Source organism: Hyphomicrobiales bacterium (assembly GCA_039973685.1).
Lineage (GTDB): Bacteria > Pseudomonadota > Alphaproteobacteria > Rhizobiales > JACESI01 > JACESI01.
On record JBDWKL010000043.1, the window covers coordinates 173,015 to 288,357 of the forward strand.

107 protein-coding genes and 4 pseudogenes (2 of these 111 running past the window's edge) are annotated in these 115,343 nt (G+C 48.5%); 60 read left to right on the forward strand and 51 right to left on the reverse strand.

Annotated features, from left to right (window positions below; all coding sequences use genetic code 11):
* Positions 1-564, reverse strand: partial view of a methyltransferase gene (locus ABJO30_11940; GenBank protein MEP3233530.1) — the 5' portion only. 237 nt of this gene lie to the left of the window's left edge; only the first 564 of its 801 coding nucleotides appear in the window; the start codon lies at positions 562-564; its stop codon lies beyond the left edge, outside the window.
* 7 nt (positions 565-571) lie between these two features.
* The gene (locus ABJO30_11945; GenBank protein ID MEP3233531.1) at positions 572-802 is read right to left on the reverse strand and encodes a DUF2007 domain-containing protein; all 231 of its coding nucleotides are present in this window, start codon (positions 800-802) and stop codon (positions 572-574) included.
* A gap of 176 nt (positions 803-978) precedes the next feature.
* Here ABJO30_11945 and ABJO30_11950 point away from each other — a divergent pair, with 176 nt between their 5' ends.
* The 3 genes from ABJO30_11950 (at position 979) to ABJO30_11960 (ending at position 4,774) form a co-directional block, all read left to right on the forward strand.
* The gene (locus ABJO30_11950) at positions 979-1,995 is read left to right on the forward strand and encodes a polyprenyl synthetase family protein (GenBank protein ID MEP3233532.1); all 1,017 of its coding nucleotides are present in this window, start codon (positions 979-981) and stop codon (positions 1,993-1,995) included.
* A 125-nt stretch (positions 1,996-2,120) separates the two neighbouring features.
* On the forward strand, positions 2,121-3,878 hold the full coding sequence (locus ABJO30_11955; GenBank protein MEP3233533.1) for a tetratricopeptide repeat protein: 1,758 nt from the start codon (positions 2,121-2,123) through the stop codon (positions 3,876-3,878).
* Between the two features lie 17 nt (positions 3,879-3,895).
* Positions 3,896-4,774 carry a 4-(cytidine 5'-diphospho)-2-C-methyl-D-erythritol kinase gene (locus tag ABJO30_11960; protein MEP3233534.1) on the forward strand — a complete coding sequence of 293 codons (879 nt, stop codon included), beginning with the start codon at positions 3,896-3,898 and terminating at the stop codon, positions 4,772-4,774.
* A gap of 4 nt (positions 4,775-4,778) precedes the next feature.
* On the opposite strand, the gene ABJO30_11965 is transcribed toward ABJO30_11960, so the two are convergent.
* The gene (locus ABJO30_11965; GenBank protein ID MEP3233535.1) at positions 4,779-5,450 is read right to left on the reverse strand and encodes an MIP/aquaporin family protein; all 672 of its coding nucleotides are present in this window, start codon (positions 5,448-5,450) and stop codon (positions 4,779-4,781) included.
* A 107-nt stretch (positions 5,451-5,557) separates the two neighbouring features.
* Here ABJO30_11965 and moaB point away from each other — a divergent pair, with 107 nt between their 5' ends.
* From moaB to ABJO30_11980, 3 genes are all read left to right on the forward strand, one after another.
* Positions 5,558-6,103: a molybdenum cofactor biosynthesis protein B gene (gene moaB, locus ABJO30_11970; GenBank protein MEP3233536.1), complete on the forward strand. Its 546-nt coding sequence runs from the start codon at positions 5,558-5,560 to the stop codon at positions 6,101-6,103.
* A 103-nt stretch (positions 6,104-6,206) separates the two neighbouring features.
* Positions 6,207-7,358, forward strand: a complete 1,152-nt coding sequence (locus tag ABJO30_11975) for a PA0069 family radical SAM protein (GenBank protein ID MEP3233537.1) — start codon at positions 6,207-6,209, stop codon at positions 7,356-7,358.
* Positions 7,359-7,502: 144 nt separating this feature from the next.
* Positions 7,503-8,135 carry a ribonuclease HII gene (locus ABJO30_11980; protein ID MEP3233538.1) on the forward strand — a complete coding sequence of 211 codons (633 nt, stop codon included), beginning with the start codon at positions 7,503-7,505 and terminating at the stop codon, positions 8,133-8,135.
* A 13-nt stretch (positions 8,136-8,148) separates the two neighbouring features.
* On the opposite strand, the gene mutY is transcribed toward ABJO30_11980, so the two are convergent.
* The 4 genes from mutY to ABJO30_12000 all read right to left on the reverse strand — a co-directional run bounded on the left by mutY (position 8,149) and on the right by ABJO30_12000 (position 14,138).
* Positions 8,149-9,243: an A/G-specific adenine glycosylase gene (gene mutY, locus ABJO30_11985; GenBank protein ID MEP3233539.1), complete on the reverse strand. Its 1,095-nt coding sequence runs from the start codon at positions 9,241-9,243 to the stop codon at positions 8,149-8,151.
* Between the two features lie 7 nt (positions 9,244-9,250).
* Complete coding sequence (gene smc / locus ABJO30_11990; GenBank protein MEP3233540.1) at positions 9,251-12,709, reverse strand: chromosome segregation protein SMC; 3,459 nt, start codon at positions 12,707-12,709, stop codon at positions 9,251-9,253.
* Positions 12,710-12,778: 69 nt separating this feature from the next.
* A complete protein-coding gene (locus ABJO30_11995; protein ID MEP3233541.1) occupies positions 12,779-13,411 on the reverse strand; it encodes a thioredoxin domain-containing protein in 633 nt (210 codons plus the stop codon).
* A 139-nt stretch (positions 13,412-13,550) separates the two neighbouring features.
* Entirely contained in the window at positions 13,551-14,138 is a 588-nt protein-coding gene (locus ABJO30_12000; GenBank protein MEP3233542.1) for a DciA family protein, read from the reverse strand.
* Between the two features lie 341 nt (positions 14,139-14,479).
* On the opposite strand from ABJO30_12000, the gene ABJO30_12005 reads away from it, so the two are divergent.
* The 5 genes from ABJO30_12005 to ABJO30_12025 all read left to right on the forward strand — a co-directional run bounded on the left by ABJO30_12005 (position 14,480) and on the right by ABJO30_12025 (position 17,059).
* Positions 14,480-14,818, forward strand: a complete 339-nt coding sequence (locus tag ABJO30_12005; protein ID MEP3233543.1) for an AtpZ/AtpI family protein — start codon at positions 14,480-14,482, stop codon at positions 14,816-14,818.
* Positions 14,819-14,879: 61 nt separating this feature from the next.
* Positions 14,880-15,632, forward strand: a complete 753-nt coding sequence (locus tag ABJO30_12010) for a F0F1 ATP synthase subunit A (protein MEP3233544.1) — start codon at positions 14,880-14,882, stop codon at positions 15,630-15,632.
* Between the two features lie 67 nt (positions 15,633-15,699).
* Positions 15,700-15,927 (forward strand): F0F1 ATP synthase subunit C, encoded by a 228-nt coding sequence (locus tag ABJO30_12015; GenBank protein ID MEP3233545.1) that lies wholly within the window; start codon positions 15,700-15,702, stop codon positions 15,925-15,927.
* Positions 15,928-16,034: 107 nt separating this feature from the next.
* Complete coding sequence (locus ABJO30_12020) at positions 16,035-16,577, forward strand: F0F1 ATP synthase subunit B (GenBank protein ID MEP3233546.1); 543 nt, start codon at positions 16,035-16,037, stop codon at positions 16,575-16,577.
* Between the two features lie 5 nt (positions 16,578-16,582).
* The gene (locus ABJO30_12025; GenBank protein MEP3233547.1) at positions 16,583-17,059 is read left to right on the forward strand and encodes a F0F1 ATP synthase subunit B; all 477 of its coding nucleotides are present in this window, start codon (positions 16,583-16,585) and stop codon (positions 17,057-17,059) included.
* 68 nt (positions 17,060-17,127) lie between these two features.
* Here ABJO30_12025 and ABJO30_12030 read toward each other — a convergent pair whose 3' ends face one another.
* On the reverse strand, positions 17,128-18,369 hold the full coding sequence (locus tag ABJO30_12030) for a phosphopentomutase (protein MEP3233548.1): 1,242 nt from the start codon (positions 18,367-18,369) through the stop codon (positions 17,128-17,130).
* Between the two features lie 146 nt (positions 18,370-18,515).
* Here ABJO30_12030 and glk point away from each other — a divergent pair, with 146 nt between their 5' ends.
* The gene (glk, locus tag ABJO30_12035) at positions 18,516-19,541 is read left to right on the forward strand and encodes a glucokinase (GenBank protein ID MEP3233549.1); all 1,026 of its coding nucleotides are present in this window, start codon (positions 18,516-18,518) and stop codon (positions 19,539-19,541) included.
* Here glk and glpK read toward each other — a convergent pair.
* Complete coding sequence (gene glpK / locus ABJO30_12040; GenBank protein MEP3233550.1) at positions 19,515-21,026, reverse strand: glycerol kinase GlpK; 1,512 nt, start codon at positions 21,024-21,026, stop codon at positions 19,515-19,517. The two genes, glk and glpK, sit on opposite strands and share 27 nt — an antisense overlap.
* Positions 21,027-21,204: 178 nt before the next feature.
* Between glpK and ABJO30_12045 the strand changes: the two genes are divergently transcribed.
* The 5 genes from ABJO30_12045 (at position 21,205) to lspA (ending at position 27,063) form a co-directional block, all read left to right on the forward strand.
* On the forward strand, positions 21,205-23,592 hold the full coding sequence (locus tag ABJO30_12045) for a methyl-accepting chemotaxis protein (GenBank protein MEP3233551.1): 2,388 nt from the start codon (positions 21,205-21,207) through the stop codon (positions 23,590-23,592).
* Between the two features lie 97 nt (positions 23,593-23,689).
* Positions 23,690-24,424: an SDR family oxidoreductase gene (locus ABJO30_12050; protein MEP3233552.1), complete on the forward strand. Its 735-nt coding sequence runs from the start codon at positions 23,690-23,692 to the stop codon at positions 24,422-24,424.
* 74 nt (positions 24,425-24,498) lie between these two features.
* Positions 24,499-25,710, forward strand: coding sequence for a class I SAM-dependent methyltransferase (locus ABJO30_12055; GenBank protein MEP3233553.1), 1,212 nt, complete (start codon positions 24,499-24,501; stop codon positions 25,708-25,710).
* Positions 25,707-26,543, forward strand: coding sequence for an RNA methyltransferase (locus tag ABJO30_12060; GenBank protein MEP3233554.1), 837 nt, complete (start codon positions 25,707-25,709; stop codon positions 26,541-26,543). The genes ABJO30_12055 and ABJO30_12060 overlap by 4 nt, the downstream gene beginning before the upstream one ends.
* A gap of 1 nt (position 26,544) precedes the next feature.
* Entirely contained in the window at positions 26,545-27,063 is a 519-nt protein-coding gene (gene lspA / locus ABJO30_12065; protein ID MEP3233555.1) for a signal peptidase II, read from the forward strand.
* Between the two features lie 14 nt (positions 27,064-27,077).
* Here lspA and ABJO30_12070 read toward each other — a convergent pair whose 3' ends face one another.
* Positions 27,078-28,217, reverse strand: coding sequence for a site-specific DNA-methyltransferase (locus ABJO30_12070; protein ID MEP3233556.1), 1,140 nt, complete (start codon positions 28,215-28,217; stop codon positions 27,078-27,080).
* 219 nt (positions 28,218-28,436) lie between these two features.
* Here ABJO30_12070 and ABJO30_12075 point away from each other — a divergent pair, with 219 nt between their 5' ends.
* Positions 28,437-29,114, forward strand: coding sequence for an HAD-IA family hydrolase (locus tag ABJO30_12075; GenBank protein MEP3233557.1), 678 nt, complete (start codon positions 28,437-28,439; stop codon positions 29,112-29,114).
* A gap of 9 nt (positions 29,115-29,123) precedes the next feature.
* On the opposite strand, the gene ABJO30_12080 is transcribed toward ABJO30_12075, so the two are convergent.
* A complete protein-coding gene (locus ABJO30_12080) occupies positions 29,124-29,837 on the reverse strand; it encodes a hypothetical protein (protein MEP3233558.1) in 714 nt (237 codons plus the stop codon).
* Positions 29,838-30,107: 270 nt separating this feature from the next.
* Here ABJO30_12080 and thrC point away from each other — a divergent pair, with 270 nt between their 5' ends.
* The 7 genes from thrC to rnhA all read left to right on the forward strand — a co-directional run bounded on the left by thrC (position 30,108) and on the right by rnhA (position 39,021).
* Entirely contained in the window at positions 30,108-31,514 is a 1,407-nt protein-coding gene (thrC, locus tag ABJO30_12085; protein ID MEP3233559.1) for a threonine synthase, read from the forward strand.
* A gap of 10 nt (positions 31,515-31,524) precedes the next feature.
* Complete coding sequence (locus ABJO30_12090) at positions 31,525-32,787, forward strand: pitrilysin family protein (GenBank protein ID MEP3233560.1); 1,263 nt, start codon at positions 31,525-31,527, stop codon at positions 32,785-32,787.
* A gap of 11 nt (positions 32,788-32,798) precedes the next feature.
* Positions 32,799-33,395 carry a GNAT family protein gene (locus ABJO30_12095; protein MEP3233561.1) on the forward strand — a complete coding sequence of 199 codons (597 nt, stop codon included), beginning with the start codon at positions 32,799-32,801 and terminating at the stop codon, positions 33,393-33,395.
* A gap of 110 nt (positions 33,396-33,505) precedes the next feature.
* Complete coding sequence (locus ABJO30_12100; GenBank protein ID MEP3233562.1) at positions 33,506-36,442, forward strand: EAL domain-containing protein; 2,937 nt, start codon at positions 33,506-33,508, stop codon at positions 36,440-36,442.
* Between the two features lie 190 nt (positions 36,443-36,632).
* Complete coding sequence (gene ispH / locus ABJO30_12105) at positions 36,633-37,598, forward strand: 4-hydroxy-3-methylbut-2-enyl diphosphate reductase (protein MEP3233563.1); 966 nt, start codon at positions 36,633-36,635, stop codon at positions 37,596-37,598.
* A 2-nt stretch (positions 37,599-37,600) separates the two neighbouring features.
* The gene (locus tag ABJO30_12110; protein MEP3233564.1) at positions 37,601-38,560 is read left to right on the forward strand and encodes a homoserine kinase; all 960 of its coding nucleotides are present in this window, start codon (positions 37,601-37,603) and stop codon (positions 38,558-38,560) included.
* A gap of 5 nt (positions 38,561-38,565) precedes the next feature.
* Complete coding sequence (gene rnhA, locus ABJO30_12115) at positions 38,566-39,021, forward strand: ribonuclease HI (GenBank protein ID MEP3233565.1); 456 nt, start codon at positions 38,566-38,568, stop codon at positions 39,019-39,021.
* A gap of 11 nt (positions 39,022-39,032) precedes the next feature.
* On the opposite strand, the gene ABJO30_12120 is transcribed toward rnhA, so the two are convergent.
* Both ABJO30_12120 and ABJO30_12125 read right to left on the reverse strand, forming a co-directional pair.
* On the reverse strand, positions 39,033-39,518 hold the full coding sequence (locus ABJO30_12120; GenBank protein ID MEP3233566.1) for a peroxiredoxin: 486 nt from the start codon (positions 39,516-39,518) through the stop codon (positions 39,033-39,035).
* An 85-nt stretch (positions 39,519-39,603) separates the two neighbouring features.
* A complete protein-coding gene (locus ABJO30_12125; protein MEP3233567.1) occupies positions 39,604-40,428 on the reverse strand; it encodes a protein-disulfide reductase DsbD domain-containing protein in 825 nt (274 codons plus the stop codon).
* Between the two features lie 161 nt (positions 40,429-40,589).
* Here ABJO30_12125 and ABJO30_12130 point away from each other — a divergent pair, with 161 nt between their 5' ends.
* Positions 40,590-41,240 carry a YqgE/AlgH family protein gene (locus ABJO30_12130; protein ID MEP3233568.1) on the forward strand — a complete coding sequence of 217 codons (651 nt, stop codon included), beginning with the start codon at positions 40,590-40,592 and terminating at the stop codon, positions 41,238-41,240.
* Here ABJO30_12130 and ABJO30_12135 read toward each other — a convergent pair.
* The 8 genes from ABJO30_12135 to coxB form a co-directional block, all read right to left on the reverse strand.
* Positions 41,237-42,001, reverse strand: coding sequence for an SURF1 family protein (locus tag ABJO30_12135; GenBank protein MEP3233569.1), 765 nt, complete (start codon positions 41,999-42,001; stop codon positions 41,237-41,239). The genes ABJO30_12130 and ABJO30_12135 overlap by 4 nt on opposite strands.
* The gene (locus ABJO30_12140; protein MEP3233570.1) at positions 41,991-42,383 is read right to left on the reverse strand and encodes a DUF983 domain-containing protein; all 393 of its coding nucleotides are present in this window, start codon (positions 42,381-42,383) and stop codon (positions 41,991-41,993) included. The genes ABJO30_12135 and ABJO30_12140 overlap by 11 nt, the downstream gene beginning before the upstream one ends.
* A 95-nt stretch (positions 42,384-42,478) precedes the next feature.
* Positions 42,479-43,312 carry a cytochrome c oxidase subunit 3 gene (locus tag ABJO30_12145; GenBank protein ID MEP3233571.1) on the reverse strand — a complete coding sequence of 278 codons (834 nt, stop codon included), beginning with the start codon at positions 43,310-43,312 and terminating at the stop codon, positions 42,479-42,481.
* Between the two features lie 36 nt (positions 43,313-43,348).
* Positions 43,349-43,948, reverse strand: coding sequence for a cytochrome c oxidase assembly protein (locus ABJO30_12150; protein MEP3233572.1), 600 nt, complete (start codon positions 43,946-43,948; stop codon positions 43,349-43,351).
* A gap of 13 nt (positions 43,949-43,961) precedes the next feature.
* The gene (locus ABJO30_12155; protein MEP3233573.1) at positions 43,962-44,096 is read right to left on the reverse strand and encodes a hypothetical protein; all 135 of its coding nucleotides are present in this window, start codon (positions 44,094-44,096) and stop codon (positions 43,962-43,964) included.
* A 9-nt stretch (positions 44,097-44,105) separates the two neighbouring features.
* A complete protein-coding gene (locus ABJO30_12160) occupies positions 44,106-45,038 on the reverse strand; it encodes a heme o synthase (GenBank protein ID MEP3233574.1) in 933 nt (310 codons plus the stop codon).
* Between the two features lie 115 nt (positions 45,039-45,153).
* A complete protein-coding gene (ctaD, locus tag ABJO30_12165) occupies positions 45,154-46,755 on the reverse strand; it encodes a cytochrome c oxidase subunit I (GenBank protein ID MEP3233575.1) in 1,602 nt (533 codons plus the stop codon).
* An 82-nt stretch (positions 46,756-46,837) separates the two neighbouring features.
* Entirely contained in the window at positions 46,838-47,755 is a 918-nt protein-coding gene (gene coxB, locus ABJO30_12170; GenBank protein ID MEP3233576.1) for a cytochrome c oxidase subunit II, read from the reverse strand.
* Between the two features lie 467 nt (positions 47,756-48,222).
* Between coxB and ABJO30_12175 the strand changes: the two genes are divergently transcribed.
* Both ABJO30_12175 and tldD read left to right on the forward strand, forming a co-directional pair.
* A complete protein-coding gene (locus ABJO30_12175; GenBank protein MEP3233577.1) occupies positions 48,223-48,750 on the forward strand; it encodes an invasion associated locus B family protein in 528 nt (175 codons plus the stop codon).
* A gap of 67 nt (positions 48,751-48,817) precedes the next feature.
* A complete protein-coding gene (tldD, locus tag ABJO30_12180) occupies positions 48,818-50,227 on the forward strand; it encodes a metalloprotease TldD (GenBank protein MEP3233578.1) in 1,410 nt (469 codons plus the stop codon).
* Between the two features lie 18 nt (positions 50,228-50,245).
* On the opposite strand, the gene pdxH is transcribed toward tldD, so the two are convergent.
* Positions 50,246-50,848, reverse strand: a complete 603-nt coding sequence (pdxH, locus tag ABJO30_12185; protein MEP3233579.1) for a pyridoxamine 5'-phosphate oxidase — start codon at positions 50,846-50,848, stop codon at positions 50,246-50,248.
* A 98-nt stretch (positions 50,849-50,946) separates the two neighbouring features.
* On the opposite strand from pdxH, the gene ABJO30_12190 reads away from it, so the two are divergent.
* Positions 50,947-51,399, forward strand: coding sequence for an RT0821/Lpp0805 family surface protein (locus ABJO30_12190; GenBank protein MEP3233580.1), 453 nt, complete (start codon positions 50,947-50,949; stop codon positions 51,397-51,399).
* 116 nt (positions 51,400-51,515) lie between these two features.
* Entirely contained in the window at positions 51,516-52,469 is a 954-nt protein-coding gene (locus ABJO30_12195) for a DnaJ C-terminal domain-containing protein (GenBank protein MEP3233581.1), read from the forward strand.
* A gap of 185 nt (positions 52,470-52,654) precedes the next feature.
* Here the strand turns inward: ABJO30_12195 and ABJO30_12200 are convergent, their stop codons facing one another.
* Both ABJO30_12200 and ABJO30_12205 read right to left on the reverse strand, forming a co-directional pair.
* Positions 52,655-53,050, reverse strand: coding sequence for a BA14K family protein (locus tag ABJO30_12200; protein MEP3233582.1), 396 nt, complete (start codon positions 53,048-53,050; stop codon positions 52,655-52,657).
* 167 nt (positions 53,051-53,217) lie between these two features.
* The gene (locus ABJO30_12205) at positions 53,218-54,177 is read right to left on the reverse strand and encodes an L-threonylcarbamoyladenylate synthase (GenBank protein MEP3233583.1); all 960 of its coding nucleotides are present in this window, start codon (positions 54,175-54,177) and stop codon (positions 53,218-53,220) included.
* Positions 54,178-54,405: 228 nt separating this feature from the next.
* Between ABJO30_12205 and ABJO30_12210 the strand changes: the two genes are divergently transcribed.
* From ABJO30_12210 to ABJO30_12220, 3 genes are read left to right on the forward strand one after another with little or no spacing between them, the layout of a single operon-like run.
* Entirely contained in the window at positions 54,406-56,208 is a 1,803-nt protein-coding gene (locus ABJO30_12210; GenBank protein ID MEP3233584.1) for an acyl-CoA dehydrogenase, read from the forward strand.
* Between the two features lie 18 nt (positions 56,209-56,226).
* Positions 56,227-56,988: a crotonase/enoyl-CoA hydratase family protein gene (locus tag ABJO30_12215; protein MEP3233585.1), complete on the forward strand. Its 762-nt coding sequence runs from the start codon at positions 56,227-56,229 to the stop codon at positions 56,986-56,988.
* Positions 56,989-57,024: 36 nt separating this feature from the next.
* Entirely contained in the window at positions 57,025-57,897 is an 873-nt protein-coding gene (locus ABJO30_12220) for an NAD(P)-dependent oxidoreductase (GenBank protein ID MEP3233586.1), read from the forward strand.
* Here ABJO30_12220 and ABJO30_12225 read toward each other — a convergent pair.
* The gene (locus tag ABJO30_12225) at positions 57,887-58,726 is read right to left on the reverse strand and encodes a ChbG/HpnK family deacetylase (protein ID MEP3233587.1); all 840 of its coding nucleotides are present in this window, start codon (positions 58,724-58,726) and stop codon (positions 57,887-57,889) included. The two genes, ABJO30_12220 and ABJO30_12225, sit on opposite strands and share 11 nt — an antisense overlap.
* Before the next feature lie 196 nt (positions 58,727-58,922).
* Here ABJO30_12225 and ABJO30_12230 point away from each other — a divergent pair, with 196 nt between their 5' ends.
* The 10 genes from ABJO30_12230 to ABJO30_12275 all read left to right on the forward strand — a co-directional run bounded on the left by ABJO30_12230 (position 58,923) and on the right by ABJO30_12275 (position 70,735).
* Entirely contained in the window at positions 58,923-59,954 is a 1,032-nt protein-coding gene (locus tag ABJO30_12230) for a glycosyltransferase family 2 protein (GenBank protein ID MEP3233588.1), read from the forward strand.
* A gap of 30 nt (positions 59,955-59,984) precedes the next feature.
* Positions 59,985-62,210, forward strand: a complete 2,226-nt coding sequence (locus tag ABJO30_12235) for a hypothetical protein (protein ID MEP3233589.1) — start codon at positions 59,985-59,987, stop codon at positions 62,208-62,210.
* The gene (locus ABJO30_12240) at positions 62,207-62,584 is read left to right on the forward strand and encodes a GtrA family protein (protein MEP3233590.1); all 378 of its coding nucleotides are present in this window, start codon (positions 62,207-62,209) and stop codon (positions 62,582-62,584) included. Before ABJO30_12235 ends, ABJO30_12240 begins: the two co-directional genes overlap by 4 nt.
* Positions 62,585-62,665: 81 nt before the next feature.
* Entirely contained in the window at positions 62,666-63,595 is a 930-nt protein-coding gene (locus tag ABJO30_12245) for a histone deacetylase family protein (protein MEP3233591.1), read from the forward strand.
* Between the two features lie 5 nt (positions 63,596-63,600).
* On the forward strand, positions 63,601-63,843 hold the full coding sequence (locus ABJO30_12250; protein ID MEP3233592.1) for an exodeoxyribonuclease VII small subunit: 243 nt from the start codon (positions 63,601-63,603) through the stop codon (positions 63,841-63,843).
* Positions 63,844-64,120: 277 nt separating this feature from the next.
* Positions 64,121-66,070, forward strand: a complete 1,950-nt coding sequence (gene dxs, locus ABJO30_12255) for a 1-deoxy-D-xylulose-5-phosphate synthase (protein MEP3233593.1) — start codon at positions 64,121-64,123, stop codon at positions 66,068-66,070.
* A gap of 170 nt (positions 66,071-66,240) precedes the next feature.
* Positions 66,241-67,578: an MFS transporter gene (locus ABJO30_12260; GenBank protein ID MEP3233594.1), complete on the forward strand. Its 1,338-nt coding sequence runs from the start codon at positions 66,241-66,243 to the stop codon at positions 67,576-67,578.
* The gene (locus ABJO30_12265) at positions 67,575-68,354 is read left to right on the forward strand and encodes a TlyA family RNA methyltransferase (GenBank protein MEP3233595.1); all 780 of its coding nucleotides are present in this window, start codon (positions 67,575-67,577) and stop codon (positions 68,352-68,354) included. The genes ABJO30_12260 and ABJO30_12265 overlap by 4 nt, the downstream gene beginning before the upstream one ends.
* An 8-nt stretch (positions 68,355-68,362) precedes the next feature.
* Positions 68,363-69,652, forward strand: a complete 1,290-nt coding sequence (locus ABJO30_12270) for a class I SAM-dependent RNA methyltransferase (GenBank protein MEP3233596.1) — start codon at positions 68,363-68,365, stop codon at positions 69,650-69,652.
* 3 nt (positions 69,653-69,655) lie between these two features.
* Positions 69,656-70,735 (forward strand): class I SAM-dependent methyltransferase, encoded by a 1,080-nt coding sequence (locus tag ABJO30_12275; GenBank protein MEP3233597.1) that lies wholly within the window; start codon positions 69,656-69,658, stop codon positions 70,733-70,735.
* A gap of 1 nt (position 70,736) precedes the next feature.
* On the opposite strand, the gene ribB is transcribed toward ABJO30_12275, so the two are convergent.
* The 4 genes from ribB to fabI form a co-directional block, all read right to left on the reverse strand.
* Positions 70,737-71,855, reverse strand: coding sequence for a 3,4-dihydroxy-2-butanone-4-phosphate synthase (gene ribB / locus ABJO30_12280; protein ID MEP3233598.1), 1,119 nt, complete (start codon positions 71,853-71,855; stop codon positions 70,737-70,739).
* A gap of 5 nt (positions 71,856-71,860) precedes the next feature.
* Positions 71,861-72,949 carry a chorismate synthase gene (aroC, locus tag ABJO30_12285; GenBank protein ID MEP3233599.1) on the reverse strand — a complete coding sequence of 363 codons (1,089 nt, stop codon included), beginning with the start codon at positions 72,947-72,949 and terminating at the stop codon, positions 71,861-71,863.
* 59 nt (positions 72,950-73,008) lie between these two features.
* On the reverse strand, positions 73,009-73,587 hold the full coding sequence (locus ABJO30_12290) for a histidine phosphatase family protein (protein ID MEP3233600.1): 579 nt from the start codon (positions 73,585-73,587) through the stop codon (positions 73,009-73,011).
* Positions 73,588-73,663: 76 nt separating this feature from the next.
* Complete coding sequence (gene fabI, locus ABJO30_12295) at positions 73,664-74,494, reverse strand: enoyl-ACP reductase FabI (protein MEP3233601.1); 831 nt, start codon at positions 74,492-74,494, stop codon at positions 73,664-73,666.
* Between the two features lie 136 nt (positions 74,495-74,630).
* On the opposite strand from fabI, the gene ABJO30_12300 reads away from it, so the two are divergent.
* Entirely contained in the window at positions 74,631-76,052 is a 1,422-nt protein-coding gene (locus ABJO30_12300; GenBank protein ID MEP3233602.1) for an FAD-binding oxidoreductase, read from the forward strand.
* Positions 76,053-76,227: 175 nt separating this feature from the next.
* Positions 76,228-76,818: a DUF6101 family protein gene (locus ABJO30_12305; protein ID MEP3233603.1), complete on the forward strand. Its 591-nt coding sequence runs from the start codon at positions 76,228-76,230 to the stop codon at positions 76,816-76,818.
* 46 nt (positions 76,819-76,864) lie between these two features.
* On the opposite strand, the gene ubiA is transcribed toward ABJO30_12305, so the two are convergent.
* Complete coding sequence (gene ubiA, locus ABJO30_12310; protein ID MEP3233604.1) at positions 76,865-77,794, reverse strand: 4-hydroxybenzoate octaprenyltransferase; 930 nt, start codon at positions 77,792-77,794, stop codon at positions 76,865-76,867.
* 161 nt (positions 77,795-77,955) lie between these two features.
* Between ubiA and purD the strand changes: the two genes are divergently transcribed.
* Positions 77,956-79,230: a phosphoribosylamine--glycine ligase gene (purD, locus tag ABJO30_12315; GenBank protein ID MEP3233605.1), complete on the forward strand. Its 1,275-nt coding sequence runs from the start codon at positions 77,956-77,958 to the stop codon at positions 79,228-79,230.
* On the opposite strand, the gene ABJO30_12320 is transcribed toward purD, so the two are convergent.
* On the reverse strand, positions 79,227-79,481 hold the full coding sequence (locus tag ABJO30_12320) for a bacteriocin (protein MEP3233606.1): 255 nt from the start codon (positions 79,479-79,481) through the stop codon (positions 79,227-79,229). The genes purD and ABJO30_12320 overlap by 4 nt on opposite strands.
* Positions 79,482-79,617: 136 nt before the next feature.
* Here ABJO30_12320 and mutL point away from each other — a divergent pair, with 136 nt between their 5' ends.
* Complete coding sequence (gene mutL, locus ABJO30_12325) at positions 79,618-81,459, forward strand: DNA mismatch repair endonuclease MutL (protein MEP3233607.1); 1,842 nt, start codon at positions 79,618-79,620, stop codon at positions 81,457-81,459.
* A gap of 9 nt (positions 81,460-81,468) precedes the next feature.
* Complete coding sequence (locus ABJO30_12330; protein ID MEP3233608.1) at positions 81,469-81,687, forward strand: DUF2093 domain-containing protein; 219 nt, start codon at positions 81,469-81,471, stop codon at positions 81,685-81,687.
* Here ABJO30_12330 and lpxK read toward each other — a convergent pair whose 3' ends face one another.
* From lpxK to ABJO30_12360, 6 genes are all read right to left on the reverse strand, one after another.
* Positions 81,688-82,683, reverse strand: a complete 996-nt coding sequence (lpxK, locus tag ABJO30_12335) for a tetraacyldisaccharide 4'-kinase (protein ID MEP3233609.1) — start codon at positions 82,681-82,683, stop codon at positions 81,688-81,690.
* Positions 82,684-84,027: a 3-deoxy-D-manno-octulosonic acid transferase gene (locus ABJO30_12340; GenBank protein MEP3233610.1), complete on the reverse strand. Its 1,344-nt coding sequence runs from the start codon at positions 84,025-84,027 to the stop codon at positions 82,684-82,686.
* Positions 84,028-84,738, reverse strand: coding sequence for a lysophospholipid acyltransferase family protein (locus ABJO30_12345; protein ID MEP3233611.1), 711 nt, complete (start codon positions 84,736-84,738; stop codon positions 84,028-84,030).
* Between the two features lie 35 nt (positions 84,739-84,773).
* The gene (locus tag ABJO30_12350; GenBank protein ID MEP3233612.1) at positions 84,774-85,013 is read right to left on the reverse strand and encodes a DUF4170 domain-containing protein; all 240 of its coding nucleotides are present in this window, start codon (positions 85,011-85,013) and stop codon (positions 84,774-84,776) included.
* A gap of 24 nt (positions 85,014-85,037) precedes the next feature.
* Positions 85,038-85,820, reverse strand: a complete 783-nt coding sequence (locus tag ABJO30_12355) for a 3'(2'),5'-bisphosphate nucleotidase CysQ (GenBank protein MEP3233613.1) — start codon at positions 85,818-85,820, stop codon at positions 85,038-85,040.
* A gap of 64 nt (positions 85,821-85,884) precedes the next feature.
* Positions 85,885-87,228: a metallopeptidase TldD-related protein gene (locus ABJO30_12360; protein ID MEP3233614.1), complete on the reverse strand. Its 1,344-nt coding sequence runs from the start codon at positions 87,226-87,228 to the stop codon at positions 85,885-85,887.
* 109 nt (positions 87,229-87,337) lie between these two features.
* On the opposite strand from ABJO30_12360, the gene ABJO30_12365 reads away from it, so the two are divergent.
* Positions 87,338-89,200: a monovalent cation:proton antiporter-2 (CPA2) family protein gene (locus ABJO30_12365; GenBank protein MEP3233615.1), complete on the forward strand. Its 1,863-nt coding sequence runs from the start codon at positions 87,338-87,340 to the stop codon at positions 89,198-89,200.
* An 8-nt stretch (positions 89,201-89,208) separates the two neighbouring features.
* A complete protein-coding gene (locus ABJO30_12370; GenBank protein ID MEP3233616.1) occupies positions 89,209-90,642 on the forward strand; it encodes an MATE family efflux transporter in 1,434 nt (477 codons plus the stop codon).
* 2 nt (positions 90,643-90,644) lie between these two features.
* Here ABJO30_12370 and ABJO30_12375 read toward each other — a convergent pair whose 3' ends face one another.
* From ABJO30_12375 to ABJO30_12395, 5 genes and pseudogenes are all read right to left on the reverse strand, one after another.
* The gene (locus tag ABJO30_12375) at positions 90,645-91,487 is read right to left on the reverse strand and encodes a patatin-like phospholipase family protein (GenBank protein MEP3233617.1); all 843 of its coding nucleotides are present in this window, start codon (positions 91,485-91,487) and stop codon (positions 90,645-90,647) included.
* A gap of 28 nt (positions 91,488-91,515) precedes the next feature.
* The gene (locus ABJO30_12380; GenBank protein MEP3233618.1) at positions 91,516-92,823 is read right to left on the reverse strand and encodes a pitrilysin family protein; all 1,308 of its coding nucleotides are present in this window, start codon (positions 92,821-92,823) and stop codon (positions 91,516-91,518) included.
* Between the two features lie 14 nt (positions 92,824-92,837).
* Positions 92,838-94,238: a pitrilysin family protein gene (locus tag ABJO30_12385; protein MEP3233619.1), complete on the reverse strand. Its 1,401-nt coding sequence runs from the start codon at positions 94,236-94,238 to the stop codon at positions 92,838-92,840.
* Positions 94,239-94,280: 42 nt separating this feature from the next.
* Complete coding sequence (rsmD, locus tag ABJO30_12390) at positions 94,281-94,838, reverse strand: 16S rRNA (guanine(966)-N(2))-methyltransferase RsmD (GenBank protein MEP3233620.1); 558 nt, start codon at positions 94,836-94,838, stop codon at positions 94,281-94,283.
* 256 nt (positions 94,839-95,094) lie between these two features.
* Positions 95,095-95,955 (reverse strand): annotated as a pseudogene (locus ABJO30_12395) (pseudouridine synthase).
* Positions 95,956-96,084: 129 nt separating this feature from the next.
* Between ABJO30_12395 and ABJO30_12400 the strand changes: the two are divergent.
* Entirely contained in the window at positions 96,085-96,513 is a 429-nt protein-coding gene (locus ABJO30_12400; GenBank protein MEP3233621.1) for a nucleoside deaminase, read from the forward strand.
* Positions 96,514-96,560: 47 nt separating this feature from the next.
* Here ABJO30_12400 and ABJO30_12405 read toward each other — a convergent pair whose 3' ends face one another.
* The 3 genes from ABJO30_12405 to ABJO30_12415 all read right to left on the reverse strand — a co-directional run bounded on the left by ABJO30_12405 (position 96,561) and on the right by ABJO30_12415 (position 101,623).
* On the reverse strand, positions 96,561-97,433 hold the full coding sequence (locus ABJO30_12405; GenBank protein ID MEP3233622.1) for a hypothetical protein: 873 nt from the start codon (positions 97,431-97,433) through the stop codon (positions 96,561-96,563).
* A 177-nt stretch (positions 97,434-97,610) separates the two neighbouring features.
* The gene (gene ileS, locus ABJO30_12410; GenBank protein ID MEP3233623.1) at positions 97,611-100,526 is read right to left on the reverse strand and encodes an isoleucine--tRNA ligase; all 2,916 of its coding nucleotides are present in this window, start codon (positions 100,524-100,526) and stop codon (positions 97,611-97,613) included.
* Between the two features lie 89 nt (positions 100,527-100,615).
* The gene (locus ABJO30_12415; protein MEP3233624.1) at positions 100,616-101,623 is read right to left on the reverse strand and encodes a bifunctional riboflavin kinase/FAD synthetase; all 1,008 of its coding nucleotides are present in this window, start codon (positions 101,621-101,623) and stop codon (positions 100,616-100,618) included.
* A 292-nt stretch (positions 101,624-101,915) separates the two neighbouring features.
* Here ABJO30_12415 and ABJO30_12420 point away from each other — a divergent pair, with 292 nt between their 5' ends.
* Both ABJO30_12420 and ABJO30_12425 read left to right on the forward strand, forming a co-directional pair.
* The gene (locus tag ABJO30_12420) at positions 101,916-102,299 is read left to right on the forward strand and encodes a response regulator (GenBank protein ID MEP3233625.1); all 384 of its coding nucleotides are present in this window, start codon (positions 101,916-101,918) and stop codon (positions 102,297-102,299) included.
* A gap of 91 nt (positions 102,300-102,390) precedes the next feature.
* Positions 102,391-103,020: a protein phosphatase CheZ gene (locus ABJO30_12425; protein ID MEP3233626.1), complete on the forward strand. Its 630-nt coding sequence runs from the start codon at positions 102,391-102,393 to the stop codon at positions 103,018-103,020.
* A gap of 25 nt (positions 103,021-103,045) precedes the next feature.
* On the opposite strand, the gene ABJO30_12430 is transcribed toward ABJO30_12425, so the two are convergent.
* A complete protein-coding gene (locus tag ABJO30_12430; protein MEP3233627.1) occupies positions 103,046-103,918 on the reverse strand; it encodes a TIGR01459 family HAD-type hydrolase in 873 nt (290 codons plus the stop codon).
* 303 nt (positions 103,919-104,221) lie between these two features.
* On the opposite strand from ABJO30_12430, the gene ABJO30_12435 reads away from it, so the two are divergent.
* The 6 genes and pseudogenes from ABJO30_12435 (at position 104,222) to ABJO30_12460 (ending at position 109,308) form a co-directional block, all read left to right on the forward strand.
* Entirely contained in the window at positions 104,222-105,574 is a 1,353-nt protein-coding gene (locus ABJO30_12435; GenBank protein ID MEP3233628.1) for an EAL domain-containing protein, read from the forward strand.
* A 246-nt stretch (positions 105,575-105,820) separates the two neighbouring features.
* Positions 105,821-106,081, forward strand: a pseudogene (locus ABJO30_12440) (response regulator).
* Between the two features lie 105 nt (positions 106,082-106,186).
* A pseudogene (locus ABJO30_12445) lies at positions 106,187-106,321 on the forward strand (helix-turn-helix domain-containing protein).
* 227 nt (positions 106,322-106,548) lie between these two features.
* Positions 106,549-106,842 carry a co-chaperone GroES gene (locus ABJO30_12450; GenBank protein ID MEP3233629.1) on the forward strand — a complete coding sequence of 98 codons (294 nt, stop codon included), beginning with the start codon at positions 106,549-106,551 and terminating at the stop codon, positions 106,840-106,842.
* Positions 106,843-106,892: 50 nt separating this feature from the next.
* A complete protein-coding gene (gene groL, locus ABJO30_12455; protein MEP3233630.1) occupies positions 106,893-108,527 on the forward strand; it encodes a chaperonin GroEL in 1,635 nt (544 codons plus the stop codon).
* Between the two features lie 226 nt (positions 108,528-108,753).
* Positions 108,754-109,308, forward strand: a complete 555-nt coding sequence (locus ABJO30_12460; GenBank protein ID MEP3233631.1) for a hypothetical protein — start codon at positions 108,754-108,756, stop codon at positions 109,306-109,308.
* Between the two features lie 446 nt (positions 109,309-109,754).
* On the opposite strand, the pseudogene hisG reads toward ABJO30_12460, so the two are convergent.
* From hisG to ABJO30_12485, 5 genes and pseudogenes are all read right to left on the reverse strand, one after another.
* A pseudogene (gene hisG, locus ABJO30_12465) lies at positions 109,755-110,402 on the reverse strand (ATP phosphoribosyltransferase).
* Entirely contained in the window at positions 110,399-111,454 is a 1,056-nt protein-coding gene (locus ABJO30_12470; GenBank protein MEP3233632.1) for an ATP phosphoribosyltransferase regulatory subunit, read from the reverse strand. Before ABJO30_12470 ends, hisG begins: the two are co-directional and overlap by 4 nt.
* Positions 111,455-111,457: 3 nt before the next feature.
* Positions 111,458-112,912 carry a histidine--tRNA ligase gene (gene hisS, locus ABJO30_12475; protein MEP3233633.1) on the reverse strand — a complete coding sequence of 485 codons (1,455 nt, stop codon included), beginning with the start codon at positions 112,910-112,912 and terminating at the stop codon, positions 111,458-111,460.
* A 117-nt stretch (positions 112,913-113,029) separates the two neighbouring features.
* Positions 113,030-113,644, reverse strand: a complete 615-nt coding sequence (locus ABJO30_12480) for a DNA-3-methyladenine glycosylase I (protein MEP3233634.1) — start codon at positions 113,642-113,644, stop codon at positions 113,030-113,032.
* A 59-nt stretch (positions 113,645-113,703) separates the two neighbouring features.
* Entirely contained in the window at positions 113,704-114,420 is a 717-nt protein-coding gene (locus ABJO30_12485) for a protein phosphatase CheZ (GenBank protein ID MEP3233635.1), read from the reverse strand.
* A 212-nt stretch (positions 114,421-114,632) separates the two neighbouring features.
* Between ABJO30_12485 and ABJO30_12490 the strand changes: the two genes are divergently transcribed.
* On the forward strand, positions 114,633-115,343 hold the 5' portion of the coding sequence (locus tag ABJO30_12490) for a DUF2927 domain-containing protein (protein MEP3233636.1). It continues 69 nt past the right edge of the window; the window shows 711 of its 780 coding nt (coding positions 1-711); it begins with the start codon at positions 114,633-114,635; the stop codon falls past the right edge of the window.

Here is a 115,343-nt window from a genome sequence, read left to right on the forward strand (position 1 = left end):
GGAAAGACTGGCGGTTGGAAAAATAACCGACAACATGCCACCTGACACCAAAATCGCAGCTGCTGTTCGAAACCAAGGTTCCAAACCATCGTCTGCCAAGACATGCGCTGCTTGTCGGGCCGCATTGTCTGACGTTCGCACCTGAGCAGCGTCATAATATGGTGGGTTCATGATAACATGATCAGCCATATTGAGGCTCAACCCCGCCTCCAGCCTTGCATCACCGCGCAGAGTAACATCTGCCTTTAGCGTAGAGGCACGACCGTTGAGCCAATGATTATCAGGATCGTTCAATGTGGCATTTGCAAGTTCTAGTGTGATTGGGTCATTTTCCACTAAGATGGCAGACGCAGCAGGCAAACGGTTCAAAACACATAAACCAGCCGTGCCAACACCCGCGCCTAAATCAACGATCCGCTTTTGAGACTTGCCACCGTCTTGAACGCTGGCAGCCAGCATAACCGCATCAAGGCCTGCTTTATGAGCGCCGCCGGTTTGTTGATGCAAAACGACCTTGCCGCCAAGTACAAAATGGCGATCATACGAGGGAGATTTATCACCCATAATTGAGTTAACCTACTTCATCGGCGAGTTCATGACCAAGATCAGCGTCTTTTAAAATTTGCCGTGCGCTAAGGTGAAATTCGTCTTTTACAAGAATGCGGCGCGGTATCACGCCGAGCGAACCTTCAACAATGCTCATGTGCTGATCAAGCACGAGATAATCAATCTCACTTTCCTTCATCAGCGCCTCAACAAATGAAATCACCACAGGATCGTTGGTTTTTAGAAGCAGCTTCAAGAAAGTACCCTTTCGTTAAAACCATCGACACGACGGTTTTTCACTCTTATTTGGTAGATATAATACCCAATTAGTTGATGTGGTAGCACTATTTATTCATGGTAGGGGTGTGGGCACTTGCCGTGTGTTTCGTTCGACATTATGGTGCGCGCACTTTTGTTTAAAGGAGTTGCCCTGTGGGTGTAGTTGTTCCTCTCGAGGATTCCGGTAAAAAGAAAGCATCACTTGATGCGCTTTTGGATTTGGTTCGCGACGATATGGAAGGCGTTAATTCGCTAATCCTGTCGAAAGCTGGCTCGCATGTTGAGCTCATCCCTGAAATTGCACGCCACCTTATTTCTTCAGGCGGCAAACGCTTGCGCCCAATGCTGACCATCGCTGCTGCACAAATGTGTGGCTATGAGGGTGACGGCCACGTAAAGCTCGCAGCCAGTGTCGAATTTATGCACACAGCAACCCTTTTGCATGATGATGTTGTCGATGAAAGTGATATGCGTCGCGGCAAGCTTGCTGCACGGATGTTATGGGGCAACCAAGCAAGCGTTCTTGTGGGCGATTATCTGCTTGGCCAAGCCTTCCGCATGATGGTGGAAGTTGGCTCAATGGAAGCGCTCGACATTCTATCTGCTGCATCAACCGTTATTGCTGAAGGCGAAGTGCTTCAACTTTCTGCAGCCAAAAACATGGCAACGACAGAAGACGAATACCTTGCCGTAATCCGCGCGAAAACCGCGGCTCTCTTTTCTGCTGCGGCAGAAGTTGGCCCTGTGGTCGCCGATGGCACGAAAGCTGATCAAGCAGCATTCCGATCTTATGGCACCAATCTCGGCCTTGCCTTCCAAATGATTGATGACGCGCTTGATTATGGCGGCAACTCCAAAGACCTTGGCAAAGATGTCGGTGACGATTTCCGCGAAGGCAAAATTACACTGCCAGTCGTGTTGGCCTATAGACGCGGCACGGATGAAGAGCGTGAATTCTGGCGTCGTGCCATGGAAGAAGGCAAAATCGAAGACGGTGATCTTGATAAAGCCATTGATCTTTTGAATAGCTACGGCACAATTTCAGACACTTTGGACCGCGCAAGACATTACGGCACTGTAGCCCGCGATGCCTTGGCACCATTCCCTGATTCGCCACACAAAACAGCACTTTTACAAGCCGTAGACTTCTGTATTAGCCGCGCTTATTGATTGACCTTTAACAAACGGTAATTTGATCCGTATAAACGCTCTAATCGATTAAATTTACTGCCCTAGATATTGAAACATTCTGCTGAAAGCGCCATGTTGCATCTATAGCTAAATAGGTGGGTTACATGACGTCCAATTCTAAGGTTCAGCCTTATTTCCAAAAATACCAAAACCATGCAAAAATGTTGATTGCTGGTTTAGCACTTACGGGCCTTGTAACCGTTGGAAATACTCAAGCTTTTGCGTCGGCTGAACTTAAGGAAGATTTGGCGGAACGTGGTTATCCATTATCATTGTCAGGCAGCTATCTGGCAGCTCTGACAGCCAACCGCGCCAAAGACATTACGGCCGCTTCTCTTTATTACGATGAAGCGCTGAAAGCAGACCCCGGCAACCAGTCCTTGATTGAACGCGCCTTTTTTCTTCGTCTTGTAGACGGAGACATCAATGGCGCGATTTCGATTAGTTCCAACATTTTGGACCGTGACGGAGACAATTGGTTCGCTCACATGGCACTGGGCGTCACATCGCTTCGGTCTAAATCCTACAAAAAGGCGATCAATGCCTTTGAGCAGATGACAGATGGCCCCTTGGCAGAACTAACCGGCGGTTTGTTACATGCTTGGGCTTTAGCAGCCGACGGCCAGCACGATGCGGCGCTGGAGCTTTTGGGTAAACTCGATAGCAATGAAGCGTTCACACCTCATACCCTTTTCCACTCAGCACTCATCGCTGAAAACGGAGGGAAGATTGAAGAGGCCGCAAAGCTATACGATGAAGCAAACAAAGCTGATCCTAATCTGGTTCGCAAAATTGAAGCCATTACACGTTTTCAATACCGCAATGGGATGGAAGCAGAGGGCAAAGAAAACCTTGACCGCTTAGTAGAGCGCCTTCCAAATCGAAGCAGCGTGAAGGCATTGGTCGCAGAAGTTGCTGACGGCAAAAAACCAGCGGCCCACGTTTCAACAGCCCTAATTGGTGCAATGGAAGTGCTTTACGGTATCGGTTCAATCATCGGAACAGATGACAACACCGAAGTCTCTTATATCTTCATGAACCTTGCCTCTTATGTTGATCCAGAAAATCCACTGCCACGCCTATTACTAGGTAATCTACTTGAAAATGACGAACGCTACAGCAAGGCAATTGAGAGCTACGAAGGGATCAAAAAAGATTCGATCCACTTCCAAAACGCTCGTTTGCGTGCAGCCTTTGCTTACAATTCGCTTGAGAAACTAGATGATGCACGCGGCATCATGAAGGACTTGATTGCGAGTGATCCAAACGACATCACCACAATCACATCCTATGGCAACATTCTTCGCTCGCATGATCTTTTTGAGGAAGCACGCACGACTTACTCTGATGCTATTTCGAAAATTGAAGGTGAGCCGACCAATGCAAACTGGTCGTTGTACTATTCACGCGGCATCACCAATGAACGCACGGATCGGTGGACCGAAGCCGAAACTGATTTTAGAATGGCGCTGAAGCTTTCGCCTGACGAGCCGCAAGTTCTCAACTACCTCGGTTACTCGCTGATTGATCTTGGCATGAAATACGAAGAAGCGCTGAAGATGATTGAGAAAGCGGTTGAACTTCGCCCGCAAGACCCTTTCATCATCGATAGCCTTGGTTGGGCGCATTACAAGCTCAAAAACTATGATGAAGCTGTAAAAAGCCTCGAACGCGCCGTTCAACTTCGCCCACAAGACCCGATCTTGAATGATCACTTGGGTGATGCTTATTGGCATGTTGGACGCAAGCTTGAGGCACAGTTCCAGTGGCGCCATGCTCGTGATCTTGATCCAGATGAAAAGTATCGCGATACGATTGTGAAGAAGATCGAAACGGGACAATACGTCGAAAGCGACGGTTGATACTGGGCGCCTACGCTTTGGAAAAATGTTGTAAAATCGCGCGTGCGAAAATCAACCTCGCACTTCACATAACGGGGCAGCGCGATGATGGCTATCATCTGCTCGACAGTGTTGTTGTGTTTTCAACCTATGGCGATGAGATCACCGTTTCCAAGCGGGAAGATGATGCTGACCAAGCAGGCTCTCACCATTTAACAATCAATGGTCCTTTTGGCGAAGGGCTGGAAGCAGACCACGATAATCTAGTTTTAAAAGCCGCACGTTTGATGGGCGATGATTTGCCACCGCTCAACATCGTGCTTGAAAAGAACTTGCCTATTGCCTCAGGCATTGGCGGCGGGTCTGCAGATGCGGCGGCAACATTGCTTGCAATTGCTGAACTGCTCGATCGCCCTTTGCCGAGTTCTGACGACGTATTGTCCCTTGGCGCTGATGTTCCTGTCTGTCTACATGGTTGCCAGCACGGAACGGCAATTCGTATGAGTGGTATCGGCGAAACATTGTCTGAGCTACCAAAGACCCCTGCTCTTCCCATGGTGTTAGTCAATCCAAATGTTGGCGTTTCAACGCCTGCGATTTTCAAATCGCTTGCGCGCAAGAACAATCCGCCGCTTATCCAACCGAACGATACCGTCGACAAAGCCGAACCCTTCACAAAATGGATCAACGACTGCCGTAACGACCTTCAACCGCCCGCTCTTATACATTGTCAGCAAGTGGAAGAATGCCTGAAGGCGTTGTCCAGTTGCACTGGTTCGCTCACGGCCCGCATGTCTGGTTCTGGCGCGACGTGCTTTGGTCTGTTTGAAACTGATGAAGACGCGAAAAGCGCTGCTGACAAATTGCAATCAGAACATTCTGACTGGTGGATTGTCGCAACTAGCCTTGCTGGTTGATCGGCTAGTCTTGCGGCTCGAAGCTCAACGCTTTGATACAGACAAACGCCACACCTAACCCAACGAATTGAGCCACAATAAACCCAAGCATATGAGCTGGATCAATGCCTGCGAAAGTATTGGTGAAGGATCGCGCAATGGTGACTGCTGGGTTTGCAAATGAGGTTGATGCCGTAAACCAGTAAGCCGCCGTGATATAAAGCCCAACAGCAGCCGGCACTGCTTCAACGCGTGCTTTAATCGTGCCGAAAATTGTCAGCAAAAGCCCAAGCGTCGCGATTATCTCAGCACCCCATTGCGAGGTGCCTGTTCTTGCTTTTTCTGAGAACTGAAGAAGATCAAGATCAAACATGAAATGCGCCGCCAACATACCAACAATGCCACCTGCAATTTGCGCAACAATGAAAAGCCCTGTTTCCGCGTTGGTGAGTTTTCCAAAGAAGCGAAAGGCGATTGTTACAACAGGATTAAAATGAGCACCAGACACGGGCCCAAGCATGGTGATTAAAACATATAAGATTGCGCCAGTGGGGATTGTATTTCCAAGCAATGCAATTGCCACATTACCACCAGACAAGGTCTCACCCATAATGCCAGAGCCAATAACGGTGGCGAGCAGGAACGCTGTTCCTAAAAATTCAGCAAACAGCTTTTGATTTAAACTAACAACTGGCATTTTGAGCCCCTTTACCCCAAACTCTTGATGAAACATTCATAGATTTGTCCTATGACAATTGGAAGACGAACCAACATTCTGTTCACAACAAAGGTTTGAGAACAATCATGTCCCGCATTGATGAAACCCGCCCCTTTATCGCTATTGGTATCGCCGTTTTAACGGTATCTGATACGCGTGGGCTAGAAAATGACAAATCTGGCGACACATTGGTTGGGCGCATCGAAGGCGCTGGTCATAGATTAGCAGGCCGCGCCATAGTGAAAGATGACATTGAGCAAATTCAAGCGCAAATCAAAGCTTGGTCCAATGACGAAACTGTTGATGCGATTGTTACCACTGGCGGCACGGGCTTTACGGGCCGCGATGTAACACCAGATGCCATCGAACCTTTATTCGATAAACGCATGGATGGGTTTTCTGAAGTCTTCCATCGCTTGTCATTTGATAAGATTGGCACCTCAACCATTCAATCTCGTGCAACCGCAGGCTTGGTTGGCACCACTTTCGTCTTCGTCGTACCCGGCTCTTCTGGTGCCTGCAAAGACGCATGGGACGGCATTTTGAGCCTTCAACTTGATTATCGCCACCGCCCCTGCAACTTCATAGAAATCATGCCGCGACTGGATGAACATCTCAAACGCGGCAAATAAGCGTTCATACCTGATTTACCATTTCTGATATTTTGTTCTTGTTTTGTTCTAATTTTCGTTATAGAAGTTAGGAACGACAAAACACGACTATTGGACAGGCGAAATGGACAACAAGCACTTAGGCAATGAAGAAGAGAGTTGGATAGGCGTTCGCCTTGACCCAACCGCTCTTGCTTCAACGCCTGAACAAGCTGTTGCCGGTTATAAAACCCGTGGACGCGGGGCTGTATCCAATTCTTCTGGTCGGTTTGAAACTGAAAGCCGAGAAGCATTTGATGATGGCTGGGACAATGATGAATTGCCAGTCATGAAAACGGAGGTGAGCTATGAAAGCCCAAAGACAATTATTACCAAAAATCAGTCCCCGGACATCTCATTTGATCGCTCAATCAATGCCTATCGTGGTTGCGAGCATGGCTGTTCTTACTGTTTTGCTAGACCTTCACACGCGTATCTAGGCTTATCACCGGGCGTTGATTTTGAAACGCGGCTGTTTGCAAAACCCCAAGCAGCAGCCTTGTTAGAACAAGAATTGGCAGCTCCCAATTATCGCCCGCGCACCATTGCTATAGGCACCAATACTGACCCTTATCAGCCGATAGAACGCAGCCATCGCATTACCCGCGAGATTTTGGAAGTGTTGGATAAGACCAATCACCCCGTTGGTATTGTCACCAAATCGCACCTTGTTACGCGAGACATTGATATCCTCTCATCTATGGCAAAACGTGGATTGGTTCGCGTCGCCCTTTCCATCACCACGCTGGATAGTAAGCTTGCCCGTGCGATGGAGCCACGCGCGTCAACACCGCAAAAGCGACTTGATGCCTTGCGACAATTAAGTGATGCGGGCGTTCCAACATCTGTGATGGTTGCGCCGATTATCCCAGCTCTTAATGACAGCGAGATTGAGGCCATCTTGGAGAAAGCCTATGGGCATGGCGCGCGCGATGCTGGCTATGTTTTGCTACGGCTACCGCTTGAGGTCTCGGAGATATTTAAAGAGTGGTTGCTTCACCATTACCCCAACAAATACCGCCATGTTTTAAATCTGCTCAAATCCATGAGGAACGGCAAAGAATATGATGTGGCATGGGGACGTCGTATGCGCGGCACAGGTCCTTATGCTGATCAAATCGCAAAGCGCATGAAAATAGCAGCCAAACGCATTGGCATGGCTCGTCGCAGGCAAGCCCTTACCACCGAATTATTCACGCCACCTGAAAAACAAGGGAGCCAATTGTCACTGTTTTAAACGCCTCTTCCGTCATTCACTTCACACACCCAAGGTCCCACCTTCCACCCCGCTAGATAGGACCGTGACGGAAGACACTCAAGCCGGATGATCTTCATTGATCATTCGGCTTCTTTTTTTGTGCCATGCAGGTTAGAAAAAACGATGACCAGCAAATCAAAGACAAATTCAGGCCCAAATTTTTTCTATGAAGAAGAAGCAATGGCAGCAGGACACTCACTCATTGCAGGTGTTGATGAAGTTGGTCGTGGGCCGCTTGCTGGTCCTGTGGTAACGGCGGCGGTTATTTTGAAAGAAGGCCATATCCCTGAAGGGTTGAACGATTCAAAAAAGCTCACCGAGAAACGTCGGGAAATATTGTTTGAAGAAATCTTTGCGTCGGCCCAGATCGCAATCTCATCCGTATCAGCTGAGCAAATCGACAAAATGAATATTCGCGCCGCAACGCTTTACGCAATGGTTGAAGCTGTCGAAGCATTGAACCAACAGCCCACATTCGTGCTGATCGATGGCCGTGACATTCCACCCGCGCTCAAACAGCCTGCCAAAGCAATCATCAAGGGCGATGCTCATTCCCTCTCCATTGCGGCGGCGTCTATCGTCGCGAAAATCACCCGCGATCGAATGATGGTCCGCGCCAATACATATTATCCAGGGTATGATTTTGACCGCCATAAAGGGTACGGCTCAAAAGCCCACCGTGATGCAATCGCAAAGCTTGGCCCCTGCCCGCTGCACCGGCGCAGCTTTCAACCGATCAAAAGCATGGTGAGTTAGGTTCAAGCCTTTGTCACGCTCTTGGTTTTGTGACACCAGGTAAAGCTGCTTCCAACATTTTATTCATCACCGTTGGCAGTGCCTCATCTGGAATATCTTCCATCGCCGACCACCAGCTGTTTTTTGCAGGCAACTGCTCCATCGGGAACATGCTTGTCACCACCTCCACTTCAAGATGAAAGTGCGTAAATGTATGCTGGATCACACCGCATCGTTTACTCCACCCTGCCTGAAAGGGTGCAGATGCAAAGGGGGATTTTGGTTGTTCTTCTCCCCAAGTCGTGCCGGGTACTTCTGTCATACCACCAAGCAACCCCTCATCTGGCCGCGTGCGTAATAACACCGCACCATCGGCGCGAACAGCAACAAAGGCCCAGCCATAACGGGTCGGCTTCACTTTCTTCTGAGCTTTTACAGGAAATAACTCCTGCGTTCCAAGCTTGAAAGCGGCACAGTCACCTTGCCATACACAGAGCGCACAAGCTGGATTTTTAGGTGAGCAAATCGTGGCACCTAAATCCATCATAGCTTGGGCATAATCTCCCGCTCGCATTTGAGGCGTGAGCGCTGATTGATATTCCTTGATGGTTTTTTTCGCTTTGGGCATTACCTCTTCAACCGCGAAAATCCGCGATAACACCCGTTCCACATTTCCATCAACTACAGCAGCAGGCTGATCGAATGCAATGGCCGCTATGGCCGACGCCGTATAATCTCCAATGCCGGGTAGTTCTTTCAGGCCCTCAACTGTATCTGGAAAGACCCCGCCATATTGTTGCACGACAATATCCGCGCAGGCCTTCAAATTGCGAGCCCGCGAATAATACCCAAGCCCCGCCCATGCCTTCAAAACATCTTCACGATCAGCCTTCGCCAAATCATGGATGCTTGGCCAAAGGGTGGTGAACTTTTCGAAATAAGCTTTTACCGTCGCAACTGTGGTTTGCTGCAACATTATTTCTGACAGCCAAACCCGATAAGGATCAGGCACTTCACCAACGGCACGATTTTGTGGAGAAACACGCCATGGCAAAACACGCGCATGGCAATCATACCATTCAAGCAAATCACTCGGATTTGGCACTGTTTTGAAAGGGGCATCCGCCACGGCGGTCTTAACCTGCTTCGCGGAAGCTTTCAGCCGTTTCAAGATCAACAGAAACAAGCTGGCTAACGCCGCGTTCAGCCATTGTCACACCAAACAACCGGCTCATACGTGCCATGGTGATTGGATTGTGCGTAATGGTGAGGAAGCGCGTATCCGTGGTGTCCGCCATATCGTCGAGCAAGTTACAAAAACGCTCCACATTGGCATCATCCAGCGGTGCGTCCACCTCATCCAGCACACAGATTGGCGCGGGATTGGTGAGGAACACAGCGAAGATCAGTGCAGTTGCCGTCAACGCCTGCTCACCACCCGATAGAAGCGTCATCGTCTGCGGTTTTTTACCTGGAGGACGCGCAATAATATCAAGGCCTGCTTCCAACGGATCATCAGACTCAGTGAGGATGAGTTCCGCTGTACCACCAGCAAAAAGATGCGTGAAGAGATGTTTGAAATGCGCATTCACTTCATCAAATGCGATCAAGAGACGCTCGCGGCCTTCTTTGTTCAAGTTAGCAATCGCCGTGCGCAACTGACGGATTGCTTCGATCAAATCATCACGCTCGCTCACAAGCTCATCGCGCTTGTCGCCAACTTCTTGCATTTCTTCTTCAGCACGCAGATTGACGCCACCAAGTCGCTCACGTTCTGCTTTCAAACGATCAAGACGTGTTTCAACCACCGACATTTCAGGCAGCGCTGTACCTTCTTTCAACTGAGCAATTTCGGCCAATCCGGCTGGTGAACATTCAAGAATTTCCGTGATCTCACGGGCAACATCTTGTTTGCGGGTTTTAGCACTTTCAACCCGTTCTTCTGTGCGTGCACGGCTTTCACGGATTTCGGAAAGCGCGTTGAGCGCCAATTTCGCCGCTTCATCAGCGGTGCGAAGTGCTGTCTCAGCTGTTGCGAGTACGTCTTGGCTTTCAGCGCGATTTTTCTCCGCCTCTTCAACCTTGGTGAAGAGCGCTGCACGACGGCGGGCAAATTCACCTGGAAGATCTTGCAAACCAGCTTGCTCTTTAATGGCTGCTTCTTTGCGTTCAGCCAAAACATTCATTTGTGTCTCGGCAGCTTCCACACGATTGACCCAGCTTTGACGTTCACCGCCAATGGCTTGCAATCGGTTGTTACGCATTTCTGCTTCGCGGGCGAGCGTTTCAAATCCGGCACGAGCCTCAGCAAGCGCTGCACGATCATTGGCAAGTGATGTCTGCTCATTTTGCAAACGATCATTGAGCGCGTCACTGTTTGGCACCTCAGACAAAAGCGCCTTTTGCTTTTCTTGCTGCTGGTCGGCTCCTTCGCGGTCACCATTCAATCTGGTTTGTCGCTCGGTCAGTGACGTGCGGCGTTCGGCTAAGCGGCTCGCTTCGCTTTCAACTTTCGCCAAAGCATCGCGGGCTTTTGTTTGCTCTGACAAGGCTGTGCGATAGGCATCGCGTGCTTCGCGCTCCAAAGTAATGGCTTCTTGCAGGCTGACCGATGCAGTCGCAAGTTTATGCTTTTGCGCCTCCACCTGATCTTTCTTGGTGCTTGACGCCCCTTCAAGATCTGCAAGGCGGTTTTTCTGGGCTAGCCGCTGGGCAGCAGGTGTTTCAGCATCGGCAGATGAGGTAAATCCATCCCAACGCCAAAGCGCACCTTGTCTTGTGACTAAGCGCTGGCCCGGTTTTAAATTGCCAACAAGTTCGTCTGATTGCGCTTCATCAATCACACCAATTTGGTTCAATCGACGAGCAATCGTTTGCGGCGCTGCGACAAATTTTGATAGCGGTTCTGCGCCATTTGGCAAACTTGGATCATCCGCCTCAGCTTCAGCGCCGGCCCAGTGGACGGGTGCTTCTTTATCGACCGAAATATCAAGATCGCTACCAAGTGCAGCACCAAGAGCAATCTCATAGCCCGGTTCTGCCGTAAGCTCATCAATCAGCAACGGGTAATCACCCTGTGAGCCAGCATTCAAAACACGTGCAAGAGTTTGCGCTTCTGTCTCAATCACATTGAGTTCGCGTTCGAGGGCGGTTGTCGTGGTCTTAACTTCGCTCTCATGGTCACGAGCGCGTTGCGTTTTAAGCTCAAACTGCTGAATCTCAGCCTCACCCGTTTCAACTTTCAGGCGCGCTTCTTCGACAGTTTTTTGGTGAGCATTCACAAACAAATCTTGGCCGAGTTTCGCATCCACATCAGCAATATCGCGAACAACGCGGTCTTGATCTGTTGCAATGCGCGCAATCTGATTTTCTGCTTGCCGCATACTGTTTTCAAGAGAGGCACGGCGGGCGTTTAGTTCCGCGATCTCTTTGGTTGTTTGGTTGAAAGCTTGTTCACTTGCTTCCTGCTTTTCTTTTGCAGTGCTCAGCGATGTTTCAGCCTCAATACGGCGATCACCAGAAGCTGCATTTTCTGCCTTCAGCTTGGTTTCTTCATCAGCCAAACGGTCAAAGACGTTCTTGTTTTCAGTAAGCAAACCCTTCTCGCGCTCAACATCATGGTCAAGCTGCTCAATACGACCTGTTAGTTCTTGAAGACGGCTTTTTGCCTGTGTTTCTTCTTTTTCTAACGCGCCCTGCTCCAGTTGAATGCGCTGGAGTGCTGCCGCAGCAGCGGCCGCCTTATCGCGCAATGGCGGTAAAGTGTTGGCGGAAACTGCTTGGTCTCTCGCGGTTCTTGATTGCAAGGCCGTTGCATCAGCAACAGCGACGGTGAATTCAGTTAGATTGCTTTCTGCTTCTTGCAACGCACTCGATGCGGCCATCCAACGGAGATGATAGACAGTCGCTTCAAATTTTCTGATTTCGCCAGAAAGATTGCGATAGCGAGATGCTTGGCGCGCTTGACGCTTCAAGCCTTCAAGCTGAGTTTCCAACTGGTTGATAACGTCTTCAACACGGTCGAGATTTTGTTCTGTTGCCTTAAGCCGCAATTCTGCTTCATGGCGACGGGAATGAAGACCGGAGATACCGGCAGCTTCTTCCAAAATTTGGCGACGTTGGCGCGGCTTTGCAGAAATAAGCTCACCAATCCGGCCTTGTCCCACCATAGAAGGTGATCTGGCGCCAGTTGAAGCGTCTGCAAACAGCAATTGAACGTCTTTTGCGCGGCTTTCCTTGCCGTTGATGCGGTAGACCGACCCTGATTCGCGCTCGATTCGCCGCGTAATCTCGATGGTATCGCTGTCATTAAAGGCTGCGGGTGCGGTGCGCTCGGTATTATCGATGACCAGTGTGACCTCAGCAGTATTGCGCGCCGGACGGCTGCCACTGCCTGAGAAAATCACGTCATCCATGCCAGATGCGCGCATATTTTTGTAGGAGCTTTCACCCATTACCCATTTGATCGCTTCGACAAGATTGGACTTGCCGCAACCGTTGGGGCCAACGACCCCTGTGAGGCCGCGTTCGATAATGAATTCAACAGGTTCAACAAAAGATTTGAACCCTAAGATGCGGAGCTTGGTGAATCTCATGACACCACACCCCGCATTGATACTTTACTCAAAACTATACCCCGTAGCAGCGCCGCGGGGGCAGCTGCCTTACAACAAACCTTCGATTTCTTTATCCATTGCTTCAAGAGATAATGAACCGCTTATTTTTTTGTCATTGATGTAAAAGGTTGGCGTTGCCTCTACCTTCAACACTTCCGCACCGTGCGTACGGATTTTGTTTATCCCATCAATAACCTCTTTGTTTTGCAAGCAGGCATTGAATGATTGTTGTGTAAAACCAACTTGTTTTGCGATTTCTACGATACCTGGCAGCGGATTTTGGCCATTACGCCATTTTGGCTGGGTTTTGAAGAACACATCTACAATGTCGAAAAACTTGTCTTCAGGTGCGCATCTAGCAAGAACAGCGACTGTTGCGGCGACTTGATCCAATGGAAACTCGCGGAAAGCAAACAACACTTTGCCGGTATCAACATACTTCTCTTTAAAGGCATGATAGGTGCGAGTATGGAATGACGCGCAATGCGGGCATGTCATTGAAGCATATTCGATGACCTTAACTTTCGCGTCCTTGTTGCCAATTGTCATTTCTTTAAGCGGACCAGGCTGAGCTAGATCGCTATTGTTGGCTTCACTAGAAAAGCAACCGCTTAATGTAACAAGTGCAGCAGCAGCGCCTGTGCCTTGTAAAACAGAGCGACGGGAAAAGGACGATGTCATCGGAGAAACCTCTATGATTGAGTCAATTAGCTAATATTTAAGATAGGTATTAAATTCCAAAAGACGATTTGTCTTTAAAAATTATCGTTATCAAAGGCCAATACCCAAGATATTGGCCAAAATTATGAACACGCCCGCTTTATTGTTCATCTGCCTGCTGCCGCTTCAAAAGCTCTTTGCGCAAAACGCCCTGCCCCATCTTTAAGACAGCAGCATCAAGCTGCGGGTCATCAAACTCAGTAATGCACTCACGCAGTCTTTCTTCTTGCTTAGGAGAGAGCGACGGGAGCTTCTCTTTAATAACCTGCTTTTTGCGTTCAATGGGCGCTTGGACAATTTTCAATCGTTCAATGGCAACAAAGCCGAAGAACTGATTGACCCGTTGCAAAAGCTGCTGCTCTTCGTGCTGCAGGTAGATCGCTTTAGGACCATCCACCCGAACCACAAGAGTACCGCCCTGAAAGGTTGTCGCCCCCGTGCTTGTTTGGTGCGGCCAATTGATTTTGTCTGGAATGGTGCAATCCGCGAAAGTATTTCCGGCAAGTTCCGGCCATGCGGCAATAAGTGCGGAGGACGCCAACCCTTTGCGGGCACAAATAGGATCAATTAGCTTTGGCAATAACTCCGACAAAGGCTTACTGCCCCGCTTCCAATCACGCCCCGCCGTGCCATGATCCCATTTATCGCGGTATTTTGGGGTTTTTGCATCGTCAACGTTATCCGCCATTGGGATTTTTCACTCTAAAGAATCACTGTTAAACTCGATATAGGCCATTCATGCCCATAGATATGTTCTAATTGTAGTATTTATCTCACACATTTTCACCTAGATTCTCGAAACTTCGGTACCAATCGCAGAAAAATTGCTTCTTTGGTCGCATCTTCGATGCATAAATAAGATATTATCATTTAATTTCAATCGGTTAAAAGGATTCACTTCCACCTTGACACCTAGAGGGTGCAAAAGTAATGTGCGCCCGAATTTGAAGGCTTATTTTCCGCCTGTTTTCTACGCTTGCGAGAGAGCAAAAAGAGAGTAAGCATCAGTTCAAAACAAGGCAATTGCCCGTGCAAAGCGATCACGACAAACGCCCTGACGATTTTGACAACCGCTTCGACAAACTTGGTGCCAAGCTCGATGAGCAAAAAGCAACGAGACGAGCGGAACAAAATGACAAGGGACTGAAAGACAGAGCCGGCATGGCTTACGGTCTTAAGATTGCGTCGGAATTTGTGTCCGCCATCTTGGTTGGAGCGGCAATTGGCTGGGTTTTGGACAAATGGTTGGGGACGACACCCTTCGGGTTGATTGTTTTCCTTATTTTGGGGTTTGCTGCGGGCGTTTTAAATGTCATGCGAGCCGCAGGAAGAATTTCACAGCCGGAAGCGAGTGATCGCGACGGTTAACTAGACAAGAGCAAAACTTTGTTGGTTTTGCTAAAACGGCGATGGCAAGGGACATCTAAAATTGGCAAACGATCCAATCCACCAGTTCCATATTACTGAATATTTCTCACTCGGCTCAATCGGCGGTGTCGATTTTGCAATGACAAACTCAGCAGCATTCATGATTGCAACAACAGTTGCTACATGTGCGTTCCTGATTTTCTCAACAAGCAGCCGCGGTCTTATTCCAACACGCATGCAGTCAATCGCTGAGATTTGCTACGACTTTGTTGCGAGCACCCTGCGAGATGCAGCCGGCAAGGAAGGAATGCGTTTCTTCCCTCTCGTCTTTTCGCTCTTTATGTTCGTATTGGTTGCCAACTTGTTTGGCATGTTCCCTTACTTCTTCACGGTCACAAGCCACCTAATCGTCACGTTCGCTCTCGCGATGCTGGTGATCTTAACAGTGGTTGGCTATGGCTTTATGAAACACGGCTTCGGCTTCTTGAAGCTTTTCGTTCCTTCAGGCATCCCAGCAGCACTTGTGCCGCTCGTGGTGATGATCGAGGTTATCTCATTCCTCTCACGCCCAATCAGCCTTTCAGTTCGTTTGTTCGCTAATATGCTTGCAGGACACATTACGTTGAAAGTGTTTGCAGGCTTTATCACAAGCCTTAGCGCTTTTGGCGTTGCTGGCATGGCGGGCGCTGTTTTGCCTTTCGCAATGACGGTCGCGCTTACCGGACTAGAATTTCTCGTGGCTTTCCTTCAGGCCTATGTATTCACAGTGTTGACATGCATGTATCTGAATGACGCCGTACACCCAGGTCACTAACTAAATTTGCTTTCCGGCGCGATTGTCGGAGGCACACTAATCTAACTATTTCCAAAGGAGAATTATCATGGAAGCAGAAGCAGCAAAACTCATCGGCGCAGGTATCGCATGTCTCGGTATGGGCGGTGCAGCCATCGGTCTTGGCAACATTTTCGGTAGCTACCTTGCAGGCGCCCTTCGCAACCCATCAGCAGCTGACGGCCAATTCGGTCGCTTGATTTTCGGCTTCGCTGTGACAGAAGCGCTCGGCATCTTCTCACTGCTCGTTGCTCTTCTTCTTCTCTTCGATGTTTAATAATTGCATTTGCAATGGGCGCTTGCCATTTGGCACGCCCTTTAAGCAGAAATAAAATGAGTTCGTGATGGTTATCCTTCGCGAACTCCTTTCAAAGAGAGAAGAAAATGGCGTCAGAAACAAATTCTGAAGTAGGTCATGCCGCTGATGGCGGCGCTGGTGGTTCTTTCCCACCATTTGACAGTTCAACTTATGGTTCGCAGATCCTATGGCTCGCGATCACATTTGGTGTGCTTTATTACGTCATGGCCAAAGTCGCATTGCCGCGCATCGGTTCTATTCTTGAAGTTCGCTCTGATAGAATTGAACAAGACATTGCCGAAGCACAGCGCTTGAAGGAAGATACCGACGAAGCAATCGCTTCTTATGAGCAAGCCCTTGGCGATGCTCGTAGCAAAGCGCAAGGTATTGCCCAGACAGCCCGTGACAAAGCAAAAGCTGAAACTGATAGCGCTGTTGCTAAAGTTGAAGCTGGTCTTTCTGAAAAGATGGATGCTGCTGAAAAGACAATTGCTGGTATTCGCGACAAAGCGATGGCAGAAGTTGACGATATTGCTGGCGACACGACTGAAGCGATTGTTAAAGCCCTCATCGGTGGGAGCGTAACAAAAGCAGAAGTCACTAAAGCACTTAAAAGCGCAACGGAGTAACGGTTATGGACGCAACCTTTTGGGCAACCGCCGCACTGATCGTATTCATCGCGCTTATCATGTACCTCAAAGTGCCGGGCATGATCACCAAATCATTGGATGATCGCGCCGACAAAATTCGCTCTGATCTTGATGAAGCACGCAAGCTTCGTGAAGAAGCACAGGCTCTTCTTGCTGAATATCAGCGCAAGCGTCGTGACGCGGAAAGTGAAGCTGAAACAATCGTTGAAGCTGCTAAACGTGAAGCTGACACTCTTGCTGGTGATGCGAAGAAAAAGCTTGATGAATATGTTGAGCGTCGCACTAAAATGGCTGAGCAAAAAATTGCACAAGCTGAAGCACAAGCAATGCAGGACGTTAAAGCGATTGCCGCTGAACGTGCCATTGCTGCTTCTGAGCAAGTGTTGATGTCTAAGCTATCTGATGGTGGTGCATCGTTGATTAAATCTTCAATCTCTGAAGTTAAATCAAAATTGATGTAGTCAAATCGACCTTACAAATTTTAAAAGCCCTGCTCTTGAGCGGGGCTTTTTTTATGAGCTTACAAAACCTATTCGTCGAGTAGGCTGGTTCCCTTTGTTCCTGCTTTGACATTCAGCCAATTCGCAATGGTTTGCGCTACATCGCAGAAGCTTGAGCGGATACCGCAGCCCCTACCCCGCAAAGCCTTCGAATATACCAACACCGGCACCCGCTCGCGGGTATGTTCTGTCCCATGCCATGTCGGGTCGCAACCGTGATCAGCTGTGACAACGAGCAAATCATCATCACGCATTTGATCAAGGAAATGAGCAAGCCGCTTGTCAAAACGCTCTAACGCATTGGCGTATCCCACAACATCACGGCGGTGGCCGTAGAGTTGATCAAAATCAATGAAGTTGGTGAATACCAATGCCCCGTCATTTGCGTCTTCCAAGGCTCTAAAACTTGCATCAAACAAAGCTTCATTGCCGTGCGCTTTAATAACTTCTGTCGTGCCACGATGCGCAAAGATGTCATCGATCTTGCCAATCGCCCTCACCTCATGCCCTGCCCGTTTAAGATGATCTAGAAGCGTGTCTTCTGGTGGCTCAACCGCATAATCACGACGGTTAGCCGTGCGCTCATAGCCATTTTCCGCGTCACCGATAAAGGGCCGTGCAATAACGCGGGCAATATTGAAGGGGCGAAGAAGGTCGAAGACAATTTCGCAAAGGGCATAAAGCCGCTCTAGGCCGAAGTGGTCTTGATGTGCTGCAATTTGAAAAACAGAATCGGCAGATGTATAAAATATCGGCTGCCCTGTTTGTTGATGTTCCCCACCAAATTCATCAATCACGGCTAAGCCAGAACTATGCTGATTGCATAACGACCCATCTATCCCAGCCGCCTTATAAATCGCCTGCAAAAGATCATTAGGGAATGCGAGTTCTTGTTTTGGGAAATACCCCCAGTCTTTCAATACTGGCACACCAGCAAGTTCCCAGTGGCCGGAAGGGGTATCTTTGCCTTTTGAAATTTCAGTTGCCGCAGCCCAAAGGCCTATTGTGTCATCACGGCATGGGAAGCCAACAACTTCCTCGCCAGTTGCCACATGAGCCGCATTGCCCAGCCCCAGCAAGTCCAAGGTAGGAAGGGATAAGGCACCAGCACGTATTCCTTTGGCATCTGCCTTATTTTCGTGACACGCCTTTGCAATATGAGCGAAAGTATTCGAACCCAAATCACTCTTTTCCTCGTTTACAAAATCAGCGGCATCCGGCGCACCGCCAATGCCAAACGAATCCAATACAAACAAAAAGGCACGCGCCACATCACACTCCTTGGTTACGCTGCTGCGATAGCAGATGGACGATGGTGCGTTGATGTCAACTAAAGTTAAAATCTTTCCCCAATTGGACGCTTGCAGCGGTTCCAAAATTGATTTAATTTTTGTGCAAAATAAATTCGAGCCCCTTCATGGTATCTTCCGCCTCAAAACTAGATTTTTTACCGTTTCCTGCATTGATTGCGGACATAGGCGGCACCAATGCGCGGTTTGGACTTGTGTCAGATGCTCTTGGTGAAGTGAAACAATTCCCAGTCGTCAAAACGGCGAACCACGAAACACTGATAGATGCCATTCAAGAAACAGCGCTAAGCCGCACGGCTACCTATCCACGTGCGGCAATATTGGCAGTTGCTGGCCCCGTGCGCGGCGACAAGATCGCCATGACAAATGGCCCGTGGGTGGTAGAACCGAAACGCCTTATTGAAGAATTTGGTTTTGAAATCGTTGTTGTCTTAAACGATTTTGAAGCCTTAGCGCTCTGTCTACCCTCTCTGCTTGAAGACGATATAGAGCAGATTGGCAGAGGTAGCATTGACAATCAAAGCACCAAGCTCGTCGTCGGGCCTGGTACAGGGCTCGGTGCAGCAGCCCTTATTTATGCCCGCGATACATGGGTGCCACTTCCAGGTGAAGGTGGGCACATCAATTTTGGGCCTATTACAGATTTGGATTTTGATATTTGGCAGGTAATGGAGCCAACAAATGGCCGCATCACGGCTGAGACGTTCTTAAGTGGGCCCGGCATTTTGCGACTTTATGGCGCATTGAATAAACTTGCTGGTTTGCGTGGAGAATTTTCCAAAGCAGCAGATGTCACGAAAGCTGCGCTTGATAATTCTGATCCCATCTCACGCCAAACGCTTGAATTGTTTTGCTCGTATCTCGGACGATTTGCTGGTGACATGGCCATGTTCACGATGGCAAAAGGCGGCGTTTATCTGGCTGGCGGCATTGTGCCGCGCATTTTACCTTTGTTGCGTGACGGAAATTTCCGCGAAGCTTTTGAATCAAAAGCGCCGCATGATGATTTGCTTGAAAATGTATCAACTGCGATCATCACACGCCCAAAACCTGCCCTTGAAGGACTGGTAAGTTATGCCAGAACACCGCCGCGCTTTGCCCTAGAATTAAGAGGTCGACGCTGGACTGCTTAAGGTGCGTTGGATAGCATCTTTCCAACCTGCATATTTTTTGTCACGAATATCTGGATCCATATCAGACGTAAATTGTCGTTCCAATTGCCAACTTTCAGCAAAACCTTGCTGATCGGGCCAAACCCCAACATGAGAGCCCGCGAGCCACGCAGCGCCCAACGCTGTGGTTTCAAGAATGGTTGGACGGTCGACGGCAGCATCTAGCATGTTTGACAAAAACTGCATGGTCCAGTCACTCGCAACCATTCCACCATCAACACGCAAGACCGTCTTTACGCCACTATGCAAACCAGCACCTTGAATGTCGCCTTGCATGGCTTCCAGGAGATCACGGGTCTGATAGCAAACTGCTTCTAGCGTCCCGCGAACAATCTCATTTTGCCCGCAACCCCGTGTCAGACCATAAATTGCGCCGCGCGCATGAGCATCCCAATAAGGCGCACCAAGACCAACAAAGGCTGGCACCACATAAACATCTTCATCCGGATTGGCCGCAGTTGCCATATCGCCAGTATCACCAGCGTTTTCAATAATTTTCAAACCATCACGCAACCACTGAACAGCCGCACCCGCCATAAAGATCGAGCCTTCCAAAGCATAGGTAACCTTGCCATTGAGGCGATAGGCAATGGTTGTAAGCAGTCGGTTATTGGAAGAAACGGCTTTGTCTCCGGTATTAAGCAAAGCAAAACATCCCGTACCATAGGTGCTCTTCATCATACCTGGCTCAAAACAAGCTTGGCCAATGGCCGCTGCATGTTGGTCACCTGCGACGCCGGCAATCGGAATTTCGACGCCAAAAAGCGACGGAACTGTACCGCCAAAATCATCCGCACAGTCCTTAACTTCTGGCAACAAAGAACGAGGAATATTGAACTTCGCAAGAATATCATCGTCCCAATCTTGCTCATGAATATTAAACAGGAGCGTTCTTGATGCATTGGTTGCATCAGTTGCATGCACCTTCCCGCCCGTTAAACGCCAGATCAAAAATGTATCTATCGTGCCAAAAGCAAGTTTGCCCGCTTCAGCCGCTGCACGTGCACCGTCAACATTATCGAGCAACCAAGCCAATTTAGTTCCTGAGAAATAAGGGTCTGCCAGCAAACCCGTTTTCTGGGTCAAAATATCGGCGAAACCCTCTTCGCGCATTTGCACACAAGTATCTTCCGTCCGCCGATCTTGCCACACGATAGCGCGGTGCAATGGCTTGCCGCTTTCTCTATCCCATAAAACGGTGGTTTCTCGTTGATTGGTGATACCGATCGCAGCGATTTCTTTAGCGTTCAAATTAGCCTTTGCTAAGGCTTGCTTGATGGTCTCCAAAACACTTTGCCAAATCTCTTCTGGATCATGTTCCACCCAGCCTGGCTTTGGGAAATGCTGCTCAAACTCTTGCTGGGCAATGGAGACTATTTCCATGCTTTTTCCAAAAACGATGGATCGACTAGATGTCGTCCCCTGATCAATAGCAACAATAGTCACGAATTCCTCCAAACAACCAAAGCCTTTAGCTTTGATTCAAATTACTGCGAACAGAACAACACCTTAAGCATCAACATTAAGACAAACGGTAACACTTTAGTCATCATGTTAATTCATATTTAGCTAACGTTTCAAATCCCTAGAGGGTCTTCTTAGATCAAACAACTGGAATGCTCATATGAATGCCATACTGTCGAATTTTTTTCGTAATCGGTCAATTCGCTCTACTGTCGTATGGTCTAATCTGCTTCTTATTGGTCTTACAATTCTTATCGCAATTATCAGCTTCGTTGCGCTCAATCAACTTTTAAGAAACGCGGAACAAAGCAACGAATTGGTTGGTGGCTTTACTGAAATCAACAAAGTGTCTGGCGAACTAAAAAAGTACCTACAAACGCGTGATATTCAGCACATTGATGTGAGCGAAAAACTACTCATTTCAATCCAAGAAAAAATGAACGCCTCTAGCGAACATCATGTCCAGCAACATAGCGATAAAATGGCGCCATTGCTGAGTGCGATGCTTGCCAAGACAACCGTTCTAAAAACGGGTTTTGAACTGCAGCGTGCAGAAAATAAAGACCTACAGACAACAGTTTATAAGCTTGGTTCAATAGTGAATGCGAGAAAAAGAAAAGCGGGTCGCACACGAACACAATTGCTTTCTGATCAAAACGATAACCTCAAGATTGAACAACAAAAACAAAATGCCCTTCAAAGCGCTTATCTCCTTCAAGATCGAATTGATCAGCTAGTCGAGATTTTACCCGGCATTTATGATGCTTTGAATTCAAAACAAGAAAAGCAAGCAACGACTGCCCTCAAAAATATTGTTGGATCGATTGAAGCGCTGCATCAAATCGTTGACCTTACTGGCACACCTAAGCTTTACGCCGAGATAGAGACAAAAGTCAGCGAATTAGAAATTGGCTTGAAAAATTTATTCCGCGAAGGCCTAGGATCAAACATCTCAACGGCTGATCTCGAGCCTGTTCAGACAACCTTAAAAACAATAGAAACTTTGGTGGATGAGTTTACTGGCCAAATCAACCAATTTGAAAGCGCCGCTCAATCTATCGATGCTGAGCTCGCCCTTATTGCGCAAGATATTCAAAAACAAGACAACATTATCCAAACCGTTGTTGCCGCGCAGAACGCTTACAACACCTTTGAACTTGCGCCTCAGTTGAACAATCAAATTATCCTCAAACAGCGTTTAGATGCCACGACTAAAATTGCAGAGGAACTTATCGCAAGTAAAGACACCATAGGCGCTGATCTCGCGAATGCCCTTAAAACACAAATCCAATCACTCACGAAAATTGCAATAGAGCGAAACGAAACAATCAGCGACCTCATCAATAGTTCGCTGAAAACAAATGTTCTAATTTCCAACGCATCAATAAACAGCACACGAAGTGCCATCGACATCAACAAAATAACCACTTTGTTGACCGCAACAGTCATCGCACTTGCCATTTTGCTTACCTTTGCAACGATCTACGTCATGACGAGAGTTATTGTGAAACCAATCGGCACGATGACAGACATTATGTCTCGCCTTGCGGCTGGTGAAATTGACGTTGTGGCTGGCTTCCAAAAGCGAGCCAATGAAATTGGTAAAATGCAGGACGCCGTTGAGATTTTCCAATCCAATGCAATTCAACGCATTAAACTAGAAAAGACGACGTCGCTTGATTTCGCCCGCGAACAAACACGCCAGAAAGAGATCGACAAACTGATCGCCAACTTCAAAGAAGAAGCATCAACCCTTCTCACATCTTTCAATGAGCAAGCAGACGAAATGCATGAGACCGCCGCCTCTATGAATTCGATGGTGGAAAATGCTCACAAAGAAAGCGCTGAGGCCAAAGACAACTCCTTTGCGTCGACATCAAGCATTCAAACTGTTGCGACTGCGGCTGAAGAGCTGTCTATTTCAACCCAAGAGATTACGCGACAAGTTCAAACCACCAGCGCTATCGTTGATCAAGGTGCTTCCAATGCAACGGACACATCTAACAGGATCTCTACTCTTGCGACATCGGCCCAAAAAATTGGTGATGTTGTTAGCCTCATTCAAGACATTGCAGAACAAACCAATTTGTTAGCCCTTAATGCGACGATCGAAGCGGCGCGGGCTGGTGATCACGGCCGTGGGTTTGCTGTCGTTGCTTCTGAAGTTAAATCGCTGGCTTCACAAACCAGCCACGCGACCAGCGAGATTGCTCAACAAATCGCGGATATTCAAGCAGCCAGTGACGATGCTGTTGAAGCAATTTTCTCTATCAATGAAATGATGGATAACGTTAAAGGGCATACCGAGACCATTGCAGGCTCTGTTACCCAACAAGATGCCGCGACACAAGAAATTTCAATGAGTGCAAAACAAGCATCGACGGATTCAAGAAAAATTTCAGATAATATTTCAAATGTAAGTGACACGGTGCAACAAACAAATGCATCAGCTACAGCCATTTTAAATTCATCAAACCGTCTCTCACAAAACGCAACACGGCTGAATGATCACGTCGAAACCTTCTTGAAAAAAGTCGCCACGGCATAGAGCCAAGCCTCATTAATTCGTTAGACATTCCAAAGTTACAAGGCTAGGCTCTGACCACTCTCATACTTTCACTGAGAGATGAAAGCGGAGAGCTACAATGCGCAAAATCCTTGTATTAACAGGCGCAAGTCGTGGCATTGGCCATGCAACAGTTAAGCGTTTTTCTGCTGATAATTGGCGCGTTTTTACCTGCTCACGCCAAGCCTTTGATTCGCGTTGCCCATGGCCCGGCGGCGAGGAAAACCACATTCAAGTTGATCTTGCAGATCGTGACAATCTCACGAAAGCTATTGCGCTCATTAAAGATAAAATCTCCGAAGATGGCGGCGCACTTCATGCCTTGGTCAACAATGCGGGCATTAGCCCAAAAAACGACGAAGGCAACAGATTGTCATCGGCGGAAACGAATATGGATGTTTGGAGCCAAGTGTTTCAGGTCAATTTCTTCTCACCCATCATGTTAGCGCAAGGCCTTTTTGATGAATTGAAGAAAGGCCAAGGTGCCGTTGTAAACGTTACCTCAATTGCAGGCTCACGGGTTCACCCCTTTGCAGGATCGGCCTACGCCACATCCAAGGCCGCACTTTCGTCCCTAACACGTGAGATGGCATCCGACCTTGGACCGCATGGCATTCGGGTTAATGCAATCGCACCTGGTGAAATTGACACATCAATTCTGTCGCCGGGCACAGAAAAGATTGTCGAAGAAATACCTCTTCGCCGCCTTGGTGCGCCCGCAGAAGTGGCGGAGACAATCTATTATCTTTGCAACGGACCTTCGAGCTATGTCACCGGATCAGAAATCCACGTAAACGGCGGTCAGCACGTTTAATCGCTTGGATGTTGTCTAACCCAGCAAATAGCGCTAACAAGAGCGCTCTTTCATGATGCAATAGATAGCTGCTAATGGCACCGCCCCGTAAAGGTTCTGGAAAATTCAACAAACGTCCGCAAGGCGGGAAATCATCTCGCAAGCCGGAGGGTAAATTCCGTCCGCTTGCTGGCGGCGTTGCGCCTAAGCGCAATGAGAAACCAAGTGGCGGCGCTGCAAAGCACGCCCATAAAACAAGCGGCGCCACGCCTAAAGGCCCTGAAAAGACAGGTGCCGCCGCTACAAAGCACGCAGACAAGCCAGAAGCTTTTGAAAAAGAAAAAATCGAAAAGCCGCAGCCCGTTCGCCGTGCTTTGAACCAAGGCCCTACCCCGCGCTCTCACGCGCCGCTCATGCTCACCATGCCATCGTTCGATGACTACGAACTCATCGATAGCGGGTTTGAGCAAAAGCTGGAACGCTATGGTCCTTACACCGTGGTTCGACCTGAAGGACAAGCCCTTTGGCAACCGCGTTTAAGTGAAGCAACATGGAATGCAGCAGACGCTGTCTTTTCTGGAAATGATGACGAAGAAACAGCTGGACGCTGGCGCTTTCAAAATCGCTTGGCTGAGGCGAAAAAAGAACATGACTGGACGCTTGGCCATGAAGGGCTGAAATTCCAAGCCCGTTTTACAGCCTTCCGCCATATGGGTTTTTTCCCAGAGCAAGCTGCCCACTGGCATTGGTTTCATGACCTGATCAAAAACGCTGGCCGCCCCATCAAAGTGTTGAACCTATTTGGATACACTGGCCTTGCTTCCCTTATGGCGGCAAAAGCGGGTGCCTCAGTCACTCATGTTGATGCCTCGAAAAAAGCGATTGGTTGGGCGCGCGAAAACCAATCAATCAGCGGCCTTGATGAAGCCCCGATCCGTTGGATTTGCGATGATGCGGTTAAGTTTGTGGAGCGTGAAGCGCGACGCGGGAATACTTATGACGGGATCATTATGGACCCACCTAAATATGGGCGCGGTCCGAAGGGCGAAGTTTGGCAGTTTTTTGAAGGTGCGAATGATTTGCTTCATGCCTCTCGCGCTATTTTGTCAGAAGACCCGCTGTTCTTCATTCTCTCATCTTACGCCATCCGCGCCTCGTTTATGGCAAGCCATGAATTAGCCCGCGATGCATTTTCGGGACTTGGCGGCGTCATCGAATCTGGTGAGCTCTTAATCAATGAAACAGACAGCGAGCGACAGCTTTCAACATCGCTTTATACACGCTGGTCGAAAGAAGGTACGAAATGAGCGAACGGCCAATCCGTGCGGGTGTCTATAAAGAAATCACCAGCGTCTCCAATCCAATTATCAAAGACATTCGCGGCCTCACTCAGCGTAAGAACCGCACCGCGTCCAACCAGTTCTTGGTTGAAGGCTTGAAGCTTGTTGCCAGTGCTGATGAAGCAGACTGGCCGCTTCGTATTTTCGTGTTTGCCAAACGCATGATGGAAAATGAACTGGTGCAGAAAATCGCCGCCAGAACAAAAGCCCGTGGCGGCATGGTGCTTGAAGTAAGCGAAGCCGTTCTCGGCAAAATCGCACGGCGCGACAACCCGCAAATGGTGGTCGGTGTATTCGACCAAGTTTGGGCATCACCATCCACGATCAAAGCCAACGACCGTGATTTATGGATAGCACTTGAAGGTGTCAAAGACCCTGGAAACCTCGGCACCATTATGAGAACCGCTGATGCTGCAGGCGCTAAAGGCATCATTTTGGTTGGCAATACCACAGACCCGTTTGCGCTAGAGGCAACCCGCGCGACAATGGGTTCTGTCTTCGCCCTGCCCTTGGTCAGATTTTCTGAAGATGAATTTAAAGCCTTTGCCAAGAAATGGCCGGGCCTCGTTGTTGGAACGCATCTTAATGGCGCCGTTGATTATCGCACCGTTGACTACAACAAGCCCTGTATTTTGTTCATGGGTAATGAGCAATCCGGCTTGCCGCAAACATTGGTTGATAGCTGCACGGACCTTGTAAAAATTCCGCAGCAAGGCAAAGCTGACAGCTTAAACCTTGCCATCGCGACCGGAGTGATGTTGTTTGAAATTCAACGTGATGTTTTAAACTTCGAGGGTTGAGATGAACGAGACGCCATCTCCTGATCAAGCTGAAGGCTCAAGCCAAACCAAGCGCCATGCGATCATCGGCTTGATGGTCGCACTCGCCATGCTTGTTGCAGATCAAGTGATTAAAGTGACTGTGGAGGCTGAGCTTCCATTTCAACAACCATTAGAAGTGCTGCCATTCTTTGCGATGTATTACACGTTTAATACAGGCGTCGCTTTTTCCTTTATGAACAATCTCTCCCCCTTTGCCCTGCTTTTGATCGCTGGGACCGTGGTGCTCATCATGCTGTATCTGTGGTGGCAAGCCCGCCATGATGGGCTACTTCCTGCCATTGGGTTTGGCATGATTTTCGGCGGTGCCATTGGCAACATCATCGACCGCGCGCTTTATGGGCACGTTATCGATTATGTGTTGCTGCACTGGGACGATTGGTCGTTTGCCATTTTCAATCTGGCGGATGCCGCGCTCACGGTTGGCGTAGCGCTCATCATTTTTGCCAATTTGTTTGTGGCACCAAAGGACGACAGTTAGATGGTCGGAATGGCTTAAGCAGCCATTCCCTGTCTGATGATTGTACGCAGATCATCAATCGGCTTTAGGTCGCCTTTTCCATCTTCAAAATGCCAAAACGTCCAACCATTGCAGGCATCAAGCTCTTGCACGGCAGCACCCATTTTATGGATAGAACCTGTCGCACCTTTTGGCTTATCGCTCATAATTTCAAGCGACCCATCAACCCGCACCTGTGCTACATAACGACGTTTGGTGTCTGTCAGCAAAGTACCCGGTTTCATCAATCCAGTTTCCAGCAATTGACCGAAAGCAACACGCGGCTGCGCCCGTTTTCCTTCAACCACTTTCAAGACGGAAGCGTCTGAATAGACGATGCTATCAATACGTGCTTGGGCTGCTTCGATATAATCTGTTTCACGCTCAATACCGATAAAGTGGCGGCCAAGCGCCTTTGCAACAGCACCTGATGTGCCTGTGCCAAAGAACGGATCTAGCACCACATCACCGGGCTTGGTTGAAGCAAGCAAGACACGATAAAGCAGCGATTCTGGTTTTTGGGTTGGATGAACTTTTTTACCGTCATCCCCCTTCAAGCGTTCACCACCATTGCAAATTGGTAGCACCCAATCAGAGCGCATTTGCAAATCATCGTTCGCCATTTTCAGCGCTTCATAGTTGAAGGTGTAGCCTTTGGCATCTTGCCCTTTAGAACACCAAATCATAGTTTCATGGGCATTGGCAAAGCGACGGCCACGGAAATTTGGCATTGGGTTAGACTTGCGCCAAATCACATCGTTTAAAATCCAAAAATCAAGATCTTGAAGCGTTGCGCCAACACGGAAAATATTGTGATAAGAACCAATCACCCATAGCGTACCGCTTGGCTTCAATACGCGACGTGCAGCAAGCAACCATGCTTTTGTGAATGCATCATAAGCTTCGAATGTATCAAACTTATCCCATTCATCATCAACCGCATCCACATGAGATTGGTCTGGGCGCTGCAAATCACCCGCGAGTTGAAGGTTGTAGGGAGGGTCTGCAAAAATAACATCAACACTATTTGCCGGTAATTTCGACAATTCGGCGATGCAATCACCTTGAATAATCTGATCCAGCGGCAAACTGGTAGTCTTTATTTTATTCTGCGCTTTTTTCTGCGACGACGCCATAACACAATCCAACTCAGTACATTTGAACAGGGGTAAACGCCCCATCGTTCGACAATCAAGCGACATAGTTACTCAATATGGTGAAAACGCTGTTTACAGAGTTGGTAAATGAAAAATTAATTTGGATGAGACGTAAGGAGCTAAAATCTACGGTTTAATTTATAATCATCCGTGCTAAACCACCTCACGCGGATAGATAACGAGAGACACCCTATTACCATGCTGATTATTTTCGATTGCGACGGCGTATTGGTGGATTCAGAAATTTTGGCAAAGCAGGTCGAACTTTCTGTTTACGGCGAGCAAGGCTTTGAAGCTTCTTTAGAAGAATTCTCGGAACGCTTTTCTGGCATGACGGGAAAAGAAATCATGCGCGACATAGAGGACGATCTGGATAAGGGTCTACCCGAAACGCTACATGATGACATTCAAACCCGCATTGACGATAAGCTCGCAACGGAACTGAACGCGATTAAAAATGTGCATGAGATGCTGGACCGACTCGATAACCCGCGTTGTATTTGTTCAAATTCGTCCATGGAGCGGCTCGCAATCAGCCTAAAGCGCACCGAGCTTCACGATCGTTTTCGCCCTTATATTTTCTCCGCAACGGAAGTTGGCAATAAAGAGCCTAAACCCAGCGCAAACGTTTTTCTGCACGCAGCTGAACAGTTAGAGGCAAACCCTGCTGAAACCATTGTGCTCGAAGATTCCGTCCACGGTGTAACAGGTGCGGTTAAAGCAGGCATGCGGGTAGTGGGTTTTACAGGCGGCAGCCATACATACCCAACACATGCAGAAAGCTTGATGGATGCAGGTGCAGAAACCACCATCAACAAACTGCTAGACTTTCCAGCTGTTGTTGAAGCGTTTAAAGAATGGGATGGTCGTCTTTAAAAGAACGACTTAACCATCATCTTGTTGACCTGCGTTCGAAGCAACCGTTGCATCGCCTCGCACATCAAAGCCAACCAACACCTTTAGGTTTTCTTCTTCAGGAAATGGGATTTGTAGATTTTCTTCTACAAAGGTGAAGCCTTGCGCAACCGCCGTTGAGAAATTGACTTGTTGCGGATAAATTTGGCTATACAAAACTTCCGTGCCGTTACGCACGACCGAGATGCGAACAGGAAGTGAAACCCCGCTTCCAAGAAACTTAGGGCCTCTTACCGCACGCCCGGCAACACCGACACGAATATTCATAATACCGTCAGTCGTTTTGCACTCACGACCAGTCCGTGTGAAGCTAGCCTGATGGGTAACGTCACTTGCTTGGTCGTTACCGCCATCAATATATGCCGTCAAAACACCCGTACCATTAAGCACTTCCAGCTTAGGGCAATACCCCCTGCGTGCACTATTTGAAAGCACAGTGTTCGGTGTTTGACCTTGACGAGCTAATTCTTCTTGATCGGCTTTGGATAGCCTAATTTTTCGCGTATTCTTACCTTGTGAGAGCGGCGCAGAGGCACTAGATCCGCTGATATCGTTAACCTCTTCTTCTACTTCGATCACGATAGAACCGTCATCACCTGCCAGTTCCTTTTGCCCCGCACAAGCAGCAAGCAACCCGCCTACGGCACAAAAAACAAAACAATGTTTCAGAAATTTCGATCGCATTTTCAAAGTCACTCGCCACAGTTTGGAATGTTCTAGCTTTGGCTTATAGCAAAAAAACCACCAAGTTTAGAATAAAGTTTCATTCATTTAAGGCGGTCTTCACCAAGTTTCCGCCAAGCTGTCCGCTCTTCGCTCGTTAATTCGTTCAAATTGTGGCCTTTTTGATGTTCGCGCAAAATCAAAATGATGCGATTACGCTAAGTTGGGCTTGTCGATTGGCAATGAGGCGAGTAGTGTCCGCTAACTTTTCAACAGCAAAATCGACCAACGATGAAATATATCAGCACGCGAGGCGAAGCACCGGCCTTGAGTTTTTGTGAAGCGGTTCTTTCAGGCCTTGCCCGTGATGGTGGTCTGTACGTACCGGAGAAATGGCCGCAATTGTCAGCGGCGGAAATTGCAGATTTTGCAGGACGCCCCTACGCTGATATTGCCTTTAAGGTAATCCATCCCTTTGTAGACGGCGAAATTGCCGATGCTGATTTGAAAAAAATGGTCGATGAAGCCTACGCGACCTTTCATCACCCTGCTGTCGCCCCCCTCATCCAAGTTGATGACAATGAATTTGTGCTAGAACTGTTTCACGGTCCAACGTTGGCTTTCAAAGACGTTGCCATGCAGTTGCTATCACGGTTGATGGATCACGTTCTCGGCAAGACCGATGCCCGCGCGACCATCGTAGGCGCGACATCTGGTGATACTGGCGGTGCGGCGATTGAAGCATTCAGGGGCCGTTCAAATACAGATATCTTCATCCTGTTTCCAAATGGCCGTGTTTCAGATGTTCAACGCCGCCAAATGACAACAGTCGGCGATGCCAACGTTCATGCACTAGCCATCGACGGCAATTTTGATGATTGTCAGGCAATCGTGAAATCGATGTTCACTCATTTAGAATTTCGCGATCGCGTTGCCCTTGCTGGTGTCAATTCTATCAATTGGGGCCGCATCGTAGCGCAAATTGTCTATTACTTTACAGCTTCCGCAGCTGTTGGCGGACCTAGTCGCCCTGTTACTTTCGCCGTACCAACCGGCAATTTTGGCGACATTTTTGCAGGCTACGTTGCAAAGAAAATGGGCCTCCCCGTTGACCGTCTCGTGATTGCGACAAACCGCAATGACATCTTAGCGCGCACCTTGGAGAGTGGTCGTTATGAAGGCGATGGCGTTGAAAAGACGATTTCGCCATCAATGGACATTCAAGTGTCTTCAAACTTTGAACGACTTTTGTTTGATGTTCACGGACAAGATGGCGCAACCATCCGTGGTCTTATGGAAAGCTTGAAGCAAAGCGGATCGTTTGAGCTTGCTAACGACCCATTCAGCAAAATTCTAACGGATTTCGATGCTGAACGCGCAAGCGAAGAAGAAACCAGCGATGAAATTTCTAAGACGTACAACGATGCAGGCTACCTGTTAGATCCGCACACTGCTGTCGGTCGTGTTGTTGCGAATAAAACTTGCCCAGAAGCGCCAATCATGGTGACATTGGGCACGGCTCACCCCGCTAAATTTCCAGATGCTGTAAAAGCAGCAACTGGAGTGCATCCTGCACTACCAAGTTGGATGGGTGACCTCATGGATCGGGAGGAGACCTTTACCGTGTTGCCAAATGATGTATCTGCCGTCGAGGCATTTATCGAAGACCACACCCGCGCCATCAAAGCTGAGAGTTAAGCAGCTTTAGATGGAGGTAAAAGTCACACGGCTTGATAATGGCCTAACCATTGTCACAGATCACATGCCGCACCTTCAAAGTGCTGCACTTGGCGTATGGGTGAGTGCGGGTTCACGTGCTGAAAGCGAAAGCGAACATGGCCTTGCTCATTTGCTTGAGCACATGGCTTTTAAAGGCACAAAGACCCGATCAGCCGCTGGCATCGCAGAAGAAATCGAAGCTGTTGGCGGCGAGTTGAACGCCGCGACCAGCATTGAAAACACAGCTTATTACGCCCGTGTTCTATCTGATGACGTCCCGCTTGCCGTGGACATTCTGTCCGATATTTTACAAAATTCTGTCTTAGATCCAGAAGAATTGGCAAAAGAGCAGCATGTAATCTTGCAGGAAATTGGCGCCTCGCTGGATATGCCAGAAGACCTCGTTTTTGACCGTTTCCAGCAAACAGCCTTTTCAGGCCAATCCATTGGTCGTCCGATTTTGGGTACACCTGAGAGTGTCACGAACTTCACGCCAGATACAATTTCTTCCTATTTGGGTAAGCACTATACCAGCGAAGAAATGGTGGTAAGCGCTGCAGGCGATGTTGACCACGACAGTTTTGCACAACTCGTCGCAAGTAAATTCGACCATGTTGCCAAAGGACATGGGAAAGCATCAACCGCCGCTCAATATACAGGCGGCGAATTGGTTGAAAACCGCGACCTACAAGAAGTTCAAATTTTGCTTGGTTTTGAAGGAAAGTCCTATCAAGACGATGACTTTTTCACCATACAGTTTCTAGCAGCAGCCCTTGGTGGCGGCATGTCATCACGACTGTTTCAAGAAGTGCGCGAAAAGCGCGGCCTTTGTTATTCAATCTATGCCTTCCATTGGGCCTATTCTGATACGGGACTATTCGGTGTTCATGCCGCGACTGGTGATGAAGACATTGAAGAACTTATGCCTGTCATCTTACATGAATTAAAACGCCTCGCCGATGATTTGGACGAAAAAGAAGTTGCCCGCACCAAAGCACAAATGCGTGCTGGATTGTTGATGAGCTTAGAAAGCCCCGCAACACGCGCCACTCAGCTTGCTCGCCACCTCCTCATTTTCGGACGCGTCATTCCACCTCACGAGCAAATTGAACGCCTTGATGCTGTTACCGTCGATGATATTAAACGTCTCGCATCAACCTTATTTACATCGTCAAAACCAACGCTGACGGCGATTGGACCCGTTGACAAGCTCATGTCTTCAGAAGAAATTGAAGCACATCTAAAAGCCTAGTCATTTACCGCATGATCGATTTATTCAGCTCCTCACTTCATAAAACGACAACAATTGAAACGCCGCGTTTAATGTTGGTGAACCCGACAATGAAGCATTTTGAGGCTTGGGCTGAATTGCGCGCCAAGAGCAGAACTTTTCTGGAACCGTATGAACCTGTATGGCCAAAGGATGACCTGACCCGGGCCGCCTTTAAACGGCGCATAAAACGTTATCAAGACAGCGATAAGAGCAACAATGGCGCTTCGTTTCTGTTTCTCACCCATGAGGGAGAAATGATCGGCGGCGCCACAATTTCTCGCATGTTGCGCGGCGTCGCACAGTCTTGTGCCATCGGTTACTGGATTGGCGAACAGCACATACAAAAAGGCTATATGAGCGAGGCATTATACGGTTTGCTGCCTTATGTTTTCATCCAGAAAAAGTTCCGTCGATTAGAGGCTGCATGTTTGCCGCATAATACTGCTTCAATCAAAGTTTTGGAGAAAACAGGCTTTACGCAAGAAGGATATGCACGCGAATACCTCAAAATTGCGGGAAAATGGCAAGACCATTTGCTTTTTGCTATGCTAGAAAGTGACTTTAGAAGGCAGAAATCGTCAATCTAAGGTTGATTGATCGGCATTTTTCTGGCTTTTGAGAATGAAGGTCTTTTGAGATCATCGATAAGATGTTCAAAGAAGACAAACAGGGTAATTTTGAGCGTTTGGACTAAGACATGCTCTACAAAAAGGTGATCTGCAAACAGCCAGCCGTATTGCGCTATGCGTTTTACGTCCTGCACTTTTGTCGTGCGTGGCTTTTAGCATTGGCTTTGACCTTCACGATTGCCTCCGTTGCAAATGCAAACGGCCCTATCGAAGTACCCGTTGACGAAACAGCTCTTGATCTCACAAATGCGATTGAGATGCGTTTGGATGTTGAAGAAAAAATTCGCGTCTCAACATCACCAGACCAAGATGGCATTGTGCGCCGTATTGAAGTGCGTTCTAAAGAAAATCCGAACGCTTCCCATTGGATCATTTTTTCGCTTTCCAATCCTTCAGACCAACAAATTGACCGCTATTTGGTAACCCCGCATTTTCGTCTTGCTGGCTCCAAACTTATTTGGCCAGACCTTGGTGCATCGCGTCTTGCGTCTCTCAGCCGCAGCGAAGGCTTTGCCCCTGAGCGTATTCCTGATGTTGAAGCTGATGTTTTCCGCATCACCATGAACCCAGGCGACATCGTCACCTATGTAGGTGAATTGCGTACCCGAGAAGTGCCTAAAGTCTATTTGTGGGAACCGAATGCTTACAAAGAATCGGTGAATAGCTTCACGCTTTATCGTGGCATCGTTATTGGTATCTCCGGCCTTCTCGCCGTTTTTCTAACGATCCTCTTCGTTGTCAAAGGAACTGCCATGTTCCCTGCAACCGCGATCCTTTCATGGGCTGTGCTGCTTTATGTCTGTGTTGATTTCGGTTTTTGGAACAAGCTTGTCGACATTAAAGCAGGTGAAGATCAATTCTGGCGAGCAGGCACTGAAGTGTTCTTTGCCGCAGCGCTGCACATCTTCTTGTTTGCCTATTTGAACCTTAACCGATGGCACATCAGCTACACCACGGTGGCTCTTGGTTGGCTCGCAGGTCTTGCGGCATTGCTTGGTATTGCTTTTTATGACCCGCCAGTTGCTGCCGGTGTCGCGCGATTATCCGCTGCTTTAACTGCCATTTTGGGCGTGCCGCTTATTTTGTACCTATCGTTCAAAAAATACGACCGTGCGATCATGATCTTGCCAACATGGCTCTTGCTCGTTGCATGGATTGCAGCAGCATGGGCTACTGTTACAGGCATTTTAACAAGCGACATTGTTCAACCAGCCCTTATCGGCGGATTGGTGCTTTTCGTTTTGTTGGTAGGCTTCACTGTTATGCAGCACGCTTTTTCTGGCGGTGCATTAGCTGAAAATTATGTAAGCGATACAGAACGCCAAGCGCTCGCTCTTGTGGGTGCTGGCGACATTGTATGGGACTGGAATATTCAACGCGACCGGATCACGACAGCTGGCAAGGTTGAAAAGGTTCTGGGCCTTAAGCCGAACAGTCTTGAAGGCCCTGCCCGTGTTTGGTTGCAAGCCTTGCACCCTGCAGACCGAGATCGGTTTAAAGCAACGCTCGATGCGATCATAAAATATAAGCGCGGCAAAATCGGACAAGATTTTAGATTGCGCGCTGAAGATGGCAATTTCCGCTCGTTCAAATTGCGCGCTCGCCCAATCGTCGGCCCTGATGGTGAAGTGGCACGTTGTGTCGGCACGATGTTGGACGTTACAGACCGTCGCATGGCGCAAGAGCGTATGCTCCACGATGCCGTTCATGACAATCTAACAGGCCTTGCAAATCGCACCTTGTTTATCGACCGTATCAACACAGCCCTTACCAATGCCAGCGTATCAGGTGCAAGCAAACCGGCCGTATTCATCATAGATATTGACCGCTTCCAGCAGGTCAATGATAGCCTCGGCATCTCAGTGGGTGACAGCATCATTATCGCGATTACCCGCCGGTTATCACGCCTGACCAAACCACAAGACAGCCTTGCCCGTTTAAGTGGCGACCAATTTGGTCTTCTGCTTCTATCTGAACACGATGCTGAACGCATTGCAGCCTTCGCAGACGGCCTTCGTCGCGCCATCAAAGCGCCTATTGCCTTTGGTGAGGAAGAAGTCTTCTTATCCACCTCAATTGGCATCGCCATGTATGATGGCCAATATCAACAAAACGAAGATATTCTAAACGACGCAGAACTTGCCATGTTGCAAGCAAAGCGCGCGGGCGGCGACCGCATCGAAGCCTTCAGACCGATCTTCCGCAACCTTAAAAACAACCCGCTTTCTCTCGAGAACGACCTGCGCCGTGCCATTGAACGCGATGAACTCAGCGTTCACTATCAACCAATCGTGCGGCTTGCAGACAAATCAATTGCTGGTTTTGAGGCGCTGCTTCGCTGGAAGAATGCAAAGCGTGGCGATGTACCTGCCGCAGAGTTCATTCCGGTCGCAGAACAATCTGGCCTGATTATTCCAATCGGTCTTTTCGTGCTGGATGAAGCAGCAAAGCAATTGTCTAAATGGCAAGATATGATGGGCGGTAATTATCCGTTATTCGTCAGCGTCAATGTTTCAAGCAGACAATTGTTGCGCCATGACCTCATCAATGATGTCAAAGCCGTTCTTTCCAGAAATTCCTTCCTGCCCGGTACTTTGAAACTAGAAGTGACCGAAAGCTTGATGATGGAAAACCCAGAGCACTCATCACAAGTTTTAGAGCGCGTAAAAGAACTTGGCGCGGGCCTTTCCCTTGATGATTTTGGGACTGGATATTCATCACTCGCCTACTTGCAGCGCTTCCCATTTGATACCATCAAAATTGACCGTTCGTTCGTTCATGGAGATGATGATAATCAGCGCCCTGTCATTTTAAAATCAATCGTTGCGATGGCCCATGATTTAAAAATGAATGTCATCGCGGAAGGTGCTGAATCTGAAGACGATGTGGCAACGCTCTACAAATTGAAATGCCAATTTGCGCAGGGCTATCATTTTTCTCTGCCTTTACCGGCAGATGAAGCCGAGAAAATGCTTCGCCGTACGATGCCAGAAGCGGCACACTAAGAACCGACCACACAGTATTTTATGTATGCCTTCACCATCTTAAACAACGAATTGTTGTAATTGGTACGTGATTTTTTCCCTTACATTATGTAAGAAGAAGCACGATATGGTTTGTTGACGAACGACCCTACTAAACCACCTAGTGGAAATTGCCGGCGTTAACGCCGTGATTGGGAAAACTGAGAGACTCATGAGCGACCAAAAGAAAACACTCAAAGTGAAAATGTGTGCCCCGCGCGGGTTTTGTGCTGGCGTAGACCGCGCAATTCAAATCGTCGAAATTGCCATTGAACGCTACGGAGCACCTGTCTATGTGCGCCACGAAATCGTTCACAACAAATATGTTGTCGAAAGCCTAAAGCAAAAGGGCGCTGTTTTCGTTGAAGAACTTCACGAAATTCCTGAAACAAATCAACCTGTGATCTTTTCAGCCCACGGCGTACCAAAATCAGTGCCGGAAGACGCATCAACACGCAACATGTTCTACCTTGATGCGACGTGTCCCCTTGTTTCTAAAGTACACCGTGAAGCAGAAATTCATTTCAAAAAAGGTCGCCACATTCTTCTTGTCGGTCATGAAGGCCACCCAGAAGTTGTTGGTACAATGGGCCAACTTCCTGATGGTTCAATTGAGCTGATCGAAACAGAAGAATCCGCACGCACCTATCAACCTAAAAACGACAACGAGCTTGCTTGGATTACTCAAACAACGCTATCGCTTGATGACACTGCAGAGATTGTCCGTATTTTGCAGGAACGCTTCCCAGAAATTCACGGCCCACATAAAGACGACATTTGTTATGCAACAACCAATCGTCAACATGCGGTGAAACCTGTTGCTGCAGAAGTGGACGCGATGATCGTTGTTGGTGCACCCAACTCATCAAACTCTCAACGCCTTCGCGAAGTCGCGGAACGGGCGGGTTGTGCGAAATCTTATTTGGTTCAACGCGCGACAGAGATTGCATGGGACGAAATTGGAGAGATCCAGTCTCTTGGCGTAACTGCAGGTGCATCAGCGCCAGAAGTTTTGGTAGAAGAAGTTCTTGATGCCTTTTCAGCCCGCTATGAACTCGAAATTGAAATTATCGACACCATCAAAGAAGATGTCGTTTTCAATCTACCGAGAGAGTTGCGCGCGCCCGCTGCTCAATAAACATGGCAGTCTATACCGAAGTTTCAGATCACGCGCTGGAAGCCTTTCTGCGCCATTATGACATTGGCGACCTTGTGTCTTTTAAAGGCATTGCTGAAGGCGTGGAGAACTCCAACTATCTGCTGCGCACAGATCAAGCTAGTTTCATTCTAACCCTTTATGAAAAACGCGTGGATGCCAATGATCTGCCGTTTTTCTTAGGCCTGATGAAGCACCTTGAAGGTCGCGGTCTTTCCTGCCCAACACCTTGCACTCAAAAGAACGGCGAAAGTCTTGGCATCCTTGCCAAGCGACCTGCTGCAATTTTCACCTTTCTTGATGGCTTCTCCGTCTCCAAACCAACTCCACATCATTGTGGTGAACTTGGCCGTGTCTTGGCTGAATTCCATTTGGCGGGAGAAGGTTTTGATATGCCAAGACCCAACGCACTCAGTGTGAAGAATTGGCGGCCACTGTTTGAGCTTTCAAAGTCTCGCGCCGATAGTGTGCAAGCTGGGCTTGAGAACGACATTTCAACGATGCTGGCGGATTTGGAAGCCAATTGGCCGACCAATCTTAAACGCGGCATCATCCACGCTGATCTATTTCCAGACAATGTCTTCTTTTTGAAAGATCAATTGTCTGGTCTGATCGACTTTTATTTCGCATGCAATGACATGCTTGCTTACGATATAGCGATCTGTCTCAACGCATGGTGTTTTGAACCAGACCTTTCGTTCAACATCACCAAGGCGAAGGCCTTAATGCGTGGGTATGAGAAAGTGCGAAAACTGGACGCCGATGAGAAGGAAGCAATGCCTTTGCTTGCTCGTGGTGCTGCCTTGCGCTTTTTGCTGACCCGCCTTTATGACTGGTTAGAAGTGCCAGCCGATGCGCTTGTCACCCCGCACAACCCTTTGGAATATTGGCGCAAGATGCGTTTCCATAGCAGCGTGAAAAGTGCTGCCGAATACGGACTATAAAACCCATGACTACCGCAACAAAAAAAGAAGTCACCATCTACACAGACGGTGCATGCTCCGGTAATCCTGGCCCCGGCGGATGGGGTGCAATCATGCGTTTTGGCGAGCATGAAAAAGAATTAAACGGCGGTGAGTTTGAGACCACCAACAATAAGATGGAACTGACGGCAGCTATCGAATCTCTCAATGCGCTGAAGGAACCTTGCATTGTAAACCTTCACACCGATTCTCAATATGTGAAGGGTGGCATCACAGGTTGGATTGAAGGCTGGAAGCGCAATGGCTGGAAGACGGCCGCCAAAAAGCCTGTAAAGAATGAAGAGCTATGGCGCGCGCTGGAAATTGCGCGCGACCGCCACAATGTTAGTTGGCACTGGGTAAAGGGCCATGCAGGCCATCCCGATAATGAGCGGGCCGATGAATTGGCCCGCCAAGGGATGGAACCTTACAAAAACACGTAATTGCTCAGCTCTTAAAGAGCTTCGAGCAATGCCGCCGCACCAGAAGCCGTTGCCTCTTTCGGGCTGTCTTCCACATTAAGGTGCGTTACTTTGCCGTCGTCTATCACCATGGAATAACGCGCTGAACGCACGCCCATGCCAAAATCAGACAGATCGAGATCCATACCGATGGCTTTTGAAAAGTGAGCCGCACCATCTGCAAGAAAATGGATTTTGCCGCTACCACCCGTCGCAATCGCCCACTGTTCCATCACGAACGGGTCGTTGACGGATACAACCGCCACTGCATCGACACCCTTCTCGGTGAAAGAAGCGAGGTTATCAAGGAAACCTGGCAAGTGATTGCCGTGGCATGTTGGTGTGAAAGCTCCTGGAACGCCAAAAACTACAACCTTTTTGCCTGCACCAAATTCATTGAGGTTAAATGGGCCCGGGCCATCATCCGTCATGATTGCAAAATTTGCTTCCGGAAGTGTGTCACCAATTGAAATGGCCATGTTTTTTGCTCCAAAAATGAGTATGTGTTGGCGCACAGCTTAGCACGCTCAACGAGGTCTAACACAAGTTTTTTGTGTCTCAGTTTTAGTTTAGAGCAATGGTTTGATCGAGCGCTTCGCCATCTGCGATGATTGTAAGACGCAAGGCTTCATCGCCTTTCAAACTGTCTTTTATAGCGCGGTAAAGAGGTACCCGCACCTTCTGTGTGCCAGCATCGCCCGCAACAGTCATGGGAATATTCAACGGCTCAAAGTACCAATCTTCCGGTCCTTCAACTAGAACAACCAACTTTTCAACGTTCTTGCTCAGCTGAACCTGCAAATCAACATACTCGTTGTCGCCCTCAGTTAAGTGAGCAGCAGATTTAACCTGCAATCCTAGATCATCACTGGACACAGGCACTTGTGAAAGTGCTTCTTCGATCAACGCAAAGTTTGGTGTTTGTGGTTTGTTTGGTGACAGAAGCGTAGAAAAATTGACATCCACCGGCACACAGATTTCAGCACATACACCAAAGAAAATAGAGAGATTGAAATCCACCGATTGGTCGATATCTTCGGGCTTCATTGCAAACGGTAAAAGCACTCGTTTCTTATAACCAACGCCCTTGCCCGACCCATCTTTAAACACTTGTGGTGCAGGCCATGAAACTTTGAAATTTTTCAAATTGCTTGAATTTTTGACATCAAAAAGGGGTGGGATACCGTTTCCACCTGGCTGGCGCCAATAGGTCTTCCAACCGTCTTCCAGTTCCACTTCGAAGCCACCATGATAGTGGCCATCATCCGCCATAGCGCCCATGATCAACCGTGCTTTATGGCCAAGGCCAGATGTCCACGGCGTCGTCTCAGCATGGCTTGTGCCTGCGAAAAACATTGTCACCAAAAGGGCTGTAATTAGTCGTTTCATAGAGGAGGTATCTTTGATATTCGAGCGCGGAAAACCTAAATTTCAGTGACCATATTACCAAAAGGAAGATAACACGCTATAAACGTAAGCGTGAGCGAGTTAACATTGCCGTGATTAATTACCCTAATTGGTTTTTGAAAAGCGATAGACGCCACCACCCAATGGCTGCTAACGTTATTGAAAATCCAACCGTAAAAATGAGCCAGTCCAAAGCCATGACATCCGAGCAGAATTTCACGTCTTTAAAGGGACATGTACTGATTGCGATGCCTGATATGGATGATAGCCGATTTAGAAAATCCGTTATCTATATTTGCGATCACACGGCAAAGGGAACAATGGGTATTGTCGTCAATCGCCCCATGAATTCCCTGTCATTTGTAGACCTTTTGCAACAGGTCAATATTTTGGAAGAAGAAAACGCTGTTCTATTGCCAAGTGCGGCAAGCGGCATTTCAATTCACAAAGGTGGCCCTGTCGAAACGGGTCGTGGCTTTGTGCTTCATTCAAGCGATTATCATTTAGAAGATTTGACCGTTCGAATTGACGACGAGGTTAGCCTGACAGAGACGCTGGAAATCTTGAAAGCATTGGCGCGAGGCGAAGGGCCGGAGAAAGCCTTTATCGCGTTGGGCTATGCGGGATGGACTGGCGGACAACTAGAAGATGAAATACTGAGCAATGGCTGGCTGCATGGCCCAAGCACGCCTGAAATTATCTTTGGCGACAATTTAGACGCGAAATATGATGCAGCTCTTGCTGAAATTGGCGTTGACCCTGCCCTCTTATCCAGCAGTGCTGGCCACGCTTAAGCGGACGCTTTAAACCGCGACCAAGCCAAAGCCATATAAACACCAATTAATGTCAGCGCCAATCCGTACCACGTAACCGCATAGCCTAGATGGTTGTTTGGAAACTCGACAATCGTCACGCCGCCAATTGGTAGGCGGTTATTATCTTGTTTGTCTTCGTAGATGAAAACTGGCGATGTTGTTTGCTTATCAAGCGCCGCCATCTCCGTCATGTCATCCATGCTGCGCCAAAAGAAGATGTTGGTCTTAAGGTCATTGTCTGGAAGAAACCGGTTTGGTTTATCTACATCTGGGAACCGAACCAGCCCTGTCACATCCACTTCACCACTGGGTTGGCTGTTTGCACGGGTCGATCCCAATTTTTGTTCTGTTGGTACAAACCCACGGTTGATCAAGACGACGTTGTTAGAACCGCTGAGGGTCAAAGGCGTATAAACATGAAAGCCAGCGTCACCGTCCAGCGTTGCGAAATAGAACATCTCCTTGGAATGATCCAATGTGCCGCGAACTGTGACGGGCTGATATTCCAATTTTCGCCGATCCGTCTTGATCTTGCCTGTAAACTGGCCTTCGATCGTTTCAAAAGGAACAGGGGCTGCTTTGATTTTGTTTTCTACATTCGTAATCAGCGCTTCTTTCCAGATAAGTCGTTTGACCTGCCAAGACCCAAGAATAATGAGAATGGACAAAGCGCCAAACGCAAAGACCGAAAGAAATGCGAAGCCGCGTGTGAATACGGGGTTTTTTATATCAGTCGTCATTCTCATTACTTTCTACAATGCGGCCTTCTCGCGCCTGATTTTGATATTGAAGCGCTACCATAATGCCTTTGAATGGACGTAGCAGAGCAAAACACAAAATCAAGATAGTCGGCGTCCATAAAACAGCGTGGACCCAATATGGCGGTTCATAAGAAAGCTCAACATAAAGGAAGAGCGCGCCGACGATCATGCCGACCAGTAGGATTATGAAGATAGCTGGGCCATCACCCGCATTGGCAAAGGCGAGATCAAGATTGCAGGCACGGCAGCGAGGTTTCACATTTAAAAACCCATCAAACAATTTTCCCTCACCACAACGCGGGCAACGGCAAGCAATGCCTGTCGCAAACGGTGATTGGGGTGGGTAATTGTTTGAGCTCATGCGGGTTCTTTCCAAGGTAAAAGGGCCAAAGGTAAAAGGGCCAAATGAAAAAGGGCGCGAATAACGCGCCCTTTTTAAAGTGTATTCAATGGCAGCTAGTGTCCAATGGTGCCGCCAAAATTGCCCCATACATAGATGGCAGCAAAGAGGAAGAGCCATACCACATCAACAAAGTGCCAGTACCATGCAGCCGCTTCGAAGCCGAAGTGCTTTTCTACTGTCATGTGGCCTTTGTAGGCGCGGATCAAGCAAACCAACAAGAAGATGGTTCCAACGAATACGTGGAAGCCATGGAAGCCTGTCGCCATGAAGAAGGTGGCGCCGTAGATTGAATCAGCAAAACCAAATGGTGCTTCAACATATTCGTAAACCTGAACCGCTGAGAAAATCACGCCCAATATGACGGTGCAGATAAGACCAAGCTTCAAGCTGTCGCGGTCATTATGAAGAAGAGCATGGTGCGCCCATGTCACTGTTGTACCTGAAAGCAGCAAGATCACTGTGTTAAACAGTGGCAAATGCCAAGGGTCTAGAACCGTGAGATCTGCTGGAGGCCATACACCACCAGTGTGCTCAACACGAGAGAATTGAATTGCTTCATCAGCAAATAAGCTTGCATCAAAGAAAGCCCAGAACCATGCAACGAAGAACATAACTTCAGATGCGATGAACAAGATCATACCATAGCGAAGGTGCAGCTGCACAACCGGTGTGTGATCACCTTGATGCGATTCTTTAATCACATCGCTCCACCAGCCAAACATGGTGTAAAGCACGATCAGCAAGCCGATGAGCATAACCCATATGGACCACATATCTTTCATCCAGAAAACAGCGCCAAACGCCATAACCAGCGCGCCGATGCTGCCGACCAGCGGCCACGGGCTTGGATCGATAATGTGATAATCGTGATTTTTGGTTCCAGCCATTTTATACCTCACTTAGAAATAGGTCGCTCAGTGACACTATTGAATTCGTTTTTCCTCGTTTTCCTTCAAGTTTGCAAGAGTTTCCTCATCAAGTTCACTCTTAAAAAACGTATAGGAAAGGGTGATAGTTTCGACCTGATTGACGTCGGGATCGTTAACGTATTCAGGATCGATGAAAAAGATCACAGGCATGGTTTGCTTTTCACCTGGTTTCAAAACCTGATCGGTGAAGCAGAAGCATTCCAGCTTGTTAAAATAAGCACCAGCACTTGGCGGTGAGACGTTGAAGGATGCTGTTGCGCCTGTTGGTATATGGGCAACGCTTGCAATTTGGTAATTGGCTTGTTCAGTCGCGCCAATCTTGACCTTCATTTTGGTGACCACTGGGTCAAATTCCCAAGCAAGACCAGAACCAACATTCGCGTCAAAGCGAACGGTTATCTCACGGTCGAGCACTTCAGTCGGCGCAACGTCCGCACGCTGGGTCGTGCCGCCATAACCTGTTACCTGACAGAAAATTTCATAAAGGGGAACGGCTGCATAGGCCATGCCGACCATGCCTGTAACAAAGCAAACGCAAGCAATCGCAACCGTACGGTTGGCTGATTTCTTGGTATTGGTCTTGTCGTCGTGCACGTTCATCTCACCCTTAAAATACGAATTTAAACCAAGTCACGGCATAAAACAGAACAACCAGCCCGCCAAGAACTGAGGCGATAGCAATCGACCTTGCGCGGCGGCGTTTCTTTTCTTCATCCGTTAGTTTGACGAGTTCTTCAATCATGGTTTTTTCCTATAGCCCTAACAATGTTGCCAGCGGCTTAAGAAGCAGCGCTGCAAACAGAAGGAATAAATAGAGGATCGAAAACTTAAACAGCTTCTTCTCAGCGAGCATGTTGTCGCTACCCGCTTTTTGCCAAACCTGTACAGCACGCCATACAAAGATTGAGCCGAGAACAATTGCGATGATGCCATAAGCAAGATTGGCAAAACCAAGTACCCAAGGCAGAACGCCAACAATAGCAAGCGGCACAGAATATAAAACCATCTGCAAGCGCGTGTGTTTTTCACCCGCAACATTTGGCAGCATCGGCATACCGATCACTTCGTAGTCGCCCATTTTAAACAGCGCAAGCGCCCAAAAATGCGGTGGTGTCCATAAGAAGATGATGGCGAATAAAATCCATGCTTCAACTGGCGCTGTGCCAGTCATTGCAGCCCAACCAACCACAGGAGGGAAAGCACCAGCCGCACCACCAATAACGATGTTTTGCGGCGTCGCGCGTTTCAACCACATTGTGTAGAAGACGGCGTAGAAGAAGATTGTGAAGGCAAGAAGGCCCGCTGCCACCCAATTAGCGACGAGGCCCAAAATCAACACTGAAAACAAAGAGAGCGTGAGGCCGAGAGCCAAAGCTTCTTGACGTGTGCAACGGCCTGATGGAATGGGACGGTTAGCAGTGCGTGACATTTGCGCGTCAATGTCTGCGTCATACCACATATTCAAAGCGCCTGAAGCACCAGCACCAACGGCAATGCAAAGTAGCGATACGGCGGCTAAAAACGGGTGTAGTCCGCCTTGCGGGGCAAGCACGATGCCGACAAAAGCAGTAAAGACGACAAGTTGCATAACGCGCGGCTTTAGAAGCTCGAAGAAATCCTTCGGGCCTGCCAGCGAAATGCTTGGTGCTTGTTGCACGTCGTTTTTTGCATCCATCATCGACATTTTAAACTACCTGTTGATCTCTCGATCACACCTCATTTTTAAACGCTCTTTATTAGGCGAAAGCCGCCACCCGAAGGTGACGACCAAATTCGTATCACGCAAATAAGCTTGAGGCTTATTTGATGCGTGGAAGCTCTTCCCACTGGTGGAATGGTGGTGGTGAAGGAAGCTGCCATTCAAGTGTTGTGGCACCCTCGCCCCATGGATTGTCGCCCGCAGGACGCTTTTTCATGAAGGCTTCAAGCACGCAGTAAAGGAAGATCAAAACACCAAGGGCTGAAAGGTATGAACCGTATGATGAGATTTTGTTCCAACCAGCGAAGGCATCTGGATAATCCGCATAGTGGCGCGGCATACCTGCAAGACCTAGGAAGTGCTGCGGGAAGAACACGACGTTCACGCCGATGAATGTTACCCAGAAGTGTGCACGAGCCAAGAAGCTTGAGTACATGTAACCTGTCATTTTAGGGAACCAGTAGTACCAGCCAGCGAAGACGGCAAACACGGCACCAAGTGACAACACATAGTGGAAGTGAGCAACCACATAGTACGTGTCATGGTAAGCGCGGTCGAGACCTGCGTTTGCAAGCTGCACGCCTGTTACACCACCAACGGTGAACAAGAAGATGAAGCCAACAGCCCAAATCATCGGTGTGCGGAAATCGATAGAACCGCCCCACATTGTGGCAATCCATGAGAATATTTTAACGCCGGTAGGCACCGCAATCACCATCGTTGCAATCACGAAGTAGGCTTGTGTGTTGGCTGAAAGGCCAACTGTAAACATGTGGTGCGCCCACACGATAAAGCCAACAACACCAATCGCAACCATCGCATAAGCCATGCCGAGGTAGCCAAAGATTGGCTTCTTCGAGAAGGTTGAGATGATGTGCGAGATAATGCCGAAACCTGGCAAGATGAGAATGTACACTTCAGGGTGACCAAAGAACCAGAACAAGTGCTGGAACAGAATTGGGTCGCCGCCGCCTTCTGGTGAGAAGAAGCTTGTACCGAAGTTACGGTCTGTCAAAAGCATTGTAATTGCGCCAGCAAGCACTGGAAGTGAAAGCAGAAGCAAGAAAGCTGTGATCAATACAGACCAAGCAAACAACGGCATTTTGTGCAGTGTCATGCCTGGTGCACGCATATTGAAGATTGTTGTGATGAAGTTGATCGCGCCAAGAATGGACGATGCACCTGCAATGTGTAGCGCAAGAATGGCCAAGTCCATCGCTGGTCCTGGCTGACCTGTGGTCGTGAGTGGCGGATAGATAAACCAGCCAGACCCAACACCGTTCGCCCCCGCAGGGCCTTCAACGAACATGGATGATACAAGAAGGATGAGCGCTGGAGGCAACAACCAGAATGAAATGTTGTTCATCCGAGGGAAAGCCATATCCGGCGCGCCGATCATGATCGGGACGAACCAGTTGGCAAAACCACCGATAAGCGCTGGCATCACCATGAAGAAGATCATGATCAAACCGTGGCCTGTTACAAACACATTATAAACGTGCGTGTTTGAGAAGAACTGAAGGCCCGGCTCTTGAAGCTCTGCCCGCATTGCAACCGACAAGAAGCCGCCCAAAATACCCGAAAAAATCGCAAAGATTAGGTAGAGTGTACCGATGTCCTTGTGGTTGGTTGAATAAAACCAACGCTTAAAGAAAGTCGGCTTGTGTTCGTCATGATAACCATGATCTGCTGCTGCTGTCATTACTCGTTTCCTCGTCGATGTCGGCTTGCCATATAAGCTATACCGTCAAATTTCTTTTTTATCGCTTGTCTATTGAGCCCGCTTACTTTTTAGCGAGCTGCACTTTCGCGTTTTTATTGTCTTTGATGTTAGACGCTAGAATTTCCCAACCGATATCTAGGTCTTCTGATGCTGAAGCTGCCCAATCATCAAATGTGTCTTCGTCAACAACACGGATTGCAATTGGCATGAATGAGTGTCCAGCAAGACCTTCACCTGCGCCACAAATTTGTGAACACTGACCGTAGTAGAGGCCTTCTTTTTCTGCCTTAAACCATGATGTGTTCAAGCGACCAGGAACCGCATCAGCTTTTACACCAAATGATGGAAGCGCTACCGCGTGCAACACATCGCCTGATGTGATGTCGAGGCGAACAATCTTACCAACTGGAACAACAATCTCATTGTCGACAGCAAGCAAGCGTGGATAGTTTGCAATGTCTTCGCCGCGCTCAAGAGCGATGTCTTTGCGCTCGTCTTCAGTTTGAAGCATGGAAGAGATGTATTCGTCGATCTCGTAGTCTGGATATTCATAACCCCAGTTCCACTGATATCCGGTCACTTTAATCACCACATCAGCTTCCGGCGTTTCAAGTTGCTGGTAAAGCAATTTGATTGACGGAGCGACGATGATCAAAAGGATCGCGATTGGCGCCACTGTCCAAATAATCTCAATCATCGTGTTGTGCGATGTTTTTGACGGAACAGGGTTAGCTTTAGAGTTGTAACGAATGATCACCCAGCCAAGCAGGCCTGTAACGAACAGTGTGATTATCGTGATGATAATCAGCGTAAAGCCGTTAAGCCGAGTAATGCTTTCCATAATCGGCGTTGCCGATTCTTGGAATGTCATCTGCCAATCTTTTGGCTGCTGAGCCAAGGCAAGGGTCGCAAATACGAAACTTACAAAAAATGTCAAAACGCCAGTCATTAGGCGGCAGGCGCGGTCAAATAGCATCATCGTCACGATGTCTTCTCCTGATTTCTCTCGCTGACTTAAAGCATCCAATAATTGAATCGCTTACGAGAGTTTTAGAAAGCACACGCTTTCTTGTTATTCTTTTAACGGTTTAACGAACCGTTGGAAATACGGCTGATTGCCTTACGACAATCTTGGTCAATTTAGGATGAAACCCAGATTGAGGTCGCAGTTGCCCCCACGATTAATGGGTTAGAACCATATTGAGCCAAAAAGAACAATCTCTTTCTTCAAGAATAATACTAATTTGGGGTGAAATTCACCATTAGAACGACGTCACGATGCAACACATGCATTTCATCCTCAAATTTTTCATACAATTACCCAAACCAAGGGCACTTCCAGCGGTGCAAAACCCAAATTTAACGGCATGGCTATGCTTTTTTTCCAAATACCGCCTTATTCATGCTTGAAATAGAGATATTGAAAATTGATTCGAAAGCCTAGCAATGTCTGCCATCAAAAATTTTCTTAAGCCGATCTCGGTGACGTTAGCCCTCCTTTCTGCGCCTGTATTGCTTGCTCAATCAGCAAATGCACAGGGCGAAGTGAAAGAAACCCATGGAGAATGGGAAATTCGGTGTGAGACCCCAACAGGGGCCAAAGCGGACCAATGTGCGCTTATTCAATTTGTGGTCGCTGATGATCGCCCCAATGTTGGGCTTACCGTCATTGTTCTAAAGACTGCTGATAAGAAAGCACGCGTCTTGCGCGTACTCGCGCCCCTTGGCGTTTTGCTTCCTTCTGGTCTCGGCCTTCGCATTGATAACAAGAATCTAGGTAATGCGGCCTTTGTGCGCTGTGTTGCAGATGGCGGCTGTGTTGCGGAAATCGTAATGGATGACAAATTAGTCGACGATTTCAAAAAGGGAAATGTTGCCACATTTGTGATTTTCCAAACGCCAGAAGAAGGTATAGGCATTCCAATTGAACTTAATGGTTTTACTGCGGGCTTTACCGCACTAGAAAAACTGTAAGCCCTCCCCTCTACCAAAAGACGCGCTAAGGACCACCTGTATGACCGATATTGCACCCTCACCCGATATGTCACTGTTTGAAATTGGCGACCTATCGCGAGATAAGGCAACATCAATGCTGGGTGATGCTTTAAAGGGTGCAGATGATGGCGAGCTTTTTGTCGAATATTCCCAGTCTGAAGGGCTGACATTTGACAATGGACGCTTGAAGGCAGCTTCTTTCAACACGGGCCAAGGCTTTGGCCTTCGTGCAGTTGCTGGTGAAGCGGCAGGTTATGCGCATTCGGGCGAAATTTCTGTGGCAGCCCTTGAGCGTGCAGGTGATGCGGTGCAAGCCGTTAAGGCAGGTTATGAGGGCTCTTATGCAGCAGCACCTGCCCGAACCAACCGTCAACTTTATACAAGCGACAACCCAATCGGTGAACCAAGCTTTGAGGCGAAGGTTGATTTGCTTCAAAAGATTGATGCCTATGCGAGAGATTTAGACCCTCGCGTACGGCAAGTCTCTGCGTCGCTTTCTGCTAATTGGCAGGTGGTCGAAATTCTCCGCGCTGATGGTCACTATGTGCGTGATGTCCGCCCGATGGTTCGCCTTAATGTTTCTGTTGTTGCTGGCGAAGGCGACAGACAGGAAACAGGGAGCTATGGCACAGGCGGACGCACCGCTTTTTCAGACTTCCTACTGACAGAAAACTGGCAGCACGGCGTGAACGAAGCCCTGCGGCAGGCACTGGTCAACTTAGATGCAATACCAGCCCCTGCTGGTGAACTTGATGTGGTTCTTGGCGCAGGTTGGCCGGGCATTCTTCTGCATGAGGCTGTTGGTCACGGTCTTGAAGGCGACTTTAACCGCAAGAAAACATCTGCCTTTTCTAACCTAATGGGCGAGATGGTCGCCTCCCCTGGTCTGACCGTGGTGGATGACGGCACTATTCATGACCGCCGAGGTTCTTTGTCTGTCGATGATGAAGGCACACCCACCAACCGAACGGTATTGATCGAAGATGGCCGTCTAGTTGGCTATATGCAAGACCGTCAAAATGCACGCCTTATGGGTGTTAAACCAACCGGTAATGGCCGCCGCCAATCATATGCTCACATTCCAATGCCGCGCATGACAAACACGATCATGGTCAACGGCAACCACGAGCCAGACGAGATTATCTCATCCGTGAAAAAAGGCCTCTACGCTGTTTCTTTCGGCGGTGGGCAGGTTGATATTACATCTGGTAAATTCGTGTTTGAATGTACCGAAGCTTACATGCTCGAAGACGGCAAAATTGGTGCGCCCGTAAAAGGCGCAATGATCATCGGTAACGGACCGGAAGCTATGCGCAAAATTCCAATGATTGGCAATGATTTGAAGCTTGATCCAGGCATTGGAACTTGCGGCAAACAAGGCCAAGGTGTGCCTGTGGGCGTTGGTCAACCAACCATGCGCCTTGATGGTATCACCGTTGGCGGAACTGCGGTTTAATTTGGCAGTCCCTTTGGCTTAAGGATACCAACGCTCTTTCGTCCAGTCTTGATCAATTGTTTCTCGTTGAAAAACCGAGCGATCATGAAGACGCGCCTCTCCATCCTGCCAAAATTCAATATAAAGCGGCAAAATACGCGTGCCATGCCAATGGTTAGGGCGCGGAATATGCTCTTCGGGGTATAGCTTATTCAGTCGCTCAATCTCCTGCATCATGGTTTCTCTGCTATCAAGAGGCCGCGATTGTTGCGAAGCTACCGCGCCTAGGCGACTCATGCGGCTTCGCGATGCGAAATACGCATCAGCCTCTGCGTCTGTTACAGGTTCGATCAAACCTCTAACACGCACCTGACGCCGCAAACTTTTCCAATGAAAATTCACTGCAGCTTTTCCGCTTTGTTGAATTTCTTGCCCTTTCTGACTTTCAAGGTTTGTGTAGAAAACAAAACCTCTCTCATCATGACCTTTCAACAAAACAACACGAATATTTGGAAGTCCGCTTGAATCAACACTGGACAAAGCCATCGCATTTGGGTCATTAATCTCAGAAGATTGGGCGTCAGAGAACCATCGCTCAAACAGGTTATTGGGATTAGTTTCTTCAACAAAGTTATCAGTCATTAACTTTAGCCTGTCATAGTGAGATGGTAATTCGACGTCATGGAATTCGTAAACGGTTTAGAATGTTTGTAAAGCCTACACATCCCTCAAAAAAATCAATGTTATCATTGCTTACCTTGTGTTCAGCTATTGGTTTGGCAGGGTGCTCTATCACTGGTTTTGGGCCGGAAGTAGACAATGTGAACACCACGGCTTCTACTACAACCGTTGAGACCACAGCCTCACTTCAAGAAACCGTAGACCCATCTGATTGGGACAAGGTGCGCGAAGTGATGGACACTGTTTTGGTATCAGAACCTGCCGGTAAAACGCTTCCGTGGGAAAACGACGTGACTGGAACGGTTGGGACAATTGTCCCAATGGGTCTTGTTTCTGGCGACAATGGAACGATTTGCCGCAAGTTTTCCACAACCATCAACGGCATTGGCGGCATCCTTCAATATCGTGGCGATGCCTGCAAACCGCAAAATGGTCCCCTAGAGCTTAAAGGCTTAGTGCCGCACAATGCCGTCGTTGACGCGACTGTGGATGCACTACCAAAGCTTCAGTAGCGCTTATCTATTCTCTTAATGTTACCTCTCCCCAATTTTTATCGAGGGAGATTGTTTCTTTTTGACGTTGGGATGCCTACATTAGTCTTTGAAAAGTTCCACTAATTGAAGTTAACATGCGCGATCCTTATTCTATTTTGGGTGTTTCCAAGTCTGCCAGCGAAAGCGAAGTCAAAAGCGCTTTTAGAAAACTGGCAAAAAAATATCATCCTGACCAAAACGCAGACAATCCTCGCGCTCAAGAAAAGTTTGCCGAGGTCAATTCCGCTTATGAAATTGTCGGCGATAAAGAAAAACGCGGGCAGTTTGATCGTGGCGAAATAGATGCCGAAGGCAAACAAGCCGGTTTTGCTGGCGGGAACCCCTTTGGCGGCGGCAATCCTTTTGGCGGCGGCGGGCGACGATCTGGTGGCGGCCAAGGCGGGTTTTCTGCTGAAGATATATTAGGCGAAATTTTTGGCGGCAGAGGCGGCGGCGGCGGCGGCGCTGGTCCGTTTGGCGGCGCTGGAAGTCGTAGTTCCCAACAAAGCACGCAATCGTCGCGTGGTTCCAAAGGCCAAGATGTAAATGCTGCTCTTCAAGTGACACTGGATGATCTTTCCAAGAAAGACAAAATCCGAGTGGAATTACCGAGTGGCAAGACACTCTCTGTCGCCCTTCCAAATGGGGTTACGGATGGGCAGGTCATTCGGCTTAAAGGACAAGGCGAAGCTGGCTTTTCAGGCGCCAATGGCGATGCGCTCATCACCATCAACATTCGCAAACACTCGATGTTCAAACGTGACGGCGATGCGCTGCGTATTGATGTTCCCGTAACGCTTTACGAAGCCGTGCTTGGGGGCAAGGTCACAGTGCCAACCATGAAGGGGTCCGTTTCCCTGGCTATTCCTAAAGGAACCAGCGGCGGCCAAACATTGCGGATTAAAGATCGTGGCATCATCAAACGCGATGGCGCCATGGGAGATGTTTTAGCAACCTTGCGGATCATCTTACCAGAAGATGGCATGCAAGATCTTGAAACCATGATGCAAGTCTGGCGCGATCAACGGCCTTACAACGTCCGCAATTAAATAAAAACCTCAAAACCAAAAGGCCCCATCACCTCAAAAAGGTAACGGGGCAAGGTGCCTTGACACAGATACATAGCGTCAAGGCCGGAGGCGAAGCCGTGATGGAAATTTGAGTGGAACCTTAGTGGTGGGCATAAAAGAACCAGCCAGTATCGGCTGGTTCTTATGACTGGATGTCGTTCTTCTTAGTTGAAAGGAGATTCGCAGTAAGTTTCACCATGGCGACGTGAGATATATGTGTCTGAACGGTGATCATAAGATCTGTACTTTGAGTAGCACCAATCAAAATGCTTTTCCTGACGGCTCACTCGGTATTCGCGACGCTCACGAACATTGTTGCGTGACTTAGAGGCGTTGCTTGCAAGCAATCCACCAACAATAGCTGCGCTCACGCCGATCGTTGCGACACCCCGTTTTGTGAACTTTCCGTTCTTTTTAAAGAAGCCGACTTTTTCGACGGTGGTTGCTTTATCAATGTTTGTTAAAGCGTTCATACCATTTGCGCTTGCTGTATTAACGCTCATCGCAACTGTTGCGACGGCGAAAGCTGCGATAACTGTTTTTGTAAATGTGTTGGTCATTGTATCTCTCCGAATATGTCTTGTTTGTGCGTTTATTTGAGTTGTTTGTGTCTCTCGATGATTTGAATTTAGGGCCAAGCAAAACATAATGATGTGCATTGATGCACACTGAGTGCACATTGCATGATTATTTTTCTGTAAAATGAAATTTCAACACAAGACGTGAATTAACGAGGTGCTGCAGCTCGTGCCAAACGGTCGTTGATGGCCAAACCAAGGCCTGAAGTTGGTATTGGCGAGACCGCGATCCTCTTTACACCCAGCTCATCAAACTGCGTGAGGCAAGAAAAGAGGTTTGCTGCTGCTTCTTTCAAATCGCCACTTTCACTAAGTGAAAGAACATGGTGAGCATCAAGCTTCGCCGCGCCAAAAGTCAACGCGCCATCTTCACCATCAATTTCAGTGGCGGACAGACGAAGGGTTGCATTGGGCGCATAATGAGAGAGCATCATACCGGGTGCTTTGATGTGACCATCCGGCGTGGAATGATGAAGGGGCGCGCCAATATGTTCCTCTAAGGTCTCGGTCGATAAGCCACCCGGTCGCAAAAGAACTGTTTTACCTTCAACAAAGGAAACAATGGTCGATTCCAACCCAACACTTGCCGGCCCGCCGTCCAAAATCAAATCAATCCGGCCGTCAAGCTGTGTGGCGACATGGTCAGCAGAGGTGGGGCTTATTTTTCCAGATAAATTGGCGCTTGGCGCTGCAATCGGCTTGCCATAAGCGCCAATGATGTGCCGTGCTTTGCCCATGGGCACGCGGATGGCGACTGTGTCCAAGCCTGCGCGAACAAGATCTGACAAACCTGCACCCTTCTTATAGGGCACAACCAATGTCAAAGGACCGGGCCAAAAGTGCTTTGCGCAATTGAGCGCTTCATTCGAAAACTCACCATATTGCATCGCCATTTCTAAGCTATCGCAATGAACAATCAGCGGATTAAAGCTTGGCCGTCCCTTAGCTTCATAGATACTGGCAACCGCTTCGCCATTGGTTGCATCAGCAGCAAGGCCATAAACAGTCTCAGTTGGAAGTGCGACCAAACCACCCGCCTTAAAAACGTCAAGCGCAAGGTTTTCGGCATTTTCGCTCGTTAATGCGGTTTTCTCAGTCGTTTTATGCACAAAAGCACTCATATTTGTTGACGTTTACGTAAGCGTTATTTAAAACGATACGCAGTTGATCGCCGCAAGTAAGACAATCGGTTTTGCGGGATTGTTCATGGCACAAAAGCACGGCATCATGCCAGAATAAAAATTGCGGAAAATTACGTTGCTTCTATTTGGCGTCGAACACAATGAAAGTTTCGAGGCAGAGGACACATAGAGCAACGTCTATAATAGGAGGTCTGCATGTATCGCGCACCAGTGGAAGAAATAGCCTTCACGTTGAAGAAAGTGATCGGGCTGGATGCTGATTTGCAAAATGGCGTTTTTGGTGATCTGTCAGATGATCTAGTCGATGCTATTTTGGAAGAGGCGGGAAAGTTTGCCAATGACGAATTGGCCCCGCGCAATTGGCAAGGCGATCAAGAAGGCCTCAATCTCGACAATGCAGTTGTTACCACGCCCAAAGGGTTCGGCGATGTTTATAGCGCATGGTGCGAAGCGGGCTGGAACAGTTTAACAGGGTCAGAAGCTTTTGGCGGCCAAGCGCTTCCTCTCACGATGGCAGTCGCCACAAACGAAATGTGGAATGCGGCCAACATGTCGTTTGCACTCTGCCCGCTGCTTACAGCAGGCGCGATTGAAGCGCTTACCATGCACGGCAGCGACCATCTGCAACAGACCTATCTTGAAAAACTGATCTCTGGTGAATGGACTGGCACGATGAATTTGACAGAGCCGCAATCTGGTTCTGATCTATCCAGCCTACGCAGCAGCGCAAAACCATCCGGTGATGGCACGTACCGTATTTTTGGGCAGAAGATTTTCATCACCTATGGAGAGCACGACTGGACAAGCAACATTTGCCATCTCGTTCTTGCTCGCCTGCCAGATGCACCTGCCGGTGTTAAGGGTATTTCTCTCTTCTTGGTTCCAAAATTCATTCCGAATGAAGATGGCACACCGGGAACACGCAATGATGTCTTCTGTAGCGGGCTTGAAGAAAAGCTCGGCATCCACGCGTCACCAACCTGCACCATGATTTTTGGTGATGATCACGCCGTCAATGATACAGGTGAAGCTGGCGCGATTGGTTGGTTGATTGGCGAAGAAAATAACGGCCTTGCTTGCATGTTCACGATGATGAACAACGCCCGCCTTAATGTGGGTGTGCAAGGAGCTGGCCTAACGGAGCGTGCTTTTCAACAAGCCCTTACCTTTGCCAATGAACGTCGCCAAGGGTCATCTCCGCTGAATGACGCTGAAGGCATGGCGCCCATCGTGATGCACCCAGATGTGACCCGAAACCTCATGACCATGCGGGCGATGGCGCAAGCCTCTCGTGCGTTGTGTCTTGCCTGTGCTTATGCGCTTGATATGGCAGAACATGCCGATGAAGATAAACGCGCCTTTTGGAAAGCACGCGGCGACCTTCTAACCCCGCTTGCAAAATCATATTCAACAGATTGCGCGGTTGAAGCCTCTTCAATCGGCGTGCAGGTTCACGGCGGTATGGGCTTTGTTGAAGAAACGGGTGCAGCCCAGCACATGCGCGACAGCCGTATTTTGCCAATCTATGAAGGCACCAATGGCATTCAAGCGATTGACCTTGTGGGTCGTAAATTGCGCGTTGATGGCGGTGAAAATGCGAAAGCCTTTATTGGCGAGATGCGCGAAACTGCCGACGCATTGCGCGAGAGCAACCAATCAGATTTCGGCGCAATCGCTACCCGCCTCACCTCGGCATTAGATGATCTTGAGACAACCACGGACTATATGCTCGATTGTCTTTCATCCAAGAAAATGGCCGATGCAATGGCGGGTGCTACGCCTTATCAAAAGCTCTTTTCTCTAACAGCCGGTGCAGCCTTTCATGCAAAGGGTGCTTTAGAAACTGACGGCATTGACGATGGCAATGCAAGCTTACGCATCAAAACCGCCCGCTTTTTCGCTGAAAACTTAGCGACCGAAACCGCAAGTCTTCGCCTTACCGTTCTTGAAGGGGCGGATGGTGTATTGAGCGCGACAGAAGAGCTGCTTGCCAGCTAAGGCACTTTGGAGAAGACCATGACTGATTTCATTACCATCACTGATAGCGAGGCCGTTCGCACCATCCGCTTTAATCGTGCGGATAAGAAGAACGCGCTGACCCAAGACATGTACGCGAAGATGGCTGACGGCATTGAGAGTGCTGGCGACGATGGCATGAGAGCTATCCTCTTCCTCGGACAGTCCGGCGTGTTTTCTGCTGGCAATGATATTGCTGACTTCTTGTCTCGTGGCATGTCAAACGATATGAGCGCGACGGCGACAGTTCGCTTTTTGAAAGCCTTAGCAACCACACCCACACCAATACTTGCAGCCGTTGACGGTTTGGCGATTGGTGTCGGCGCGACCATGCTCATGCATTGCGATATGGTTTTTGCCAGTGAAGGGGCAACCCTCAAAACACCGTTCCTCAATTTGGGCGTCGTGCCAGAAGCAGCCTCCAGCCTAATTGCCCCCCGCATCATGGGACAGCAACGGGCATTTGAAATGCTGATTATGGGCGAAACTTTCAGTGCTGAACGGGCACGCGAAGCAGGTCTCGTCAATCATGTCACCAGCAGTGATGAGCTTGAAGCAACCGCAATGGCGGCAGCCCAAAAACTCAGCAAACTTGCGCCAGGTGCCTTGTCCATCAGCCGTAAATTACTGCGCGGCGATACATCCGATATTATTGCCCGCATGGATGAAGAGTTCGTCCTTTTTGCTGAACGCCTTCAATCAGACGAAGCACGCGAAGCCTTTGCAGCCTTCATGGAAAAACGCCCGCCACGCTTTGGCTAAAACAATACTATTTTTAAAAACATAAAGGTTCTAAGTATGTCAACACTCGCAGGAAAGACGCTTTTTATCACAGGCGCATCACGCGGTATCGGCAAGGCAATTGCCCTTCGCGCAGCGCGTGATGGAGCGAATGTTGCCATTGCGGCCAAAACCGCAGAACCTCATCCAAAGCTTGAAGGCACGATTTACACCGCAGCCGAGGAAATTGAACAAGCAGGCGGCAAAGCCCTCCCTCTCCTTGTGGATGTGCGTGAAGAAGCAAGTGTCGCTGACGCATTGGCAAAGACGGCTGAAACTTTTGGCGGTATTGATATTGTCATCAACAACGCATCCGCGATCAATCTTTCCAACACCGAAAAACTCGACATGAAGCGCTATGACTTGATGAATTCAGTCAATGCGCGCGGCACCTTCATGACAACAAAACTCGCCCTTCCCTATTTGAAAGAAAGCGAAAACGGCCACGTCATCATGTTGTCGCCACCGCTTGATATGGCGACCAAATGGTTTGCCAATCACGTTGGGTATTCCATCGCCAAATTTGGCATGAGCATGTGTGTGCTGGGCTTTGCAGGAGAGTTTAAGCGCCACGGCATTGCTGTGAATGCACTATGGCCACGCACCACCATTGCAACCGCTGCCGTTGGCAATCTTCTGGGTGGTGATGCGATGATGCAAGCAAGCCGAACACCTGAAATTTTGGCCGACGCAGCACATATGATTTTGAACAAAGACGCGCGTGAATTCACGGGCAATTTCATCATCGATGATACGTTTATGGCATCTGAAGGCGTGACTGACTTTGACCAATACCGTGTTGATGGTTCCGTCGCCCTCATGCCTGACTTCTTCGTGCCAGATGACATCCCACCACCAGATGTCGTGAGCTTGAGGCCTGTTAAAGCTTAAGGCCAGCGTCCAACATATCAGCGGCAAATGCATCGCTTGCCAGATAAGTCCATTCATCTATCCGACGATTTTGGATTGGGTCATGAATGGCGACTTCATCTGAATAAGGTGCAAACGCTGGATGGCACATGATGAGCGGGCAACTGGATGCGGTGGCTGCATGTTTTAGCCATCCCTGCATCAGTAGGCCGAAATCTTCGGACGTATCAAAGTCATTCACGCCCAAGAAGACGTCATTATGAGCGATGCTGGCTTGGTCTAGCAATTTGCGCATTCGCTGCGAAAGCTTCGACAAGATCATCGTCTTAATAGCTCTCGACGTTCGGCCCTGATCATCGCAAAGCCTGACAAATCCGCTCAACCCATTATTCTGAATACACTCCACCAAGCAGGAACGAACCGTTGGCATGAGATGGACATGCTGATGGCCGTCCACGAAATCAGGAAGTTGCCCCGCAACCTCTTTGAACCGCTCTATTTGCGCTTCAATCTCTAAAGTGATTTCTCGCTTATCAATCCTGCCCAAATGGCTGGATAAGAGCGTTTGATTGATGCTTGGAAAAGTGCCGTTTGGAGCCAGTTTCGGCATTACTGTCAGCGGTGCATATTCGCTCAAGGTGAGGTGCAGCCCAATTTTCAAATCATGCGCAGCATCACTCGCCGCATTCAGCAATTGCCCAACGCCACTTTCGAAAGAATCGCCACCACTCATGCAACTCACCGCATTCAGGCGGCCCTTGCGCACTAAATCGATGATACCATCGTTCACAGACTTTTTGAGGCCAAAATCATCGGCGCAGAGAGTGAAAATGGCAGTTCTTATGGTCATTCCAAGCGGATATACCGTTTTGCTTGTTAATACAATTGATCACTAATCGTTCACATAGACTTTACAGGAGTTTACCAATCCTGTTAAATTTCATTCCCACAAAAGAGTGATTTTAACCTTTTGTTAAGGTAAAAAAGATTGCGGGGCAGAGGATTTATAATCTTTTGCCAGTAAACAAGTTGAGTTCGAGGGTAAAATGCTAACGCCATATCCGTCACGAGAGACGAAACAAGCAAGCGAACTTGATGATAAGTTTTTGTCTATCGTTGTTCCAATTTACAACGAAGAGCAAAACATCCAACCACTATTGGAACGCCTAAATCCAGTGATGGAACAAATCGGTCTGCCATATGAAGTGATCTTAGTGGACGATGGCAGTAAAGACCGTAGTGCTGAAACTGCCGCCGAAGCCGCGCGCGAGAACCCTCACGTTAAACTCATCTGTTTCAGCCGCAACTTTGGCAAAGAAGCTGCCCTCAACGCTGGCCTTGCCCATGCAAAAGGTGACGCTGTCATCCAACTTGATGCAGACCTTCAACATCCGCCAGAAATCATTTTTGATTTTATCCGCGAATGGCAAGAAGGCGGCGAAATCGTTTTCGGTGCGCGCCGTTCTCGTGAGAGCGAAACATTTATGCGTCGCATCCTCGCCAAAACCTTTTACCGTGTTTTCTCCGCAATTTCCGATGTGAAATTGATGGAAGGTTTGGGTGACTTCCTGCTGTTAGACCGCAAAGTCGTCGATGCCATTCTTTCTCTTCCAGAACGCGAACGCTTCACCAAAGGCCTATACGCTTGGGTTGGATTTAAGAGACAAGCTGTTCCGTTTGAAGTGGCCCCACGCGCGGCCGGTCAATCAGGCTGGAGCATTTTCAAACTGTTCCGCTTCGCCATGAATGCGATCACCTCATTTGGTTCTATCCCGCTTAAAGTATGGAGCTATCTCGGGCTTGTTTTGGCGCTCTCATCGCTTGGTTATGCTGGCGTGATTTTGTTTGATAAACTCATCTACGGCAGCGATGTGAGAGGCTATCCAGCTCTCATGGCTGCAATTTGCTTCTTCTCTGGTGTTCAGCTTTTAGGGCTGGGCATTTTTGGCGAATATCTAAGCCGTGTTATGGCTGAGGTGAAACAAAGACCGCTTTACCTCGTGCAAGAGAAAGTTGGCTTTGAGGATGGCGACAAAGACAAGCGTGAGCCAACCCTATTCGATAGAATAGCATCCTAGGTCCTTTTAATTCCATGAAAAGCTACTCTCATGTTGCGTCGTGACAGCAAGGCTGTCTCGTTCAGTCTTTTTGCACTTGTTATTTTGTGGCTGATCTTCTGCATGCCTTGGCTTGTCGATGAGAAGGTCATTCCCTACGACGCGAAGAACCATTTTTATGCAATGATCCGCTTTGTCGCCGCCAGCTTTCATAGCGGTGAGAGCTTATCATGGAGCCCGTTCCATTTTGGCGGATTTCCGATGATATCGGATCCGCAATCTGTAATTTTTACGCCTTCTTTGTGGCCCCCGATCTTAATATCCAACGCACCATCAATGTTCTTGGTGGACATGACACACCTTGCTCATTTGCTGGTAATTGGGTGCGCAATCTTTGGCTTTGGTTGGTCGCGTGGATGGCATCCGGTAGCCGCATTCCTCACAGCCCTCACCGTTATGTTTAGCGGCGCGGTGATCATCCGCCTTGAGCATGTTTTGATGACCGTCAGCTTTATGTGGCTCAGCGTTGCCCTTTGGCGACTTGATGTTGCGATTAGAAACGGCGGCCTTTTTCGCGGGATATTGTTCGGCTTACCGCTTGCTTTAATGTTGATTGACCGCGACCATGTTGCGATGCTCGGCGCATGGTTTTTGTTCTTGTATTGGTTGTGCAACGCCATACCAAACCTTCGCCAGAACGGCTTCGTCTTAGCGTTTAAGCAGCACTACCCTGTACTGGTGGGTGGCGTTGCTGCCTTGCTCATCGTCGCCGTTCCACTGCTTCTTCTGCTTCAGCTTGCAAATATGAGCAATCGCCCAAGCTTTGACCTTTTGGATGCAAGTTGGCAGTCACTTCAACCTGTCGCCATGATTTCATTCATCTTCCCAGAATATTTTGGTTCACTCGTCAAATCTGGTGAATATTGGGGGCCAGCGAGCCAAGCTTGGGGCGTAAAGGGTTTGCAAATTCATCGCGGCATGCAGCACCTTTATTCAGGCGTTTTGCCGCTTGTTACTATTTTATGGCTTGGCCTCGCCAAAGGTCGACTGTTTGTCTCTGGCGGGCGATATTTCCTGTTTTTTAGCCTCGCCATGCTGCTTTACTCCCTTGGACGCTTCACCCCGTTCTTCGCCTTCTTTTATGAGTACATCCCAGGCTTCGATCTGTTCCGGCGGCCTTCTGATGGGATATTCTTATTCTCGCTCGCAATCAGCCTCTTTGCTGGCACGCTTATCAATGATGCGCTTCAAAGTGCTCCAATCAAAGGAAACAAGAACGGGCTAATTGTTGCGATTTTGCTCTTATCAGTTCCTGTGGTCGGAGGCTTTTATCTCGCCCATTCATTTGACCGGCTGACAGATTTCTTCGCCAGCCTTTCCATCTTCCTTGGGCTTGGCGCCTTGATGCTTGCGTCTCTTTTACTGATGGTCAAAAACAACAAAGCGCAATTTCTCGCGTTTAGCTGCTTAGGCTTATTGGTAAGTGCTGATTTGATTTTTCATTCCACCAACTTACGGGCGAATGCACGTCCAGCAGACTATTATGCACAACAAGCGCGCGGCGCAGATGAACCGCTCTTTAACAAAGTGGAGCAATTACTGGCCAAGCCCGATCCAAGCGGTGTGCCGTGGCGTATTGAGACGGTTGGCCTTGGTCCGACTGTACAAAACATTGGGCAAGTGACAGGCTTTCATGACCTGCTTGGTTATAACCCAATTCGTCTTGCTGCTTTTGAAGAAAAAATCGGCCCAAAAATGCAAAACAATGCAAACCGCCGACGCTTTTTTGGCAACACGATGGAGAGTTATAATAGCCCGCTCGCTCATCAATTGGGCTTGAAATACATCGTGACCTCAGTACCGCTTAAAAAGCTCGACCCAAAGCTCACCCCGGGAACATTCAAAAAAATCGCAAAGGTGCAGCTTATCGACCGGTCAGCCTTCATTTATGAAAACCCAAAGGCCGAGGCGCGGGCAATCTTCCAAGATCAATCAGGCGCCACCTCCCCTGCAAAAATTTTGAGCTACCGCAATGATGAGGTGCGTGTGAGCGTCAACGCTGTAGATGATGGCACGTTGATCTTGCGCGATTTTGCTTATCCAGCTTGGCACGTCACGGTGAATGGTAAGCCTGCGGAACTAATGACCCATAACGGCATTTTTCGCTCTGTTGCCTTGAACAAGGGTGAAAATGACGTGGTGTTCTCCTTCAAGCCTTTGAGCGTTGAAAACCTAAAGGCTGCAGTTTCGTCATTGATCGATGCAGACAAACCATGAGAAAGCACGAGCGCCTTATAACGTTTTTGATGGTGGGCGGCCTCGCTACACTTTGCCAGTATTCCATTTTAATTGGCTTGGTCGAACTTTTTGACGCCGACCCTGTCATTGCAAGCGCGATTGGTGCATTTTTTGCCGCGGTGCTGAACTATTGCTTGAACAAAGTCGCAACCTTCAAATCCACAGCAAAACACACAACCACTCTCCCGCGTTTCATCGTGGTTGCAGCCATCGCGATTGTACTTAATGCCGCGTTGATGGCCCTATTCACAAAAACCTTCAGCCTGCCCTATATCCCAGCGCAATTTGTAACCACCTGCATCATTACAATCTTCACCTATAACGCCAATCGCATCTGGACATTTAAGCAATAGCACCGCGATTACCCGCGGAATGGTTGACTTGCGCTGACAGTTGGCCTTCATGGGGGACAAGAGTTTTTCAGGAGCTTTCCTTTGACCACCTTGCTTATCCATCACGACGCGTTTTCCAATCACGTCACACCAACAGGGCACCCTGAGCGTGTGGACCGGATTTTAACCGTCAATGATACATTGTCAGATGCAGCCTTTAGCCGCCTAAAGCGCGAAAAAGCACCTTTAGGAAGTGCAGAGAAAGCCGCCCTTTGCCATCCTGAAGAATACATTCGAACGCTTGATCAAAATTCCCCTGAAGATGGCCTCCTTCAAGTAGATGGTGATACCTATTTGTCGCCAGGTAGCATGGAAGCAGCCTATCGCGCCCTTGGTGGTATTTGCCGCGCGGTTGATGTGGTGATGGACGGCGATGCGGATAACGCCTTTTGCGCCATGCGCCCACCCGGTCACCATGCAGAAAGAGCAACGGCTATGGGCTTTTGCCTGTTTAACACCGTCGCAATTGCCGCCAGACACGCGCAAGAAAAATACGGGCTTGAACGGGTAGCAATCGTCGATTTCGACGTGCATCACGGCAATGGCACGCAGGATATTTTTTGGGATGATCCATCCGTGCTGTTTTGCTCAACTCACCAAATGCCGCTTTTTCCAGGCTCCGGCCATGAGAAAGAAGTTGGTGAGCATAACAATATTTGCAATACGCCGCTTCGTGCTGGTGATGACTTTGAAATGTTCAAAGACGCAATGGATGAACGCGTGCTTCCCGCCATTGAGAATTTTTCGCCTGATTTGATCTTAATTTCAGCTGGTTTTGATGCCCACCGCCTCGATCCTCTGGCCAACATCAATTTAGAAGCCGATGATTTTCAGTGGGCAACTGGTAAAATTATGGAATTGGCGGGGCGCTTCTGCAACAATCGTGTGGTGAGTACGCTAGAAGGTGGCTATGATCTTGAAGGTCTTGGCACATCTGTCAGTGCCCACGTTAAAACTCTAATGGCCGGATAAAGATAATGACGGACGCAAACGCTATTCCAGAAGACATTGCAGCCCTACCCTTTGAACAGGCTCTCAAAGAGCTTGAAGGCATTGTCGGTCAGTTGGAACAAGGCTCTGTTGACCTTGAACAATCCATCAAAATCTACGAACGCGGTGAAGCGCTGAAAAAACACTGTGAAAAGCTGCTTTCTCAAGCTGAACGCAAAATCGAGACTATCCGCTTGTCATCAAATGGCACTGCGGAAGGTGTCGAGTAAAATCACCTTCAATTAGTATTGAGATTCGTTGTGCTGGACTTCGCAATGTAACCGTGTTTATACACTTAAAACGTGTGCTTAATTTGCACAAACTCTTGAATTTTGAGGTTTCACGACAGCAAACCCCCTGCTCTTTTGTTGCTAAAATGCAATGAAAGCCTACAGGTTGACTGTTTTGGCTCAAATTCAATCACAAAGAATAAAATGCCCTTGTGGTCGCAAGGTTTTTCTCTATTTTGTCGCCACGACTGAACAATGAATGGACGTTTAACTGATCATGTCTTCAAACACACCAATCCACAAGCCGGATACGCCGTTGCTAGACACTGTCAATGTGCCCGCAGATTTGCGTAAATTGCCTGATAGTGACTTGCGCCAATTGGCCGATGAATTGCGGCAGGAAGTTATTAGTGCCGTTTCCGTTACTGGCGGCCATTTAGGTTCCGGTTTGGGCGTGGTTGAACTAACTGTTGCGCTTCATCATGTGTTTAACACACCGGATGATCGGATCATTTGGGACGTGGGCCACCAATGTTACCCACACAAAGTTCTCACTGGCCGCCGCGACCGTATTCGTACACTTCGCCAGCCAGAAGGCCTTTCAGGTTTTACAAAACGTTCTGAGAGTGAATATGACCCATTTGGTGCGGCTCACTCATCAACCTCTATTTCCGCAGGTCTCGGCATGGCTGTTGCCCGTGACCTTTCAGGCGGCAACAACAATGTTGTGTCAATCATTGGCGACGGCTCAATGTCTGCGGGCATGGCCTATGAAGCCATGAACAACGCAGGCGCGCTTGATGCCCGCCAAATCGTTATCTTGAACGACAATGAAATGTCGATTGCCCCGCCTGTGGGTGCCATGAGTGCCTATTTGGCGCGCCTTGTTTCCGGCAAGACGTATCGCTCTATGCGTGAGACGGCAAAACAACTAGCAGAAAATCTGCCGAAGTTCTTGCAGCGCAAAGCCGCGCAAGCAGAAGAATATGCCCGTAGCTTCGCAGCTGGCGGCGGCACCATGTTTGAAGAGCTTGGCTTCTTCTACGTTGGCCCAATTGATGGTCACAACCTTGATCACCTTCTTCCAATTCTTCGCAATGTACGCGATAGCAAAGAAGGTCCGATCCTTGTTCATGTGGTAACGCAAAAAGGCAAGGGCTACGAATACGCGGAAAGCTCGTCTGATAAATATCACGGCGTGTCAAAATTCGACGTTATTACGGGCGCTCAGGTTAAAGCGAAATCTAACGCACCAAGCTACACCAAAGTATTCGGCACATCGCTGATTGATGAAGCAACACGTGACGACAAAATCGTGGGTATCACCGCCGCTATGCCATCTGGCACGGGCATTGATGCTTTTGGCAGCGCGTTTCCTGACCGAACATTTGATGTTGGTATCGCAGAACAACATGCCGTAACTTTTGCCGCTGGTATGGCGACAGAAGGCTACAAACCGTTCTGTGCGATTTACTCAACCTTCCTACAACGCGCTTATGACCAAGTGGTGCATGATGTGGCAATTCAAAGCCTGCCTGTGCGCTTTGCCATTGACCGTGCTGGCTTTGTTGGTGCGGATGGTTCAACTCATGCGGGTTCATTCGATACGACTTATCTTGCCACCCTGCCAAACATGGTTGTGATGGCACCGTCTGATGAAGCAGAACTGATGCATATGGTTGCAACTGCTGCGGCCCTCGACGATAGACCATGTTCTTTCCGCTATCCACGCGGTGAAGGTATTGGCGTTGAAATGCCAGAGCGCGGTGAAGTTCTTGAAATCGGCAAAGGCCGTGTCATGAAAGAGGGCAACAGCGTTGCACTCCTAAGCTTCGGCAGCTCATTGAAACACGCGCTGCAAGCAGCAGAAGACTTGGATAGCCAAGGCCTTTCAACAACGGTTGCTGATGCTCGCTTTGCTAAACCACTTGATGGCGATTTGATTGCGGATCTTGCAAAGAACCACGATGTCTTGATCACCATTGAAGAAGGTGCTGTTGGCGGGTTTGGTAGCCATGTGCTGCAACACCTCACGGACAATGGCCTATTGGACGGCAATAATTTGCGCGTTCGTGCGATGGTTATGCCTGATGTCTTCGTCGACCAGGAAAAGCCAGAAAATATGGTTTCTAATGCAGGCCTTGATAACACTGGCATCGTGAAAAAAGTGTTTGAAGCTTTGGGTAAAGAAATGCCCGCCGAAGGTAACGGCACCTTGACCGCCTAATTGGGCAAGTAAAGCAAACCAATACAATCTATTTCAAAACGCCATTTGCGACAGCAAGTGGCGTTTTTTGTTATTGACAGATTTCAGAAATGGGCGCAAAGCGAACTCTAGTGATTTTCTTGTAACGGCCTGTTTTAACGCCGTGTAAGACCCTATTTCGAGACATTAAAATGGCTGCTCTAATTGCTCCAGTATCAGCGTTGTTGCTGTCCGTTGCCCTATTGATGATGGGCCACGGGTTGCAAACGACTATTTTGCCAATCCGCGCGGAAATGGAAGCCTTTAGCGGCAGTGCTATTGGTATTATGTCATCCATGTTCTTCGTAGGCGTTGTGGGGGGCGGGTTACTCTCTCCCTATATCATCGTGCGTGCAGGGCATATTCGCGCCTTTGCAGCCCTTATCTCGTTGGGTTCAGCCGCCGCTCTTATTCATCCCCTTGTGATTGATACATGGTTGTGGAGCTTTAGCCGCATGATTACAGGCTTTTGCGTCTCGGCAACTTATTTGATTTTTGAGAGTTGGCTAAACGAGCGCGCCACGAATTCGACCCGTGGGCTTGTCATGTCCACCTATACGATTGTTGTCTACACAGGGATTATGATCGGGCAGCTCTCTACAATTTGGCTGGAAATATCAGGCTTTCAGGCTTTTGTTGTTTCTTCCATCGCGCTTTCCCTCGCCGTTATTCCAGTGGCACTCACAAAAAGTGCTCAGCCCGCCCCAATCGCCTTGGTGCGCTTTCGACCTTTGAAGCTTTACCAGACATCACCGGCTGCGATTATCTCCATTGCTTTTGTGGGTCTGGCAATCGGTGCGCTGTTCTCGCTGCTACCTCTGTTTGGTTCGCAAACTGGCATGAGTTCTGACCTAATACCAATCCTAGCTGGTTCTTTGATGTTTGGCGGATTGATCTTGCAATATCCCTTAGGCCGCATGTCAGACAAGGTAGATCGGCGCATAGTTTTGATCGTTGGCGGTATTGGCACGGTCGTTGTTTGCCTCGTCATGGTCTATGGAAATTTCAAACACCCCTACGCGCTCATTGGCCTGACTGCTCTGCTTGGCGGCCTCTTGCAGCCGCTTTATTCTATCGCTGCTGCCCACGCTTATGACTACACAGAAACTGAAGACATGCTGGAAACCGCCGCAGGGATTTTGCTCGCCTACGGTATCGGTTCAATCTTTGGTCCAACCTTGGCAACCACGATGATGGAATATCAAGGACCAATGGGTCTGTTCTTAATGGTCGCCATTGCGCTTTCCATTTTAACGATCTTCCTCCTTCTCCGCCTCACACGCCGTGATGCACTGGCAACTGAGGACAAAGATGATTATGATCTCGCATCAGCTGCACCAATTGGTGGTATTATCGCGCCAGACCTATATGAAGGTGATGATGATTATGTTCTGGTTCCAGATGAATACGAAGCGGAAGCAGACTTTGACGAAGAAACAACCGCTGAAACACCATTTTCAGATGATGAAGAGAACGAGGGTACAGATTGACCGATACCGGCGACCTACAACCATTTGCACGCCTTGACCAATTGATGGTGGAGCGCGGCATTGCACAAAGTCGCTCACGAGCCGCCGATGCTGTTTCTCGTGGCACGGTGATGGTCGATGGTGAAAAAGCCCTAAAGCCTGCCCAAAAAATTGCGCCCTCTTCCAACATCACGATAAACGACCCAGCAAGCGACTATGTTTCTCGCGCAGCCCTCAAACTCATCAATGCACTTGAGGAGTTCAGCTTCGATCCATCCGGTCGCACTTGCCTTGATATTGGCTGTTCAACGGGTGGCTTTACCCAAGTTTTAGAAAAGCGCGGTGCGGCACATATATTTGCGGTGGATGTGGGGCATGACCAGTTTCACCCTTCTGTAAAAGAACTTGAAAACGTCACTCTGCACGAAGGCCTGAATATTCGTGACCTTGAAGCAGAGCACATCACACTCGACGGAGAGAGCGAACCCGCGCTTGATGCCATTGTTTGCGATGTGAGTTTCATCTCCTTAAAGCTCGCCCTTCCCGCAGCGCTCAAGCTTGCCAGCAAAGGCACATGGGCTGCTATCCTCGTTAAGCCACAATTTGAAGTTGGCAAAGAAGGCGTTGGCAAAGGCGGCATTGTGCGTGAAGAAGGTGCATCCTTGAAAGTTGCCGAAGAAACTGCCGAATGGCTCTCACAAATTGAGGGTTGGGAGGTGACAGGCTTGGTTGAATGCCCCATTACTGGCGGCGATGGAAACCAAGAATACATGCTAGGCGCACGCTTTAGCGGTTAAGGAATAAAATGGCACGCGGACGGCGGCAATTTAAAAAACCTAAGAAGAAATCACCCGACCCAGTTCGCGGAACCTATACGATCAAAGGCCTTGCCCATCGTGGTGACGGCATTGCGGTTGATGGCGAACGGTCAATCTTCATCTCACATACGCTGGAAGGTGAAACCGTTGAAGCCGATGTGGTCGGCGAACGCGGCATATTGGTTGACGTGTTAGAGCCTGCCAAAGATCGCGTTGAGGCACCTTGCGAACATTATCTTGAATGCGGCGGTTGTAACCTTCAGCATATGGAAAATGGAGCTTATCTAAGCTGGAAGAGTGAGCAGGTTGTTCATGCGCTTGAGGCTCAAGAAATTAAGCTCGCGCCCCAGCCGATCATTCCGATTGAAACAAAGACCCGCAGACGCGCAACCTTTTCTGCCACACGGTCAGGCAGCGATATAAAGTTCGGTTTTCAAGGCGCTAAAAGTCACCGCATTGAAGAGATTTCTTCGTGCCTTGTTATCGTGCCAGAAATTGAAAAGGCACTGCCGAAGCTTCGAAGCATTGCAGCAATCATCACACCCAAACGCGGCACCATGAGAATGCACGTGTTGATGACGGACAATGGCCTTGATATTCGCCTTGATGACTTTGGCGATTGGCCTGATTTTGAAACTGAACGCGCATTGATGAACGCGGCAACAAAGCTCGGTCTTGCCCGCATTAGCCTTGGCCCCTCTATCTTGATTGAGCTTGATACACCGAGCCTACATTTTGGCGACGCCATTGCCCCTTTATCCCCTGGTGCGTTTACGCAAGCCACCGCGCAATCAGAGCAAGCGCTGGTTGAGCTTGTGGTTGAGGGAACGAAGGGCTTCAAGCATGTCATCGACATGTTTGCAGGCTCAGGCACATTCGCCCTCAATTTGGCAAAGCATGGCCGTGTTCACGCGGCTGAAGGCGATAAGGCGGCTGTTCTTTCACTCGAAAAAGCAGCGCGCGCTACACCATCCCTAAAGCCAGTGACCAGCGAACAACGTGACCTATTTCGTCGCCCATTTATGGAAAAGGAATTGCGCAAGTTTGATACTGTAGTTCTCGACCCACCAAGGGCAGGCGCGAAAGAACAATGTGCGGAGCTTGCCAAATCTACGATTGAAAAAATTGTCTATGTTTCCTGCTCGCCATCCTCTTTTGCACGGGATGCAAAAACGCTGATTGATGGCGGATACGTATTAAATCAAGTTTTTCCGGTGGACCAATTCCTTTTCTCTCACCATATTGAGTTAGTAGGGACTTTCAGCAAAGGCGAATAAGCCATGAGTGAGAAACCGAATTTAGTCGAACAAGCCGCCACCCGCGTGGCTTATACAATGCAGCAAGGTGCACGGGTTGCTTGGTATACAGGGCAAGGCCTTGCCATGCGCCGCGTTGTGGCACGTATGGAACGTGATCTTCCACCCCCAAAACGCAGTTTCACGCCCCCTTCCACGCCGACACCCAAATTACCTGAATTGTTGCGCGGGGTTGCAAAGCTCATGGCGCAAGATATGGCCAATGTGGAAGCTGGTCTTTATCCCATGCCAAAAGATGAGCAAGGCGGACTGCCAAGTATTTTAAAACGCGCCCAGCGCTTTTTTGCTGATGCCCCAAAAGTACAAATGCGCCGCCGTGAAGATCGCCATCAAGAAGTTTATGAAGAACATCGCGGATCAAACGACCTGCCACGTTATTATTTGCAGAACTTCCATTTCCAAACCGATGGATGGATGTCACGGGAATCGGCAGAGCTTTATGACACGCAGGTTGATGTACTGTTCCACGGGTCAACGGCTGCCATGCGGCGGATGGGTTTAGCGGAAATCGTCAAAGCGGCAAGCGGTAAAGACCAACGCAAACTCTCCATGCTGGATGTTGCAACGGGCACAGGTACTTTGCTGCGCGATGTCGCGCGGGTGCTCCCTCGCCTGCCGATCATGGGCATTGATCTATCTGAAGAGTATTTAGAAGAAGCCCGCGAGCGCTTTGCTGATCGGCCCAACATTACCTTTCAACATGGCAACGCCGAGCATATGCCTGTGGCTGATGAAAGCGTTGATATTGCCTCGTGTATTTATCTCTTCCACGAACTACCGCCAAAAGTGCGCCGTATCGTTGCGAAAGATATTTGCCGCGTTTTAAAATCCGGCGGCACGTTCGTTTATGTGGATTCACTGCAAACAGATGACACGCCCGCTTATAACGGGCTGCTGGAGAGCTTTCCTGAACTCTTCCATGAGCCTTACTACAAAGGCTATTTAACCGAAGATTTGGTTTCTATCTTTGAAGAAGCGGGCATGACGTTAGAAAAATCAACCCCGCACTTCTTTTCAAAGCTGATGGTTTTCACCAAGCCGTAACTTAAGTTAGCGGCACGGTTTCTTCGATTTCAATATCGAAACCATCAAGACCAACATAGTGCCGCTCGGTTGAAGAGAGCAGACGGATCGTGGTGACGTTTAATTCGCGAAGAATTTGCGCGCCAAGGCCGATCTCTTTCCATTCCTTTTTGCGCTCTTCAGATGAACCATGTTCTTCTTCGTCATCTTGAGACATGGTTGCTGTTCTCAATGCACGTTCAGATTCTGATGCAACGCCAACAGACCCTTCACGCAGATAGACGACGATGCCGCGTCCTTCTTTTGAAACTTTTTCAAGCGCAAGATCGAGTGTTTTGTCTGCACCGAAAGCATCACCAACAACCGATTCACGGTGAAGGCGAACGGGAATGCTGACACCATCGCGAATATCACCAAACACAAGCGCCAAGTGCTGCATCGGGTCAAACGGTGTTTTAAAGGAAACGGCAACCGCCTCACCCACTTTGGTTTGCACGGTTTCTTCGCCAACAAGCTCCACCAAAGTTTCGCTACGCTGACGGTAGGCAATGAGGTCTGCAACAGAAACGGTTTTAAGGCCGTGCTCTTCAGCAAAATCCTTCACCTGTGGTCCGCGCTTTACAGTGCCATCGTCATTGACGAGTTCTGAGATCACGCCAACGGGATAAAGGTCTGCAAGCTTACAAAGATCGACCGCTGCTTCTGTATGACCAGAACGCATCAACACGCCACCTTCGCGCGCGACAAGCGGGAAGATATGGCCGGGGCGCACAAAGTCATCAGCACCAGAATTAGGGTTTGCAAGACCGCGTACTGTAGAACAGCGCTCTGCCGCTGAAATGCCTGTGGTCGTGTCATGGCGATAATCAACAGATACGGTGAAAGCCGTTGTATGCGGACTATCATTGTCTGATACCATCGCATTGAGGTTGAGGCGCTTTGCTTCTTCGCCTGTCATTGGCGCACAAACAATGCCGCTTGTGTGGCGAATGATGAAGGCCATTTTTTCAGGTGTCGTGTGAACAGCTGCGACAATCAAATCGCCTTCGTTCTCACGATCATCATCATCCATAACAACAACAATTTCACCCGCTTCAAACGCACGAATGGCGTCAACGACTGATGTAAAATCTGTACTCATATTCTTTATCCAACTTGGCCACGATGGCGCAGGAAATGATCAGCAAGGACGCAAGCCATCATAGCTTCGCCAATTGGCACGGCGCGAATACCGACGCAAGGGTCATGACGGCCTTTGGTCATCACATCAACCTCATCACCAGAACGGGTAATACTTTGGCGCGGGGTGAGGATGGAGCTTGTCGGCTTAACAGCAAAACGCGCAACAACTGGCTCGCCTGTTGAGATACCACCCAACACACCGCCTGCATGATTGGAAAGGAACCGAGGTTTGCCCTCATTGCCAATACGCATTTCATCAGCGTTTTCTTCGCCAGTCAGGGTCGCGGCTTCAAAGCCATTGCCAATCTCAACACCTTTAACAGCGTTGATCGACATCATGGCAGACGCAATGTCTTGATCGAGCTTTGCATAAACAGGAGCACCAAGACCTGCGGGTACGCCTTCAGCAATTACTTCGATTACAGCACCGACAGAAGAGCCAGCTTTGCGAATGCCGTCTAAATAATCAGCCCATTCAATGGCAGCTTTAGCATCAGGACAGAAGAACGGGTTTTCGTTCACCTGATCCCAATCCCAATTGTCATAGTTGACCTTATGTGGGCCAATTTGAACCATGGCGGCACGAATTGTCATCTCAGGGACAACTTTGCGCGCAATCGCACCAGCTGCCACACGCGCTGCGGTTTCGCGAGCAGACGAACGACCGCCGCCGCGATAATCACGAATACCGTATTTAGCATCATAGGTGTAATCAGCGTGGCCTGGACGATAGCGCTCTTTGATCTCGGAATAGTCTTTTGAGCGCTGGTCCGTGTTTTCAATCATCATGGAGATTGGTGTACCAGTGGTCATCAAAACACCGGTCTCATCATCAATCATGGTGCCGGATAGAATTTTCACCTGATCAGGCTCTTGGCGCTGGGTGGTATATTTAGATTGACCCGGTTTGCGCTTATCCAAAAAGCTTTGAATTTCTTCTTCAGAAATAGCAATACGCGGTGGGCAACCGTCTACCACACAACCAAGTGCGGGACCGTGGCTTTCACCCCATGTGGTAAAGCGAAATAAGTGGCCGAAGCTATTGTGAGACATCAAAAACCGTCGTTCTTCATAAGTTTAGATCATCGTCATAATCGCGAAACGGATAGAGGTCAAACCCAGCTGACAGAACCGTCTTCGATAATCATGATTTTATCTTGCGGGATAAGGGCGTTTGCGAGCGTTTCATTGTCGTGATCACTGAGGAGATAACGCAAACCCCGATTAACACCACCGTGTGAAACCACCACTAGCGGCCCATCAATTTCATCGACCCAACTACGAAGGCGGTCGGCAAGGTCTTGATAGCTTTCCCCCTGTGGTGGGCGAAAAGACCACTTGTTTGCTTGACGCGCGGCCCATAGGTCACTTTGAGTTTCTTCAAGCTCAGTTACCGTGCGGCCTTCCCAGTCGCCAAAGGATAATTCTTTCAGGCGGTCATCGGTCTCATATGCCTCAGCCTCAAGTCCCATCTCACCACGGATAATTTCCATCGTCTCACGGGTACGCATAAGAGGAGAGGCAATGAAATTGACTTTCGCGGGATCAACCAGACCTTTAAGCGTTGCACCATTACGGCGCGCTTGGCCTCGACCGTTATCATTTAACGGAATGTCGCGAGTTCCTTGGAACCGCGCTTCAGCGTTCCAGTCAGTCTGACCGTGACGTACAAAATAGAGAATAGGCGTCATAACGCTCCTTAGTGGCAATTGTTGCCACGCGCTTTTTTAGGTCAGCCCCATGACGGTATTGTTGAGAGAGTTCTGCTTACTTATCAACGGTGATGTCAGGCGCATCAACAGCCTTCATGCCGATATTGTGGTAGCCAGAATCGACATGATGCACTTCACCCGTCACACCACGTGACAGATCCGACAAGAGATAGAGCGCTGAATCGCCCACTTCCTCAATAGAAACCGTACGACGCAATGGCGCGTTATACTCGTTCCATTTTAGGATATAGCGGAAATCGCCAATGCCAGATGCTGCCAATGTTTTGATTGGGCCAGCAGAAATCGCATTAACACGAATGTTCTTTGGACCAAGATCAACAGCCAAATATTTCACACTTGCTTCAAGAGCTGCTTTTGCAACACCCATCACATTGTAATGCGGCATAACTTTCTCAGCGCCGTAATATGTCAACGTAATGATAGACCCACCTTCAGGCATAAGTTTTTCAGCACGCTGGGTAATGGCAGTGAGTGAATAGCAAGAAATGTTCATTGTGCGGTCGAAATTGGCTTCGGTCGTATCAACATAACGGCCCGTCAATTCGTCTTTGTCAGAAAAGGCGATGGCATGCACAACAAAATCGATTGTGCCCCATTCTTTTTCTACAGCGTCGAACACAGCATCAATGCTGGATGCATCGGTTACATCGCAATTACCAAACACCACACCGCCGAGTTGTTCGGCCAAAGGTTCAACACGTTTTTTCAGCGCATCCCCTTGATAAGTGAAGCCCATCAAAGCACCATGATCAGCACATGCTTTAGCAATACCCCAAGCGATCGATCTGTTATTTGCAACGCCAAGGATCAAGCCCTTTTTGCCAGCCATCAAACCTGATGATGTCGCTGTTGTGCTCTGTGTCATTGAAAAGCCTCATAATTCAAAAATTCCGTAATTTTCTATGACATAGCAGGTAACTGTCTTCAAGCTGTGTGTAGCAATTGTGGCGCACAGTTTTAATCGTTATGTTAACAACGATCACAAAATAGAACCCAACGTCATGAAACAAACCAGCAATCAATCGGCCCTCGAACAATTTAAAGCCCTTCTTGGCGACCAGCATGTGTTGGTCAGCGAAGCAGACAAAGCGGGCTATCTTGTTGAATGGCGTGACAAATATTTTGGTCAAGCCGCCGCAGTCTTACGCCCTAAGACCACGCAAGAGGTTTCGACAATTGTGAAAATTGCCAATGCTGAGAACGTCGCGCTTGTTCCTCAAGGGGGCAATACAGGTCTCGTGGGGGCGCAAATCGCCTTTGATGCGGATCGCCAATTTGTTGTGAATATGTCGCGCATGAATACCGTTCGGGAGATTGATGTCGACGCTTACACCATGACCGTTGATGCTGGAGTGGTTTTAGAAGCCGCCCAAAATGCTGCTAATAATGCAGATCGACTGTTTCCTTTGCGCATTGGTTCGCAAGGCTCCTGTCAAATTGGTGGCAATCTTTCATCGAATGCAGGTGGCACCAATGTGGTGGCCTACGGCAATGCGCGCGAGCTGGTGTTAGGCCTTGAGGTTGTGCTGCCCAATGGTGAAATTATCAACGGGCTGAACAAGCTTCGTAAGAACAACACGGGCTACGATTTAAAAAACCTCTTTATTGGCGCTGAAGGAACACTCGGCTTTATTACGGGCGCTGTCTTGAAGCTCTTTCCAAAACCAAGAGGCACACAAGCCGCCATTCTTGCCTTTCATACACTGGAACAAGTGGGGCAGTTTTTCACTAAAGCAAAAACCCATGCAGGCGACGGCGTGACAGGATTTGAAGTGATCCCTCGCATCGGCATTGAGTTCTTGGAAAAACATACTCCAGATGTTCGCGATCCATTGGAAACGCCTTATCCTTGGTATGCGTTGGTTGAAGTTTCTTCACAGCATTCATATGAGCACGCCGAAAACTTGATGATGGAACTGGTTGAGGAGGGCATGAATGAGCAGCAGGTCTCAGATGGTGTGCTGGCCGCATCCCAAGCCCAACAAGCAGCCTTTTGGTATTTGCGTGAGCAACTCTCGGGCTGTCAAAAGGGCGAAGGTGGATCAATAAAGACAGACGTCTCCGTTCCCATCAGCGCGCTTCCTAAATTTTTGCCAGAAGCAATTGAGGCTGTAAAAGCCTATATGCCCGATGCTCGCCCTTGTACGTTTGGTCATTGGGGTGATGGTAATATCCATCTAAATGTTACCCAACCTATAGGCATGGACCGTGATGGTTTCTTGAATCACTGGGATTCGATCAGTGATATTATCCATTCAGTTACCTTGTCTTATGGTGGGTCCATTTCAGCAGAGCATGGTATTGGGGTGATGAAACGTGAGAAGTTATCAGAAACTAAAGATCCGGCATCTCTCGCTTTGATGCGCCAAATCAAGCAAATGCTTGATCCCAAGGGCATTATGAACCCAGAAAAAGTACTTTAGTAACCTTTAAGAACCTCTCAACCCTACCAAATATTAAACGGCTGATTCACTTCATAATAACCTTGGATTCAGGCCATATTTTCTTAACCAATCTCTTTAAGCGAGTTCAGATACTCGTCATGTATTGTGCATCTCAAGGACCACCAAAAAACAAAAAGGTCCATGGGGAAATAAAATGCGTCAAACAGAATTGGCAGGAGCCGCCGTTCATGAAGAACGGGTCGTGGCAACGAACAGCTATTTCCGGTTAAACCCGGCAGAACGTCGTCATGCGTTTCAGACAGAAATGTCTGGATCAGCATTGGTCGGCCAAACATCAGTAGAACTTGATGACGAGATCGTTGTTGAAGGCATGCTTAAATGCGGCCTTGGAACACGCGTTACTTGTGATCAAACAGCATTACGCGGTGTGGCTGCAAAACTAAGTCTCTCAGAAGAAGATACAGTTATTGCAGAACTCGTGCTTTTGCATCGTGATCCATCACTCAACATCACTGTTGCACGTTCTTCAGATATGGAAGACCTTGCCGCTGATTGGCAAATGTGGGGTCGTCGCTACAATCTACCATTGATCTTGGTTGAAGCTGATGGCGTTGAACAGTTGATATCTGAGCGTGTCGGAAGCGTTGAGGTGTCTCAACCAACACCGCGTCGCCCGCATGCAATGTTTGCAGCTCGTCGCCCACGCTTCTTGACCCGCCGCAAAACTGGTTCAGTTGATAAAAGCAACCGTCTTGCAGGTCGCGAAATTATCGCACGCGCTTAAAAGTTTTAAGGCCGGATGATCGTTTAGGAGAATGATTGTCCGGCTTTTAAATCAGCGTATCGACCACAAGTGCCGCAAAAACAATCAAGCCATAGTCCCTGTTCGATCTGAACATGGCAAGGCATTGATCTGGGTTGTCGATATCTAAGCGGAGCAATTGGTAAGCCATATGACCGACGCCAAGAGCAAGGCCAATAAAGGCTGCGGGTCCTGCGCCTGCAAGCACAAAGCTTGCCGTGAACAAGGCCGTTGCACCGCCATAAAAAACCACCAGCCATTGTTTGGTTTTATCACCGAACAAGCGAGCCGTTGATTTTACACCAACGAGTGCGTCGTCTTCTTTGTCTTGATGAGCATAAATCGTATCGTACCCAATCGTCCACATAATCGCGCCGATATAAAGCAGCACAGGCGCAAGGCTTAGCTCACCAAAGTGCGCCGCCCATCCCATCAAAGCACCCCATGAAAACGCAAAGCCCAAGCAAAGCTGCGGCCAATTTGTGATGCGCTTCATGAAGGGATAGATCGCGACGAAAAAGATCGAGCAAAAGCCTAAAATCACCGAGAACCAATTAAACTGTAATAAAACCGCAAGCCCGATGAGGCAGAGGAAAACCGCGAACAAAACCGCTTTCTTCTTTGTCACCCGCCCACTTGGAATGGGCCGCATTCTGGTGCGAGCAACAGCCATGTCGATGTCTTCATCAACCACATCATTATAAGTGCAGCCCGCGCCGCGCATAACAATCGCGCCAACCATGAATAATACCACATGCCAGATGTTCACCCAGCCGTCACCGCTTGCGGTTGAGGCCAATGCGACAGACCACCAACATGGCAGCAAAAGCAGCCACCAACCGATAGGTCGCTCAAACCGTGCAAGCTGTGCATAAGGCAAGAACCAAGACGGCAATTTTGTCTCGACCCAATGGCCTTTCACTGCATCTGCAATACTTTCGCGGCTCGTATCATTCATTAAGGGGGCCTTGGTTGATTAAATTCTAAGCATCACATAGCCCTTTTTTCAAACATTCGCTAGCAACTGTGATCAAATCTCTTGGAAACTACGTGATTGGATTGGCGAAACCGCGCCGCCGTGGTAGGCGATTGCCACACATCCCAACCAATGGATTTTTGATGAACATTCTCCTTCTAGGTTCCGGTGGCCGCGAACATGCGCTGGCGTGGAGCCTTTCAAAATCGCCAAACCTTTCCAAGCTATTCGTAAGCCCCGGCAATGCTGGCATGAAAGAATGCGCTGAGCTTGTTGATGTGGATGCAGGCAACCACGATGCTGTGATTTCTTTTTGCCGCGACCACTCAATTGATCTTGTGGTCATCGGCCCTGAAGCACCGCTCGTTGCAGGTCTTGCCGATGATTTGATTGCCGCCAACATCAAAGTGTTCGGCCCAACCAAATTGGCCGCACAACTTGAAGGCTCAAAGGGCTTCACCAAGGATGTCTGCGCCAACTACAATATCCCAACCGCGGCCTATGGTCGGTTCTCAAACGCCGATGCCGCGAAAGCCTATATTACAGAACAAGGCGCGCCCATCGTTGTGAAAGCCGACGGTTTGGCCGCTGGCAAAGGCGTGATTATGGCCATGACAATGGATGAGGCACTTGAGGCCGTTGATCATTGTTTTGGTGGCGCCTTTGGTGCTGCGGGTGCTGAGGTTGTTGTTGAAGAATTTATGGAAGGTGAAGAGGCAAGCTTCTTCGCGCTTTCTGATGGTGACAATATTCTGGCGCTCGCAAGTGCCCAAGACCATAAGCGCGTTGGTGATGGCGATACGGGTCTCAACACAGGCGGCATGGGTGCCTATTCCCCTGCCCCCGTTATGACCGATGAGATGAGCCAAACGGTGATGGATCAAATTGTTGAACCGACCATCCGCGCCATGCGTGAAATGGGACATCCTTATCAAGGCGTCTTGTTTGCAGGTCTTATGATCACCAAAGACGGCCCAAAGCTCATCGAGCACAACTGTCGTTTTGGTGACCCTGAATGTCAGGTGCTGATGATGCGCTTACAAAGCGACCTGTTGGAACTTTTAGACGCAGCAGCAAGCGGCACGCTGGATAAAGTTCAGCCAAGTTGGTCTGATGAGACAGCGCTAACCGTAGTGCTCGCCTCAAAGGGTTATCCAGGCTCCTATGAAAAAGGCACAGCCATCCGTAATCTAAACGCCGCCAACTCAGACAATGCCAAAACATTTCATGCAGGCACTGCTGAGAAAGACGGCGAAATCGTCGCAATCGGCGGACGCGTTCTAAACGTGACAGCACGCGGAAACAGCGTCAAACAAGCCCAAGCTCGCGCCTATGAAGCCGTAGACCAAATTGATTGGGAAAACGGTTTTTGCAGACGCGATATTGGTTGGCGTGCGGTTGAACGCGAAGAAGACTAGCGGAAGCGGTTCTTCTTATTCTTTTCAAAAAGCACACCGGATGTTGCACCAGCAGCACCACCAATAAGCGCGCCGGCAGCCACCGGCCCGCCCGCTAAAATTGCAATGCCAGTGCCAGTTGCCGCGCCAATACCACCACCGGTGATCGCGGTTCTATCTGTTCGCCCTAAATTGCAAGCTGCCAATGAACCTGCAAGCGCCAACACGGCGCTAACGTGAAACAGCGATTTGAGTTTTCCAGTCTTAATCATCAAGAATGCCTTTGCTTAGTTTTGTTAAAGCGTGTGAACTGGTAAGCTCTGCCAAACAGATCAACGCGCAATCAAGGCGAATCATGCCACTGGATTGTGACCCCCTAGCGCTCGAAATAAGGCCGCAACAACACGAATGCTTAATGACGGAAACATAAAGCGCGTTCAGCGCCTCGACGACGGCATGGTCAACCGCATTGCAGCGGGTGAAGTGATTGAGCGTCCAGCAAGCGTTGTGAAAGAACTCGTCGAAAACGCCATTGATGCTGGCGGGCGAGACATTGAAATTGTAACGGCTGGCGGCGGCAAAAACCTCATTCGTGTGAGCGATGATGGTCGCGGCATGGATGCGGAAGATTTGCGATTGGCTGTTGAACGCCATTGCACCTCTAAGCTCTCTCATGATTTGATGGACATCAGAACACTCGGCTTTCGTGGTGAGGCACTGCCTTCCATCGGGTCTGTATCCCGTCTTTCCATCGCCACCAGAACAGCAACAGCTGAAAGCGGCTTTGAAATTACCGTTTCAGATGGCGCAATAGAAGGCCCGTCCCCTGCTGCATGGGCAAAGGGTACACGCGTCGAAGTGAAAGACCTTTTCTTCTGTGTCCCCGCACGCCTCAAATTCTTGAAGACAGACCGCGCCGAAGCGAATGCGATCACTGACATCATTAAGCGCATCGCCATCGCCAACCCGCGCGTCTCCTTCACGCTTGCAGGATCAGATCGCCAAGAAACGCTTTATCCAGCAAGCAACAACGATGATGACGAAGCGGCTGAAAGCGAACGGTTACGGCAAGTTCTTGGGCGTGACTTCATTGAGAATTCACTGCGCATTGATGAAGAGCGCGAAGGCGTTTTTCTAACGGGCTTCATTGGCCTTCCAACCTTCGACCGTGCGAACAGCCTGCACCAGTTTTTAAACGTCAATGGCCGCCCCGTGCGTGACCCGCTTTTAATGTCAGCCTTACGCGGTGGCTATGCCGACACCATGACCAAGGGGCGCTATCCGATTTTAGCGCTCTCCATCACCCTTGATCCGGCCCATGTGGACGTCAACGTTCATCCCGCAAAATCAGATGTCCGTTTTCGTGATCCAGGTTTGGTGCGTGGTCTCATTGTTGGCTCTATTAAACGGGCGTTGGCTGGCTCTGGCGTGAAGCCTGATACAGGCGGCACTGCGGCTGCACTATCCGCGTTCCGCCGTAATGACGCGCCACCACGCCAACAATTTGGCGATTATCAACGTCCACAAAATGCCAATTGGGCTGAAACCACATCACCGACGAGACCTTTGGCTGAGAACCAATTTGGCGAACAAGCACAAGCAAGCTTTGACCACGGCGAAACACCATCCGCCCGCTATGAAGTGGTGGAAGAGCAGCACGAACCAACAAGCCATCCGCTGGGTGCTGCACGGGCGCAAATTCATGAGAACTATATCATTGCCCAAAGTGATCAGGGTCTTGTCCTCGTTGATCAACACGCAGCCCACGAGCGGCTTGTTTATGAACGCCTCAAGAAGAACATGGATGACAACGGGATTGAACGGCAAATATTACTGATCCCAGACATTGTCGATTTACCGGAAGAAGACGTGAATAACATTGTTGAACGGGCTGATGAACTGGCGGAAGTGGGCTTGGTTATTGAAGCCTTTGGGCCGGGTGCTGTGGCCGTTCGCGAAACGCCTTCGCTCCTTGGTAAAGTAGACGCTGGTGGTCTGCTGCGTGATCTTGCGGATGAATTGGCAGAATGGGACCGCGCCACCCTTATTCGTGACAAACTAAATGCCATTGCATCGCGCATGGCCTGCCACGGGTCTGTGCGCTCAGGCAGACGCTTAACCGCGCCAGAGATGAATGCGCTCTTGCGCGAGATGGAAGAAACGCCCAATGCTGGACAATGCAATCACGGGCGACCAACTTTTATCACGCTGACACTGAATGAGATTGAAAAATTATTCGAGCGGCGTTAATAAGTAGATATGAACCGTTTCAATCTCCCAACTTCAGGCGGCGAAGCTAAAGTTCGCTATGACCATGCAGACTTCCACGTGCTTTCATCAGGAGGCTTCGTGCGTTGCGCTGTGACCAATCAGGTGATCCCGATTGAAGAACTGAAATATTGGAATGTTGAACGGCAAGAAGCTTACATCGATGTGGCCGCATCTCTTTCGCGCCATGAAGAAGCGAAAGCCAAGTAATTACGAGTGAACCAAATCATTCAGGTTTGGCGGAACATCGAACACAGCTTCAACTTCAATCACTTTACTTGCATCCAAAAGCTTTGCCAGATTGCCTGTACCGCCCTCAAGGCGGATTGCATCTTTTGCCGTTGTCACTATTTCAGCATCAAACAAGTTTGCTTGTAATAAAATGTTCGCAGCTTCGCCTTCGCTAAACGAATGATGATCTGGAAACGGCATGGATGACACCAAATCAGCGCCGCGCTCTTCGACAGTACTAAAAAACTTCTGCGGATCACCAATACCGCTAAACGCCACAACCCGCTTACCCGCCAAGTCGTAATCTTGAGCAGGCTTTAGGCTCACATTAAAAACTGATGCCTGCTTTTCCTCAAAATGACGAATGAGGTCTGTAATCGTTGCGTGGTTTTCGTGCGAGCTTTGAACCACAAGCAAACTATCTGCATGTTCGATCTGTACCGACAACGGTGCACGCAATGGTCCTGCTGGCATGAGGCAACCGTTGCCAAGCCCGCGCTTACCATCAACGACCAAGAGAGCATGATGTGGCTTGATACGAGCGCTTTGAAAGCCGTCATCCATAATAATTAAATCAGGCGTGAATTGCTCTTCAATAAACCGCACCCCCGCCACGCGGTCCTTTGCTATAATCGTTGGAGCACTCTTTGCGAGCAACAAAGGTTCATCGCCAACATCTTGAGCGCGGTCATTGGTGGATGAGACCAAGTGTGGGCCAGATACAGAACCGCCATAGCCTCTGGATAAAAACACAACTTCATCACCGCGCGCTTGAAAGAGATTGGCAAGCGAGAGAGCAACAGGCGTTTTACCTGCGCCGCCAGCTGTGAAATTTCCAATACAAATGACAGGAATTTTTGAGGTGATGCCTTTTCCAAAAGGTCGGCGTGTCACAAGGCCGTATAAATAGGAAAGCGGCGCCAGTAAAATTGATGGGAGGCTATTTTTTCGCCACCAAAAGTCAGGCGCTCTCATCTATTCGCCCGCAACATACCGATCATCGGCATCAGCAAGGCGACCAGATAAAATCAATGGTCGTAAGTAAGGCATCAGCGCGTTATGCGTTCGCTCTAAAGCCCCACCCAAGCCTTGCAATGCCTGATCGGCGGCCTTTGTCATCTGTTCACTGCGATCTCTATTTGCTAAAATATCTGCCACTTGACGCACCAGCTCTTCACTGTTTTTCACGCAGACGCATCCACCTCGTTGGCCCAATGCGGTAAAAATATTAGCGAAATTTTCGACATTGGGTCCATGGACAATCGCGGAACCAAGCCGTGCGGGTTCAATCGGATTTTGCCCACCATGAGGCACAAGCGATCCACCAACAAGACTGCACGGAGACAGGCTATAAAACAAAGCAAGCTCACCAATTGTATCGGCGATATAGATGTCATCAGTTAGCTTCGGCATTTCATTATGGCTTCGCTGGACCACATTCAAATTGAGATTTGCGAGTGAACTCACAATTTCTTCGGCCCGATGCGGGTGCCGTGGAACAACGATTGTTAGAAGATCAGGAAATGTCCGTTTCAAATGCATATGGGCTTTGGCAACAATCATCTCTTCTTGATCGTGCGTGCTGGCAGCGAGCCAAATACGGCGTCCGCCAATTGCAGATTGCAAACGAGAAAAAGCGATTTCGTCGATCTCAGGCATATCTGAATCAAACTTCAAATTGCCACCATTGATGACACCTTGAACACCCAGCTCAGAAAAACGTGCGGCATCTTCTTCGGTTTGAGCGATGCACAAATTAACATTGTCGAATAAGGCGTGGGTAATCGATCCAATTTTTTTCCACCGCGCGAAAGATCTCTCCGACATACGGGCGTTGACGAGGACTTGCGGGATATGGCGTTTGGTCAGCTCCGTCATCGTATTGGGCCATAATTCTGACTCAACAAAGACGGCGAGAGCTGGTTGCCATGTTTTCAAAAACCGAGAAACGAACGGTTTCAAATCAAGGGGGGCAAACTGGTGCACAGCTCCCTTTGGCAATTCAACTGATGCGATGTTAGCCGCTGTTACTGTAACTGTGGTGAAGATCACCTGAAAACGCATGTCTGTAAGGCGCTTGATCAGAGGCAAAACAGCTTTTGTTTCACCGATACTTGCAGCATGTACCCAGACATAAGAGCCGTTATCGCTCTTTGGCAGCACTTCTTTGGAGGCAAATCCGTAACGTTCCTGCAACCGCTCTTTTATCTCTTTGCCTCTGCGAGCGCGAGCGCGCAAAAACAGACCGCTAAACGGCTGGACTGCGTAACTAAGCGCACCATACATTCCAAGAGCTAGGCGAGACGTTAAATCAGCCATTTATTCCATCATTTCAATTGCTCGTGCCGCCCCGACAAGGTTATTTGCTTGTTTCGTTATTTCTAAAAGCTGCTTCTCGACACTTAGTCTAGCAGTTTCCAGCTCTAATTCACCAGCACTAGCACTTACCCGCACTGGTTTCCCCATTTTAAATGCAACCTTAGAAAATGGCAGATTGATGGCGGTTTGGTCCCAAGACTTCAAATAAATATTTTTACTCGAGACCATGGTGACAGGAAATATCGGCCGACCCGATAATTTCCCAAGTGTAACAACACCTTTGCCAACTTCGCGTGCAGGACCTTTGGGAACATTTGCGGTCATGGCAATGTTCATGCCCTCTTCCAAAGCTGACAAAATTTCAAGTGAACTTTGTACCCCACCCTTTTTAAGCGTTTTAGCCCGGTTTTTTCCGCCTGATCCGCGAATCGTTTTAAGGCCATAACTTTCAAGAGCCGCAGCTTGCATCTCACCATCACCATGGCGCGATACAAGACAGGCAAGATCAATCTTCTTTGCAATGGCGGTGGGTATTAAAAATTGTTCGCCATGCCAAAAAGTAAAAATGGCAGGTTCATCGGCTGCAACCTCATCAAAAAAAGGTTGCATTGGGTTTTGAGCACGTGAGGTTACTGCGACGAATTTGAAATAAGCCGCAACTGTTCTTCCAATTGTGCGTAGCACAGTGGGGGATTTCAGAACACGTTTCAAAACAAACTCTTTTTAAGTCCAGCAAAGGCTGGTTCTTAGCTTTCGTCAGGCTGCAACATACGGTGCATGTGCACAATAAAATAGCGCATATGAGCGTTGTCTACTGTCCCTTGCGCCTTCTGCTTCCAAGCTACATAAGCGGCTTCATAGTTAGGATAAACCCCGACGAGATCAACATCATCAAGGTCTTTAAAAGTCATACCTTCAAGGGTTTCTAATTCTCCACCAAAAACCAAGTGAAGCAATTGTTCTTCTGACGTTTCTTTCGATGCCATATCATCCCCGAAAAAGTTGGTTGGTTATTCTATATCTATCGCTGCACTTAGCGCGGCTTTCAAGGGTTCTTGTACTAATTTCCCACTTGAAAGCAACCATTGGTGGCGAGTTTTCGTTTTATTGTAAACCAAACGATGCCCGTTTAAGTCGGTAAACTGGCCGCCAGCTTCAGTTAAAATCAAATCAGCCGCTGCAATATCCCAATCGCAAGCACCCGGACGCGCAATACCTGCACTGTATGTGCCATCTGCAACAAGCGCGATACGGTAAGCGAGCGAAGGAATATGAGGCGCGCGCTTCATCTCTTTTTTGAGCTGTTCTTGGATGGACGTCGCAATTCTTGCTGGAATAATAAACTCCCCATCTGAAAGGCTTTCAGCTGCGGAAGCGCAAATTCGCTTACCGTTCAAAGTTGCGCCTTCACCATCGACAGCAACATAGAGCTTATCCATCACTGGGCCATAAAGGACACCAATCACAGGACAGCCTTTTTCAACAAGCGCGATAGAGACAACCCAGTTTTCTGAGCCCTCAATGAAACCGCGGGTGCCATCAATTGGATCAACGATAAACGCTTTATTGGCAGCCAGTCTGGATGGGTTATCTTCAGTTTCTTCCGAGAGCCAACCATAAGATGGGCGGGCTGTAAGGAGGGTATCGCGTAGATAGTTATCTATTGCGATATCAGCTTCAGTAACTGGCGAATCTCCACTCTTAGTCCACGTGTCAGGGTTCTTCTTAAAATATTTAAGCCCAATTTCACCGGCAGCTTTTGCTGCATCTATTATTAGTTTGAGGTCGTCCAAAATTTCAGTCTCCATGGGCCCCATGATAACCTAAGGGAATCACGGTGATTTGACTTACTAGCACCTAAAGACCAGCGACAGCCATGTTTTCAACCAAAATACTAGGTGCGTTTGTGGAGAACCTATATTCAAGGTCACTTGCAGGGATCATCCGAGCGAACATATCGCGCAAGTTGCCAGCAATTGTAATCTCACTAACAGGATAAGCGATCTCGCCATTTTCTATCCAGAAACCAGAAGCCCCTCGGCTATAATCACCTGTAACCAAACTAACGCCTGATCCAATCAGCTCATTGATGTAAAGACCTTCGCCAATATCCTTCATCATCTCCTCAGGCGATTTCTCGCCAGCAAGAAGGGTCAGGTTTGTTCGGCTAGGCGATGGGTTAGAACCACCACGGGATGCGCGGCCATTTGTTTCTAACGATAATTCACGCGCTGTTGCTGTATCTAAGAACCAGCTTTGCAATACACCATCCTTCACCATATCCATAGCTGAAGAAGCAACGCCCTCCCCATCAAATGGTCGAGAAGCGAGGCCACGTTTTCTTAATGGGTCATCCGTGATTGTGATGTTTGGAGAAAAGATCGCATTGCCCATATCATCTCGTAGGAAACTGGTTTTGCGGGCAATAGACGCACCGTTGATCGCACCTGAGAGATGGCCAATTAATCCGGTAGAAATACGCGGGTCATAAATGACCGGCAAGGTTTGTGTTTTCACCTTACGCGGGTTCAAGCGTTTCACCGTCTTTTCACCAGCGCTTCGACCAATATCGGCTGGCGCGTCTAAGTCTTCTAGAAAACGGCGAGCGTCATAATCATAATCACGCTCCATGCCAGTTCCCTCGCCTGCAATGAGTGAGACAGACGTTGAAAAACTGGAAGAGCGATAAGAACCACAGAACCCGTGTGATGTGATCAGCACCATGCCGCCTGATCCCCATGCAGCACCGGCACCGCCTGAATTGGTTACCCCTTTAACAGCCAAGCCTGCTTCTTCAGTCTCCCGCGCCATCTCAGTCAACTGAGCGGCTCCGATTTCTGTTTCATCAAACAGTTCAAGGTCTGGGAAATCCGTTGCTAAGCGATCGCTGTCAGCCAAGCTGGCGAATGGGTCTTCAGGGGCGACTTTAGCCATTGCAACTGCACGTTCTGCCAGTGCATCAACAGAACCACTATCATTGGCGGAGATTGACGCAATTTTCTTGCCCACGAAAACCCGCAATGAAAAGCCATCATTTTCTGACCGCGTGGTATTTTCAACTTGTCCCTGACGTACATCAACATCGAGAGACTGCGCTGAGATAACCACAGCATCAGCAGCATCAGCCCCTGCTTTCTTCGCGGCTTCCACAAGCGCGGACGCGCGATCAATTAAATCTTGGGCATTATCGGGGCTGCTCATCAAATAACCTCATCAAATCAGTGAATAGACTGTTCATAGCCGTTGTTTCGCCATGTACTTAACCCAACTACATACTTAGGTATATAAGGAAGTGAAGCAAGGGAACAATATGGCAGTAGAACCAGCGGCAACAACAACACAATTGCTGGAAACAACAACGCTACCTCTGACTGTGCAAGTAATTATCTTACTTGGCGCGGCCCTTTTGTTTGCGCCTATTTTCAAAAAGCTTGGACTTGGCACCGTGCTTGGCTATTTGGCCGCTGGTACCGTGCTTGGCGCGCTGCCCTTTAAAGTGAGCGACGGTGATGCGCTGCTGCATTTTGCTGAACTGGGTATTGTCTTTTTGCTTTTCATCATCGGCTTAGAACTCAAACCATCACGGTTGTGGGCTTTACGTCATGGGATTTTTGGGATCGGCTTTTTACAGGTGGCTGTGAGCGCGATTGTATTAGGTGCCATCTGTCTGCTACTCGATTTCACATGGCAGATAAGCCTGTTAATTGGCGTCGGCCTAGCGCAATCATCCACCGCATTTGCGATGCAAATATTGGCTGAAGGCGATGAATTGAACACGCGTAACGGGCAAAGCACGTTTTCGATCGTTCTATTTCAAGACATTGCCATCGTTCCGATCCTCGCCGTCATTCCGTTTTTAGTGCCTGAACTTTTCAAAGAGATTGTCGGCACACCCGTTGCAGCCCCAACATGGACAGATGCTCTTGAAGTTTTTGGCGTTGGTGCTGGATTGATTCTGATTGGCCGATACTGCCTCAACCCACTGTTTCGCGTGATTGCAAATACCGGCGCACGTGAAATGATGATTGTCGTCGCGCTCTTCGTCGTTTTAGGCGCTGGCTTTGCGACAGAACAAATTGGTCTCTCAATGGCAATGGGCGCTTTTTTAGCTGGCGTCATGCTGGCAGATTCGTCTTATCGCCATGAGTTAGAAGCCAATATCGAACCGTTCCGTGGCTTATTACTTGGCCTCTTCTTTATGGCGGTCGGATTGTCGCTTGATCTCAAGGTAGTTGCAGACAACTGGCTCACCATCCTTATTGCAGCACCTATGATTATGCTCATTAAAGCAGCGATCATTTACCTCATATTTCGCGCCTTCAAACGGTCGCATAATGAAGCCATCCGCGTTGCCTCTCTCTTGCCACAGGTGGGCGAGTTCGCGTTTGTCATCTTCTCAACAGCCGTCGCAGCTTTTGTGGTGAGCACCAATTTAGCGTCCATCATCACGGCCATCGTAACCGTAACAATGGCCCTCACGCCGTTGTTTGCCAAACTTGGTGACCGATTGATCGTTCACGCTAAAGAAGATGAAATCGAAGAAGATTTCGAAGGAGCCAATGGCTCAGTTCTCGTCATTGGTTTTGGTCGGTTTGGACAAATCGTCTCGCAATCCCTGCTTGCTGAAGGTATTCCAACCACCGTTATTGACCATAGTGCAGAGCGCATTCGAAGTGCGGCAAAATTCGGTTTTCGGGTTTATTATGGCGAAGGCCGTCGCATTGATGTATTGCGAGCAGCAGGCATTGAACGCGCGCGGATTGTGGCCGTTTGTGCCGATACAGCTGACCGTACCTCTGAGATTATTGATCTGATCCGCAATCATTATCCAGATATCAAAATCTATGTCCGTGCCTATGACCGTATCCACGCCTTAGAACTAACGAACAAGGAAATTGATTTTCAAGTTCGCGAAATATTTGAATCTGCTCTTGTTATGGGCCGCGCCTTGTTGGACGGGATGGACGTGCCACCCGAACGGGTTGACTATGTTATCGAAGATGTCAGAAAGCGCGATCTTGGACGACTGCAACTACAGCAAGTCAAAGGGGTTTTTGCTGGCAAGGACAAGCTATACGGCAATAATGTTGAACCGGAACCTTTGAACGAACCAACGACACAGGCAAAAATGCTGTCGGAAGAGACTGAAAAAATCGCAAACAAAGATAGTTAGCTCCCACTTTGACAACGAAAACCACATCTAACGCATCAACCGACCCGAAATTCGCAAGCGGGTCGATCTTTAAGCACATCGTGGTGATGACGGGCACGGCGTCTGTTGGGTTGGTTTCAATTTTCCTCGTTGATTTTGCTAATCTGTTTTATATCTCAATGCTCGGGCAAAGCGAGCTTGCGGCGGCCATTGGTTATGCAAGCACGCTGTTGTTTTTTACAATCTCTATCAGCATTGGCGTAATGATTGCGGCCATTGCACTGGTTTCAAAAGCCATCGGCAAAGGCGAAAGAGAGCGCGCGCGTGAACTCTCAGGGTCTTCCTTGATTTTCGTTCTGCTTATCACAATTATCATGGCGACTGTCGCTTTCCCCTTTATTACCCCCATTGTCGAATTAATCGGGGCAAAAGGAGAAACTGCCGAAATCACCGTCAAATTCTTGCAAGTCGTCATCCCTTCAATGCCACTGATGGGCATTGGCATGTGCACATCTGGCTTGTTGCGGTCGGTGGGGGATGCAAAACGTGCGATGTATGTAACCCTTGGCAGCGGCATAATTGCTGCAATCCTTGATCCGCTTTTCATCTTCACTTTTGACCTTGGTATCCAGGGTGCTGCTTATGTCATGGTGATTGCGCGATTAGGAACGGTTTTGATCGGGCTTTATTGCGTTATCAAAGTCCATGATCTGATTACGATCCCTTCGCCCAAGGTATTCATCTCAGACGTGAATGAGCTGAAAGATGTGGCTGTGCCTGCCGTTTTAACAAACATCGCCACACCAGTTGGCAATGCTTATGTTACCAGCTCAATCGCTCCTTATGGTGATGAAGCCGTTGCTGGTTGGGCAATCATTGGGCGACTTATTCCTGTGGCATTTGGTTTTATCTTTGCGCTGTCAGGTGCCATCGGCCCCATCATCGGGCAGAACTACGGCGCGGGGATATATGACCGTGTTAGGGAGACTGTCAAAAAATCGCTGATTGTAACAGCCGTTTATACCGGCGCTGTTTGGCTGCTTGTCTTCTTGCTTCGCGACGTGATCATTGAGCAATTCAACGCAACAGGAGAAACAGCATCCTTGGTTGCCTTCTTTATCAATTTGGTTATCGCAACATTCCTGTTTAACTCGATGATGTTCGTTGCAAATGCGGCTTTCAACAATCTTGGATTTGCGACTTACTCAACCATGCTAAACTGGGCTAAGGCGACGATCGGCACAGTTCCGTTTGTTTGGGTTGGCGCCTCAGTGGCTGGTGCTCACGGAGTGGTTGCGGGCTGGGGTTTGGGGGCTGTTGCCTTTGGCATTTTGGCGATTGTATCCTGCTTGCGCGTGGTCAATAAACTAGATGGTGATCCGCCAAAAGGCGATCTACCGCCTCCCCTATGGCGGGCTGCTCTATCTGCTTTTTCATCGGGTAAAGGTGCTAATATTCAATAGGCTCACGCCTTTGAAAGCGCCGTATCAATCTGCTGTTTGATCTCATCTTTCTTTTGATCACAAAGCCTCAAAATCGTGCTCGATTTTAAGAAGTCCATCACACCAAAAGAATTAATCGGCGGTCTAATCAGCACATCAGGCGGTGTCAATCTAGCCAGTTTTTCTTGCGTGATCGCCTGCATCATAATCTGGTTTGCACCCAGCATGGTTTCAAAGCCTGAAGGCATTTCGTGCCCCGTTGGATCAGGTCCGCCAACCACATCAACAGCAATCACACGATCCATTGGTTCTACGAATTGATCAAAAGGGAGCGGATTGGCAATATTGCCATCAATCAAAATGCGGCCATCAATTGCAACCGGTTTGAACACCATAGGAATCGCAATAGAAGCACCAACCGCTTGGCGCAAATTGCCTTTGCGGTAGACCACGTCATCGCCTGCATAAAAATCAGTGGCGACCACTGAAAGCGTTGTTTCCAAATCTTCGATATTTTCAGGAAACTCGTCAACGGGCGTGAAAGTAGACAGAATTTTTTCTGGATTGAACTGACCTAAGGAATAAGATTCCGGCTTAAACCAATCTTGCAGCGAGGATGGGCGCAAATCCCACAGGTTGCTGAGCACCTTGGCGCGATCATCAAATGTCGACAAGACATAGCGTCGCAAATCGCGCCCACTCATACCCGCCGCATAACCCATTCCAATCAATGCACCGATGGAGCTTCCGGTTATCTCGTCGATCTTGATGCCTAATTCGTCAATTGCTTCCAGCACAACAACATGACCAATGCCACGCGCGCCACCGCCACCAAGGCTCAGACCAATTTTCGTATTTTCTGACATCTCGCCCTCAATTTTCGCGCCTTAAGCTCTAGCCTTCTTTTTCAGCAGGCCCCACACGCAACAAGGTGTAGGTACCATCGCCCAAAAGACGCTTTGCAGCAGCCTTTGCTTCATCCAACGTCACGCCATTAATCGCGTCTGCTCTGATCTCGATATAATTACTTGGCAGACCTGCTGCTTGGATCGATGTGAGCGTGCCTGCAATATCGCTAGAGCCATCAAAGTTAAGCGCGTAAACGCCAATCGTATAGCTCTTTGCAAGGGCCAGCTCTTCTTCGCTCGGCCCCTCATCTGCCATGCGCTTTAGTTCAGCAAGCATTACTTCCAGCGTTTCATCAGCAAAGTCTGCCCGTGTTGCAACAGAGGCTGTAAACAAGCTGACGGCTTCATGGTTTGAGATGCCTGAACTAATGCCATAAGCAAGCCCGCGCTTTTCGCGCACTTCCAATGACAGACGCGAACTAAGGCCCGAACCACCTAAAATCTGGTTCACCAAATAAGCTGCAAAATAATCATCATCAAGCCGATCAATACCCTTACCAATCAGCGTGTAACGGGTTTGTGGTAGTGGCGCATCAACGGAAATTTTCTCGCCGACTTTAGGTTCTATTTTCGGCACATTGATCAAATCAGCTTTTTCGCGAAGCGAGCCAAAGAGCACATCAATCCGCGCCTTTGCTTCTTCCGCAGTTATGGCACCGACGATAGAAATGATCACATTGTCACGACCTAAAATACGTTTTTTCAAAGCCCGCATATCTTCAGCCGTAACGGACAGAACGCTTTCTTCTGTGCCATTGCTCGTGCGGATATAAGGATGCTCTGCCGGATAAACAGCCTTGCGCAATGCTTTGGAGGCTTTGCTGTTTGGATTGTTCGCCTCAGAGCGGATGCCAGACAGAATTTGGTCGCGAATTCGGTTCATCGGCTTTTCATCAAAGCGCGATTCATAAAGGGCTACTTGCAACATTTCGAAAGCATCATCAGCATTTTCGCTCAAGGTGCGAAGCGAACCCCTGAAATAATCGCGGCTAGCACTAAAGGACATACGCGCTGCAAGGTCTTCCAACCGATCTTGAAAGGCCACCGCATCCAAATCGCCAGCGCCTTCATCGAGAAGAGCGCTCATCAAGTTCAAGGCACCTGATTTACCCTCAGGGTCTTGCGATGTACCGCTTTTAAAAGAAAAAGACAGCGTGATGATAGGCAATGAATGGTCTTCAACAAGAAGAACTTTCAAGCCCTTGTCGCTCTTCAGTTCTTGGATATCCAAGGCATTGGCTGAAAGAGTGAAAACTGAAAAGAAAAAGGCGAAAACGGTCAATATACGGAGCATGGAGCTACCTCTTTCTAAGATGGGTCTTTGTCAGCTTTAAGCGGGCGGCGTAAATGGCCGATCACCGCTTTTTCCGGATTGAAATAGGTGGCGGCAGCTTCCTTGATGTCCTCAACGCTCACGCTACGAATACGGTCTGGCCATGAACGAATGTCTGCCAAGGTACTATCAACAGAGAGCGTGCGTCCCATCAAGTTCGCCAAGCCGCTAGCGCTGTCTTGCGCATAGATCGTGCTGGCAAACAAACGATTGCGGGCGCGTTGAAGTTCTTTTTCCGTCACGCCTTCTTTGGCAACCCTCTTGATTTCATCAAGCAGTTGTTTTTCCATCTCTTCCAGCGTCACATCACCCTTCGGCGTACCGTAAAGAGTAAAAGAGCTGTCATCCAGTGCGGAGGCACCTGAATAAGCACCGGCTGACGTGGCGATTTGGCGATCCACAACGAAGGATTTGTAAATCCGGCTTCTGGTCGTCCCGCTTAAAACTTCACTCAGAAGATAAAGCGCTTCTGATGTTCCAGCTTTGCCCGTTCTAAACGATGGTACCCGAAACAGAATGGAGACGCTTTCATTGGTGATGCGCGGATCGCGCACGGTGATGAGTTGACGCATCAACAAATCATCTGGTTCAATTGGGCGAACACGTTTGGCAGCGGGCGCGCGGTTTTCTAGGACGCCATAATATTTCTGCGCCATTGCCTGCACTTCTTCAACGCTAACATTGCCGCTCACCACCAAAATCGCATTGGCGGGCGTATAATATTTCTCGTAAAAAGCAAACGCGTCCTTTTGGTTTAAAACCTCAAGTTCATGGCGCCAGCCGATGATTGGGCGGCGATAAGGGTGGTTTTTATAAAGGGCCAAATCCATTGCGGCAGACAGTTGAGAGCCAGGTCTTGATTCAATACCGCGCGCACGTTCTTCCAAAACTACTTTGCGCTCCACATCAACATCTTCTTCAGTGAAACGAACATTCATCATCCGGTCCGCTTCAATATCCATCATCAATGGTAAATGCTCGCGGGTTATTTTTTGGAAATATCCAGTGTAATCATAGCTTGTGAAAGCATTATGATTGCCCCCTACACGGCGCACGGTGGTGTCGAGTGCATTGCCAGGATATTTCTTCGTTCCCTTAAACAGCAAATGCTCAAGAAAATGCGCGATGCCTGATTTACCAGGATCTTCATCGGCAGAACCCACTTTATACCAAACCATATGCGTGACAGCCGTTGCTCGTTGATCTGGGATCACGACCACTTCCATGCCATTTTCTAGCTTGGAGGCAACGATGTTCGGGAACAATTCGCCTTTGATAAAATCGTCTTTTTTCGATTCATCTGCAAAAGCACTGTTTAAAACGAAAAAAATTGTAACGACCAAGAAACTGGTGATTTGTGCAATTCTTATCAACATAGATTAGTCCCATAAACGGCGTTCCGGAAAAGGTCCGGCTTGCTAAGGTTGGTATGATAGAAACTTTATACGGCTTGTCCCATAGGTGCGATCATCAATTAACTGGAAATGAGCCGGAATGATGACCTCAACTTTGGTTAACTCTTCCCAAACGACGAAAGCCTCAGGCGCAAGCCATCCGCCTTCATGCAACGATTGAAGCGCCCGCTCGCCGAGCCCTTTGTCATAAGGTGGGTCTAAAAACGCGAGATTAAAAGGGTTTATTGTGCCTCGCCCACCCAGTTTGGTGGCATCACGGCGAAAAATTTTGGCATTTCCGTTTTGCTTGCAGCTTTCCATATTGGTGCGAACAAGCCCGCGCGCCTCAGCGCTCTCATCAAGAAAGAGCGCAAAGCTCGCGCCACGAGACAAAGCCTCCAAGCCCAAAGCGCCAGTTCCAGCGAACAGATCGATCACCCGCGCGCCTTCAAAGTCCACCTCATCACGGTGGTTTAAGATATTAAACAAGCTTTCGCGAGAACGGTCCGTGGTGGGCCGAATACTATCCCCTTTGGGTGCGGCCAGCTTATGACCGCGAAACTTACCGCCGACGATCCGCATTGTTTCCTCGTCCAGACTTATTGGAAGAACTTGAAGGTCTTGATCTGCCGCCCGTTTTAAATCCGGTTTTGGTTTCTGTTGTCGAGCGAGACGGTTGTTCTTCATCCGAATTGCGATCTGATGCCCGCTTGATTTGTGGTTTTTTGCGGTTTTTCTTCTGCTCTTTTATATCGGCAGCTTTGCGACCACTCACCATTTTCTCTTCGGTCCAGTGTTCTTTCACCCGACGCTTACGATCTTTTGGTGCAACTTTTTTCTTCTGCTCTGGCTTTTCTTTTTCCGCGCGCATTTCTGGCGATTCAAAATCAGCACCCGCCGCTTCAATCAAGCGAGGACCAAGCTGATCACGCAAAACATGGCGGCGCACTTCACGCACCTCGCCATCATCAAGTTCAAGAACTTGGAACGGCCCATAAGACACACGGATCAAACGGTTCACATCAAGACCCAAGTGGCCAAGAATGTGTTTCACTTCGCGGTTTTTACCCTCGCGCAAACCAATGGTCATCCAAATATTGGTGCCTTTGTCTTGATCGAGCGTTGCTTCAATCGCGCCGTAGATCACACCTTCAATGACAATACCATCAGCGAGCTTATCAAGATCAGCCTGCGTGACGCGGTGTTTTTGGTCTCTTGTATGCGCCCGCACACGGTAACGACGCAGCCACCCTGTTTCTGGCAATTCGAGCACGCGAGACAGGCCACCATCATTGGTAAGCAGCATCAAGCCTTCAGTATTGATATCCAATCGGCCAACAGTCATGACACGCGGCAGATCCTTCGGGAACTTATCAAAGATCGTGGTGCGACCTTCTGGGTCCTTATTGGTTGTAACAAGACCACGTGGCTTATTGTATAGCCAAAGCCTCGTCGGCTCGCGACCGGGCAATGGGTTACCATCCACCACGATCTGATCGCTGAGTTTCACCGTAAAGGCTGGGCTTTCTAGTTGAACGCCATTGACAACAACGCGGCCATCTTCGATCCAACGTTCTGCATCACGTCTTGAGCAGAGGCCAGCACGTGCTAAAACCTTCGCGATACGCTCTGGTTTTTCTCCCAAATCGGCAACAGTATTCACTTCCGGTTCGCCTATCGCGCGCGGAGTTTTACCCATTCCTTTTTTAGGGGATTGAGGTCTGCGCTTATTTGGGCTTTTTTTGTTTTGCTTATCCATGCCAAAGGGCATAGCAAGAACGATCACTATATCAAAGAACTCATTGTGTCAGATCACTCAAAACCCTTAATGACGATTGCGCTTGATGAAGCAAAAGCCGCCGCCCAGCGTGGTGAAGTGCCTGTTGGCGCTGTCATTGTGCGTGATGGCGAGATAATTGCGCGGGCAGGCAACCGGATTTTAGAGGACAAAGACCCAACGGCGCACGCCGAAATTGTTGCCATGCGCTTAGCGGCCCGCGAACTTGGCCGCGAACGGCTTTTTGATTGCGATCTTTATGTAACGCTAGAGCCCTGCACCATGTGCGCTGGCGCCATATCGCTTGCCCGCATCCGAAGGCTTTATTTTGGTGCTAGCGATGAGAAAGGCGGAGCGGTAGAAAATGGCGCGCGCTTTTTCACATTGCCAACATGCCACCACGCGCCTGAGGTTTATTCTGGGTTTCAAGAAACAGAGAGTGCTGAGCTTTTAAAGAAGTTCTTCGCAGAGCGCCGATAAAAAAAGCGCCCTTAAAGGACGCTTTTTAATATCAAATTTCATTTGGCTTAAAAGAAAACGAACCGTTTCTTTTTCTTCTGTGGTTTTCCTGCTTCAAATGGCTCCACTGAATAAGTACCGTCTGGGTCCGATGACCGGTTCACCTGCGAGGCTGTTGTTAGGTGCTCTTGCGGAGAAGGGATTTGGCCATTCTGCACGACAGCGCCTTGACTAGCTGGTGGAGTAATTGGGACTTGCTTGACTGTTCGGTATTCCACGGGAATATCCGTCAAAGATTGGGTGCGACGTCTTGTCTTTGGTTGCACAAGACCAGCACGAGCAAGGAGGCTTTTCTTTTCAGAACTGCCGCCACCTTGAAGCGATTTTGGAAGTTCGTCCACGGTTATACCCCGTTCACGGGCATGATCTTCCGGTGTTTTAAGCAAATCACGCGCCTCTAGAGGTGCAGCGGAACCAATGGCAGCATTGATTTGAGGGTCAAGATCGGCACCGTCTCTCTCTGCCTGGTGTTTCTTTGTCTTATTATTCAACAAACCAGTGGTCAGCGGTTGGGCGCGCGCAACACCAATTCCTTGGTTCTCGACTTTAAGAGCCTCTTTCTTTTCTTTGGCTGCTTTAATTCTTTCAATTTCTTCGGCTCGGCCTGGGAAATTTTCACTTACGCCCGAAACTTTATCCACAGGTGCTGGGATAGAGGCAAATTGCTGATCATTAGGAACGATAAGGGCGCCACGTTCACGATATGTGATCCGCTCTGCTTTCTTTTTCCCTAAAGTGCCAAATGTTGCAATGCTTGCAAGGTCCCGCGCAAGGCCAGCCTCTACGGTCTGACCCGTTCCATAAGTGGCAGTTTGCAAACCACAGCCAGTTGCCATGAAAGCAACGACACTCAACGCAGCACCTGAACGGCAAAACTTCATGATTTTCAACAAATCGGGATCCTCAGTAATCTCATTGCCCTAAACAGACCGTAAAAGTGGCAGGTTTGTGGCGAAAGCTTTCCTACAATATACCGCCTTTCCTCGATCTTTACAAATCACAGGAAAATACGATTTGTAATAGCGTTAACGTTACCGCCTCAAACGCTTGTTCCTCGTTTAAACAGCTTTCAATTCACGCATTGCCTGTGCATCACGAGGGGTTAAATCTGGATATTCAGCGTCCGACCCAACTTCACTTGAAACACGCCAAGAACGAGCGCATTTCTTGCCTTCGGCCATTTTTGGAACGACAGAAACTCCAGCGATATCATCAAGCTTAAAGGCTTGTTCAGGCCCCTCGCCGTCCAATACTTCGATGGCACTTGTGATGCACAAATCTTCAAAGTCCTCAATGCCTTGCAGTGCTGACTTGAGCACATCATCAGAAATAAAGACCTGAGGTGCAGCTTCCAGTGATGAACCGATACGCTTTTCTGCACGTTCAATTTCCAATGCGCCCGTCACGACACGGCGAAGCTTGCGGATGTTTTCCCAACGCGCTGCCAATTCACCATTGTTGTAGCTTGGTGAAACAGGTTCGAAATCAGTCAGGTGGATTGAGGCTATATCCTCACCATAACGATTTGCCCACGATTCATCCGTTGTAAACGGCAGCATTGGTGCAAGCCATGTGATGGTACAGCGGAACATTTTTTCCACAACAGAAAGCGCTGCTTGTCTGCGTTTTGATGAAATTGGGTCGCAATAAAGCGCGTCCTTGCGGATGTCGAAATAGAACGACGACATGTCCGCATTCATCAAGCTGAAAATCGCATTGAAGGCTTTTTTGAAATCAAACTCTTTATAAGCTTGGCGCACAGTTGCATCGGTCTCAGCAAGACGGTGCATCATATATTGTTCAAGCTCTGGCAAATCGTCATAAGCCACTTCGCCACCATCATAATGGGCAAGTGTGCCAAGCATCCACCGGACTGTATTGCGAAGACGACGGTAAGCATCGACATTGGTCTTGATGATTTCCTGACCAATGCGCTGATCGTCCGTATAATCACACGTCATCACCCAAAGCCGCAGAATGTCCGCGCCATATTGTTTGATGATGTCATGGGGCGATGTTTGATTGCCGAGAGATTTCGACATTTTACGGCCCTGATCATCCATGGTGAAACCATGCGTGATCACAGTGTCATAAGGGGCGCGACCTCTGGTACCGCAGCTTTCAAGCAGCGATGAATGGAACCAACCACGGTGTTGATCTGTTCCTTCTAGGTAGACGTCTGCTGGCCATTTAAGGTCTTCGCGCTGCTCCAAACAGAAAGCGTGCGTTGAACCAGAATCAAACCACACATCCAAGATGTCGCGAACCATTGTCCAATTTGATGCATCAACGTCAGGGTCTGCGGCAAGGAAGCGTTCTTTCGCGCCATCTGCATACCATGCGTCTGCACCGTCTTGTTTGAAGGCTTCGAAAATGGCTGCATTGACCTTTTCGCTTTTCAGCACAGTGCCGTCTTCATCAACGAAAACGGAAATAGGCACACCCCATGCGCGTTGACGTGAAAGCACCCAGTCTGGGCGACCTTCAATCATACCGCGCAAACGGTTTTGGCCTTGCGGTGGCACGAAATTGGTGTTGTCGATGGCCTCAAGCGCTGTTGTGCGTAATGTGCCTTTTTCAACAACGCCGTCTTTATCCATATAAACAAACCACTGCGGTGTGTTTCTAAAGATGATCGGCTTTTTGGAGCGCCATGAATGTGGGTATTCATGTTTTACGCGACCACGGGCGAAAAGATTGCCTTGGCCAATAAGGGCAGTGATGACCTTCTGGTTGGCGTCACCCTTCTTACCTTTGTCATCAATCACGCGGGCATCTTCAAAACCTGGCGCATCTTTGGTGTAGAAACCATCATCACCCACGGTGAACGGAATGTCGGATGAGATGCCCATCGCTTCAATGTCGCGAGCTTTCGTCATCCAGATTTCAAAGTCATCACGACCATGACCCGGTGCTGTATGCACAAAGCCTGTACCAGCTTCATCAGTAACGTGGTCGCCGCTCAACATCGGCACGCCGAAGTCATAGCCGCCAAGACCTGCTTGTTTGAGCGGATGATCAAGAACCATGCCGTCAAAATCAGCGGCAGTCACATCGCTCACACGTTTAAATTCAACTTTAGCCTTTGCTGCACATTCTTCACTTAAGGCATCTGCAAAGACGAATTGGTGGCCGGCTTGCGGACCAAACTCATTTTCTGCCGCCGTTACTTCATAAAGGCCGTAGGAAATTTTCGGCGAATAACAAACCGCACGGTTGCCTGGCATTGTCCAAGGTGTCGTCGTCCAAATCACAACCTTTGCATCTTTTAGATGGTCTGGTCCTTTACCGATTGGGAATGGCACCCAAACCGTATCTGACTCGTAGTTTTGATATTCGATCTCAGCCTCAGCCAAAGCTGTGCGTTCAACCACAGACCACATGATCGGTTTTGAACCACGATAAAGCTGGCCGCTGGTCGCAAACTTCATCAGTTCTTTCGCGATATAGGCTTCAGCCTCAAAGTTCATGGTGAGATAAGGGCGTTCAAAATCACCTTCGATACCAAGGCGCTTGAACTCTTCTGACTGCACCCCAACCCAATGCTTCGCGAAGTCGCGGCATTCTTGGCGGAACTCATTAATAGGGATGTCGTCTTTATTCTTACCCTTGGCGCGGTATTTTTCTTCAACCTTCCATTCAATGGGAAGACCGTGACAATCCCAGCCAGGGACATAGTTTGAATCAAAACCCAGCATCTGGTGCGAGCGGGTGATGACGTCTTTCAACACTTTGTTGAGGGCGTGGCCAATGTGTAGATTGCCATTGGCATAGGGCGGGCCATCATGAAGGACGAATTTCTCACGTCCCTTCGATTGCTCGCGCAATGTCTTATAAATGCCTTGCTGTTTCCATTTCGCAATAATCTCTGGCTCTTTCTTTGGAAGGCCAGCGCGCATTGGGAAGTCTGTTTTTGGAAGAAATAGAGTTTTGGAATAATCAAAACCGTCTTCTGTATTTGTGTCGTTTGACATTATGGTTTCTCAGCTTGAAGAAAAGGCAAGGTTGCGATGTACTAGCAATGGTTCACGCGCAAATAAAGAGGCAATTGCAAAGCTTGCAATCACTCACCATTTAAGCCGCGATCAATACTCGATAAAATTTCAGCATTTTGTAGGACTTGGCGCGCGTTATCGCAGTCGATGGCCATTTGATCAAGCAAGTCTTGCAAGCTATCAAATGCCTCTTCCCCACGCAGATATTTGAAAAACGCAACTTCAACGTTTTTGCCATAAAGGTCGCCGTCAAAATCAAACACATATGTTTCTAGCAAGGGCGGGCCATTATCAAACATCGGGCGGCGACCAAAACTTGCAACACCGTCCATCACCTTGCCATCAACACGCAACTGAACGGCATAGATGCCGTGTTTTAATTCATTGTTGGGCGCAAGCGCCATATTCGCGGTTGGGTATCCAAGCTCCCGCCCCTCTTTTCGGCCATGCACCACTTCTCCCGAAACAAAGTAGCGATAACCAAGGATATCGTTCGCGAGTTTAATATTGCCCTCAGCCAAACAATTGCGGGTTGCAGAAGACGAATAAACCAACGCCCCCTCCTCATTCTTTTGTGCTGGCACAACACTCACAGCAAAACCATGTGCCTTGCCCATTTCGATCAAGAACTCAGGAGACCCTTGCCGCGCTCTGCCGAAATGAAAGTCATAACCAACCACAACATGCGAAACCGCAAGCTTCTCTATGAGTAGGTCCTGCACAAAATCTTCAGCCGCCATTTGTGAAAAATCATGGTCAAAGGGAACAATCACCATGCCGTCTAAACCCATTGCGGCAAGTAAGCGCCCTTTTTCATGGCGTGGCGTGAGGCGGAAGACAGGCGCATCTGGCTTAAACACGGTGCGCGGATGGGGTTCGAAAGTCATCGCGACCGCTTTGGATTGCTCACCTTGGCTTGCTGCAAGATTAAGGGCTGTTTCCAAAACAACACGGTGCCCCTTGTGGACACCATCAAAATTCCCAATCGCAAGCACCCCACCTTTTAATCCTGCGACTTGTTCATACGAGGCCGTTAAAAGATTAAAGACTTGATCAAAGGGCTTATTGTTTTTCATCTGTCGCTTTACTTTCAACCTAACCACGGCCTTCGATAACTTCAGTTATTCTTTGGCTCTTCTATTTAATACTCTTGCTTGCCACACTTACAGCCAATGATTAACTCTTTTTTCATTATAAAAACTGTTTCCAACCCAATTTTTGCCATTTTACGCAAATTTCGGCTCCATCTCAAAACGTATTAACTATCTCTTCAAAGGTCGTGGTTATTTTTGACCCAACTGCGATGGCTTGTCGCTGTATTTGGGGAATGGAACAGTAGTTCTTTCGATTAACGTGTGGAGTAACCAAATGGCCCTTGATCTATCTATGCCCGTCCTGGTGGTGGATGACTATAAAACTATGGTTCGTATTATTCGCAACCTGCTTAAGCAACTTGGCTTCGAAAATGTAGATGATGCCGCAGATGGCACTGAAGCATTTGCCAAAATGAAAGACCAAAAATACGGTTTGGTTATTTCAGATTGGAACATGGAACCGATGACTGGTTATGAGCTTCTTAAACAAGTTCGTGGCGATGCAGGTTTAACAAAGACACCATTCATCATGGTGACTGCGGAATCTAAAACCGAGAATGTTATCGCGGCTAAAAAAGCTGGCGTGAACAACTATATCGTTAAACCATTCAATGCTCAAACATTGAAGGGTAAAATTGAGGCCGTATTCGGCGAATAATTAAACCTCAGGTTCGTCAGTTCATTGAGCGCGTGAAGAACTCACGCCCAATGAGAATATTATACTGGCGGTTCTAGATTGGAGCAGGTGAATGTCAGCTCAACTGGACATAACGCGCATCAAACATTTTTTGAAGCGTGAGAAGCAAGATAGTATCCATCTGAATGACATCGTTCGGCTCGCTGAATTGATGACAGACAGTATGCTCGATATCCTCAAAGGGAATGATCAGCAGACATTTGAAGAGCTACGCAAAATTTCTTACCAAATCTCTGATACGAAAAGAGATTTGGCAGATTTTCGCGCAGACGAAATGCATGACGAACATATCCCTCAAGCGGGTCTAGAGCTTGATGCTATTGTGGAAGCAACAGAAGGTGCTACCAACACGATCATGGAAGCTGCCGAAACTATTATGGGTGGCGATACAAGTGATCCTGAGGCTTACACCGCGATGGTGAATGACAAAGTTATCGAAATTTTCGAAGCTTGCTCTTTCCAAGACATCACAGGGCAACGGATCTCTAAAGTTGTGAAAACTCTCAATATTATTGATGAGCAGATCAAATGTATCGTTGACCGAATGGACAACCAGCAGAAAAATGAAGACGACGGCGGATCTCGCCCAACTGGCGAAAGCTTGTTGACTGGTCTTCTAAATGGCCCTGCCCTTGGTGATTCAGGCATTAAGCAAGACGAAGTCGATTCACATTTCCCTTAAGTGAACACTTTCGAGCATCAACAAATTACCAAATAAGCCGAGGCAAAAATGCCTTGGCTTTTTGCTTATGTTCATCAAGGAATTGCGCCACGTTTTCTGGTGTCGGATGAGCAAGCGGTCCATTTTCTGCGCTATGAATGCCGGCCGTAACGAACAGGCAATCAAGACCATTGTCGCCCGCTCCTTTAACATCAGTTGCAATACCGTCACCCACAGCAAGAACCCGCTGTTTATCCAAACCTTGGCGAACCAGTTCTGCACCACGTTCAAGCGCGCGGTTATAGATTGGCGCGTAAGGCTTGCCGAAATAGAGGGCTTCGCCGCCCATTTGTTTATACTTTTGCGCCAATGCACCGCCGCAATAAATCAGTTTATCGCCGCGTTCGACAACAATATCAGGGTTGGCGCAAATCATTGAAAGACCGCGTTTCAAGAAATCGTTCAACATCTCATCGTAGTCGTCAGGCGTTTCTGTCGCATCATCAATTAGGCCTGTTACGGACACTACTTCAGCCTCTTTTGCATCCACTAGATCGATTGGCAAATCGTCGTAAAAATTCAAATCTTTTTCTGGCCCTAACGCGTAAACTTTTTGCGCATCTCGGTTTGCAATATCAAGGCGCGTAACATCGCCAGATGTAACAATGTCATCGTAAGCATCAGAGCGCACACCAAGTTCATCGAGCTGGCACTTAATCCACCACGCTGGCCGTGGTGCATTGGTGAGCAGGATGACATGCTTGCCTTCTTGTTGGCGGAATTTTGCAAGCGCATCAGGTGCCGCATTGAACACTGAAATGCCATTATGAATAACACCCCAAACATCACACAGTACCAAATCATAAGCCTCATTGAGATTTGATAATCCATCAACCAAAGGGACGGGCAGCAAGGTCATATTCAATTCCTCAATTAAGGATGGTTGGGTGTCCTACATTCGTTTTTAAACAAGTACTATCGCAGGATCAGAACAATTTAGATCGCGCTTTAGCAGAACCGTTTGTGGAATGATAGCTTTCCATGATTTCAACTAGCCCCAATCACTTGTTCTAGGGCGGCAAGTATGGCGTAGTTGGAATGGGTGATTCGGTGCTGGACTGTATGTTTTCGTGGGTTAACGCAAAATAGCATCGAACTTTGAGAATGTGCGTAGGGTCGTGGTCGGTTGAACTTAGCAAAAAACCTTTTTATCTGTGCGTGCATGGTGGTCATTTCTGCGTCACTTGGTTATTCCGTTTGGGCACATTTGAGCCTTACAGGGTTTGAAGCCACAATGACGGGTATGTGCTTTTTGGTTATCCAATTAGTCGGATATCTTTTTGTATGGAAAGCCATCGTCCACCGCGCTCTTCTTTCTCGCATTCATGATTTAGCACTGGCAGAAGCCCAAAACGCAAACGGCGTGGACAGGGTTAGCAACGAACTGGCGGGTCTTCGTAAAGCAATCAAAACGGTAACGCGCAAGGAACTGGAGCCGCTGGCAAGAGAGCTTGAAGTTATCAGCACTCTCATCAAACAGTTGGCTGAAAGCACCGTTGCAGTTGAAGCGCGGATGGGGGAGCTAGAAGCAGCGCCCGCACCTGTTGCTGCGGTTGCATCGCCTTCCCCACAAGATGCGACAACAAAATCAAGCACCAAAAAAGCGCCCCAAAAATCATCTTCCCCACCAACTGTTGGTAAAAAGACAGAGCCAGATGCAAGTGAATGGTTAGGCGAAATTCCAGCTGACCAACCAGCTACCGAACTGGACAACCTCACCAGCGAAAATTCGCCAATTTTAAAAGCTCTTCAAGAAGCAGTTGATAAAAATGAGGTCGATTTATATCTACAACCAATCGTCACTCTTCCCCAACGAAAACCGAAATTTTATGAGGCGTTATCACGCATCCGCGATGACAAGGGCGAACTCATCCGACCTGCGCAATTTATGCATTCTGCGAAAAAATCAGGCACAATGCCTGTACTCGACAAGATGTTGTTGGTGCGCGCGATCCAAGTCTTACGGCGCCTGCTGCTTCGAAAAAGCGATGCGGTTGTTGTCTGCAACATTTCATCATCTAGTCTTGCCGACAGCAGCTTCTTCAATGATTTTAGAAAATTGCTAAGCGCCAAACCGGATCTTGCTGACCATTTAATTTTTGAATTTGACCAAGAAACCGTCATGAAAATCGACACCCTTGAGGAAGAAAGCTTGCGAGCCTTGAAAAACCTTGGCTTCCGGTTTGCGATCGATAATGTGACGGACCTATCGATGGACTTCCTCAAACTGGTATCGCTTGGCTTCCATTACGTAAAAGTCTCATCACAGGTTTTGTTGGCTGCAAAGAAAACAGGCATCAATGAAATTCATGCCGAAGACTTCTCGCGCTTCCTTTCGCGCAATGGCCTTCAACTCATTGTCGATCATGTGGAGAATGAGAGCGAAGTCGTTGAACTGCTCGATTTTGACATCAGCCTTGGACAAGGTTTCTTGTTTGCTGCGCCTCGTGAAGTCAAACCAGATGCAATATCAAACCACAATCGCCGCGCGCACGGTAAAAAACTTGCCAGCTAAGCTTCCAGCTTAGTAGTGGGATGGTCTTTTCTTAAATTTAATCGGTTTTATTTTTTTCGTTTCAATAATTTGTTTACACAGATCGCTGTATTTTACGGTTAGTTCTTCAGTCTTAGCCTCTGTCTCGCGTATCTGGCTCAAATTCAAAAAAAGATATTGCGACGGCCCGTGACAAGAAAATATTTTCATCAAGATCAACGACAAATTCACTTAGTTTCTCCAACTCTTGGCGAACACAATGACATTATGCTCGAGATCGAGCAGCAATGTAGATGTTCGGTTACGCACTTTAGCGCGCCTGAAGCGACGTTGACGGCGAATAGACCGAATTTGATCATTCTTGATATGGCAGATCGACAAGGCGTTGAATTCGTTGAATGCCTTAAGACCTGTTTTCAATCACCCATTATCGTTCTGTCCGATCGCCCGTCCATGGCAATGGCTGTGAATGTAATGCGGGCGGGTGGCTGTGACTTTTTTCCAAAACCCGTGAGCAAAAGCGCTTTAGTGGAACGGTTAAAAACCCTATTGATCGAGCCTTCCCCGACAAATACTCAAGCTTTGAATATGGCATCAACACCATCTACCAATGCGATCATTCCATTTGCCGACCAAGAACGGCAGATTATTGAAGATGCGCTTGGCGTGTACCACGGTAACATCACCCACGCAGCCGCGGCTCTGCAAATTAGCCCGTCGACAATCTATCGCAAGAAACAAGGTTGGGATCTTCTGCTATCGGATTGATTGCCGAAGAAAACGGCCCCGCATAACCGCCGTTTCGTCGTTAACAATACTTCAAGAAAACGATTGAACCTTGGGCTAATCCTGCCATATAGAAGCTTGACAAGCTCCCCTCATATCCATATAAATCCGCGCTGTTAGCACTCACACAAGTAGAGTGCTAATTTATTTTGAGCGTACGTTTGCCGGCCTTTCGGTAAACATCAATCGTATAAAGAGGAAAAACGGACATGAAGTTTCGTCCCCTACATGATCGTGTGGTAGTTCGCCGCGTCGATTCAGAAGAAAAAACCGCTGGCGGCATCATTATTCCAGATACTGCTAAAGAAAAGCCAAGCGAAGGCGAAATTGTTGCTGTAGGCGCTGGCGCTCGCGGTGGTGAAGACAATGCACTTATCCCTATGGATGTTAAAGTTGGTGACCAAGTTCTATTCGGCAAATGGTCAGGCACAGAAATCCGGATTGACGGCGACGACCTGCTGATCATGAAAGAAAGCGACATCATGGGTGTTGTAGAAGGCTAATCCCTTCCCATCACATTCTTCCGCTTAAATAACAAATTTGGAGTAGCCCAATGGCTAAAGAAGTAAAATTCGGTTCGGATGCGCGCGACGCAATGATCCGCGGCGTAGACATTCTTGCTAACGCTGTAAAAGTAACACTCGGCCCTAAAGGTCGTAACGTTGTTCTAGACAAAGCTTTCGGCGCACCGCGCATCACGAAAGATGGTGTGTCTGTTGCAAAAGAAATCGATCTTGATGACAAGTTCGAAAACATGGGCGCACAAATGGTGCGTGAAGTAGCGTCAAAAACAAATGACGTTGCTGGTGACGGTACAACAACTGCGACTGTTTTGGCTCAAGCCATCGTTAAAGAAGGCGCAAAAGCTGTTGCTGCTGGCATGAACCCAATGGACCTTAAGCGCGGTGTCGACATGGCTGTTAGCGATGTTGTTGCAGCTCTCGGTTCTGCGGCTAAAACAATCACAACAACTGAAGAAGTTGCTCAAGTTGGCACAATTTCAGCAAATGGCGATTCAACAATCGGCGAAGACATTGCACACGCAATGCAAAAAGTCGGCAATGAAGGCGTTATCACTGTTGAAGAAGCTAAATCACTCGAGTCAGAACTCGAAGTTGTTGAAGGCATGCAGTTCGACCGCGGTTACCTTTCACCGTATTTCGTAACAAACTCAGAAAAAATGCTCACAGAGTTGGATGACCCGTTCATTCTTCTTCACGAGAAAAAACTTTCAAACTTGCAAGCAATGCTCCCAATCTTGGAAGCAACTGTTCAAGCTTCACGTCCACTGCTTATCATTGCAGAAGATGTTGAAGGTGAAGCACTTGCAACACTCGTAGTGAACAAACTACGTGGTGGCTTGAAAGTGGCTGCTGTTAAAGCTCCAGGTTTTGGTGATCGTCGTAAAGCTATGCTTGAAGACATCGCAATCCTTACAGGCGGTACAGTGATTTCTGAAGAAATGGGCATCAAACTTGAGACAGTTACTCTCGACATGCTCGGTACTGCGAAAAAAGTTGCTATCTCTAAAGAGAACACAACTGTTGTAGACGGTGCTGGTTCTAAAGATGACATCGAAGGCCGTGTAAACCAGATTAAAGCTCAAATCGAAGAGACAACATCTGATTACGACCGTGAAAAACTTCAAGAGCGTCTTGCTAAACTTGCAGGCGGCGTTGCTGTTCTGCGTGTTGGTGGTGCTACTGAAATCGAAGTTAAAGAGAAGAAAGACCGCGTTGATGATGCGTTGAACGCAACACGCGCTGCGGTTGAAGAAGGTATCGTCCCTGGTGGCGGTGTTGCTCTCCTTCGCGCTTCAATGTCTATTAAAGCTGAAGGTGCAAACGCGGACCAAGAAGCTGGCGTAAACATTGTACGTCGTGCGCTTCAAGCTCCGATCCGTCAAATCTCAGAAAACGCAGGCGACGAAGGTTCTATCGTTGTTGGCAAGATCTCAGAATCTGACGACGCAAACTTCGGTTACAACGCACAAACTGGTGAGTTCGGCAACATGATTGAAATGGGTATTGTTGACCCAATGAAAGTCGTGCGCTCTGCTCTTCAAGACGCTGCATCTGTTTCATCATTGTTGATCACAACAGAAGCAATGGTTGCTGATAAGCCTGAGCCAGCTGGTGGCGGCGCTCCTGCAATGCCTGACATGGGCGGTATGGGCGGCATGATGTAAGCTTAAGCTTACACATAAAGCTAACTAAGATTAAGGGCGCTCTTATTGAGCGCTCTTTTTTCTTGCCATCAGTGATCTTCAATCGCTAAATAACGGCATGACAATATTACTTTTCATAGCCGCACTCGTCGCAACCTTATGCATAAGCTTTGCCGCAACACCTTTCGTGAAGCGCCGACCCTTCAGCCTTCCATTTTTGGCGATAGCACTACCAGCGAGCCTATTGATGGCGATGGCCTCAGCGCCAACGCTTTGGATTGCGATCTTGTCAGGCTATCCAGATGACAGCTTTTTTGACCTTGGTTTCTTCGGGGGGCTTGGTGTGTTGGCAATCAGCGGGACATTGATCACGCTCTTTGCCCTCATCATTGTTTGGAAATCACGCAAGGTACTAGCAATCGCGTCGAAACGGCGATTGTCAGGCTGGTTAGTTTTGGCTTTTGATTGCGCACTGGGCTTAGCACTTTTCGGCACGCTGCACGCTTTATCACCTCAAGCATTCTATCAATTTTATCATCTGACCCATTCAGGCCTGCCAAACCAAATTGTCGTCAAAACACTATTTGACTATGAGGGCATGATAACCTTTGCAGCCTTATCGACAGGTGGCAATTTATCGCAACACCTATCAGGCTTGGTTTTACTTTCAATCATTCCGCTAACCGTGTTCAGCCATATTAAGTTCCACGAAAAGAGCGGTACACAAGCAAAAACCCACAGACTTTTGCTCTTTGTTGCACCGACTCTACTCGTGAGTGTAAATTTTTTAAGACAATTCTAGTGAACACGTATATTTACAGATGTGGCGGATGTTTTCTTTGTGAGACACTCCGCAACGAGGCTTGTGGGAACCCCCGAACTTTCCATTAGCTTCATAGAGGCCGTTTCCCCCGAGACGGCCTCTACCATGAGAAATTACTTTCTCAGCCTTCATCATACGCAAAAATGCTTATATTCCCTATCGAATAAACCGAAAAGCGAGCAGTAAAACGGCTCTCATGTCAGGGAAAGCTAGACCTTTTACTCTAAGGCGTTGGTTGCACGTCGTATTAAATTTTTTAAAATTGAAAAAATAATGCTGCGTTTATTCAAAACTCACCCAATAAGCGATGAAAATCGACTTCCTGCCGAATTTGCCAGTTTTTTAACATCGCTATCATCGCTCGATTGTTGCAGAACTTCAGCCAACGACACCACCAAGTTTTTTGCTAAATCAGCATGAGCACCTGACCAATTCGCCGTTTTTGACGCAAACAGGTTGGCTTGAGATTTCAGCATAACGCCGTCATCGAGCATTTTGAGATAATTCGCCCTTAACGTACTTCCAGTTGACGTTATATCAACAATCGCATCAGCAAGCCCAGCAGCCGGTGCGCCCTCAGTTGCGCCCAAGCTTTCAACAATCCGATAAACCGAAATGCCGTGACCTGCGAAAAAGCGCTGTGTCAGGTTCCAGTATTTCGTCGCAACCCTTAGGCGGCGACCATAGTGTTGGCGGAAGGACGCTGCGACATCGTCGAGGTCTTCCATGCTGTTCACATCAATCCAGCATTCAGGAACGGCCACCACAACATCTGCATGGCCAAAGCCGAGCGGTGTGAGCTGCAAAGTTGTCGCGTCATAATTGGCGATGTTCTCTTTGACGAGATCCTCGCCTGTCACACCAATATGCACCGTACCGCGTGCTACTTCGCGGGCGATCTCAGAGGCGGATAAGAAGGCGACTTCAACGCCGTCGTGCCCTTCAATAATCCCTCTATAATTGCGCTCACCATAAGGCGAGCCAACTTTAAAGCCTGCCTGTTCAAACAGTGCTTCTGTATCTTTTTTCAAACGACCCTTGGACGGGATTGCAATGACAAGTTTCTCACTCATGAGCGTGCCTCCATCCGGTCAAGCCATAAGGAGAAGCCGACTGCTGGAAGCTTCTCGCCGCCAAGCATTTCTGTCAGATGATCATAGCGACCACCACCAGCAAGAGCGCCTTTTGCGCGATCATTGGCATCGTAAATTTCAAAAACAAAGCCTGTGTAATAATCAAGCCGACGACCAAAGCCTGCGGAGAATTTGATCGAGGCGTTTAAATCATTAAGCCCTGCATCAAGTCGATTTGTGAAACCAGAGATTGCTTGGCTGAAATCAATTTCGTGCTCTTCGCTAAAGACCTCAAAGGTATGCGCGACACTTGATGCATCACATTCAAGTTCGAGGAACAGCTTGCATAAGCCAATTGCTTGGCCGGGCACGTCTGCTTGAGATTGGCGGGTTTTGATAAAGCGAGCGGCGATTTCTTCTGCACTTCGACCCTCAGCGCTGCCAAGGCCATGGCTGGTGATCATCGCGCTGACTTTTGCCGTCACCTCTTCCAAGCTCTCACCTTCGTCGCCAGTAGCCGAGGCAGTAACGGGCGTATCCATCCGCTCTAAAACTTTGGTAACTAATTCATCATCACCGAAGGAACGAGTGAGCCTGTCACGCCATGTATCTGAAAGGCCAATCGGCTGCACCAAGGCGTCGAAAAAGGCGGGATCACCGATACGAATTTCTGGCTGGCAATCACTCACGCTTTGAACGGCTTCCAATGCAAGGCGCACCATTTCGGCGTCTGCTTTCGCAAAGTCTGTATCGCCTAAAGCTTCCACACCTGCCTGAGCAAATTCTACTGGTTGCTCTTCGCGCTGACGAAAAACGGTACCCTCATAACAATATTTAGCAGCGCCACCCTTATGCTCAATACAAACGGGTATCGTGAATTCTGGGCGCAAACATAAAGCCTCACCATTTGCACTTTGCGTAACGAACAAACGACGGCGCAGCGCTTCACCCGCCGCGTTTAAAAACGGGTCAGCAGGTTGCAGAATGGCTGGTTCCACCGACGCATATCCGTAAGACTGGAAAAGCTTGGTAAGGGTGTTGAGAGTGGACACCTGTTAGCCTTTCGCCTGCTCTGCCAGAAGTTTTTTCACTTCTGAAATCAGATCATCAGCTGCAATTTCAAATTGGCCCGGACGGGTCTCGCGCCACTCTTCGTTGGAGGCGATAGCGTCTGCTTGCTTGCGGCCTTCAATCAAATCTTTGACTTGGATTTTACCTGCTTCGCGCTCGTCTGATCCTTGGATGATGGCAATCGGGCAACCGCGACGGTCTGCGTATTTCAGCTGATTGCCGAACTTCTTCCAATTACCTTGATACATCTCAGCGCGAATGCCTTCACCGCGCAATTGCTGCACCATCTTTTGATATTCGCCAAGCGCTTCCGTGTTGCCATCCATAACAGTGACGAGCACAGGGGCTGTCACGTCAGAGGTGCCAAGCTTGCCAAGGTTTTTAAGCGCGGTCACCAAACGCGACACGCCGATTGAAAACCCAGTGCCCGGCACATCGCGGCCCGTGAAGCGTTTGATCAATCCATCATAACGACCACCACCGCCGACAGAACCAAACTGAACGCTTTCACCTTTTTCATTGGTGACGTCGAACAGGAGCTCTGCCTCATAGACCATGCCTGTGTAATATTCGAGACCACGGACGACGGATGGGTCGATCTTGATACGGTCTGAACCATAACCTGCATGATCGAAAAGGCTTTGCATCTGATCAAGTTCAGATTGCCCCTCACCTTCAATTGTCTGGCTCCCATCGGTATAGCCGATGACTTTATCAATACCAGCAGCGTCCAGCTTCGCACCTTCAGTAAAGTCCCCACTCTCATCTTTGCGGCCTTCACCAAGCAGAAGCTTCACGCCTTCAACGCCAAATTTATCGAGCTTATCAATCGCGCGAAGCACAGTGAGACGACGTTCTGTGTTTTCATCACCGCCGAGGCCGATTGCTTCCATCACCCCATCAAGCACTTTGCGGTTGTTGACGCGGATGACATAATCGCCACGCGCAATGCCGAGGGCTTCCATGGTGTCGGCCATCATCATGCACATTTCAGCATCTGCCTGCACACCCGGTGCGCCGATGCTGTCCGCGTCGAACTGCATGAACTGACGGAAACGACCCGGTCCCGGTTTTTCATTGCGGAACACATAGCCTTGGCGATAGGTGCGGAACGGCATTTGAATTTCGTTGATGTTTTCTGCCACATGGCGCGCAAGTGGTGCCGTCATGTCATAGCGAAGGCTCATCCATTGTTCGTCGTCATCTTGAACGGAGAACACGCCCGCGTTTGGCCGATCTGTATCTGGCAAAAACTTGCCCAAACAATCCGTATATTCAAACATCGGCGTTTCCACCGGATCAAAGCCATAACGCTCATAAACTTCGCGAATTTTTGCGATCATTTCATCAGTCGCGCGAATGTCGGAAGCGGAGCGATCCACAAAACCACGCGGCAGACGAGCTTTTGGCTTTTTCTCTTTGTTTTTCTTAGCTGACATGATGGCTTTCGACTTGGCTCTGAGGCACTCTAAATTGTTGCCGCTTTCCTAGCCGATAAGGCCGACCGCTGCAAGGTACTGCTTACCATGACGACACCTTGAAATAGCGATGATTAATTATGTAACAGGCCGTTTTAACGCTGCCCGCTTTTCTTCAACGATGGCCCAACAATCGCAACCGTCCACATGGTCATTCACCATGCCCATTGCCTGCATGAATGCATAAACCGTCGTTGGCCCGACAAATGACCAACCACGCTTTTTCAAATCTTTAGATATTTTCGTCGATGTTTCCGTAAAGCCCGGTATATCCGCCTTCGTCATTTTCGCTGGACGCCCTTTTTGCGCTTCTTCTTCAAAGCGCCAAAAATAGGCCGCCAGTGACCCGAACTCTTGCTGCATCTTCAAGGCTTGTTTCGCATTATTGATGGTGGATTTAATTTTACCGCGATGGCGAATAATGCCCGCATCTAAAACCAGTCGCTCAATATCGTCCTCGGTGAAGCCTGCAACCTTGGTAATTTCAAAACCTGCAAAAGCTGAACGGAAGTTTTCACGTTTACGCAAGATGGTGAGCCACGACAGGCCGGACTGAAATCCTTCAAGGCAGATTTTTTCAAACAGCCTCGTGTCATCCGTGACAGGGTTTCCCCATTCATAATCATGATAGCGCACATATTCGGGGTCTTCGCCCGGCCACCAGCAACGATTTTGAATATTGGATGTTGTCATAATGCTCTCCCGTCAATTTGGGCGAGCATAAGCGCTGAGGCTAAAGCTGCAAGATGGAATTATCCAAAAAGAGCGTCGATATCATCTTGAGATGCAACATTATCGTCTGTTTCAAGCGATGGGCCATTCTTAAGGCGATCATCACCTTCGCGGGTATCCATTGATTCCGCTTCGACACCTTCGAAGGAATCCATACCACCCCAAATCTCGATCATACGGTCGGTCCGTTCAGACACGAACCGAAGAGCTTCAACCACTTTGGTAATCCGTTGGCCGGTAATATCTTGGAAGTTACAAGCTTCATAAATCGAGAGAACTTTTTCTTGGATGTTCACGGCGATCAAGCCTTCATCCCCAACCAGCGTGTTTGCAAGCGTGGTTGCATCAGCTTCCACCTGTTCTACCGCGTTAAGAATTTGGTTTGTTGCAGATTCAGTGCCGCTAACAACCGCATCCAACTCATCTTCTGGAGTGCTGCCAGACTGTTGCATACCAGCGCTGTTTATTGAGGCAATCTCAGCTTTAGTTTTAGCAATCGCCTCGTAAATCTGATCAAGTTCGTTCTTGATACCGATGGCTTCAGCTATGCTCGAGTTAGTTTGAGGAGCCTTGCTACCGTCTGATTGTTCAGTCAATGGACAGATATGAGATTTCAATACCGCCAATTCATCCATTATCGTTTTAAGCTGATCATTATCAAAACTACCACCTTCAGACGGTGTGCTTTGCGGCTCATTGCGTGAGAAGGATTCAAAACGATATACTTTGGATTTCATCAGATAATCTTTTTTTTGTAGCGATAACATCAAAATACAGGTGAAAACGTTAAGCTCGACTTAATTTCATCAATTCAGCAACAATTGTTGTTCCACCCTTGAAATTTGAAAAATCACATGCAAATCTTCTCGAAGTGGCTAATTTAATAAGAAAAACATAAATGATGGCACGTCACAAACTGCATTCTTGCGTAATTAATTTTCTGCAAAAAATGGATATTTTTTACAATACTCCTCAGGAAAACAGAGTATTTAATACTTTATGTGCTGTACTTATACTTATTTTTTCACCCGTTATTCTCACAAATGCTCAGGCAGACAACATAACGATTGATCAAAAGGTCATCAAACGAGATTTCATGCGTGTCGTTATGTCGGCGGAATATGGTGGGAACAGCAAATTTGGGCGTTCCGTAAAAAAATATGATTCCACTGTCCGCTTTGCAATCATCAATCATTCAAAACTTGATCGTAGACAAGCCATAAAAGGTTTCGTCTGGAGCCTGCCGACAAAAATCGCTGGCTTGAAAACCTCCGTGGTATCTAATCCACAACAAGCAAATTTCCGCATCCACGTTGTCGATAAAGATCAATATGCCGATGTCATCCGCAATGAAATTTACGGTGGCGCTCGCAAACCTGTGCGTGGCAAATGCTTCGTTCGGGTGCTGGCCTCTAAAAATGCGAACAGCATTGGCTCGACTGATGTCGTTATCCGTTCCGATGATGGCGAGCGCTTATTCCAGCGCTGCATGGTTGAAGAAATCTTGCAGGGCCTCGGCCCTCTCGCTGATCGTGGCAACAAGAATTTCAGCATTTTCAACACAGCCTCGCAGCATTCCAGCTTTACAGTCCATGATCAGGTCTTGATGAATATATTGTACGACCCACGGATCAAGCCGGGCATGTCTAAGTCGCAAGTT

Excerpts from the sequence above, each read along its gene's own strand:
- ABJO30_12210 (MEP3233584.1), top strand. The coding sequence starts at position 54,406 with ATGTATCGCGCACCAGTGGAAGAAATAGCCTTCACGTTGAAGAAAGTG.
- ABJO30_12380 (MEP3233618.1), bottom strand. The coding sequence starts at position 92,823 with ATGCTCCGTATATTGACCGTTTTCGCCTTTTTCTTTTCAGTTTTCACT.
- ABJO30_12230 (MEP3233588.1), top strand. The coding sequence starts at position 58,923 with ATGCTAACGCCATATCCGTCACGAGAGACGAAACAAGCAAGCGAACTT.
- lspA (MEP3233555.1), top strand. The coding sequence starts at position 26,545 with ATGAACGAGACGCCATCTCCTGATCAAGCTGAAGGCTCAAGCCAAACC.
- dxs (MEP3233593.1), top strand. The coding sequence starts at position 64,121 with ATGTCTTCAAACACACCAATCCACAAGCCGGATACGCCGTTGCTAGAC.
- ABJO30_12200 (MEP3233582.1), bottom strand. The coding sequence starts at position 53,050 with ATGACCAACACATTTACAAAAACAGTTATCGCAGCTTTCGCCGTCGCA.
- ctaD (MEP3233575.1), bottom strand. The coding sequence starts at position 46,755 with ATGACAGCAGCAGCAGATCATGGTTATCATGACGAACACAAGCCGACT.
- ABJO30_12290 (MEP3233600.1), bottom strand. The coding sequence starts at position 73,587 with ATGACGCCTATTCTCTATTTTGTACGTCACGGTCAGACTGACTGGAAC.
- ABJO30_11955 (MEP3233533.1), top strand. The coding sequence starts at position 2,121 with ATGACGTCCAATTCTAAGGTTCAGCCTTATTTCCAAAAATACCAAAAC.
- ABJO30_12120 (MEP3233566.1), bottom strand. The coding sequence starts at position 39,518 with ATGGCCATTTCAATTGGTGACACACTTCCGGAAGCAAATTTTGCAATC.
- ispH (MEP3233563.1), top strand. The coding sequence starts at position 36,633 with ATGAGCGACCAAAAGAAAACACTCAAAGTGAAAATGTGTGCCCCGCGC.
- ABJO30_12220 (MEP3233586.1), top strand. The coding sequence starts at position 57,025 with ATGTCAACACTCGCAGGAAAGACGCTTTTTATCACAGGCGCATCACGC.
- glk (MEP3233549.1), top strand. The coding sequence starts at position 18,516 with ATGGTATCTTCCGCCTCAAAACTAGATTTTTTACCGTTTCCTGCATTG.
- ABJO30_12260 (MEP3233594.1), top strand. The coding sequence starts at position 66,241 with ATGGCTGCTCTAATTGCTCCAGTATCAGCGTTGTTGCTGTCCGTTGCC.
- ABJO30_12195 (MEP3233581.1), top strand. The coding sequence starts at position 51,516 with ATGCGCGATCCTTATTCTATTTTGGGTGTTTCCAAGTCTGCCAGCGAA.
- ABJO30_12235 (MEP3233589.1), top strand. The coding sequence starts at position 59,985 with ATGTTGCGTCGTGACAGCAAGGCTGTCTCGTTCAGTCTTTTTGCACTT.
- ABJO30_12415 (MEP3233624.1), bottom strand. The coding sequence starts at position 101,623 with ATGAAAAACAATAAGCCCTTTGATCAAGTCTTTAATCTTTTAACGGCC.
- tldD (MEP3233578.1), top strand. The coding sequence starts at position 48,818 with ATGTCACTGTTTGAAATTGGCGACCTATCGCGAGATAAGGCAACATCA.
- ABJO30_12270 (MEP3233596.1), top strand. The coding sequence starts at position 68,363 with ATGGCACGCGGACGGCGGCAATTTAAAAAACCTAAGAAGAAATCACCC.
- ABJO30_12125 (MEP3233567.1), bottom strand. The coding sequence starts at position 40,428 with ATGAAACGACTAATTACAGCCCTTTTGGTGACAATGTTTTTCGCAGGC.
- hisS (MEP3233633.1), bottom strand. The coding sequence starts at position 112,912 with ATGTCAGCTAAGAAAAACAAAGAGAAAAAGCCAAAAGCTCGTCTGCCG.
- ABJO30_12060 (MEP3233554.1), top strand. The coding sequence starts at position 25,707 with ATGAGCGAACGGCCAATCCGTGCGGGTGTCTATAAAGAAATCACCAGC.
- ubiA (MEP3233604.1), bottom strand. The coding sequence starts at position 77,794 with ATGAATGATACGAGCCGCGAAAGTATTGCAGATGCAGTGAAAGGCCAT.
- ABJO30_12225 (MEP3233587.1), bottom strand. The coding sequence starts at position 58,726 with ATGACCATAAGAACTGCCATTTTCACTCTCTGCGCCGATGATTTTGGC.
- ABJO30_12460 (MEP3233631.1), top strand. The coding sequence starts at position 108,754 with ATGGCGATGGCCTCAGCGCCAACGCTTTGGATTGCGATCTTGTCAGGC.
- ABJO30_12075 (MEP3233557.1), top strand. The coding sequence starts at position 28,437 with ATGCTGATTATTTTCGATTGCGACGGCGTATTGGTGGATTCAGAAATT.
- smc (MEP3233540.1), bottom strand. The coding sequence starts at position 12,709 with ATGAGATTCACCAAGCTCCGCATCTTAGGGTTCAAATCTTTTGTTGAA.
- ABJO30_12190 (MEP3233580.1), top strand. The coding sequence starts at position 50,947 with ATGTTATCATTGCTTACCTTGTGTTCAGCTATTGGTTTGGCAGGGTGC.
- fabI (MEP3233601.1), bottom strand. The coding sequence starts at position 74,494 with ATGACACAGAGCACAACAGCGACATCATCAGGTTTGATGGCTGGCAAA.
- aroC (MEP3233599.1), bottom strand. The coding sequence starts at position 72,949 with ATGTCTCACAATAGCTTCGGCCACTTATTTCGCTTTACCACATGGGGT.
- coxB (MEP3233576.1), bottom strand. The coding sequence starts at position 47,755 with ATGATGCTATTTGACCGCGCCTGCCGCCTAATGACTGGCGTTTTGACA.
- lpxK (MEP3233609.1), bottom strand. The coding sequence starts at position 82,683 with ATGAGAGCGCCTGACTTTTGGTGGCGAAAAAATAGCCTCCCATCAATT.
- ABJO30_12430 (MEP3233627.1), bottom strand. The coding sequence starts at position 103,918 with ATGACCTTGCTGCCCGTCCCTTTGGTTGATGGATTATCAAATCTCAAT.
- ABJO30_12050 (MEP3233552.1), top strand. The coding sequence starts at position 23,690 with ATGCGCAAAATCCTTGTATTAACAGGCGCAAGTCGTGGCATTGGCCAT.
- ABJO30_12160 (MEP3233574.1), bottom strand. The coding sequence starts at position 45,038 with ATGTCGATGATGGATGCAAAAAACGACGTGCAACAAGCACCAAGCATT.
- ABJO30_12215 (MEP3233585.1), top strand. The coding sequence starts at position 56,227 with ATGACTGATTTCATTACCATCACTGATAGCGAGGCCGTTCGCACCATC.
- ABJO30_12425 (MEP3233626.1), top strand. The coding sequence starts at position 102,391 with ATGTCAGCTCAACTGGACATAACGCGCATCAAACATTTTTTGAAGCGT.
- ABJO30_12360 (MEP3233614.1), bottom strand. The coding sequence starts at position 87,228 with ATGAGCAGCCCCGATAATGCCCAAGATTTAATTGATCGCGCGTCCGCG.
- mutL (MEP3233607.1), top strand. The coding sequence starts at position 79,618 with ATGCTTAATGACGGAAACATAAAGCGCGTTCAGCGCCTCGACGACGGC.
- ileS (MEP3233623.1), bottom strand. The coding sequence starts at position 100,526 with ATGTCAAACGACACAAATACAGAAGACGGTTTTGATTATTCCAAAACT.
- ABJO30_12090 (MEP3233560.1), top strand. The coding sequence starts at position 31,525 with ATGGAGGTAAAAGTCACACGGCTTGATAATGGCCTAACCATTGTCACA.
- ABJO30_12365 (MEP3233615.1), top strand. The coding sequence starts at position 87,338 with ATGGCAGTAGAACCAGCGGCAACAACAACACAATTGCTGGAAACAACA.
- ABJO30_12175 (MEP3233577.1), top strand. The coding sequence starts at position 48,223 with ATGTCTGCCATCAAAAATTTTCTTAAGCCGATCTCGGTGACGTTAGCC.
- ABJO30_12025 (MEP3233547.1), top strand. The coding sequence starts at position 16,583 with ATGGACGCAACCTTTTGGGCAACCGCCGCACTGATCGTATTCATCGCG.
- ABJO30_12485 (MEP3233635.1), bottom strand. The coding sequence starts at position 114,420 with ATGAAATCCAAAGTATATCGTTTTGAATCCTTCTCACGCAATGAGCCG.
- ABJO30_12300 (MEP3233602.1), top strand. The coding sequence starts at position 74,631 with ATGAAACAAACCAGCAATCAATCGGCCCTCGAACAATTTAAAGCCCTT.
- ABJO30_12080 (MEP3233558.1), bottom strand. The coding sequence starts at position 29,837 with ATGCGATCGAAATTTCTGAAACATTGTTTTGTTTTTTGTGCCGTAGGC.
- ABJO30_12350 (MEP3233612.1), bottom strand. The coding sequence starts at position 85,013 with ATGGCATCGAAAGAAACGTCAGAAGAACAATTGCTTCACTTGGTTTTT.
- ABJO30_12100 (MEP3233562.1), top strand. The coding sequence starts at position 33,506 with ATGCTCTACAAAAAGGTGATCTGCAAACAGCCAGCCGTATTGCGCTAT.
- ribB (MEP3233598.1), bottom strand. The coding sequence starts at position 71,855 with ATGAGTACAGATTTTACATCAGTCGTTGACGCCATTCGTGCGTTTGAA.
- ABJO30_12340 (MEP3233610.1), bottom strand. The coding sequence starts at position 84,027 with ATGGCTGATTTAACGTCTCGCCTAGCTCTTGGAATGTATGGTGCGCTT.
- ABJO30_12140 (MEP3233570.1), bottom strand. The coding sequence starts at position 42,383 with ATGAGCTCAAACAATTACCCACCCCAATCACCGTTTGCGACAGGCATT.
- ABJO30_12320 (MEP3233606.1), bottom strand. The coding sequence starts at position 79,481 with ATGATTAAGACTGGAAAACTCAAATCGCTGTTTCACGTTAGCGCCGTG.
- ABJO30_12070 (MEP3233556.1), bottom strand. The coding sequence starts at position 28,217 with ATGGCGTCGTCGCAGAAAAAAGCGCAGAATAAAATAAAGACTACCAGT.
- ABJO30_12435 (MEP3233628.1), top strand. The coding sequence starts at position 104,222 with ATGGTGGTCATTTCTGCGTCACTTGGTTATTCCGTTTGGGCACATTTG.
- ABJO30_12145 (MEP3233571.1), bottom strand. The coding sequence starts at position 43,312 with ATGGCTGGAACCAAAAATCACGATTATCACATTATCGATCCAAGCCCG.
- ABJO30_12400 (MEP3233621.1), top strand. The coding sequence starts at position 96,085 with ATGACGATTGCGCTTGATGAAGCAAAAGCCGCCGCCCAGCGTGGTGAA.
- rnhA (MEP3233565.1), top strand. The coding sequence starts at position 38,566 with ATGACTACCGCAACAAAAAAAGAAGTCACCATCTACACAGACGGTGCA.
- groL (MEP3233630.1), top strand. The coding sequence starts at position 106,893 with ATGGCTAAAGAAGTAAAATTCGGTTCGGATGCGCGCGACGCAATGATC.
- ABJO30_12045 (MEP3233551.1), top strand. The coding sequence starts at position 21,205 with ATGAATGCCATACTGTCGAATTTTTTTCGTAATCGGTCAATTCGCTCT.
- ABJO30_12385 (MEP3233619.1), bottom strand. The coding sequence starts at position 94,238 with ATGTTGATAAGAATTGCACAAATCACCAGTTTCTTGGTCGTTACAATT.
- ABJO30_12405 (MEP3233622.1), bottom strand. The coding sequence starts at position 97,433 with ATGAAGTTTTGCCGTTCAGGTGCTGCGTTGAGTGTCGTTGCTTTCATG.
- ABJO30_11965 (MEP3233535.1), bottom strand. The coding sequence starts at position 5,450 with ATGCCAGTTGTTAGTTTAAATCAAAAGCTGTTTGCTGAATTTTTAGGA.
- ABJO30_12375 (MEP3233617.1), bottom strand. The coding sequence starts at position 91,487 with ATGTCAGAAAATACGAAAATTGGTCTGAGCCTTGGTGGCGGTGGCGCG.
- ABJO30_11980 (MEP3233538.1), top strand. The coding sequence starts at position 7,503 with ATGACCAGCAAATCAAAGACAAATTCAGGCCCAAATTTTTTCTATGAA.
- ABJO30_12305 (MEP3233603.1), top strand. The coding sequence starts at position 76,228 with ATGCGTCAAACAGAATTGGCAGGAGCCGCCGTTCATGAAGAACGGGTC.
- ABJO30_12155 (MEP3233573.1), bottom strand. The coding sequence starts at position 44,096 with ATGATTGAAGAACTCGTCAAACTAACGGATGAAGAAAAGAAACGCCGC.
- purD (MEP3233605.1), top strand. The coding sequence starts at position 77,956 with ATGAACATTCTCCTTCTAGGTTCCGGTGGCCGCGAACATGCGCTGGCG.
- ABJO30_12275 (MEP3233597.1), top strand. The coding sequence starts at position 69,656 with ATGAGTGAGAAACCGAATTTAGTCGAACAAGCCGCCACCCGCGTGGCT.
- ABJO30_12480 (MEP3233634.1), bottom strand. The coding sequence starts at position 113,644 with ATGACAACATCCAATATTCAAAATCGTTGCTGGTGGCCGGGCGAAGAC.
- ABJO30_12420 (MEP3233625.1), top strand. The coding sequence starts at position 101,916 with ATGGCCCTTGATCTATCTATGCCCGTCCTGGTGGTGGATGACTATAAA.
- ABJO30_12020 (MEP3233546.1), top strand. The coding sequence starts at position 16,035 with ATGGCGTCAGAAACAAATTCTGAAGTAGGTCATGCCGCTGATGGCGGC.
- pdxH (MEP3233579.1), bottom strand. The coding sequence starts at position 50,848 with ATGACTGATAACTTTGTTGAAGAAACTAATCCCAATAACCTGTTTGAG.
- ABJO30_12130 (MEP3233568.1), top strand. The coding sequence starts at position 40,590 with ATGGCTGCTAACGTTATTGAAAATCCAACCGTAAAAATGAGCCAGTCC.
- moaB (MEP3233536.1), top strand. The coding sequence starts at position 5,558 with ATGTCCCGCATTGATGAAACCCGCCCCTTTATCGCTATTGGTATCGCC.
- ABJO30_12450 (MEP3233629.1), top strand. The coding sequence starts at position 106,549 with ATGAAGTTTCGTCCCCTACATGATCGTGTGGTAGTTCGCCGCGTCGAT.
- ABJO30_12095 (MEP3233561.1), top strand. The coding sequence starts at position 32,799 with ATGATCGATTTATTCAGCTCCTCACTTCATAAAACGACAACAATTGAA.
- ABJO30_12110 (MEP3233564.1), top strand. The coding sequence starts at position 37,601 with ATGGCAGTCTATACCGAAGTTTCAGATCACGCGCTGGAAGCCTTTCTG.
- thrC (MEP3233559.1), top strand. The coding sequence starts at position 30,108 with ATGAAATATATCAGCACGCGAGGCGAAGCACCGGCCTTGAGTTTTTGT.
- ABJO30_12135 (MEP3233569.1), bottom strand. The coding sequence starts at position 42,001 with ATGACGACTGATATAAAAAACCCCGTATTCACACGCGGCTTCGCATTT.
- ABJO30_12055 (MEP3233553.1), top strand. The coding sequence starts at position 24,499 with ATGGCACCGCCCCGTAAAGGTTCTGGAAAATTCAACAAACGTCCGCAA.
- ABJO30_12330 (MEP3233608.1), top strand. The coding sequence starts at position 81,469 with ATGAACCGTTTCAATCTCCCAACTTCAGGCGGCGAAGCTAAAGTTCGC.
- ABJO30_11975 (MEP3233537.1), top strand. The coding sequence starts at position 6,207 with ATGGACAACAAGCACTTAGGCAATGAAGAAGAGAGTTGGATAGGCGTT.
- ABJO30_12015 (MEP3233545.1), top strand. The coding sequence starts at position 15,700 with ATGGAAGCAGAAGCAGCAAAACTCATCGGCGCAGGTATCGCATGTCTC.
- rsmD (MEP3233620.1), bottom strand. The coding sequence starts at position 94,838 with ATGCGGATCGTCGGCGGTAAGTTTCGCGGTCATAAGCTGGCCGCACCC.
- ABJO30_12240 (MEP3233590.1), top strand. The coding sequence starts at position 62,207 with ATGAGAAAGCACGAGCGCCTTATAACGTTTTTGATGGTGGGCGGCCTC.
- ABJO30_12250 (MEP3233592.1), top strand. The coding sequence starts at position 63,601 with ATGACGGACGCAAACGCTATTCCAGAAGACATTGCAGCCCTACCCTTT.
- ABJO30_12000 (MEP3233542.1), bottom strand. The coding sequence starts at position 14,138 with ATGGCGGATAACGTTGACGATGCAAAAACCCCAAAATACCGCGATAAA.
- ABJO30_11995 (MEP3233541.1), bottom strand. The coding sequence starts at position 13,411 with ATGACATCGTCCTTTTCCCGTCGCTCTGTTTTACAAGGCACAGGCGCT.